This window comes from Psychrobacter immobilis (assembly GCF_904846065.1).
Taxonomy (GTDB): domain Bacteria; phylum Pseudomonadota; class Gammaproteobacteria; order Pseudomonadales; family Moraxellaceae; genus Psychrobacter; species Psychrobacter immobilis_H.
The window spans coordinates 173015-288357 of record NZ_CAJGZV010000001.1 but is presented as its reverse complement, the minus strand read 5'-3'; the positions used below and the strand labels follow the sequence as shown (position 1 = coordinate 288357).

Sequence of the window (115343 nt, the reverse complement as noted above, 5' to 3'; positions counted from 1 at the left end):
TAGCACGACATTATTGAATGCCGCAGAGGACGCAGGAATTCGCTTAGTGCATGGTTGTAGACGAGGTATCTGCCAGTTGTGTCGCTGCAATAAAGTCAGCGGCGTGGTCAAAAATATCTACACAGGAAAAATGAGCAGTGATGGTTATGAATCTATTCAAACTTGCATCAACATTGCCATGACTGATGTGGTGCTAGATATTTAGCAACACGGTGATAAAAATAAATGCTCATAACGGCTCATAAGATAAAAACACAGCCTGCTGTTACCTTATAGCCTACGGTAAAAAACTCAAACAACTTATTGAACCGAACCCAGTACCGACTCTCCGTACCATTTCGGTTAAGGATTATTTATGCGCTTGCTACCACCCGTCACTATGGCACAATCTGCTGTACCCGTTTTGACCCCACTAACTGATGCAAAACAGCAGAAAGCAAAGCAGTTGACTCGCTACCCAACGTTGACAGGAGCGCCCTTACCAAAGGCGCAATCTGATGCCCTCGCTCATGAATTAAATGTGCTTTACCGAAGCGTGATGGATTCGTTAGGTAGTGATGACGCACGATACATTAAACGAGTGTATGCCGCGGTAGTCTATAGTGAAATGACAGCGCGTGGCTTACTGGCAGCGGCTGGATGCCTGCAGTCAAAACGTAAAATTGTCGCGACTTGGTTATTGGGTACCTCACTACTGAGTCTCAGCAAAATTCTAAACAATATGGAGCTTGGGCATAATGTCATGCATGGTCAGTATGACTGGATGCAGCACCCGTATCTCAACAGCCAAAAGTTTGATTGGGACATTGTCTGTCCTGCCCCATTGTGGCAACACTCTCATAATTACTTGCATCATACTTTTACCAATATCGTTGGTCGTGACCATGATGTTGGCTATCACTTAATTCGCGTGACTGATGAGCAACCTTGGACGCCAAGCGACCGCCATAATATGTTGAAAACAGCGGTATTGGCTCTAGGTTTTGAGTGGGCGGTCGCCTTTCATGATATTCAAATCAGTGTCGACGAATACGCAGACTCCCCTGATAGACACCAAACCATGCAACAGAAATCTCGCGCATTATTCGCCAAAATCGCACGGCAAGTAGGCAAAGATCATATTGTACTACCCACGTTAGCAGGGCTGACATTAGGTCGGCGTAGTGCTATGACTACACTGAGCGGTAATGTTACTGCCAATATCGCTCGTAATCTGTGGACATGGGCGGTAATATTCTGTGGACACTTTACCGAACAAGCCCATATCTATACCCATCTCGATGCCGATGAGACTAAAGGCGACTGGTATGTGCGTCAAATTCTTGGCTCCAGCAATATTCAAGGCAGTAAGCTGTTTCATATTTTGACGGGTAATTTATCGCATCAAATCGAGCACCATATTTTCCCTGATATGCCAGCCAGTCACTATGCTCGTATCGCACCACAATTACAGGCGATATGTCGCAGGTACAATCTACCCTATAATACTGGGCGCTTTGGTACACAATTCCGGCAAATGCTGGGACGTATCCGCCACTTTAGCAAGCCAAGTGCTGAAGAATGGCAGTCTTATTTACACTCACAAACTACGTCAATCGCTGAAACAAATCATGCCGTAACAGAAAGACCAAAAGAGCTGCCCGCTATACGTGGATTAGGTAAATATCTTCCCCCTGTCATGCGCCAAGCCTTATTTTATGCTTGATGTGCAGCTCATATGGAAACCACTCGTCGACCCCTTTAGTCTTAACATTTACTCTATCGACTCTTACGCTAAAGAACTATAAATGTGAATCGAAAGGACTCATACTTTAGTGAATAATCTATTCGGTCATTCAAACTCTCTTCATTTAAAAATACGCTTGATCCATACTAAAAAAAACCAATAATATTTAAGGGGCTGTCCTAGATAAGTAAAATAATCTAGGATAGTCATATGAGAAAGAGTAGATTAAGTTGGTACAAACAAACTAAGCTTATCGAACTATTTGTTGCCGATTCTACCGCAAGAACAGCATCAAGCTTAGTGGGTGTTAATAAAACAACAGCTAGCTATTACTTTCACAGGCTAAGACTATTGATTTATGAAAATAGTCAGGAACCTGGCCTTCTAGAAGGCGAAATAGAAGTTGATGAGAGCTACTTTGGCGGTAGGCGCAAAGGCAAACGTGGTCGCGGTGCTGGTAACAAAGTGCCTGTGTTTGGACTGCTTAAGCGTAATGGTAGCATCTATGCTTGTATTATCCCTAATGCCAGAGCCGATACCTTAATTCCTATCATAAGGGAGAAAGTAAAGCCTGATAGTATTGTTTGTACTGACTCCTTTAGAAGTTACAACGCACTTGATGTCAGTGAGTTCACTCATTACCGCATTAATCATTCAAAAGAGTTTGCACAAGACAGAAACCATATCAACGGAATAGAGAACTTTTGGAGTCAAGCAAAGCGTCATATGCGTAAATATAATGGCATCCCAAAAGAGCATTTCCATCTGTTTTTGAAGGAATGTGAGTGGCGTTTTAACTACAGCGAACCAAAACGTCAATTATATCAGCTAAAACAATGGGTTAAACAATGGGTTAAACAAGAACTGAACTAGTTATCTAGGACAGCCCCATATTTAACGATAATAATCAATAATAACGGAGAATATCCATGAAAAATCAAAACTCTGAACAAAACCTAACCATTACCCATGATGAACAAGCTAAACGCTTTGAAACCTCTATTGACGGTTATACTGGCTATATTAGCTATCAAGAGCGTGACGATACATTAGTTTATGATCATACTATCGTACCTCAGGAGCTAGGCGGGCGCGGTATTGGCTCAGCATTGGTCAAGCATGCCCTCAACTATGCTCGTGAACAGAATAAAAAAGTGATACCACAGTGCTCATTTGTCTCGTCATATATCAGCAAACATCCTGATTACCAAGACTTGCTATAGTCCACTCTTTAGCAATAAGCCATAGAAAATGCAGTATGCTAATAAGCGTCATAATTTCTTTAGGAATATTTTAAGCATTTATTATGGTTCAGCTTGGCTAATCAAATTAAAGCATTAATACGCTACTACCCTCCTATTTATTTGCTATCTACCCTCGTATATTTATCTTTGAATATATGGCAAGATAGCAAATATAGGCGGGTTTTCTGACCTATAATGGCAATAGGATGAAAGGTCTTTATAATGATGTAATAGCGTCAATGATACAACTGAAAAAGAGGATTGAAGTTTCGTACAATAGCTTTGACAGCTACAATGTAGTGCCTGATATAGTTTTTAATAAACCAAACCAACATAATAATAAAGGTGATTAATATGAGTAGTTTATCTGATAAGCAAGTAAATTTGCAGCTAGAAGAATTGCCTGGTTGGCAGCGCGAGGGCAATGCTATCGTAAAAACATATCACTTTAGCGATTTCATCGAAGCCATAAGCTTTATGAATCAAGCAGCGTTCCATGCCGAAGCGCTCGAGCATCATCCCGAATGGCGCAACACGTATAACGTGGTAGAGGTGCGCTTGACTACTGGCGATACCGGCGGTATTACTAGCCATGATATTCGTCTGGCTAAACGGATGGAACACATTGTTCAGCCGAAACGTTTATAGTAATGTGTTTTTTTATAATGTTTATAAAAATTTTTCATTAGTAAATACATTATTAAATACCAAAAAAAAGTCCTCGATTGAGGACTTTTTTATTTAACAATCTACAGGTATTGATTACATCTTGCGGCTTACAAATGCCACAATAAATAAAATAACAGCGACTGCTAAGAAAATATATGCCAAATTAGCAGACAATCCTGCGACACCGCCAAAACCCAATAAACTTGCTAACAGTGCGATCACGGCAAAAATAATAGCCCAGCGAAACATAACCTTCTCCTTAAAAATTATTATTAGAAAACCAGATATTTAGATTGATGCAATGGACAATTATTAATAAGAAATAACTACTATTATTAATGAGTACCTTGCTCTCTCTAAGATTCCTTTTTCTTTACTTTTTGTTTTTTTGATATTTATTAATTTTTTAATCATTAATACTGCTTACGACCATAGATTAGCAATATTTATCTTTAGAAAACGTTCATTTTGGTAATGATATCGGTAGGTTATGTAACCTTTGTAGCAAATCTTAACATCGAACCTTTTTTTCATCCCTTTATGGGAGTTATGTGTATAGATGGTTAGTTATTACTTAGCCGTCAACATTTCCATCATATAATCTGCTATAAACAGTAACTTACAAGTCATTTTTACTGGTCAAAAATACTTTAATATATCTTTTTCAGGCAGATATAAGTCATGACTCATTTAGTCATGACTTATATCTATAGTTAACCTGATTGCTATCAAAAAATCAGACCTCAAACTCTGACTGTTAAATGGCAACAAATTTTAAACGTCACACAACTCATCAAAATAGCTATTAAGGATAATAAATATGGATACCAATACCAATACGGATACCTCGAACAATACACGACAGCGCAGCGATGAAAAGCGCCCTTACGCGGTCGTCTTATATGGTGCAACCAGCTTTGTTGGTCAAATTACAGCACACTATTTAACAGAGTTTCTATCTAATACTAAAGACAAAGATGGCGCCGATGTCACGTGGGCGATTGCTGGGCGTGATGAAGCAAAACTGAACGAATTGCAATCTAAACTTGGCAGCACTGTCGATATTATTCTTGCTAATAGTGACGATGCGGACAGCCTTGATGAGATGACCAAACAAACCCAAGTCATCATTTCAACCGTCGGTCCTTATCTCAAATACGGTGAGCCGTTGATCAAATCTTGTACCACTCATGGGACAGATTATGTCGACCTCACCGGTGAAGCCATTTTCATCAAAGACATGATGGACAAGTATCAGGACGCGGCAAAGCAAAGCGGCGCTCGTATTGTCAACTCGTGTGGCTTTGATTCTATTCCATCGGATTTGGGCGTCTACTTTACCCAAACCCAAGCAGAAGAGAAATTTGGTCGCGCTTGTGATGTGATTCATATGCGTGTCAAAGCGGCGAAAGGCGGTCTATCAGGTGGCACCATTGCCTCGATGGCGACTATTTTTGAAGAAGTTGGAAAGGACAAGTCACGTCGTAAGCAGGTAGCAAATCCTTATCTACTCAATGATGACAAAGATGCGCCAAACGTGCGCCAAGCTAATGTCAGTAAGCCAGAATACGATAGTGAGCACAAACGCTGGCTTGCGCCTTTTGTCATGGCCAGTATCAATACCCGTATCGTGCATCGCACCAACCAATTGCTTGGCTATGAATATGGTCGTGACTTTAAATATGACGAAGCAATGTGGATGCAAGATGGTGTGAAAGGTCAATTATCAAGCTATGCAATGAGCGCCGGCTTGTTTGGATTTGCCACTGCTATGATGGTCAAACCGAGCCGTGAATTATTAGCTAAGCACGTGCTACCCAAGTCAGGTTCTGGTCCGTCTGCAGAAGAGCAAGCAAACGGCTACTTTGACATTCGCCTCTTTGGGACAACGGCTAATAAAGACACCATCCATACGAAAGTAACGGGTGACAAAGATCCAGGTTACGGCAGTACCTCGCGTATGCTAGCGCAAGCAGCGTTATGCTTAGCACAAGATATTAGCAAAGAAGAAGTCGGTGGTGGTTTTTGGACGCCAGCCTCTGCCATGGGTAATCATCTACTGGCGCGTTTAGAAGAGCATGCGGGTCTTAGTTTTGAAGTTGTCGATTCGTAAGATTACCCATTTATAAATCGAAGCAATCTACTTCTTAATATCTAAGTAATGACCGTATCTTAGCAACGAGATACGGTTTTTTATTGCCTATTCTTTCTCATTATTCAGATTGCAATTTTTTGAGCGATTGTTAATAAATAATAATAACGTGATTCTTTAGTAAATAATATTGGCACTTCTTGCCTTTTTAATACATTAAGCTACACATTTCTAGAGTAATGTCACAGCCATATTGCAGTGAATGACGTAGGATAAAAAAGGTTAGGCAACTTTTTACCCCATATCTTTTTACCCCATATTACATAGCAGCTTTGAAACGAATAATTGGCTCATTAACATTTCATTTAGACTTTAAACGCGTCAGAGTAATTTTCTAGTGCAATAAAAATCATATTAATAAAAATTAAGTTTTACTTATTTATCATAAATTTGAAATAAATCAATAGACTTCAATCTAATTAAAAGGACATAACAATGAAAATCAATATATTAACCGCTGCTGTGATGACATCTGGTCTTGCTATGTTTGCAAGCTCTGCTAACGCCGCTATGACTACCGATAGCCACGGCAATGTTGGCTATGACAGTTATGAGGAGTGTGTCACCGCTGTCAAAGACGGTTCGGCCAAATTTTATACCCCTTATACTTATCAAAACCCAAAGCGCCAAGCAGGTGAAGCAACTGTCAAAAAAATGCGTTTGTCTGAAGTAATGATTCCTCAAACAATGGTCAATGCAAACAACTTAACAGCCAGTGATTACTCAGCAGGTGCTTGTGATTTAGGGGTTGGGCAGTCAAATGGTCGCTATGGTGTTTCGGGTGCATTGGTTGGGAAATACGTCCCTATCGCCGCTGATATGCCTGTCAACGTCTATATGGATAAAGCTGGCAATCCAGTACGTTTAAGCATGCAGCAGTGCGATAACCACTTTGGTGCCAAGTTTCCAACGCCTATTATGAGCGAAACAAAAGAAGCTACAGCACCAGAAGCACAACTCGCGATTATCGAAGATCGCCTTGTAGAGCCTGTCATCGTTGAAACCACACGTGTTATCCGCCCTACTAAATATAGTGTCAAAGAAGTCATCATTGTGTCGAAAGATCAAATCAAGCGAGTAAACACAGCGTCAGGTACAGCCATTGCTATCGAAGACGAGGCTAACCGTACTGTAATCGTTGGTGAAGAAGCAGATGCGGATGTCATCGACAATACTGAAATCAACCAAACCTTCCCAGTCATTCGTGTTCCTAGTAGCAGCACTCAACAACGCGTCGTTGATCCAAACACTGGCAAGTATATCGTTATTGAATAAGACTCTAATGAAATATAAACGAACAAGATTCATTGAGACATCATTGTTATAAGAATTAGAGATAGGAAAGTAGAAAACAATGCTATTTTCCTATCTGACAATAACCATACAATAGTTGCACAAAGTCACCTGCTAACATCCGTCTGTTAGAATTTTAATCTATGGACTACTGAACTAACGCTTGTTTAGTTGGTATTCTCCCCTTTAGATTTTTATCACTGATTTAGGTCAGCTTATAAAGCTCTTTATCCAAATCCATCATGATAGTCTCTTAATGGTTATCATGATTTTATTTTGTCTATCAATTAAATGTTAGATATATTAAATATATAGATTTGAATTACTAAATGAATGTGTGATATGCAACTGCTGTATACAGCAGTTAGCAACATAAGCGTCAAGTTTGAAATTTTTTAAGCTGACATTATAAGATTGTAAATTAAGGAATTGATTAATGAAAAAAAGTACTCTATCTTTATCGCTACTGATCGGCGCTGCGCTCACTATCCCAAGTTTGGCTATGGCAGCACCTGCTGATACTGCGGCAGTAGATGTGCAAGCAGCGGCTACCGCCACCACACTTGAGACGGAAGGTGACAATACAAATAATGCATCAGCAGACAATCAGTCTAGCCCATTTCAGATTAGTGAGACACAGATTATCTCAAGAGCAAGCGTTAACAACAGTGCTGAGCAACAGCCGATGACTACTGAGCTTCAAGCTGAGCAAGAAGCAATGGCTGCCGAGCAAGAGCTGATTCAAGATTCTGAAGAAGCGATGCAAGAAGAAGACTCGTTAGACACACAAGAAGAATTACAAGAAGCTGAAGAAGCCACAGAAGAATTATAGAATATGAAATAAAGTACGATATGAACCCCGCTGTTAACTGAAATCACGCAGAAGAGGTTATTCAGCGAGTTAAGTTATTAGTGTTCATTAACAATTTCTATTTTTAGATACATTCCATAAAAAAGGCAGCCTAATGGCTGCCTTTTTTATCACTATTGATATTAACTATTTTTTGGTTTTAGTCACGCCAGCTTCCTGTAACAGCGCCCCAAACGTACCCATTTTGCTAGGTGCTTCTGCTTTATCAGCCCTTGGCGCTTTGCTACGATCGTTATTAGCATTGTCTTTATCCTGACGATTACCGCGAGATTTCGACGGGCGCTTATCAGTCGCTGGACGGCTACTGTTTGGGCGTTTGCTATTTGTATGATCGCTACGTGGACGACTGACTTTCTCATCATTACCAGTACTTTCAGCCGATTTCGCTGCTGGGCGCGCAGGCTTTTCAGATTCTGGCTTCATACTAAAGCCAATACGACCACGTTTTTCATCGATAGAGATGACACGTACCGAGACGATATCGCCCGGCTTGACGCGATTCATCGGGTCTGCAACGAAGTCGTTGGCCATCTGAGAGATATGTACCAAACCGTCCTGATGGACGCCAACATCAACGAAGCAACCAAAGGCTGTAACATTAGTCACTACGCCTTCAAGCTGCATGCCCTCGCTCAAGTCTTTAATACTGTTAACGTCTTCACGGAAGTTAGCAGTCTTAAATTCAGGACGTGGGTCGCGTGCTGGTTTGACTAGCTCCTCGATGATAGCAGTTACACTAATATTGTCATCATTAGCAGCCAGTGCAGTGCTATCTATCGTATTTAGTACGCCGTCATTGCCGATGACTTCTGGCAATGCTTTACCAGTTTGTGCCAATAAGCTATCGACCAGCGCATAGCTTTCTGGATGCACACCAGTGGCATCAAGGGGATTACTACCACCATGGATACGCAAGAAGCCTGCTGCTTGCTCAAAGGTCTTAGCGCCTAAGCGTGGGACATTTTTCAATGATTCACGACTGTCAAAAGCACCATGCTCTTTGCGGTAGGTAACGATTTGCTGGGCGACGTTTTTATTCAAACCTGCAATATGCGCCAAGATAGCGGGGCTTGCGGTATTCACATCAACGCCAACGGCGTTTACGCTGTCTTGTGTGACTTTGTCTAGGCTATCTGCTAATTGAGTTTGGTTAACATCATGTTGATATTGACCAACGCCGATCGCTTTTGGGTCAACCTTAACCAATTCTGACAATGGATCTTGCAAGCGACGCGCGATAGAAACCGCACCGCGTACAGAGACATCTAAATTAGCCAACTCATCACTCGCAAGCTCACTGGCAGAATAAACTGACGCGCCTGATTCATTCACGATAACGGCTTTGGCTTTTAACTCAGAGTTGGCGGCCAAAATCTCTTTAATCATCGCATCTGTTTCGCGGCTCGCCGTACCGTTGCCGATAGCCACTAAATCAACATTATAAGTGCTTAATAATTCATCAATGACTTTTTTAGCTTCGTCCATCTTATTATCAGGAGCAAACGGATAAACGGTTGCAACAACTGGCTTGTCTTCGCTGTCTAACATCACATGACCTTGGGCATCGACAATCGCCATTTTAACGCCATGACGAATACCCGGATCGACACCTAAAATCACTTTACGGCCAGCAGGTGCTGACATGAGTAAATGCTGTAAGTTATTGGCAAATACATCAATCGCATCGGCTTCAGCGGTTAGACGCTTTTCTGTCAATAAACGATGCTCAATATGCGGACGCCATTTCTCTTTCCATAAGCTGGTCGCCGCTTCTGTCAGAAATTCTTGACGTTCTGCTGGCGCTTTGGCATCAATCTCAAAGTGCTTAACAATTTTTTCAATAAAGGGTGTATCTTCGCCTTCGATTTTTAAACCCAAAACGTTTTCTTGGCGACCGCGTAGCATCGCTAATAAACGATGATTAGGCAGACGCGCCAAGCTTTCACTATGTTCAAAGTAGTCTTTGAATTTTTCGCCAACTTCGCGTTTTTCTTCACTGGCAACAGCTGAGACGATACTGGCTGTTTTGGCGAAGCCACTACGCAGATTATCGAGTAAATCCAACGCTTGCGTCCACTCATCAACGATGATGGCTTGTACGCCTGCCAATTGCTTGTCGATATCGCTGAAGTCGACTTCAATCTCATTACCGCTATCATCGGTAATGCTCGATTGAGCTTGATAGTCTGCTAATGCGTCAGTTGGCGTAATCTCTTGCGTCAAGACGGCTTGCGCTGCCACATCAAGACCAGCAGCACGTGCCTTGGCGGCAGGAGAGCGGCGACGCGGGCGGTATGGCAAGTAGATGTCTTCAAGCTCAAGTTTCGACGTCGCATTATCGATACGCGTCTGTAGCTCGTCAGTCAAATTGCCCTGAGTGCTGAGCAGCTCAGTAATCTTGAGGCGACGGGTAGCCATATCGCGCTCATAATTGAGTGACTTCTCTAAAGCGCGCAATTGCGCATCGTCAAGATTCTGCGTCTTTTCTTTACGGTAACGGGCAATAAATGGAACGGTCGCGCCTTCATCGTAAAGTTTGACAAACGCATTGACTTGAGCAGTCTTAATGCCAAGCGCGCGAGCAAGCTTGTCGTGAATATTCGCGTGTGTGGTTGCATCCAAAACCTGTGCATTTGTCGAGGTTTGAGATGGCGTTAAGGTATCAGTGCTACTCATAGACGTATCAATCGTTGAGAAATGTAGTTTTGCATTATAGCAAAAGCTGCATGAATAAAAATCCTTTTTATCTTTTCGTTATTTATCGCTAGTTTTATGACGAAAATCGTCTCATATCATAGGTTCTGTCGCTTTGTTAAACAAACGCATACAGCATTTGTCCTGATGGGTGATGCAATTAGTGGTGCAATCTTATACACTAAAGTATCGAAGGCGCAAATATTGGTACGCGCTGACGCATTGAACAATAGTATTCAAATTTATGATGGATTGAGACGGACCTTTACTTTTGACCACTCATTGAATAAAGACAGTTTTTTTGCTCAGGTTTTTTTGTATAGTCGATTCAAGATAATTTAGCGATGAGGAAAGCACGTTAAAATACTATAAATAGTAGACTCAACGAGCCTGACACCGTATTTTTTTTATATCATTTTGATGATATAACCTTTAGCCTTGACTGTTAACGATAATTTCTACTAATAATAATTTTTATAAGAGGATGCCTGTATGTCTGAAAATAACAGCCCTGATACCTTAACTCAACGAATTTTAGTCGTTGATGACGATGCACGCTTGCGCTCTTTATTACAGCGCTTTCTAGAAGACGACGGTTTTGTCGTCCGTACCGCTCATGATGGTAGCCAAATGGACAAACTGTTACAGCGTGAGCTTTTCTCGTTGGTGGTACTCGATTTGATGCTGCCAGGCGAAGACGGCATCAGTATCTGTAAGCGTCTACGCGAAGACAATGGCGACATTCCTATCATCATGCTGACAGCTAAAGGTGGTGATGCCGATCGTATCGCTGGTCTAGAAGCGGGCGCAGATGATTATCTGCCAAAACCATTTAACCCAAAAGAGCTGTTGGCTCGTATCAAAGCGGTATTACGTCGTCAAAATCGCGAGCTGCCTGGCGCACCAAGCCATCAGCTTGAAGTGGTTGAGTTTGGACCGTGGACGCTTGATTTATCGACACGTACGCTTAAACGTGACGGCAATGTTGTCACTTTAACGACAGGTGAATTTTCGGTGCTAAAAGCACTGGTGCAGCATCCACGTGAGCCATTAACCCGTGACAAGCTGATGAACCTTGCGCGTGGTCGTGAATGGGGTGCGATGGAGCGTTCTATCGACGTACAGGTATCACGTTTGCGTCGTTTGATTGAAGACAACCCTTCACAAGCGCGTTACATCCAAACCGTTTGGGGTGTAGGCTATGTATTCGTTCCTGACGAAGCCGAAGTAGAAACCGTTAAAAGTGAGTAACTTTTGACTATGTGTGTCCTCATTTCGAAAATTCCGATTATCGATTGAATTGAGAACACACGCTAACATCATTTTCTTTTAATATAGGCCGTGTTTGATTACTCACAAATACGGCCTATATGATGAGTGTCTCTGTGAAAAAACCTATTATTTTTCAAAACATACCCTGCACCTTGGTGACAGGGTTTTTGGGTGCTGGCAAGACCACAGTGATTAATCAGCTGCTTGCTATCAAACCTGCCGATGAGCGCTGGGCATTACTAATCAATGAGTTTGGTCGTATCGGTATTGATGGTGCGCTGCTGGCAAGCGCGCAAGATAATATTGCGATACGCGAAGTCAGTGGTGGCTGTATTTGTTGTACCAGTCAGCTGCCATTACAAATTGCTATCAGTCGGCTACTTAGTGAGCATCATCCACAGCGGTTGCTCATCGAACCTACAGGGCTTGCTCATCCACGTGAGCTTATCATGCAACTCAGTGCACCGCATTGGCAAACAGCGCTCAATATGCAAGCAGTAATAACGGTATTGAGTGGCGTACAATGGCAGCAAGACAAATATCGTCATCATGACGGTTTTCAAGCGCATGTCCGTGATGCCGATGTGTTAGTCATTAATCGCTATGCTCAATTAAGCGATAGCGAAAAACAAGCACTGCAACAATGGATAGCCAAGCTCAATGCACAGGTAAAAATTATTTGGGCAGCATCTGAGCAGATATCTCATGATACAAATGACTCATCCAATATTCTTTTATCAGAATCAAGCGTGTCAGAGTTGAAAACTCAGCTAACCAAGCCCAGTCAGGTTATCTCGAAACAACGCACAGTCAATATTGTTCACCCTCAAAAATCGATTACTAGCTTGCAACCACAGAGTAATGCCCTATCGATATCGACCACCTTGTCATCCAACGCTTTTACAAACAAAGATGATTCGCAGACCGACACAGATATTGAGCTACCTTATCGTTATCATGAGAAACAGCAAGAGTTACAGTTGGCGGGTTGGCGACTGCCAGCGCACTACATATTAAAAGCGGATGAGTTACAGAGTTGGTTATTAGCGCTACCGAACTGGCAACGTATCAAAGGTGTGGTTCATACGTCTGATGGCTGGCTACAAATCAATTTTACCCCTGACAGCTTAACCACCAGTACGGTCAGCGCACAAGTTGATAGTCGGCTAGAGATTATATTACAGTTGGAGGCAAATGCTAATAACGACAACGATACAGCGGTAGAAAGCGACCGCTCAGAAGAAAAAGATAGGACAGCATTTTTATCTTCTATAGAGACGCTACCTTCTATCGATTGGGATACCTGCGACCGTGAACTAATGGCACTGGTTATATAGTAATAGACAAAAAAAGGGCAGACATTGCTGTTCGAGATAGCAATGTCTGCCCTTTTTCTTTTTTAACGTAATTGGCTGTCTTTGCTACCGCGCCGGTTAAACAACTCGGCGGCTCTCGCCTCTTGTTCAAGTTCTGTCTGACAGCTGACGCAATGCTGAATACCAGGCACTGCTAACCGCCGTGCTTCTGGAATAGGCTTGCCGCATTCATCACACATCTCGGCACTGATGCCAGTTGGCAACGCACGTCTTGCCCGCTCTAATGCATCATTTACCGTTGCATCCATTTGCTCATGCTCAGCACCATCTCTTGACCAACCACCTGCCATAACTTCATCCTATTTACGATAATCAGATATTACAAATCGCTTTAATAACAAATAGATGGGGTTGTTTATAATTAATTGCAACCTACTAGAGCATGCCTCAATCTGAAAGTATGCGAATAAATGCGCTAAATAATGACATTTTCTAGCAAAAAATCACATGGCTAATCTTTTGGCTGTAGCTCAACCACTTGCCCGCGTACCCCGATACTGGCATCACTCATCAGACAAACATAGCCTGCCATGATATCTTCAGGCGTTTTTAAGCTCATAGGACTCTCTCCTGGATAAGCATGGGCGCGCATATTGGTACGAGTGCCACCAGGATTGACACAGTTAAAACGTAAATTAGTCGTATTCTGCGTCTCTTGGGTAAAGATATCACTCATGCCTTCTACGGCTTGCTTGGACAGCGCATAAGCACCCCAGAATGCGCGAGGATGTGTACCGACCGTGCTAGAGGTGAAAATAATAGAGCCATTCTCAGCATCTTTAAGTAGTGGTAGCAGTGCTTGGGTGAGCATAAACGTCGAGGTAAAGTTCACCTTCATAACTTGTGCAAAAGTATCGACGTCATACATCTCAAGTGGGGTTAGCTGCCCAAGCATACCCGCATTGTGCAAGATGCCATCGAGCTGACCGACTTCTTTATTAATCAATCCCTCTAACTGCTGCATCTCAGCATAAGTTGCTCCTTCTAGATTCATCGGTAGCATGGCAGGCTGTTTGCCACCAAGACTTTCAATCTCATCATAAACATATTCAAGCTTGCTGCTGGTACGTCCCAATAACAGGACTGTCGCTCCATAACGAGCATAAGTCAGCGCGGCAACGCGGCCGATACCGTCACCTGCCCCCGTGACCAAAATAGTCTTACCGTCTAAACAATTATCAGATGGCACAAAATTACGAATATCATCATGAGTTAAAGGTTGAGTTAGACTTTGAACGGTTTTTTGGTGGTCTTGCTGACTAGCTGACTGGTTAATATTGTCACTCATGGCATTGCTCACTGCTTATCGTTTAATAGTTGGGATGCTAAGTATTTATCGTGTTTCTTTAAACACATAGAGTGTGGCGGACTCGATTTATAATTTGATTTATAAATAGTCAAATTTACCAGAAGAGAGCAACAGTTTATTTAATTGCTCAGGCGTATCAGTAATATAATCTGCACCCCATTTCTTTAGGTTTTTTTGATCTTCAGGCGGAATATAACCATAAGCAGCTAGAATCGTCGGCATGCCAGCGGCATTACCAGCTTCGATATCACGGATATGATCGCCAACATAAATCACGCTTTCAGCGGCGCCGCGAGGGATACCAAGCTTCTCTAACGCCGCATACATGGGCTCTGGGTCAGGTTTTGAGCGAGACACATCATCAGGACAGACCAAAGCAGAACAGCGCCCGTCTAACTGCATCTTGTCTAGTAACTTCTCTGCCAGATAACGCGGCTTGTTGGTCACAATACCCCATGGCACTCCTTTTTCTTCAAGAGCAGTCAACACGTCCTCTAATTCAGCGAACACACAACTATCGACGCATATCTCAGCTTCATAATCATCTAAAAACTGTTGGCGAAACTCCTGTAAAGCTTCTTCGCTAACCTCAATTTGATCGTTATGACGTAGCATCAACTGTACCATCGCTGAGGCACCAGCAGAAACTTGCTCGCGAATTTCTGTTTCAGGGGGTGCTTGCCAATCATTTTCGCGGCTCATTTTACCGATAATACGGACAAAATCAGCAGCCGTATCGATTAATGTCCCATCGAGATCAAATAAAACCGCTTTTACAAATTGGCTCATAGTGAATGCTCTTAATATAGATAAGGTGTTGAGTGAAATAGTATGGCATGAAAACAACCAAATACGGCATTCAGCTTAAGCCAGTGGCTTATGTACTGCCATCATGTAATTGACATCGACATTTTGAGCCAGCCAATAACGCTTGGTCAGCGGATTATAATGCAAGCCAATAATATCTTGACGTGTGAATCCAGCATCAATTGCCATTTTGTCTAGCTCAGCTGGCGTAATAAATTTGGCATAGTCATGAGTGCCGCGATCGAGCAAACGCAATACATACTCTGCGCCAACGATGGCAAACAGATATGATTTAGGGTTTCGGTTAATCGTCGATAGTACGCAGACACCGCCTGGTGCCAATAACTCAAAACACGCCTGCACAATCGAGCTGGGATCAGGCACATGTTCGAGCATCTCCATACAAGTCACTACATCAAACTGACCTGCATGAGTTTTGGCTAGTTCTTCTACTGGGATATGCTGATAGCGCAACGTCTCATGTAAAGCGCTTTGCTCTGCATGCAGCGCTGCCGCCTTTAGATTTTCGGTACCCAAGTCAATCCCTGTCACATCCGCACCGCGACGTGCCATAGACTCTGACAATATACCGCCGCCACAGCCGACATCGAGCACTTTTTTTCCAGCCAAGCCGGTTTCAGCCATTTTATGAATGTCCGTATCAGCACTGTCATTTTGATAACTACGCTTGACGTTTTCTTCTATCCAATTTAAACGCAGTGGATTTATTTCATGCAAAGTCCCAAATGCACCCGTCTTACTCCACCATTCACTTGCCAACTTATTAAACTTGTCGACTTCGCTAGGATCTACATTAATGGCGGTAGCCGTTGTATCATCAAGACTGCTGTTTGCTTGCTCATTCAAAGAAGGCGAGGAAGATAGAGCTGAGCTCATTGCATTTTTCCTTTATTGTCATTATCGTTGTAATCATATACAGTGCACAATTATGTACCTAATATTAGCATGAGAGCGGCAGCTTTGTCGTGAGTACATGGTCACCGATTGTGAATACTCTTAGCAAACGTTCATACTTTCTGTACCGTTTTTTTAGAGGATAGATGCCTCAAACAGCTTAAAATCTAAATAATAAGACGCTAAAATAATTCCAAAAAACGCGGTGAAATAAGCCTTAAATAATGGCTCACAGCTTTACAACCATTAGTTAAGAATCGGATTCACAAGCAACTATGTTTTACGTTATTATAGTCGATACGTCGCTATAGTTCGATTATACTCGACACTGTCTCGTTTGGGCACTTTAAAAACCTGTGCGCTATACCCAAAACCATACGATACTAAAACATCTTAACAAACCCTAAGTTTTCACACCTCAAGGATAAAGTATGAAACGTGTCATCACACTGACTGGTCTGGCCATGGCCATTGGACTTGCCACTATGGGCGCACAAGCTGCCGACTATGTCGCCGGAAAAGACTATCGCGTGCTAGACAATCCAGAAAAAATCAGCGGTGATGCTATCATTGTTCGTGAGTTTTTTTGGTATGGTTGCCCGCATTGTAACGTTCTTAACCCACATATGGAAAAATGGGCTAAAAACAAAGACAAAGACGTTGCCTTTTTCAAAACGCCAGCAGCGCTTAACCCTGTCTGGGAAGCCAACGCTCGTGGTTTCTATGCCGTGCAGCTGCTAGGGTTTGAAGACAAGACTCATGACGCGCTATTTGATGCCATTCACAAAGATGGTAAGAAAATCTTTGACCAATCATCATTAAGCAAATGGTATGCATCGAAAGGCGTTAATGAGAAGAAATTCAATAGCCTTTATAACTCATTCGCCGTTGGCACAAAAATTGGTCGTTCACAAGCAGGCGCTAAGCGTTATCAGCTCTCTGGTGTGCCAGCAGTCGTCGTGCAAGGCAAATACGTTGTAACTGGTGAAAGCGCCACTGTACCTAAAGTCGTTGACTATTTGGTTGACAAAGTGCGTGCTGAAAAAAAATAAGTTAAGTACTAATATAAATTAGGTACCGTTATAAATTAGGGACTAGCATTTATCTATAAGTGTCATTTGTACCTAAATGCTCTTACCCATAAAAAAGCCAATCACTTGATGATTGGCTTTTTTTATTTGCAGACTAAATTAATTTATAAGTGGAAATATTGTATAAATAGTGGTCAAAGTTATTTAGCCACTATCATCTTATTACTTTTCTTTTTTCAATTGCGACAAAATAGTGACTTCACGAATATAACTGGCTAAATCTGCTTTAGACTCTGCCATCAGCTCATCATCTTGGGTATGTTTAGCGTACTCAATCCATAACAGTAATTGATACATACTATTTTGTTCAGATGCTTGGTATTGTTTAACGAACTGCTTAAGCGTCCCTTCATCATTAATATTTAAACGCTCAAACCAACTTTCTATTTTTGAGACCTGTTCTTTAGGGAAAAACGCATCAAATAATGCTTTTACCAATTCGTGGCGGTTTTCTTCACTAATCAGCTTACCAACGCGCTTGGTTTGGCGAATACGAGCATTAGCGCTGGTGATATCGGCCAATGCCATGAGTTCTGCCATAAAATAGTCACTGGCTGGCAGATTTTTGAGCTGCTTTTTCGATAAGCTGGCAAGTGGTATCGACAACTTCTGCAAGCGCTCATGGGCTTTTTTGAGTTCAGTGCGCGAGACGCGCATATCCTGTTCTTTCCAGTCAATCATAAAAGCTTTCCAAAATAATAAATAATAAAATTAACAGGGGCATGTCCTCATTTTAGGAATAGTAATAAAAATGAAGATATGCCCCAGTGTTTACCAATAACTACCAACGATTTTTTTCACGATGTTTCGCCAGCACTTTTATACTTTGCGGCATAACATCGGCAAGACGACGTTGTAAATTATCGGTGATGAATACTGAACGATGCTTACCACCAGTACAGCCAATAGCCACTGTCACTGTATGGCGGTTATTGTGTAAAAATTCGGGCAACCAACGGGTTAAAAACTTATCTATATCATCAGTCATCTCAGCCACTTCTGGATAGTCGGCAAAAAATGCGGCAACTTCCGTGTCTAGACCTGTCGAAGTACGCAATTCAGGATTCCAATGCGGATTCGGCAAAATTCTCACATCAAAGACAAAATCTGCATCAATAGGACTGCCATATTTAAAGCCAAAAGACAGCAGATTAATCACAATCTGATTGTCCACGCCGACATGTTCACGCAACCTGTCTTTCAATTGATGAATATTCAAATTGCTGGTATCAATTCTGATATCGGCATGACCTGCGATAGGCTCTAACAGCTCCACTTCTTTTTTAATCGCGGCAGGTAGATTAAAAGCAATGTGCTTGGCATTGTCACTATCGATATCCTGCGACATCAGCGGATGTACGCGGCGTGTCGCATTAAAACGTGCTATCAAAGTGCTTTCTTGCGCGGTTACATACACCACTTTGACCGCATGCGCCCCGTATGTTTTTTTTAGGGATGCATGCATCTCTGCAAAGTTGGATAGATCCGCTCGCGGTGTTCGAATATCAACACCAAGCGCAATACGACGAATCCCACTTTCATTGACCAATTTATGCGCAGCATCCGGCAATAAGGATAACGGTAAGTTATCAATAGAATAATATCCTAAATCTTCTAAGATATTTAATACTGAGGTTTTACCTGAGCCTGAACGCCCTGATACCACTAGGATACTGAGCTTATCGGTTGCTATTTTACACGCTGCCTGCTCAGATTGACTGTTATTTTCACCCTGACTCACATCCATGATTCACCCATTCTAGTCCATTGCATCCTGCAAATTACTATGTCACAACGATTGATCCACCGTCACCAATTGATTGTCTAACAAACGTGCACGTCCTAGCCAAGCAGCGACTAAAATCATCAAACTCTCATTTTCTGCATTAAAAGTTAAAGTATCATTAGTGAGTGACTCTAGCGTATCGGTTTTAATGTCTAAATAATCAATAATGAAGCCAGCATCCGTAATACGCTGATGCGTTTCTGCTAGCAACGACTGAACAGCTTGTTGGTTCTGTTCACCTTTTTCTAACTGCTTTGCGAGATATTGTAGCGCTTGATGGATAACAGGTGCTACCTCACGTTCAGTAACACTTAAATATTGGTTACGCGATGAAAGCGCCAAACCATCTGCAGCGCGGACAATAGGTGCCCCTATAATTTCAATGGGATAACTTAAATCACGTACCAATTGCTTAATAATCGCTAATTGTTGATAGTCTTTTTGTCCAAAAACAGCAATATCCGGTTGTACGATATTGAACAGTTTAGAGACGACAATACCAACACCGTCAAAATGCCCAGGGCGTGATTGACCACATAATTGAGTGGTAATAGCACCTGCAAGAACAGAGGTCGGTGGCGGTAAGACTGGGTACATCTCTTCAATACTGGGCGCAAACACATAATCAGTATCGACCGTTGCTAGCTTAGCGACATCCTCATCAAGCGTGCGAGGATAACTATCAAAGTCCTCTCCCGCGCCAAATTGAGTAGGGTTAACAAAAATACTAACCACAACGATCTCAGCATGTTGCTTGGCTATTTTTACTAACTCAAGATGACCGGCATGCAGATTGCCCATCGTTGGCACTAAAGCGATGCGCTGTGGGCCATCTTGATTGTCAGTTTTTTGTCCACGATAAGACTGTAAAGCCGTACGCAATGCGGAGATATGATGATGAATGATTGGCATGGTTAACTATTCTTCTACTGATAATCGTAAAAACTAAAATGTTAGCTAAACTGGTGCTGCTCGGTTGGAAAACTGCCTTCACGTACTGACTGCTGGTAAAGGGCAAATGCGCCTTCGATACTGTGCTTGCTATTACGCTCATCGGTCAAAAAGTCATGAATAAAGCGCGGGACACGGCCGTGTGCCATACCTAGCATGTCATGCATGACCAACACTTGACCATCCGTATCTGCACCAGCACCAATCCCAATAACTGGCACTGCGACGGCTTCCGTCACTGCTTTTGCAAGCTCAGCAGGTACGCATTCTAACACTAGCAGCGCAGCACCTGCCGCAACGACTGCTTTCGCATCAGCAAGCAATTTATTAGCCGCTTCGTCACCACGACCTTGGATTTTATAACCACCAAACACATTGACTGATTGCGGTGTTAATCCTAAATGCACACAAGTAGGCGTCCCTGCTTGCGCCAAAGTCGTGATTAAATCGCAAAGCTCACTACCGCCTTCAATCTTAATCACATGCGCGCCCGCCTGCATCAGCTGGCGACTATTGGCAACCGCTTCTGGTAGGGTGACATAGCTCATAAACGGCAAGTCGGCCAAAATCAGCGCGTGTTTATTACTACGGGCAATATTGGCCGTATGATAAGCCATATCATCGACCGTAACAGGTAACGTTGAGTCATGACCTTGCACCACCATGCCCAAACTGTCACCGATTAAAATCGTATCAATCTCTGCTTTTTCCATCATGCGTGCAAACATCGAGTCATAGCACGTTAAGCAAGTGAACTTGGTGCCATCTTTTTTGAATTTTTTTAAAGTAGATAACGTCGTCATATGATCCTCGATTAACCTTTAGTACCTTTTAGCACCTTTAGCTGTCTCTAGCTATTATTCTGATTGTGATCAAAAATTTTAGCAATCTTTTGGTATAAGTGTTTTACCTTAAAAGAAGTGAACGCTGTCACTCTTTTATAATAGATTGGCTACAGTAATTTTAAGCCTGTCCAATCTTTGCTAAGCGGATAATCATCTATCGATTTGCCAGCAATGGTAAGCGCTGGGGTTAACTCTCGCAGTGGTAATAAGACAAAATTACGCTCAAACAATCCAGCGTGCGGTACGGTTAATTGTGGCTCAGTGATTTGCGCCTCACCGTATAACAAAATATCGACATCCAAACTACGCTCACCCCAACGCCGTATTCGTGCACGTTTAGCCTCTTTTTCTAACTGTTGACAGTAGGCAAGCAACTCAAAAGGCGGCAATATCGTCTCAAACCCAGCGACGGCATTAACAAAATCAGGCTGATCTTGCGGCCCCATAGGCGCTGAAGCATAAAACGAAGAAACACGAACCGCACGTATTTGCTTATGCTCTTGCATCGCGGCGATTGCCTGCTGCAAATGTTCTACTGGTGAACCCAAGTCGTTAGACAAATTGCTACCCAAACCTACGTAGCAGATTACCCAATTCGCGTTGCCCGCATCGTTAGTAATATTAGACATTGTCAGTACTAGGTTGGCGACGGCGACGTTTCGATGGGATAGGGCCTTTATTGTCATTTACACTACTCATACCAGCATTGCCGTTAGCAGCTTGGCTGGTTTTAGCAGACTTTGCTTCTGTCGTTTTGGCTGGTTTTTTAGCACTTGCAGGTGTCGTAACCTTCGCCACTTTTTTGCGCTCAACCGTTTTTTTAGCCGGAACATCTGTTTTATCAGTAAGCTGGGCTGCTGGCTTAGGTGCTTTTTTTGCATACTTTGCTACAGCTTTAACGTCGTTGTTAGTCGTTACTTGCGCCTCTGTATTACTAGCAATATTTATACTATCTGCACTCGGCTGACGACGGCGACGCTTATGCGGTATCGGCTCATTATTCATACTGACGAGCGCAGGCGATCTTGCTACCGAGCGAGCCACAAACGAAGGCTTAACCTCTGACTGTGTTGCTTTTGGCTGCTGAGCTTGATTTGAGCGATCAGGTTTACTATCAGCCTTACTATAAGAGTTGGCATCAGAACTAGTATCCTGATTTTTTAGCGCTTTCTCAGTTAATACACTCTTATGGGCAGGTTTTTTCTGCGCCGCCTCTTGACGACTATCAGGTTTATCACCATTTGATAGCTGCTTCTGCAATGGTGGCACAACTTTTTCGTGCTCAATTACAAAGAGTGGTGCAGGCTTGGAATGATGGCGTTTATTTGCCGCTTGGTTGCTGCTATTGGCAAGGGATAGCTGTCGTAACTGAGCAAGCTCATGGCTGTCTTGATTTGCTTGCTGTGATTTCTGACCTTTATTTGTATTGCTACTAGATTGCTTAACAGAGACTGATTGACTGGCAGCGCGGCGACGGCGTGCTGGAATATTTGACGGGTCATTTACCATATTCTGATCATTCCTACCCTGCTCAGCAGTATCATTGGCTTTGCTGTGCTTGGTATTTTTTTGATGAGATATTGAGTGATCGATGCTATTTGACTCTGAATTTTGATGATTACGCCCACGACCACGCTGCGCTTGTTGCCCTTTTTTATAGGCACCGCGACGAATATTTTCATCAAAATTATCAATGGCTTGCTGCTGCTCTCGTTCAGACAATGTCTGATAGGTCTGCCACCAATCGCCCATACCATTGGTCGACTCTGATAACGGATGCTCAGCATCACCGCATTGCTCACGCAATAATAAAAAGTCAAAACCTGCGCGAAAACGTGGATGCTCAGAGAGTTGGACGATTTGTTTGCTACGCGGGGCTGCAAGTCTTGGCTGCAATATCCAGATATCACGGATAAACTGCTCTGCAAATTTAGGAATCGCGGTCTTGATACGTTGACGATCAATCACTTTACCAGCGGCGTGCATTTGCGCTTCAGCAAACGGCATATTTCGCTTCTTGGCTTTTGCCAACTGATGCAGATAGTTTTCCCATAATAGCGCGGCATAAAAGAAAGCCGGATTGATACTTTTGCCCGCAGCAATACGTTTGTCGGTATTAATAGCGACTTGATTGACCAGTGCACTTGGCTCAGATGGTGGGTAGATGATTAAGCTATCAATCGCCCCTGACTCAAACAATAGCGGCAATAATGGCACCAGATAACCACCGGTAAACATCTTCTGCGTCTCATCATAGAGGCGATGCGGTGATATTTGCTCAAGCAATGCCCAGTTGCCATCATGAAACTGATCGGCTAACTCGTCATCAAACTCAAAACCGAGCTTGGCTTTGAAACGTAAAGCACGCAACAAACGTACTGGATCTTCTTCGATACGCACTGGCGCATGGCCGAGCAGACGAATGATTTTATTATTAATGTCGTCAAGCGCACCGCAAAAATCATGAACCACGCCTTTAAGTGGTTGATAATAAAGCGCATTAATAGAGAAATCACGACGAGAGAAGTCTTGTTTGATATCACCCCAAACATTATCACGCAGGATCATACCGTCTTGATTGGTATTAGCATCATTGGTTGGTGGACCACGGAAGGTAGCAACCTCAATCAACTCACGGCCTGAATACACGTGCGCCAACTGAAAGCGGCGACCGATAATGCGGCAGCGCTTGCCAAAGACGTCTTTGATCTCATGCGGCTTGGCATCAGTGACAGCGTCAAAGTCTTTTGGACGTAAACCCAATAAGGTATCACGCACGCCGCCACCGACGATATAGGCATCAAACCCAGCTCGGTTTAAGGTGGCAATCACTTCAGTAATGGAATTGGGTAATTCAGATTTATTCAGTTCTAACTGCTTGGCGGCACGCTCGGCCATGCATCTACTCCTCGCCGGTATTCTTTAACCACCCCTGATGAACACAGCGTTTATCAGGCGGATGTACCTGCTAGTTTAACAAATTTTGCGCCTAGTAGGTGTGTTATGACTGATACTTACGTGCTATTTTGTCAATATTGGGGTTAATTAAAGCAAAATACTGCCCTTAATCTTGTACGCGTAAACGTCCTCGATTTTTCTCAACCGTTTTTGCACCAATACCTTTGACCTTTGCTAACTCATCCACTGTCTTAAAATCACCAAACATCTCACGATATAAAATAATCGCTTGGGCTTTGCTGCTGCCGATACCGTTTAATGAAACGAGCTCACCTTCACTAGCACGATTGATATTAATGGTGGCTTGGTCACGTACCTGTATTTTGGCACTTTCTTGCGCCAATAGATATTCATAAGCCCTTTGAGGATTATCAAAACAAGGCGCAGCTTGAACACTGTTCAACATAAAAACCGCCAATATTAGACTGAAAACAGTCATATTGACCAAGCTAACAAACGAGGCCTTATGATAAGCGTTCATGACGATCGTTCATGTTGTTTCGCTGCTTCCCATAACGCATCCAACTCTGTTATATCGCTGTCTTCTAAACGCTTGCCAGCCGCAGCTAACTGCGCTTCAATATAACCAAAACGTGATTTAAATTTATGCACACACGTTAAGGTGGCTGCTTCTGCATCAAGATTGAGTTTACGGGCGACATTGACGAGCGCAAACATACAATCACCCAGCTCTTTTTCAATATCGCTAATATTGGCTTTGCTTGTGTTATATTCAGCAGCATCTTTTGATTTATCTATCAATTCGGCCTTTAACTCGGCAATCTCTTCATCTAACTTATCTACTGCCCCTGCGACGCCTTCCCAGTCAAACCCTAACTTTGACGCCTGTTTTTGCACATCTTGCGCTTGCATGAGCGCACTGCCCGCCTTGGTATTGTCTAAACGACGTTTTGGTTTGCCTCGTGCCTCGCGCGCTTGCTGCTCTTCCACTTTAATCTCATCCCAACGAGCTTTTACCGCCGTGTCATCTTCAAGGGTTTCAGCCTCAAATACATGCGGATGACGACGAATGAGCTTTTCTTGTAAAGTGTTAATGACATCGCTCATATCAAAGCGACCCTGCTCCGCATACATCTGACAATGAAACACCACTTGCAGCAGCACATCGCCTAGCTCGCCTTTGATATCCTCATCGTCATCGCTTTGTACCGCTTCGCCTAACTCATAGACTTCTTCAATCGCATAGGGAATTAGGCTGTGATTGGTTTGTTTTTTATCCCACGGACAGTCAACACGTAGCCGTGCCATCAACGCCAATAAATCGTCTAATTCACCACTAGCAGTTGGCGTTCCTTGTGCTGGCGTAGGCGCTACTATTTTATTGTCGAGAGTATTCATAAGGGAGGCTCTTATATTTTTGCTTATCGTTCAATTTAGCAGTTAGTGTATCATTGAACCTTGATTGGCTTATAATTGTGCTATCTATTTTATTATTTTACCACTGCACACGCGCAAGGAATTTTATCATTATGTCTACGTCTGCGACCATTCGTTATCAGCCAGAAACTGCATTTAATCCCATTCTTATTGATTCATTTAAAGCTTATGATATTCGCGGCGAGCTTGGGGTAAATCTAAACGAAGCCATTGCTTACCGTATTGGTCGTGCTTTTGCACAGATTTTATTTCAGCGTTATGGTGCGGCGGTTGAGGCTCATGACAATGATATGGTAAATCTAAAACCTGCCATCGTTATCGGTAGCGATATTCGCCATTCAAGCGAACAGTTAAAACAAGCGACCATCAAAGGTATGCTAGATGCCGGTATCGACGTGATTGACTTGGGCATGACAGGTACGGAAGAAGTATACTTTGCCACCAGTCATTATCAAGCATTAGGCGGCATCGAAGTCACTGCCAGTCATAATCCGATTAATTATAATGGCTTAAAATTGGTCAAGGAACACTCAAAACCGATCAGTGCTGATGATGGTTTAGCAGAGATTCAAGCATTGGCAGAATCTGGGCAATTTACCATCGTAAATGAATTAGGAAAACTGCAGTTATTAGACGATAAAAGTGTTTATATTAATCACGTCATCAGCTTTATAGATACTGATAAATTAAAACCGCTTAAACTGGTTATTAACTCAGGCAATGGCAGTGCGGGCCCTGTGGTTGATTTATTAATTGATCAGCTTGCACAAGCTGGTGCGCCCATTGAAGTGATTAAATTGCATCACACTCCTGATGGCAGCTTCCCCAATGGTATCCCCAATCCAATGATTGAAGCCAACAGAGTCGCGACTCAGCAAGCCGTTTTGGAAAATAAAGCAGACCTTGGTATTGCCTTTGATGGCGATTTTGATCGCTGCTTTTTATTCGATGAACAAGGTGAATTTATTGAAGGTAGCTATATCGTTGGGATGCTTGCCCAGGCATTTTTGAATAAATACCCAAATGAGTCAATCGTCTACGATCCGCGGGTGATTTATAATACTGAAGCAGTAATTAGAGAACATAACGGTAAGGCTGTTATCAGTAAATCTGGACATTCATTTATAAAACAAGTCATGCGTGACTCTGGCGCTGTTTATGGCGGCGAGATGTCTGCCCACCACTATTTTCGTGACTTTTTCTATTGCGATAGCGGCATGATTCCTTGGCTGCTAACGATTGAGCTACTATCTATCACTGGTAAAACCTTGTCAGAATTGGTCAGCAGTTATATTAAAGCCTATCCAAGCTCAGGTGAGCTTAATTTCCGTCTTACCACCCATGATGCTCCAACGATTATTAGTGCTATTGAAGAAAAATTTAGCAGCGAAAGTCCGACCAAATCGACGCTTGATGGTTTGAGTTTAAACTTTGGCGAATGGCGATTTAATCTTCGCGCCTCAAATACAGAACCACTGATCAGGTTAAATATTGAAAGTCGCGGTAACGAAGATTTGCTCAAAGTCAAAATACAAGAGATCCAGCAATGGCTTGCTAGCCAAGGTGCTGTACCAGCGTGAATGAATACGGACAATTTCGACTAAAAATCAAAAAAGCTCGCTGATAATTATCAACGAGCTTTTTTAGCAACAGAAAAACTTGAATAGCGCTATTTAGCACGCCCAATACCCAAATAGTCACCCACTAAACTATTTATCTGCGAGCGTGTCATTGCATTTTGCGCATCAAATACTGGCATCGCTTGCTGATTAATTTTGGCAATATCTAGCTGATCTCGTGGCGACCAACTGATAATAAAAATAGCCTGAGCATCATCGATTTGACCATAAGGGTCAGCAATTAATTCAAGTAGTGGTTGCTGCTGATAAAGCGCGGCAAGCTCATCTTGTGCTTTATCGCTATAGACCAAAGTACGAATATTATAAGACCACAGCAATGCTAGTAATGGATGTATGGCTGAACTTGCGGTACGTCCTGAGCCTGCTTTATAACTACCACCCCAAATTATCACGGTTTTATTGTCAATAAAGCCATCAAAATACTGCCAGAATTTGCGAAATATCAGCTCTTTTTGGTCTTCGTTGATGTGCATGACTGACTGCAACAGCGGCATATCTAAACTGTGCGTTTGGCTGGACTGCTGTAGCTTAGCCAACTCAGTCGGCAAGGTATTACCACCAAAGCCCCAGCCCGCTTGTAGATAGCTGCTACCAACGCGCGCGTCTAGCCCCATGATACGGCTGACTTGTTTGATATCAACCTGTTGACTGTCCGCCAAGCGTGACATCTCATTCATAAAACTCACTCGCGTCGCCAGCATCGCCATGATACTGCTACGGGCAAACTCTATCGTTGCGATATCAGCGTGATGAGCGGCACGCGCATGCTGCATTAACGGCTTCAATACTTCTAGATGCTGGCTACTATTGGCTGTTTTTTCACCAAGCAACCACAGTGAAGGATTTAACATTGAGCTATAGGCATCGCCGTCTTGCAAGAATACAAACGGCACATAGTAGACCCACGCGCGCTGCAAACGCTGAGCCAGTGCTGCGACAACCCCTAATTTCTCAATGCCGCTTATAATCACGGGTAACGACTGCTGATGACTGTGGTTGAATGCGGTAATCCAATTGGCTTCTGCCCATACTGGCTTGATACTTTCCAAAAACAACCAATATAGCGACACTGTTTTTTGTTCATCAATAACACTCATCGCCTCATAGCGCTGTATAAGCTCATCTGCACTCTCAGGTAGAGCGTGACTGATAATGTATTGTTGCTGCTCATACATCTGCCACAGTGCTTGCAAATGATGCTCAAAGCCATATTGCTGTATTTGCTGTGTCAATAGTTCACTATCTGCATACAAATGCACGCGCTGACCTAGACTTGCCAGCACCACCGCACTGGTAACCGCTTCAATACTATGACCAATAAGCACACAAACCTCATTATGGTTGCTGCTTTGGGTCGTAGATTCATATTTATATTGAGAGGTAGGTTGGTTTATAAAATCAGCGCTCATGCGTTCACCTTTAATGATTATCGACTTAGTAGCAAAACGATCAAGACAACTGCTGAATGTGTTTTAACAGCTGGTTTGTGGAGCTGTCAAATTGGCTCTCACCTGCTTTCTGCATGGCATAATGAACGGATTCTGCCATCTGCTTACCCATCTCAACGCCCCATTGGTCAAATGGATTAATATCCCAAATGCTGGCCATGACATAGACTTTATGTTCATAAAGCGCAATCAGTGATCCCAAACTATGCGGCGTTAGCTCGTCGATAAGTAGCGTGGTTGATGGCTGATTGCCACGGTAATATTTGTATTTATCAGCGGCAGAAGCTACTTGAACCTCAGACGTTTGGAGCGCGGCATTACCAAAAGCCAGTACGCGGCTTTGTGCCAGACAGTTGGCTAATGACAACTCATGCTGCTGTTGCAATGGTGCATTTTCAACCTTATCACTATAACGCCCGACGCAAGCGATAAAATCACAAGACACTTGCTGCGTCCCTTGATGTAGCAGCTGATAAAAGGCATGCTGAGCATTAGAGCCAATCTCACCCCATAAAATCGGGCAAGTATTATAATCAATACACTCGCCATATTGAGTAACCGACTTACCATTACTCTCCATTTCAAGCTGGGTTAAATAACTGGGTAAATAGCTAAGACGACCATCATAGGGCAATACAGTGTGAGCATTCACCTGTAAAAAGGTACTGTTCCAAACAGCCAGTAGCCCCAACAAAACAGGTAAGTTTTCTGCAAAATCCGCTTGGGCAAAGTGCTCATCCATACTATGAGCGCCGCTTAACAATTCTTTAAACCCATCCATACCAATGCGAATCGCGATAGCCAATCCAATCGCTGACCATAAAGAAAAGCGCCCGCCAACCCATTCCCAAAGCTGTAGCTGATGCTCAGGATGAATTCCCCAAGCGCTCATTTTTTCATTATTAGCAGAGATACCAATAAAGTGGCGGCGTAACACACTGTCTTCAGTGCCAGCACGCAATTCCGCAGTGGCAAGTAACCATGATAATGCGGTTTTAGCATTGGACAACGTATCAACGGTACCAAAGGATTTGGACGAAATAATAAACAAGGTAGTTTCAGGATTTAGGTGCTTGAGCAAGTTATCGAGTTGGGTACCGTCCATGTTAGACACGAAATGCACCTCAATATTCGTATCTGCCCACTCGTCAAGCGCGGTAGCCGCCATCAGTGGCCCAAGATCAGAACCACCGACGCCGATATTCACCACATCGGTAATCGCCTTGCCAGAAAATCCGCGCCACGTACCACTACGCACACGTTCAGATAAACGCTCGACTTGACAAAGGCTCTGATGGACATCGGCAACCACTTCTTGCTCGCCCACTTGTAACTTTACCGTAGCAGGTAAACGTAACGCCGTATGCAAAGCAGCACGCTCTTCACTAGTGTTCACCATCGCGCCTTGCATAAGTGCAACAATTCGTTTGGACAATTCACAACTTTCTGCTAGCTGCAACAGACTTGCCAGCACCTGCTCATCGATACACTGCTTGCTATAGTCCATATATAGCGCGCCAGCTTGCATACTAAAGCGCGTTGCACGACTGTCATCTTGTGCAAACAAGGCTGCCAGTGACCACGGCTGCTTCGCTAGCATTTGTAGTTGCTGCCAGTAGGTAGAGTTACGAGCACTGTTATAAGTGCTATTGCCCTTTAGCTCATCCATCAGCTATTCATCTTCTGCTAATTGCTGCTCGGCAAAATAAATAAATGCTTGCATATATGAGCGCATATCACCGGCATCATAGCTGTCGCCGCGCATGGTCGTGACATTAACCCCATATTCGCTAATCAAGGCATCGATAGCATCCGTCAGTTGAATTTCACCACCGACCGAGGCTTTGGTATTTGCCAAATAATCAAAGATATGATTGCTAAAGACATAACGACCAACGACTGCTAACTTAGAAGGTGCATCGGCTAAACTGGGTTTTTCTACAAATCCCGCGACTTTAAAGCTGGCATTTATGTCTGCTTCATCATCTTCCTTGCTCACCTCACTAAACGCTTCATTCAGTTTGGCGATACCATATTTATGCACATTTTCATCAGCGACTTTATCAACCAATATCTGTGAATGGCTATCTGTAGCAAAGGTATCAATCATAAAGGCTAAGTTATCAGCAGCCATATCGCCCGTAAAAGGATCAAGTACCACGTCGGGCAATAATACGGCAAAATCATGCTCACCAATAATGGGGCGAGCCGCCAGTACCGCATGTCCCAAACCTAACGGTTTACCTTGCCGTATCATAGATATCGTCACATCGTCTGGTAACCAATTTAAGCTATCGGCTAGCTTATCTTTACCTTTATGACGCAACTGGTTGTCCAGTTCAGCATTGATATCGAAGTAGTTTTCAATGGCGCTTTTTTGCGCATGACCGACCAATACAATATGCTTAATACCAGCAGCAATCGCCTCTTCAACCACATAATGAATGGCTGGGCGATTACCTAATGGCAATAGTTCTTTTGGCACTGATTTAGACAATGGCAACATACGTGTGCCAAAGCCAGCAACAGGAATAACGGCGTGAGTAATTTTTTTCATAATTTTTAAACTGTATTAAAGGAAGATTAAAAGAAAAGATATTTTATAAAAACTAAGCTAGATTATAACCATTGGGATTCATGCTTTGCCAGCGCCAGCTATCTTGGCACATATCAGTGATAGAGAGTTTTGCTTGCCATCCTAATAGATCTCGTGCTTTATCAGCACTGGCATAGCAGCTGGCGATATCACCTGCTCGGCGGCTAACAAACTGATAAGGAATGTTCTGCTTCGACACTTTGGAAAATGCTGCTACTAGCTCTAAAACAGAAGTCCCTTTACCCGTACCAAGATTAATTGGTAAAAATCCTACTGGAACTGCTTGCTGCTCTAAATAACTTAGCGCAGCTACATGACCTATAGCTAAGTCAGTGACATGAATAAAATCACGGACACCAGTCCCATCGATGGTTGGATAGTCATTACCAAAGATACTGAGCTTAGATAGTTTACCGACGGCTACTTGAGAGATATAAGGCATTAAATTATTTGGGATATCATTAGGGTCTTCGCCAATCTGCCCTGAAGGATGTGCACCTACCGGATTAAAGTATCTTAGAGGAATCAGGTTCCAGCTTTTATCCGATACAGCAAGATCTTCTAAGATATGCTCGACCGTCAGTTTGCTTTGTCCATAAGGATTGGTACAAGAACGCTTTGAGCTCTCGTCAATAGGCAGCGATTCGGGGTCACCATAAACAGTCGCAGATGAAGAGAAAACAAGATTCTTAACATCGTACTCTGCCATGACTTCTAATAAAGCAATCGTGCCACTAACGTTGTTGTCGTAATACTTTAGAGGTTGCGCAACCGATTCTCCAACGGCTTTAAGACCTGCAAAATGAATGACGCCGAAGAATTGATTGTCAGAAAATACCTGTCTTAGTAATTCCATATCACGGATATCACCTTCTACAAAGTCAATGGGCTGACCGATAAGACTAGAGACACGATTTACCGCTTCGCGGCTACTATTGGATAGATTGTCGTATACTACGACGTCATAGCCTGCTTGATGTAAGGCTATACAAGTGTGCGAGCCGATATATCCTGCACCGCCTGTGACTAATATTTTATTTTTCATAATATCCTCCCATTGTTTTTCGAAGCAATTATTTTTCGAAGTAGCCATTCGTTTTTACTTATAAATGCAACTATACTGGGAACAACAAAATATTGCCAACGTAAATGCTCCAATCATACATAACTGCTCTCTCGCTATTAATCTAAGCCAGCCATTATATTATGAAAATTAACGCTTACATCCAACCACTATTATTAGGTTATTATAAACATTATCGTCAAACAGAACAGCGTTTAGCGTTAGTCGTCGGTATGCTGCCATGGCGTGACATGGTGGGCGATTGGGTGTTTGAAGAATCTCATATTCAGATACAACGTCACTTTGACCAACATTATTTTGATAAATGGCTGAAGCCTTTTATTCAGTGTGTTAATCCGGTTATTTATATCTGGGGTTATAAAGCACCTGATTATTTTATTGACTATATACGCGAGCAAGAACTAGATATCTTCTTTTTAGAGGATGGCTTTATCCGTTCAGGCCCTGATGATGAAAGTGGTGCGCCGCCACTATCTATCGTGATGGACAGTCAAGCACCCTACTTCGATACCACGCGTCCAAACGATTTGACTGATCTCATAGCAAACTTTGACTTTGAACAGGATGGCTATGATGAGACACTAGCACAAGAGATGCTAGATTATTACGTCTCACATCGCGTGAGTAAATACAATCATCAGCCTTATGTCGATGTCGTACCCATATATGGAATTAAGAATGAAAAGCGTATTTTGGTACTAGGCCAAGTGCCACATGATGATTCGTTGAAATATGGTGGTGGTATTGGCATTACGCTGCTTGATGTGGTTAATAAGGCAATCAAAGAAAATCTTGATGCACAGATTATCGTTAAGCCACACCCAATGACGCTTGATGATCCGTCTATCGTTACTGCACTCGCTGAGTTAGAGTGTCTTATACTCACCCAGTCTATTCATTTGGTCGACGCGTTAGAGACCATCGATCATGTTTATACGATTACGTCTTTGGGTGGGTTTGAGGCGCTACTAAGAGGCAAAAAGGTTACCGTATTAGGGCGACCTTTCTATACACAATTCTGTAAGAATGCTGCAAAATCAAACATAGTCTCACTTTCTCAGTTATTTCATATCTGTTACTATATTTATAATTTCGATTTACTTCTTAAATAACGAAATACTATCATTTAATTAACTGATATCAAAAGGCTATTCAATGAATTCTAAAAAAATTGCGATCATAGGACTAGGTTATGTCGGCTTACCATTAGCTTGTGCTTTTGCAAAAAAATATGAGGTCATAGGTTTCGATATAAATGAAACACGTATCAGCGAGCTATCCAATAATATAGACAAGACTAGAGAAGTAAGTAGCGAATACTTAGAAAACACTTCCAACCTTACTTTTACGTCTGAAACCAGTAAGCTAGAAAAAGCAAACGTATTTATTATTACCGTACCAACACCAATTGATGATAATAATCTACCAGATTTGTCCCCATTGGTTAAAGCTTCGCAGATGTTGAGTGAGATTATTAAACCAGATGATATTGTTATATATGAATCAACAGTCTACCCAGGTGCTACAGAAGAGGTTTGCATTCCTGAACTAGAAAAATCTAATTTAAGGTTAAATACAGATTTTGGTGTTGGCTATTCTCCTGAACGTATCAATCCAGGTGATAAATTGCGCACAGTAGAAAACATATTAAAAGTGACTTCAGGTTCAAATTCTTATTATACAGATATAGTATAGTAGAGTTCAGATAAAACCGATACAACACATAAAAACTAATCAACTATTTAGATAAACCATGACTTATTCAATCGACTATCGTAAACAGGTTCTTTCTAGCATCGATAATGGTCTGACTGTTAGAGAAGCTGCTGCTTTTTACACGCTTAGCACCAGTACTATACATAGCTGGAGACAGAACTTAGAGCCTAAGAAAGGGCGAGATAAAGCCCCGACTAAAATACCTGATGACGCTTTGCTTCAGGATGTCAAAGCGTATCCTGATGACTATCAATATGAGCGCGCAAATCGTCTGGGCTGTAGTAAAACCGGCATTCATCATGCTTTAAAACGATTAAACATCAGCCAAAAAAAAGACACTAGAGCATCCAAAAGCCTGTCTGGAAAAAAGAGCTAAGTATCTCAATCACTTGAGTGATTATATAATTCAAGGCTATCCCATTGTTTATATGGATGAAAGTGGCTTTGAGCATGAGACCATCAGGCCTTATGGCTATGCTCCGATAGGTAAGCCTTGTATCGATCGCTACAACTGGCAAGGTAAAAAACGTACCAACGTCATTGGTGCCCTGTACGAAAGAGTACTATTTGCACTTGATTACTTCGAAAAAAACATCAATGGAGATGTATTCTATAACTGGTGCAAGTACACGCTAATACCGAGCCTAAAAACCAAGTGCGTAATCGTAATGGATAACGCAAGCTTTCATAAACGAGTACAAAAGCTGCTTAATAGACACGGCCATCGCCTTTTATTTTTACCACCCTACAGCCCTGATCTGAACCCTATCGAGAAAAAGTGGGCACAGGCTAAATTTCTACGCCAAGGATGGATGGAGAATAATCTACCTAAACTGTTTCATGATATGGGCTGTATCGATTTTATATTAAGCTGACTATAGATGAACTCTATAACTCAGTAATTACTGCAGGCACATTTAAAGCCTCATCTATCAAGGTTGCTGAAGCATCTAAAGTGATTGAAAACACTCAACGTGATGTTAACATTGCTTTGATAAATGAGCTTGCTCTTATCTTTAACGAGGTCGGTATAGATACTCATGAAGTAATAGAAGCTGCTGCTACTAAATGGAACTTTATCAAACTTATGCCAGGACTAGTAGGTGGCCACTGTATTGGCGTAGATCCATATTATTTAGCTCATAAAGCATCTTCTTTGGGGTTAAACCCCAATTTAATCTTAACATCTCGTGCAATTAACAACTCTATGAGCAAGTTTGTTGCTGAACAAACGATCAAAAAACTTATCTCTCATGGAAAAAATATCAAAGATGCATGTATTTTATTGTTGGGAGTCACTTTTAAAGAAAATTGTCCTGATGTAAGGAATACAAAAGTAACGGATATTGGTATTGAGCTGGAGAAATACGGTGTAAAAATGACTTATTGTGATCCTTGGGTCACTGAAGAAGACTGGAATAGCTTAAATGTCAATAATGTCGATTATAAAGATATTCAAGAGAATAGCTTTGACGCTGTTATTGTGGCTGTTAACCACTCAGAGTTTGTTGGTGAAGACGACAAGATAGATAGTTTTTGCACTAAACCTAAATTAGTAATCGATGTTAAAGGTGCATTAGTAAATCCAGAATGGCGTTTGTAATACATGAGTGAAATTTTAAAAGGGTTTGAGCAGTATGTTCAAGCTCAGCAATACTCTAGTGCAGACTCTTTAGTTGAGAGTCTGCTACAGACTAACTTTGTTGCTGATCTGAAAAGAAAGGATGCTCTTCAACTTCTGTATAGAATAGGTTATGTTTATCCTGAATTAACTCTAAAGCTATCTAATCAAAGAAATGATATTCCTAAACCATTCAAAGATACTTTGAGAATAGCCTCTGGAGATGTTCCTCCTCTACGTTTTTATAATAAAGCTGACACACTTATTGCTATAAAAATTGCACTTATGCGAAACAAACCGCTACTTGCAAGATTTCTAATTTATAATTTTTACCGTCAATATGGGTTACAATCTATCAATTTAGTTAAAAAAAACAAACTAATGATTGGAAATAATAGTAAACATTTAAAAAAAATTCATAATCCTCAAAAAGTAAGCATTATAGTCACTAGCTATAATTCTGAAGCTTTTGTAGAAAACTGTATAGATTCTTTGCTAAATCAATCAATTGATAGTATCGAAATAATTGTCATAGATGATGCTAGTACTGATAATACTGTAGAGCTACTCAAAAAATATTCATCTATAAAAGTTATTGAACTTAACGTAAATCGTGGCACATATAATGCTAGGAATATTGGTATACAACATTCGTCTGGCGAGTTTATAACGTTTCAAGACTCAGATGATTGGTCGCATCCAGAACGCTTAGCACGGCAACTATTACAACTAAATGATAATCCTAATACTGTAGCAAATTTCTCTAAATTTTTTAGAGTAGATGATAAAGGCCTACCCAGTAGCCGACAGAACTATCCTTTACTCAGACTCAACTTTTCTTCACTGATGATTCGTAGAAAAGTGTTAGAAGAATTAGGGGGTTTTGATGATCAACGAAGGATTGAGTCAGATAAGATATTACTAAATAAGATTATCTCAAAGTACGGAGAAAGCTCAATTTTCTATATTAAGCTCCCTTTAGCGATTGGTTTACTTAGAAAGGACTCTCTCACCACTGCTAAAAATTCCGGGTTCGATAAGTATGGTTACTCCCCTACGAGAGAGTTAATATAATCATGACTGATAAATCATCTAAGTTATTCACCAATGCTCTATCGCAGCTTGATATAAACATTAAGCAGTTTGAAGCTCTTCAAGAACATATAAGATTGACTCTAGATAGAGTGGCACTAATATATGGACGAGACAGCCAAGAATATATAGAAAGCTTAAAAAAGGTTTACGAAATCATTCCTTTAAGGGAAATTAAACAGGCTTATATTGTACCTTACATGTCTCTACCTCCTCATTACTCTCATGTGGCAAGACAAGTAGAATATATGTGGTCTAAACAACATCTCAGTGAGATAAATTGTGACATATCTCCTTGGAATAATAATAAGAAAATTGATCAACAGTTCGCACAATCATTAGATGTCCCTACTCCAGAATTACTTCAAAGCGAATGTAAGTTTGAAGATATTAATTTTACTGAGTTTATCGTTATTAAGCCCTCATTTGGCTCCTCTTCCGAAAATGTTTTCTTTTATTATAGCGACAACAGTATTTTGGAGATTAAGACAAATTACACGTTTAATAATCTAGATGATTTTAAAAAAGAAATATTAGGTAGGGATATTCAAAGCCTTTGGCAGACTGAAGCTCTTATTCTGAATCAAGACAATAAAGCCGCTCATGATATTAAAGTGTATATGTACTATGGAGTAGTGGGTACTGTTTTAGAAGTCAAGAGAACGGATAAAGCATATCAATGTTGGTATGATAAAGACGGTAGTATTCTTGAAAGCGAGCATAGTAATCAACCATGGTTTGAAGGAACGGGGTTTGAACCTCAAGTATTAGAGTATGCAAAGAAGATATCTCTAAATATTCCTGCACCTTTTATGCGTATTGATTTTTATAAAGGTGCAGATGGCTACTATTTAGGGGAACTAACACCTCATCCCGGTCGTTATTTTCCAGAGTATAGTCCAGAATTAGATGAGAACTTGGGAGCGCTTTTTTGTGAAGCAGAAGCTAGACTATTTAAGGATTTATTATATGGGAAGAGTTTCTCGAACTATTTGAGTTTCTATGAAACATAGATTTAACTATTAATGGTTCGGTCATCAAGATGATTACCGCTAATAAAAATATATTTTTATTTTGAAATATAATCGTATTATAAAAATCTATCTCCTATTTGACTTAAATAAAATGATTGATAGCTAAATACTTCTGAACGCAAACAAGAATACCAATCACCAAAGGTATTATTATGGACAAATATATATTTTCTACTTTTCATTTAAATAAATTAGCAGTTGTATTTCTATTGTCGATGATCAGCTCCAAAGTTTATTGTTTCGATGTATATACATTTGTTCCTTGGAAATATTACTTAGAAAAAGGTGAATTACATCGGACCAAAAACTTAGATGATTACCTTACAAATTTTGGTACTAAAAAAGCATTTGTTATCTATCCAAAAGATATGTTTACCCAAGACAAACCGGATCCTATCAAGATCGAAAAAGTAGCAAAATTATCGCGGGAAAACTCGGATACTTTAATATCATTTGATATAGAAATTGGTAATAAAATGAAGCCCGAAACCATACTACCTACAGTAGAAAAAACTTTAACCTTATATCAAAAAAACAATGGCGATGACCTTGTTGGAGTATATGGTTTATTGCCCCAAAATACAGCAGGTGGTAATTTCAAAAATCGAAAATACGTTGAACTTAACAGTAAATATGCAAATATTGCTTCATTAACTACAGTATTAAGTCCTATACTATATAACTATGATGGAGATGATTTTGAGAAATGGAAAATCTCAGCTGATTTTGCATTTAAAGAAACTCAAAAATATAAGACTACGCATAAAATAATTCCTTATATATCTCCTATCTATAAAGTAGCACGAAGAAAAGATAACTCGAGTGGATTTATCATAAAACAGCTTTCTGAAAAAGATATGAAGCAACGTTTAAATTATTTAAAAAAATTAAACGCTGATGGTGTTTTAGTATGGGAGAGCAGCCAATCAGTTGAGTTTGACGGCAGTCTCCCTATATTTTCCCCATATAAAGGCTGGGGCAAAGCTATAATCGATGCAGCAAGTTCCGAATAGACTGATTATTTCTCTTTCAGAATTTTAGGCAAATATTCCTCAACTAACTTCTTAGCTATTTCTGCAGGTTCAGGCCCATGTCCTTTTTCATGGGTAAATACTAAGCTATGTAAATTTAACTTATCATTGATCCCACCTTCTATTGGCAGATGAAAATACTCGCAGAACGGTATGTAATGCTCATTATAATGCTTTGTATCAACAGTATTTTGAACAATGACTCCGCATGTTATCTTTTTCTTATCATAAGATGATTGGAGGGCAGTAATTGCGGACCACTGTTTTGGATAATTCTTGGCTAAGCTTTCAGCAGTAGCGTTACTATCAAATAGTTGCCTATAAGACTCAATATGTCCCTTATAGTAATTTATTATTTGAGTCTGTCCATTTGCACTTATAAAGTTTGCACCATCAATTTGTGCGGCAAGTAAAATACTAGCATAACCACCAGCAGAACTACCCCAAAAGATAATACGATTCGGTGGTATATCTAGCAAGCTTGCTACTTTGAGAACTGCATCTGCAACAAATGCGCTAATTTTTTGATATTTAGTACCAGCGAACCATCCAATAGGTAAGTTATCGTCTAAATAAAGTGTTGGATCAGAGATTGCTAATATACTGCTATTAAATATACCGTGCCAATTCCAACGAGCAAAAACAGGTAATTCAGCCGTTTTTCTATTAACGGCCCCATTAGGTGTTACTATTAGATAATCATTTTTTACTTTCTGATTTAACCTACATTCTAGTTTAAGTCCTTGCACTTCTACAGAAAAGTCGCTTACGATATCTTCTTTTAAAACTATATCGTCGATATGCTGAAATTTTGAATACGGAAAGGTCGCCATAAAGAATCACTTTTAAAAAGAGTCTGTTTTTTTACTTTTCTTACAAAAATACTTGTTAATTTATAGTTCAAAATCTAACTATTTAACTGTGCTGTTATAATATCTACTAATTCCCCAACATTATTAAAATTTAAATCATCGATAGCTAATGTTTGATCTATAGCATCTTCTATATTCGATAATAAAATAGTATGTGACAAGGAGTCCCAGCCAGAAATATCCATTGCCACAGTATCGCCAGTTATCTCACTGGCATCTACCATAAATGTATCTTCAATAGCATTACTCACTAATTGCATGACTTCTTCTTGTTTCATAACTTATTCCTTATGCTTATTTAAAAAGGTTAATAATTTACTTTTATTTAAATTACGACTTATTTTACCACTACTACTTTTATGTAACCATGAAGGCTCTACTAAAATCACATCACGTAATAATAAACCCATATTATCTTGGACAGTTTGGCGTATTATCTTTACTATCTCTTTTTCTAACTTATCATCGACAGACTGATCTTGAAAACGCTCTTGAACTAAATATATCTCATTGCTTCCAATTTGATCATTATAGATACCTAATGCTACATTACGACCAGCCTTAATGTCTGACAATGCATTAACATGCTGTTCAATTTCATGAGCAAAATAGTTTCGGCCATTGCTAATAATTAAATCGTCTTGCCGACCTAATACATAAAGCTCACCTGCATGTATGAATCCTAAGTCACGAGTACGATATGATGTACCATCAAATACCTCTTCTGTCTTTTCAGGACGATGATAATAGCCATTGAACAAGAAACGACCAGAAATCACTATTTCACCAAATTGGTCAGAATCTGCGGTTTTATTGGAATCAGGGTGTAAAATAGTTACCTGGCAACCATCTATGACTTTCCCACAACTTAGCAGTTGCACACCATTTTCAGCCGTTGTTAGTTGTACCTTATTATCCAGTAAAGCTTTATCGTCTACCCATATCTTGCTCGCTACCTCACCGACTTTTGTCTGGGTAACGGCATATACTGTTTCAGCCATTGCATAACATACTTGTAACTTTTCTAATGTGACTCCAACCTCATTAAAATGATCGGTGAATCTATGGAAAGTCTCGGCTTTGCAAGGTTCAGAGCAGTTTATAAAGGCTCTTACCGAAGATAAATCCAATCCAATAAATTTCTTAGATTTGATCGTTCTTCGTAAATGTTCAAAACCAAAGTTAGGCAACCAAACTAGCGTTCCATGATTGTCCGTAATAGCCTGTAAGAGACTGATAGGCTTACTTACCCACTCAAAAGGATCTAAAAGGACAATAGTCTGACCCAACACTAAGGGCATAATTGTACAAGCAATCAACCCCATGTCATGGTATATCGGTAACCAAGACACAACAACATCATCAGAAGTGGCAAACAATGACTGAGAGTAAGACTCAATTTGGTCGATGACCGCTGTATGAGATAATGCCACCCCTTTTTTTAGACCTGTAGTACCTGAGCTGTGCTGCAAAAATGCAATTTCACCTCTAGTATCTTCAATACTTTCATTTGGCGTATAAGAATCTAGTAATTCGTTATCATGAACTGTACATTCAATATTTTCTGTAATATCTTCAAAGGCAGATAACCATTCAGATGTAGTCACAACCAACGATGGATTTGTTAATTCAATTAGCTGTTGGTGACTTTCCCAGTACTTTTTTTCATCTTGTTTATGGCTTGGTAATGGCATCAAAGAAGGAACGATACCCGCAGACATTAACCCGAAAAACCACATAATGGCCTGAGGTGTCTGCGGTAGAAAAATAAAACCTATACGGCCTTTCTCTATATTTTGTTCCTCTACCCAATTTCGTACCTTCTGAGTAAAACCATCAAGTTGACTATAACTTACAGTAGTATCTTTAAATACGATTGCAGGTTTACCTGACAGGTTATCTGCGTGCATCTGGATGTAATGGTATAGATTGTTCATATTTTTATTTACTCTCATTATGGCTTTCTACATTATGAATAGCCCTCAGTATATTTTCTTCAGGAATCTCTGTACCTTCAGGAACTTCAAACTTTCTTTCCAAATGAGGAAATTCTAAATACACATTATCTTTATCTATATTTTTATGCCATTCCGTCCATTGTTCTTTATAAAACTTTCTAGTAGGAGATATGCCCGAAGTCTTAGAGACACCGTGTATAGGATGGTTAGTCAAACTGGTAGGCTCATCTAAACAAATCATACTCAACGACTTATAATTTTTAAATTCATCACCAATAACCATTTTACAGCGATTGATAATTTCACTATCAGCGCCGAACCTGGAACAATCCCAACCTCCTAAAGTATCACGTAAGAAGTTTGCTTCAAACATACAAGTGATAGAAGCGACTCTCATAACACCATCATGACAAAATGCCCCAAAGGGATATAAAGGTAAATAACCATTTTCTTCCATCCTGATCATGCGTGTATTACTAGCTCGAGGTGGTTGTTCCTCAGACCTAATAAGCTGCATATGTTGTTCAAGACGTTGTGGGTATGCCCAGTCATCAGCATCATGCCCAGTAATGTAGTCACCTGTAGCGATTTTTAAACCTAGGTTTTTAGAAACATATGCTCCTACATTATAGGGGTTATTTATAAACTTAACTCTAGAATCGATCAAAGATATTTTCTTAATAATTTCAGAGGTACGATCAGCACTACAATCGTTAATGACGATCAATTCTAAATTCTGCCAAGTCTGATTCAGAATCGAATTTATAGAAAGTTGAATCGTTTTTTCAGCATTATATGCAGGCATAATAACAGATATTTTTGTAGGATCTTCTATCCTATAACTTACTGGACTAGTAATACAGTAAAATCTTTCTTTATTATTATCTGTTAGTTCAATAGGATGCATGCCATGATCTGTGATATATTTATTAATATAATCTAACCATCTTATTTTATTATTCAATTCATTGTTAGCATAAAAAATATTGATAGTACTCTTCTGTTCTTCAGTAGTGTATTTTTTTAAAAAATTCCTTGCAGTCTCAAAGCCATATTCTTTTTGTATATCTACTGCCTCTCTAAATAATGAACCTTTTTTCTTGAGCTTAGGAATTGTCAAATCATACTTAGACACTTCTTTAACATTATTTAAATCTGTATCCAACACAATATCATTATGATGTTCTACTCGAAAGAGATGGATAAAAGATGGAACTCCGCGTTTTTTCTTAAAAGATATTTCCATAGTCCCATTTGCGCTATGTATCTGCAAAAAATTATGAGCTTGATCATCATTTATTGTTACGTTGATCGTCATAGTTTCATCAGATGAAAGATGATGTAAGTATTTGAAATCTGGCATGACTCTAAATGTACAATCACCTTGATAAGTACGAATAGTTAATTCAATATCTACTGAAGCAGATGGTTTGACACCATACAACTGGAGGTCTAAAGAATCACTGAAACCTTGGTTAAAAACAACAGTACTCAATCTGCTTTTAAGAGGTAAAGTTACACTACTATTAAAAACTGTATACTCTCTGCTGCCATTATAAAGTAGCTGTGGCAATCTAGTCTTATCACGGATACTTATATCTGTAGAAGTTTGCTTTATCTTAGACTTTACTGTTATATAGTCGTCTAGTAATATTTTTGGAAGCTTTAGTATATCTTTAGACTTTCTCATACCGACTAGTCTATTACCAAGTTTATAAGAAAATTGATTTTTTAAATTTTCATATCGCTTTTCCTGTTTTTCAACAACTCCTTCTAAGGAAATTATTTCTTGTTGCAACTTCTCAATTAGTAACCGATACTTGAATATTTCCTCTTTATCTAACGAGTAGAGCTCGAAAAATTTTCTGTTTCTTTTTTCATAATCCTGTATTTGCTTTACATATTTTTTTAGTTTCTCAGTATTATTGTTATTCTCGATTTTTAATCTACCTTTTTCCTCTTTCAATATTTCAACTTCTTTTTGTAAACTTTGATTATGTTTATTTACTACTGCTACTTTATCTTCTAATTCATATGGTCTTAAATATTGTTCAGATTCAACTCCATACTCTACTAAAGACTTAGATTTTTGAGGTACGTCTATTGTACTTTCTACTCGTTTATTTAGCTCAGCTAACATAGTTTTAATTTTATCAATTTCATTTCGATCATCTGACATGACTTTAGATCCTAAGGAGATTAGAAATATACCCCATTGTAAGTATATATTTATTTGTTTTCAACACAGTTTTAATTACTATTTATGGCATTTTTTCAAAAAATCACATAGTGTATCTTAAGTATTATGCGCTTATCATCTATTTTACCTAGAACACTCACATAAGCAATGCCTTACAGCATAAAGAGCTATGAATCTCTTTTCTACAGGGAGGGCATTGATCACCAAAGATGATAGCGTCAGCATGATCTGTATGATTTAACTTCTATAGCTTTAGCACCGATACCTTATTAAGGTGATAACTAATGTAGACAGTTACCTTTACTTTAGAAATAACACCGATTTCGTTCAATCAACACAACAACTTAAGTTGTAAGTTATTTTGGAAAAACCTTAAAACATCAATCTGTTTTATATCAGAGATAGGATTGCCGCCAATGCTGATGTAATGTGGAAGTAGCAATTACCCTATTTGATGTAATCACTCAGGCTATTACAGAAAACCCTGATGCACAAATTATCGTCAAACCACATCCAATGACGCTTGATGATCCGTCTGTCGTCATTGCCCTCACTGAGCTAGATTGCCTAATCCTTAACCAGTCTATTCATTTGGTCGACACGTTAGAGACAATCGATCACGTATATACGATTACGTCACTAGGTGGATTTGAGGCATTACTAAGAAGCAAAAAGGTTACCGTATTAGGGCAACCTTTTTATTATGGTTGGATTAAAAAAGGCGAACTGGAACATGGATGCGGCCAAGAAGACCTGTTGTATATATGCTACTGCCTCTACTGCCTCTACTGCCTCTACAGCCAGAGTTTATTAACTTAATAATTTCTAATACATTCCAAGCAACTGACAAACACTTAAAAGACTGACTAGATACTTTCTTGAAACTTAGCTTGCGATACTTTGTGCTCATTAACAAATCGACACAACCACTCAACTCTTTGCTTAAAGCCTAACTCTTCCAATGAACCTTCTTCATAACTCTCTATATAAGACAAAATAGTATTAGGACTGTAAAATCGTATAGACTTGTTACCTTTATTATCTAAATAAATCATGGTATTTAAGTAATAAGAACTCATTTTATGTGGAATGATTAACTCTTTATATCTAAGTTTATTTGCTAATACTAAGGTGGGTATATTCTTAACCAAAAGCTGTACTTCCATCGCGGAAATATCTGTTATTGCATGAGATACTCTGATTGCTTTACTAGATGTAATATATCTAAAACCACTATAAAAAGCCCGTATTCGATCTCTTATAGATATTTTATTTTTTATAACAAGAACACTGAAATTCTGCTTAACCAGCTTTGATAAAACTATTTTTAACGATTGCTTGTAACTTTCATCTCTATGACCTAGGTTTGGGTGAGTCTGAATAACAATCTTTTTAATACTTTTATCTTTGACAACTTTTAGTAGTAGTCTATCGATACCATCATTGATAGAAGAGAAATTCTCATCTGGAACTCCTCCTTCCCATGTTGGAGCATATAGTAATGCATGGCTGTTTTCATCGTAGCGATAGTTGTTCTGACCAACGAACGTATTACCAAGCCTGATAACTCTATTATTCTCTGTATCATATTCAGTAAATATACCGGCCTTTAAGTATCTATCTATACCAACTTGACCTGAAGTTACTACATGATCATAAATACGAGTTATAGGTTTAACGGATGACTTTTTATTACTTTCTCCATGGGTTATAAACACGTGAGACACGTTTCTAAACGCAACCATTCGGCAGTTAGACTGAGCATTGAAGAGATAGAAGACGACTTTATTGTTTTCAAAAGCTATGTCTGAGTATTTTTTGATAAATTTATAGCGAATTTCATTGTCATCAAACATTTCAGAAATTACTTCTGAGTTCTCTTTATAATATTTTATATAGACACTTATACAAGCATTACGATTGAAGATATCTGACTGAAAATAACTCAATAATTGTTTCACGGCTCCTAATATTTTAGTATCTATATAAATATAATAAAGATTCTTGCTCATACTATTCGTCACCAATATCTATTAAAATCTATTAGTATTCTTTATGTTAAAAAATACTATCTCTATATTTTAAAATTACGAATTACTAATCTGAATTACATATTCTTTAATCAAAGCTATGACTTTGTTTTTTTCGTTTAACATACCATCAAATATAAGAAGTTTCTTTCCTTCTACTTTGATAGCATTTTTCCTTAAAAATTCTAATGAATCTGGGTTATTTCTAGATAAAACCCAAACATGTAAAGAGTTTTTCTTCTCGTTTACTTCTATATCAAAGGCTATTTTATTTCTTTTCAAGTCAAAGTCTATAACTTGAATTTTATTTTTAAAAATCCAAGCTTTACTAAATCCGACTTCTTGTTTTAATTTTTCTTGAAAAGTAACCTGAAGATTTTTAAGTAATTTTGATTCATTCGATATTTTATGAAACTCTCTAAAATCCCCTGCTAAAAAAAGCAGTGTTAGCATTTTTTCATTTTCATAAATCTGTGATAAATCAAAAAAATCTTTATGAATACCGAAGTAACTAGAAGTTAATTTAAACATTTCGATACATTCTTCATTGTTTATACTATTCTTTTTACAAACCACCCTAAACCTTTCTACAATTTTAACAACCCATGCATTATATAACTTAGACTTATTTGAATTACTTGAAAAAATAATACTATTCAAACCAGAAATAAACATATCCATAACTGTTGATAGATTCATTTTTACATGAGACAAATGACCATCGTCGTGGCTTTCTAAGAAGTAGTATTCTTTATCTGCTAATATAGAATATTTTTCTGAAAAAGCTAAACATGTACAAGAAAATAGCATATCTTCAAAAACATCAATATTCGGATTAAATAATATTTTATTTTCCTTCAACATAAGATTTTTATGGAATTTAAATATCTTCAAAGATCTCATCAAATGGTGATTTAGGATATCTGCATTATCTACAAATGCTTTTCTAAAAGATCTTTTATTCGTTCCTCTAGCTCCTCCTAACTTAACATAAACCATATCGCTATCGTTTTTTAAAGCTATGGCCATGCCATTTTCTAAAAGTTGCGAATCTATATAATCGTCAGAATCCAAGAAGAAAACATATTTTGCTGTACTTGCTTTTATTCCTTCATTTCTAGGTGCTGAAGCATTTCCTGATCCTATTGGACGTCTCAGTATTCTATAGTTTATACTTTTATCGATCAGAGATTCTATAGTACGTATAGAGTTGTCTGTAGATGCATCATCTACAAATATCACTTCCCATTTTGACTTATTATAAGTTTGTGCGTTTATAGACTCTATACAAGGTATTATGATTTTTTCTCTATTATATACCGGTACTATAATACTAACGTCGTATTTCTCCATAACAATTCAACCCTCGCCGTAATTTTTTACTATTAAATAGTATCATTTTTAACATAAAACGAAAAAAACATTGAGGCATATGTCTTTAGATTAAAACTATTTACCTCAATTTTACTTATTAACCACTTGGTTTTTTATCTCCCGTCTTTTCGGACATCAATTACTATACCTGTTTTTTGAGAGAACAATGCTTTCAAGCTAACTCTAGCTACCTGTTCTGCATTTAATAAAAGCTCAAATGGTTCAATACCAAAGTTTGCAGTACGCATAGGAGTAGCTGTACGTTCTGGGTTAATACAGTTAACCTTAATACCATCATTTATCCATTCTTCAGCTAAAGCTTGTGTAAAATTCACAATTGCCGCATTAGTAGATGAATATAAAGCATAAAAAGCTCTACCCCTAGTATATGAACTAGAAGTAAAGTTCAATAACATACCTCGGCTCTTTTTTAAGTAGACTTTACTGGCTATAGCTATATTAACTGCGCCTACATAATTAATATTAATTAAAGATGAAATTTCTTCTAGCTCAAGTAGATCGATGGGTTTTTTTATAAGAAGTCCAGCAGTGTTGACGATATAATCAATTTTTCCATACTCTCCATTAACAGATTCTAAAAAATCTTTCACACCTTGTAAGTCAGTAATATCTACTCCATTATAGCTTCTACTTGCGACTTTAACTGTGGCACCATTCAGAAGTGCCAGATTATTAATTTCGAGTCCTATTCCGGATGTTCCACCAAATACAACTATGACTTTATCGCGCAAGAATTCTAAACTGTCATTGGAAATAAAAGCTTTTTCATTACCTGCTTGCAAAAACTTCTCTGCAATAAATAAGTCCATTGGATAAGTAACTTTGATATTTCTGTCATCACCCGCGACAGTGGCTACTCTAGTATGCGGCAGCATTGCCCGAATAACACCACAATCGCAAGTAAATTGCTTTCTACCTTTTTCGATTGCACGTTTATATGCTTCTTGGATGCTTCCCAACTTAAAACCTTGAGGCGTTTGCCCACGTCTCATCATTGAGCGATTAGGTATATTAGAGATACAACCATCATCGTATACCTCTACTAGTGTATCTGCTGATGGTATAACCACATCGATAGCATCAAAATTATCTAGCATTTCAATACAATCTTTGATAATTTGCTGAGTTACTAATGGTCTTACAGCATCATGAAACAGAACCTTGCTAGAGTCATCATTATCTTTTAGTGCAGTCAATGCAGAATAAGTAGAATCGAATCGCTCTTCTCCACCGCTAATAACTCTAGAAACCTTCTTCCATTTATTATTTTTTATGAGATCTAAAGTTCTTTCTATATGAGCCGATTGAGCAACAATTAGGATTTCATCTATAAATTCGCTTTGTTCAAAAACGTCAATGGTATACTCTATAACTGCTTTGCCAGCAAGCTTTGTAAACTGCTTGGGTAAGGCTCCACCAAAACGAGAACCTGAGCCCCCTGATAAAATTACTGCTATATTTTTACTCATAACTCTTTCCTAGCGTAAACAATTAATCAACAGATATTTCTTGCAGTTTTTTCATAAACTTATTATCTAATGTTTCTTGATAACCAATAAAATAATCAATAGCCTTTTTTCTACCTTCCATTAAATAATCATCACCAGAAGTTACCCTTGCCATTTTTTCTACTAGCTCATCAACAGTAGAATAAGTATAACAATAATCTTCATATTTTATATTGCTATTAGCGACTTTGATCTCTCTATCTATAGGAATATAGACGAATATAGGAGAATCAGCGGCAAGACATTCTGTGATTACACCTGAAATATCACAGATAAATATATTATTGCTAGGAATCACTGTGCTAATTTCTACTGAAGCATCTAGCACAACAGCGTTTAAGGATTCTTTATTAATGACTTCCTCAGTCATCTTGTTTATATTTTTTAACTTACTATCGCGACCTCCAGTAAAGGGATGATATTTTACCATCACTGGTACGTCTAAACACTTTTGCACTTCACGAATAATTTTTCCAGAAAACGAAATAGAAGAATAATTTGTTTCTTCCAATACACCTTCCCAAGTAGGTAGGTATAGCACTCTATTATCCATGCGCTGCTGCCAATATGTTTGACTAAGAGACAAAATATTACGCAAATTAGGACGACCTACTTTAACAAAATCAATATGTGCAGTGTTGAAGTCGCTATTTTCGAAACGATCAATATGTCCTTGCCCTGCCGTCCAAACTTCATCATATAAACGGAGCGCTTTATGCGCACTTGATGCTTTATCACTATCTCCATGTCCAATAAACACATGATGCAAATGATTAAATCTTACCAAATGTATATTGTTACCTGTACTTGAAGGATAAAAAATAGTCTTCGCATCTGGTAATAAGTTTAAAACTTCCTCTACATCTACCCCTCGTCTCGCAAAAGCTATTGACATCCACGGATATTCTTTCTTTATCCATTCAAAAAAAGCTTCATTTCTTACTAACAATACAAACTTAACATCAGCTTGTACAAAAACTGGTACCCAAGGTATTATCTGATTAGAGCCTGACGCTAAAAGTTCACCCGAATGAATAATTAAAGATATTTCTTGGTAAAAGTTTACATGACTTACGTCAATATACTTCAGAGCTTTAGGTTTAGGTTTAGGTTTAGGTTTATTAGTAGTATCAGGTAGAGCGCCCAATTTTTTTAAAGCAGCATCTTTAAGGAAAAGTTTAGGATTATTGATTAACTTCGTTAATTTACTCATTTTCCACCTTATAAATAGCTAATTTTTGTTCATAAGAAACTGAAAGATATCTTTTCATTACAGACTTGTATAAACCTTATTATTTTCAATAATATATAGTCAAAAAAACACCCCATTGTAGGGGTGTCTTTGATTTTTTTCAATATAGTTTTGGTAGTTAGTAGGCTTATGCCTATTCTACCAACCCGTAACTTCTTTTAGCTTATCACCCAGCTTAGATGGGTCACGCGTATACGCGATACCAGCATCTTCAAAGGCTTTGAATTTTTCTTCAGCAGTACCTTGACCACCAGAGATGATCGCGCCAGCATGACCCATACGCTTGCCTTCTGGAGCAGTAACACCAGCGATGTAACCAACGACTGGTTTAGTCACATGGTCTTTGATATAAGCAGCAGCTTCTTCTTCAGCAGTACCACCGATCTCACCGATTAGGATGATCGCTTCAGTTTGTGGATCTTCTTGGAACAGTTTCAATGCATCAATTTGGTTCATACCAGGGATAGGATCACCACCGATACCGATACAAGTTGACTGACCAAAACCAAGCTTAGTGGTCTGAGCAACGGCTTCATAGGTCAATGTACCAGAGCGTGAGATGATACCCACTTTACCTGGCAAATGGATATGACCTGGCATGATACCAATTTTGCACTGACCTGGCGTGATAACACCTGGGCAGTTAGGACCAACCATGCGTACGCCTTCAGCTTCTTCGATATAACGTTTTGCTTTTAGCATGTCTAAAGTAGGCACGCCTTCAGTAATAACGATAATCAATTTAACACCAGCATCTACCGCTTCAACGATAGAATCTAGTACGAATGGTGCTGGTACATAGATAACAGAAGCGTCAGCTTGGGTCGCTTCCATAGCTTCTGCCATCGTGTTGAATACTGGTAGGCCTAAATGCGTTTGACCGCCTTTACCTGGCGTTACGCCGCCTACGACTTTAGTACCGTACTCAATCGCTTGTTCAGAGTGAAACGTACCATTTTTACCAGTGAAACCTTGTACCAATACTTTGGTATCTTTATCGATTAATACACTCATTATTTATTCCTTGTATTCGGTTGTCTTGCAATAGCCACTTGATGATATGTTATCCATTAAATGTTAATGATAAATTCATATCAACAAGCTGCTATTACGCGTTGACTACTATGCTTAAGCACTTATATCTAGAGGACTATGCCTCGAATATATTAAGCTTTAACAGCATCGACAATTTTTTGAGCCGCATCTGATAGGCCTTGGGCAGAAATCAATTTCAGACCAGATTCTTCTAGGATTTGCGCGCCTTTTTCAGCGTTGTTACCCTCTAGACGGACAACAACAGGTACTTTTACGTCAACTTCTTTGATAGCAGCGATAATCGCTTCTGCAATCATGTCACAACGTACGATACCACCGAAGATGTTGATTAGAACACCTTCAACGCTGCTGTCTTCAAGAATGATCTTGAATGCTTCAACAACGCGATCTTTAGTTGCACCGCCGCCAACGTCCAAGAAGTTAGCAGGCTTGCCGCCGTACAATTTGATGATATCCATGGTCGCCATAGCAAGACCAGCACCGTTAACCATACAACCGATATTGCCTTCTAGAGCAACATAGTTTAGGTCAAACTCAGCCGCTTTAAGCTCACGCTCATTTTCTTGTGACTTGTCTTGTAGCGCGGCGATTTTAGGCAGACGATACAATGCGTTTGAATCAATACCAATTTTGCCATCAACACAAACGATTTCGCCATTTTCACGAACGGCTAGAGGGTTGATTTCTAACAATGCAAAATCGTTATCGATGAATGCTTGATAAGCACCCGTCATCAATTTAACGAATTGATTGATCTGCTTGCCTTCTAAGCCTAGTTTGAATGCCACATCACGTGCTTGGAAAGGCATCAAACCAACTAAAGGATCAACGTTTACTTTAAAGATTTTTTCTGGGGTTTCGTTAGCGACTTCTTCGATATCAACGCCGCCTTCGGTTGATGCCATGAACGTTACGCGACGCGTAGAACGATCAACGACTGCACCAAGATATAGCTCAGTTTGTACTGGATACATATCTTCTGCAACCAATACGAAGTTAACTGGTTGGCCATCAGCGTCAGTTTGGAAAGTAACCAAATTGGTACCGATTAGCTCTTCAGCAACTTGCTTGGCTTCTTCACGAGTTTTAACCAGCTTTACGCCACCCGCTTTACCGCGACCACCAGCATGTACTTGCGCTTTAATAACCGCAATGTCTGTTGGCGTTTTATCAAAAGCAGCAGCAGCTTCGTCGCCGTTGTAGGCAATAATGCCTTCTTGAATCGGCAAACCATAGCTTTTTAATAGCTCTTTTGCTTGATACTCATGTAAATTCATTGATTGTATCCTTTATTTTTTACAATTAATAAAAAGTGAAAACAAGTGCGCGTATATACATATTCGACAAGCATATGGCGCACTCATGACCGTGGTGGAAGCCATAACAACCCCACCGCGATCAGGTTATAAGCTGGTACTGATCAAACTAACGACTTATTTCTTACGCTTTTTACGCTGAATGGCGTGAATAGCACGGCCATCAGCAGACAGAGCAGCTTCATGCACAGCTTCTGAAATGGTTGGATGAGCAAAGGTCATCAACTGCAAATCTTCGATACTAGAGACAAATTCCATCGCGATCATACCTTGATGGACGATATCACCAGCACCAGCAGAGATAGCATGCATACCTAATAGACGATCTGTTTTAGCATCAGCCACGACTTTGATAGAGCCTTCCGCTTCGCTTTGAGCCAATGCACGGCCGTTCGCTGCTAGGTTGAATGAACCGGTTTTGACCTCAAAACCAGCGGCTTCAGCTTCTTGCTCAGTCAAACCAACCCATGCGATTTCTGGATGGGTATAGATGACGTTAATAATCGTGTCATAATTAACTTGGGCTTTTTCGCCATGAATGCGCTCAACGGCCATCATGCCTTCTTCCATCGCTTTATGCGCAAGCATTGGACCACGAACCAAATCACCGATGGCATAAACACCATCAAGATTGGTTTTACATTGATCATTCACGTCGATAAGACCACGTTCAGTCAATTGAATGCCACTGTCATCACCAAGCAGTTTCTCAGAGTAAGCACGGCGACCAACACAAACGATCAGTTTGTCGAAGCTTTCTTCAGATGACTCGCCTTTGGTTTCGCTCGTGACAACAACTTGATCGCCTTTGACTTCAGCATTGGTTACTTTGGTATCAACACGGATATCAAGACCTTGCTTCTTCAGCATTTTGCCCGCTTCTTTTGCGATATCTTTGTCAGCAGCTGCTAAGAAACTTGGCAACGCTTCATAAACAACCACTTCAGCGCCTAGACGACGCCATACTGAACCAAGCTCAAGACCGATAACACCAGCACCAATCACGCCTAAACGTTTAGGTACAGCAGTGAAATCAAGGGCGCCAGTAGAGTCAACGATGCGATCGCCATCAGTTTTAGCAACTGGGATATCGATCGGCACAGAACCTGCCGCAAGAATCACGTTTTTAGCAGTGATGGTCGTTTCTGCTTCATCTGCAAGGGCGGTAAACTTAACTTTTTTATCAGCGCCTTTGCCGTCTTCTAACGTGCCCCAGCCTTGTAGCCAGTCAACGCCATTACCTTTTAATAATGCTGCAACGCCGCCCGTTAATTGCTTAACGATACCTTCTTTGCGCGCAATCATTTGCTCGATATCGATAGCGACATCACCGGTACTGATACCATGTTCAGCAAGGTCATGCTTCGTCGCTTCGTAACGATGCGAGCTATCAAGTAGGGCTTTTGATGGGATACAACCAACGTTCAAGCAAGTACCGCCAAGTGCTGGCTCACCTTTATAAACACGCTTTTCGATACAAGCAACGCTCATACCTAACTGACCTGCACGGATAGCGGCTTCATAACCACCAGGACCGCCGCCGATGACGACTAAATCATAATTGTCTTTCATAGTACGTTCCTATTTCTAATTATCGTTCTAATTGTAAATATCGTTTAAACTGAGGATTGTCTCGTTAATAAATAAGCCATATTTTGGTTCAAATCTTTTCACTTTACGGTAAATACACCACATCAGCGAAACATTCTTATTTATTAATAAACAACGAGCACCACTGTTTAGACTAAAGTTAAAAAGCTTGTATCAGCGGTTGCCAATACAAGCTTAAAAGCTTACAGGTCTAGTAGCAACATGGCTGGATCTTCAACCAATTCTTTGATGGTTACTAAGAACTGTACCGCTTCTTTACCATCAATCATACGATGGTCATAAGACAATGCAAGATACATCATCGGTAGAATTTCAACTTTACCATCAACAGCCATAGGACGGTCATTGATCGCATGCATACCTAGGATAGCCGTTTGTGGTGGGTTCAAAATCGGTGTTGACATCAATGAGCCAAATACACCGCCATTTGAAATAGTGAAAGTACCACCAGTCATGTCATCTAGACCAAGTTTACCTTTTTGAGCCAAGCCACCAAGCTCACGGATACGGCTTTCAACATCAGCCATGCTCATGCGATCAGTATCACGTAGCACTGGAACAACCAAACCACGGTCAGATGATACAGCAACACCGATATCGTAGAAACCATGATAAACAATGTCATCACCGTCTAGTGAAGCGTTTACTGCTGGGAAGCGCTTAAGTGCTTCGGTTGCGGCTTTCACGAACAATGACATAAAGCCTAAACGTACGCCATGACGTTTTTCGAACTGGTCTTTATATTTAGCGCGCATGTCCATTAATGGCTTCATGTTCACTTCGTTAAACGTCGTTAGCATCGCCGTTTCTTGTGAAGCTGCTAGCAGACGATTGGCGACTGTCTTACGTAGACGCGTCATTGGAACACGTTTTTCAGTACGCTCACCCATTGATTCAGCCACTGGACGGCCGCTATCAGATTTGATGCTGCTGTCTGCTTTCAATGTTGGGTTAGCCATATCCGTTTTGGTCACACGACCGCCGCGACCACTACCTTCCACTTCTTTAGGATCAACGCCAGACTCTTTCGCTGCTTTGCGAACTGCTGGGCTTTGATCTTTATGATCCGCTTCGTCTTTTTTATCTGTTGCTTGGACAGGCTCGCCACCATCTGCTGCTTGCTTGGCTTGTACTGGCGCTGCTGGTTGATCTGGATCTACCGCAGGAGCATTATCTGCACTGGCGCTTGCACCAGCTTCGAATTGACCAATGATCTCGTCAGACAACACGGTATCATCAACCTGCTTAACGATTTTGGTCACAACGCCGTTATCAGGCGCTACAACTTCTAATACGACTTTATCAGTTTCGATTTCAGCCAATAGGTCATCACGATTGACTTGCTGACCTTCAGTGACATGCCACTCAACGATAGTACCGTCGGCAACTGATTCTGGAAAAACGGGGGCTTTGATATCAGCCATCGATATACTCCTTAGATTGGGATATTCATATTTGTTATTAAGTCGTGATAGGCAGTCAGTGCCATCTTGCATAGCGATCTTAGATAATACTATCTAGATTTTATTACAACATACTGACTGTTATCGCCTGATTCATTTATCTTCAATAATCTGTTACTTAGCCAACTCATCGACACTGATACCAAGACCACCAGCGATCAACGCTTGCTGCTGCTGAGCATGCAGTTTTGGTGATCCTGTTGCAGGTGCTGCACTCGCAGGACGCGCCACTGGCTCCATGACTTTCGCCTTGGTTGGGTGTGGTACGACGATACGGAACATATGCGGTGCTAAATAATACCAAGCGCCTTGGTTCAGCGGCTCTTCTTGCGTCCAAACGATCTCAGCCAAGTTGCTGTATTTTTCAATCTCAGCCATCAAACGCTGCTCTGGTAATGGGTAGAGCTGCTCAATACGCACAATCGCAACATGATCTAGACCTAAGGCGCGGCGCTGCTCAAGCAAATCGTAATAAACTTTACCACCACAAAGCACCATACGAGTGACTTTGTCTGCATTTTGGTTGTCCATCTCTGGCAGTACCGTTTCAAATTTACCATTCGCCAGCTCTTCAAGATTTGAAGTGGCTAGCTTATGACGTAGTAAGCTCTTCGGTGACATGACAATCAATGGCTTACGAATTGGGCGAACTGCTTGACGACGTAGGGCATGGTAGATCTGTGCAGGTGTCGTCGGCGTTATTACTTGCATATTGTCTTCAGCACATAGCTGTAAGAAACGCTCAAGACGAGCAGATGAATGCTCAGGACCTTGACCTTCAAAACCATGTGGTAATAACATAGTTAGACCACAAACGCGCTGCCACTTGGTTTCACCACTTGAGATAAACTGGTCAATCACTACCTGCGCGCCGTTGACGAAGTCACCAAACTGCGCTTCCCAGACGATCAAGGCATTTGGTACTGTCGTTGCATAACCATATTCAAATGCTAATACCGCTTCTTCTGATAACAATGAGTTATAAGTGGCAAAACGCGCTTGAGTGTCACTCATATGAGCCAATGGCACATACATACTGCCATCATTGATATTATAAATTTCGCTATGACGATGTGAGAAAGTACCGCGACCCACATCTTCACCAGTAATACGTACCAATACTTTATCGTTATCGACTAGTGATGCGTATGCCAGCGTTTCAGCTGCACCCCAGTTTAATGGCTCTTCGCCTGTCTGCATAGCTAAGCGCTGCTCAACCACTTTTTGGACTTGGCGTTGTAACTTATAGCCTTCTGGCATTTCCGCCATACGACGTCCATACCCTTTTAGAATCTCGATGTCGACACTGGTATCCCAATCATCCACCAAATCGTGACCTAAATAAGGTTTCCAATCGACGAACAACTCTTCGTTAGGCTCATTAACCAATGAGTTTGCAACATAGTCACCACGGTCTAAAGACTCACGATAGTCATCTTCATACTGCTTTTCTTCTTCAGCATTCAAAATACCGTCTTCGATGAGTTTTTGTGCATAAATCGTACGAGTCGTTGGTAGCTTCTTGATAACTGCATACATGAGTGGCTGAGTCGCTGACGGCTCATCGGCTTCATTATGACCATTACGGCGATAGCAGAACAGATCGATAATGATGTCTTTATCAAACTCATGACGGTAATCTAATGCTAACTGCGCGGCAAATACGACCGACTCAGGATCGTCACCGTTCACATGTAGGATAGGTGCATGTACCATTTTTGCAACGTCAGTACAGTACTCAGTCGAACGCACGTCTTCTTGACGGCTGGTCGTGAAACCGACTTGGTTATTGATCACAATATGTACAGTACCACCAGTGGTATAAGCACGGGTTTGTGACATTTGGAACGTTTCTTGAACCACGCCTTGACCAGCAAACGCAGCATCACCATGAATAACGATTGGCAATACTGAATTACCGCCTTTATTGTCTAAAAGTGGCTGATCGTTGCGACGCACCTGACGGGCACGTACAGAGCCTTGCAATACCGGTGCGACAATCTCAAGATGTGATGGGTTAAATGCTAAAGCCAAATGCGCTTCACCGCCTGGCGTCATCACGTTTGATGAAAAACCATTATGGTATTTAACGTCACCTGAGCCTTTTTCTGGCTGTACTTTACCATCAAACTCGTCAAACAAGTCCGCAGGGTTTTTACCTAAGATATTGACCAGTAGGTTTAGGCGTCCACGGTGAGCCATACCAATGACCATTTCTTTAGTGCCATAACCGCCTGCACGTTGGATGATTTCATTGATAGCAGGGATAAAGCTTTCGCCGCCCTCTAGTCCGAAACGCTTAACGCCCGTATATTTACGTGCTAAATATTTTTCTAGACCTTCAGCTGCTGTTAGGCGCTCAAGAATAGATAAGCGCTTTTCTTTATCAAACTTGATGTAACCTAAGTTGGTTTCTAGATACTTTTCCATCCAGCGTTTTTCAGTACTGGTGGTAACGTGCATGTATTCAGTACCAATGTAACGGCAGTAAACACGTTCCATAATTTCGATGATTTCACGTAAAGGCGCTTCGTCTTTACCGATATTTAAATCATTGGTAGGAAATACGGTATCCAGATCAGCTTCTGAAAGATTATGATAAGCAAGGGTCAAATCTTCCACTTCTGCACGTGGATGTAGATTTAACGGATCAAGCTTCGCGCGTCGATGACCACGGCGACGGTAAGCTGAAATTAGCTGTTGTACACCCATTTGTTTAGGGTTAGCACAGTCGGCTAAGCCTGCATTTGCAGCAGGCTCTTGAGTGCTGGCTTTATTAGCAGTTTGGTTGCGAGCAAGCAACAAAAACTGTTCCTTAATAGCGTTATGCTGTGCATCGTTTGGCGATTTGTATTGTTCAAAATACGTTTGCCAATCGGTATCAACGCTATCGGGGTCGTTTAGGTACTGCTCATAAAGAGCTTCTATATAGCTGGCGTTGTCAGCAGCCAGTTCTGTATGTCCTAGGCTTGCGGCTTCTTTAGTTATACTATTCATAATAATCGTCTATTTGATAGATAAATGAATGGAATCGTGCTTATTATTGTGTAATCTGTTGTATGTGAAACATCTAAATACTTAATGCTATAAAAACTCAATCGTATTCTGTTCAGTACTGATTTATGAACCACACTTATTACTATAAAAGAAGTACGCTTATCTGTACTTTTGCTTATGACAGACAGTGATGCTAAATAGTGATAATAAGTGCCATTACAATACCTATATTAAAAATATAATTATTTGTGAACGTCCAGTTTTGTTATCTGACTCGTCTCACAACATTAATTTATATATACTGAAGTTAGTCATAACCAATTCATCAAAGATAAACGATCGATGAATTATTGACGCCTTCAGTTGGCCTATCATTTGGCTATCCTTGCTGGAACGTCTGGTTATTCCCAAGCTATCATTACTTTTATGGCAAACATACGTTGCTGTATAGAGTAGCATGACAGCGTTTCGCGCCATAGTTTGTTTGTTCAATACTAACTATTTAGGTAATGAATATCTACTATCATTTTGGATGTATTATTCCAGTCTATTACTTGTTTTGAATACTTATTTATCAGTAAGTTAAACATTAACGACTGATAGTGGTTCGTCAAAACGACTAATTATTAAAATAATGCGCTATTCTAACATTTAACGTGGTGAATATCTCTGGCTGAATACTTTTTTCTAACACCAATTATATAGATTGCTGACGTATATATCATGCCTTCTTACATACAACCAACGTATTGATAGCCCAGCCTTACCTTTAACCATGTCGAATAACTTTCTCTATAAGCCCTATCTGGAACTGAAAGACAATCAAAGAATCTCAGATTATTGCTCATAAAAAACACCACCTAATGATTAGGTGGTGTTTTTCGTACGCTATCTGCAAAAAAACCAGACAATTATAAACGATTAACCTGCTTGGTCAATGAGCATATTACGTAAATGACCAATTGCTTTGGTTGGGTTTAAACCTTTTGGACAAACTGATACACAGTTCATGATACCGCGGCAACGGAATAGGCTAAATGGATCATCTAAGCGCGCCAAACGTGCTTGCGTATCACCATCACGGCTATCAGCCACGAAGCGATAAGCATGCAGTAGTGCTGATGGACCTAAGAATTTATCAGGGTTCCACCAGAACGATGGGCAGCTGGTTGAACAGCATGCGCATAGAATACATTCGTACAAACCGTTTAGCTTTTCGCGTTGTTCAGGTGACTGCAAACGCTCTGTCGGCGGTGCTGGCTGGTCATTGATCAAGTAAGGATGTACTTTCTCATACTGCTCATAGAATTGGTTCATATCAACAACCAAATCGCGAACAACAGGTAGACCTGGTAATGGACGAACCGTGACTTTTTCTGGCAGAGTGTTCATGTTAATGAGACACGCTAGACCATTTTTGCCATTGATGTTCATGCCATCAGAGCCACAAATACCTTCACGGCAAGAGCGACGGAAGGTCAGTGTTTCATCTTCCTTTTTCAGGCGTAATAACACGTCAAGCAACATACGATCTGAGTCTAACAACTCAATCGTATATGTTTGCATGCGCGGCGCTGCGTCCAGATCAGGATCGTAGCGATAGATTTCGATGGTGCGAGTACCTCGGCTCATAATGCTAAACTCCACACGTAGGTGATGGCGGGCATACAAAGGTTGCAGCATATCAGCGCTATTGATTAGCCCATATTGACAGTAATTATCAAATATCAACTAATCATATTGTCACGCTGGCATGAGCATGTAGCTGGCGGTCACCTTTTAATAAATGAATAAAAAATAAAACGTTTACGCTATTCGTATCGCTAAATTGCGCAGTCTAGAATTAATAGACGCGAACTTTCGGTTCGATATAATCAACCGTTAATGGTACTTTACGAACTGGCTTATAAATGATGCGATTGCCTTCAGAATACCATAAGGTATGCTTCATCCACTCGTGGTCATTACGGCCATTTGGTGCGTAATCATCATCTTCTGGACGGTCATAGTCAGACACACTATGAGCACCGCGGCTTTCGTGACGCATTGCCGCTGATACCATCGTCGCTTTGGCCACTTCATACAAGTTAGCCACTTCAAATGCTTCAATGCGCGCTGTGTTAAATACTTGTGATTTATCGGCCAAATGGATTTTTTCAATCTTGTCACCAAGCGCTAAAATCTTCTCAACGCCTTCGTCCATCATCGCTTGCGTACGGAACACACTCGCATGCGCTTGCATGGTTGCACGAATCTCGTCAGCCACGTCTTGGGCATTGTAGCCTTCAGTCGACTGTTGCAGCTTGTCTAAACGACCGACCGTATAATCTAGCACGCGTGGATCTAGAGGCTTATAGTTATGATCGGCATGATGGAATTCATCAACGATATGCTTACCAGCAGCACGACCAAATACTAATAGATCAAGCAAAGAGTTGGTACCTAAACGGTTGGCACCGTGAACACTGACACAAGCACATTCACCGATAGCATAAAGACCTTTAACCACGTTGCCTTTTGCATATAGACCTTCTTCATCCGTACCTGCTTCTAGATCAGGCTTAATGACTTGACCATGAATAGTGGTTGGAATACCGCCCATCATATAGTGAATGGTTGGAATAACTGGAATTGGCTCTTTGGTGATATCAACGTTAGCGAAGTTTTTACCAATCTCAAATACCGATGGCAAACGCTTCATGATGGTTTCTACACCCAAATGGGTCATATCCATTACGATATGGTCAGCGTTTGGACCACAGCCGCGACCTTCTTTGATCTCTTGATCCATAGAACGAGAAACCAAATCACGTGGTGCCAAGTCTTTAACCGTTGGCGCATAACGCTCCATGAACGCTTCGCCATCTTTATTACGTAAGATAGCGCCTTCACCGCGGCAACCTTCAGTTAACAGTACGCCTGCACCGTGGACACCTGTTGGGTGGAACTGCCAAAACTCCATATCTTGTAATGGAATACCAGCACGAACGGCCATGCCAATACCGTCACCAGTATTGATATAAGCGTTAGTAGAAGCAGCAAAGATACGACCTGCACCACCTGTCGCTAGGACAGTAATTGGTGATTGGAATACAGCAACCGTACCTGTCTCTTGTTCAAGCGCGATAACACCGTTGATATTACCCGCTTCGTCTTTGATCAAATCAAGCGCAATCCACTCGATAAAGAACTCAGTGCCTTGCTGCAAATTCTTCTGATATAACGTATGTAGTAGTGCGTGACCCGTACGGTCAGCTGCAGCACACGCACGTTGTACGGCTTTTTCGCCATAGTTTGAGGTATGACCACCGAATGGGCGCTGATAAATCGTGCCGTCTTCGTTACGGTCAAACGGCATGCCCATGTGCTCAAGCTCATAAACGACTTTAGGCGCTTCACGGCACATATATTCAATAGCGTCTTGGTCACCCAACCAATCTGACCCTTTAACGGTGTCATAAAAGTGGAAATGCCAGTTATCGTTGCTCATGTTGCCCAAACTTGCGCCGATACCGCCCTGAGCCGCAACCGTGTGCGAACGGGTTGGGAACACTTTGGTCAAAACGGCAACTTTCATGCCCGCTTCTGCCAAATGTAGTGAAGCACGCATACCTGAGCCACCGCCACCAACGATGACTGCATCGTAGTTTAGCGTCTTAATATTACTAATGGTATTATCTTGTCTAGTTGCCATTACGGTTTTCCTAATGCCTATTAATGCTTAGAAGTAAATAAAAAGGCTGTCTCAAAATCATCCTATTGCTGGACAAAACACTTTATTGTCTTGCCACTATTTGCAATTATCAAAGTGGATGACGCTCACAACCTTTAACCACCTAATTTGCATATCTATCGTTATATTGGGTTCGCTCACTGACTAAACCATAGCGCACCTATTATATAAGTGACTGGCTAAGTCAATGATGTCCAACGCTATGATTGGCTATGACTATTTTTGGCTACTAACGGATGACTTTGACATTTGCTAGTCGCGTCCGTTATTGTTTATAGATAGTAGAGGTGATAACTCATTGGTTAAACAGCAACCACACCAAAACCAGTACCCCAAAAAATCATAATGCCCCAAAATAGAAACACTAAAATAGCGATAATCATCAATGACTGTAGCACTAAGCGTAGACCTGCTGCGCTTGAGCCCAATTTGCCAGTCGTGATATAGTCGGTGAACACGGTCCACATACCAACCCAAGCATGACCAGCTAGGGCAAGTACCGCCACCAAGCTAAATAGGCGCATCGGTAAACTGGTCATAAATGATGACCATTCAAGATAGGTAACATCGCCGTGCGTCAAAAAGAAGCCCAGCAATACCACACTATAAACGGCTAAAACGACAGCGCTAATACGCTGGATAATCCAATCGCGTGAGCCTGAACCTGTCAGACCAGTCGCACTTTTGATTCCTGAATCATTTTTTATCATTAGAACATCACCCATACAAATGACGCGACAATTAGAATCGCTGCAATCACAAAACTAACCATAGACGCAGTGCGGCCAGATTTTAGCTCTTCGTTCATGCCCATATCAGCAAATAAGTGCTTAATGCCCATCACAAAGTGATAAGCAATCGCGGCAACAAATATCCATGCTAAAAAGCGCACAAGTACGTTGTCAAATACGGTTTCAAAGCTCTCAGCCGAAGCCAATGAGTTCTGTAGTAACCACAGCATGACAGGAATCAATAAAAATAAAATAATGCCAGAGATACGATGCAAGATAGAGGCGATCGCAATCGGTGAGCGATTAACGCTAATCACTTGGCTTAAAGGCAGATCAATAGGTCGGTTGCTTTTCACAGCGGGCATCCTTTTTGCGGTTATACTCCTGTATCTGCTATCAACGCTTGATATCACTGATGTCGATTAAGCATTGAGCAACACACGAGACGAATAAAGTAAGGAAGAGCTAGCTGACTTCGTTTAGTTTGCGCTAAATATGAAGAAAGGATCGTGGGGTTCAAGGTATTGATAAACTGTTTAATATCGCTCGTCAAATCGACAGGTCTATAAAACAACCCGTCTATTATACAACAAAGAAAATAAACATGAGTAAGATCGATTAACTAGTCTATTTTTACTGGTCATATCAATAAAAACAACGCTACTCCGTCATCGATATCAATACAGCCCTTTTACTAATCACTTAAAAATAGAACAGTTAACAAAAGCATTCAAACCCTGGATTACAGATATTGTCTATCAAAACGCTAGTGCGTCGTTACTCTGGTGCTACTCAGCCATAAGCGAGTATGAATAGAAAAACGACACTACATCATGACCACTTATCAATTCGCACAAAGCGAGTGCCAGTTAAGTTCCTACAATTATAAAATGACTGGGCGATAATTACAAATTTATCCCCTAAGTAGTAAAAGGCAAACGCTGGGTTAACAAATAAATAGACAGCGGTCATACGTATTTGCCAAAATTGCTCAATTTTGAGGGAATTTACGCCAAACTCAATTCGTCTACTACGCATACTCTGTCTGTTTTTAACCCGAATATTAATAAAACCTGCTACATTATTATCGTAAAATTCTTTAAAAATTATGCGGATAATGTAGCTGTGCTTACTGTCATAAAAACAAGCTTTCTAAGCAAAATAACCAATCAGACATATTTTGATACAAAAATTACAGTGAATAAACACGACTAAACCGTGCCAATTAGTGCTATTGATGGTAAAAGTCTTTTCAAATCATAAGTAATTACTGCTAATATACCCTGCGTATTAAATGAGTTAAATGCATTTTTATGATTTGACTAACGATAGACCGAGGGTGTGCGTCTGTCGTAATTTTATTCTAACAAGCTAAAACCAATGGAGAGCAATTTATGGCTGACACTAATGCCAAACTAACCGTCAATGGTAAAGAATACGAGTTTCCTATTATCGAAGGTACTTTAGGGCGTCCAGTTCTAGATATTGCTGCTCTACAAGAATCAGGATTTTGGTCTTATGACCCTGGTTTTAAAGTAACCGCCCCTGTTGAATCAAAGATTACTTATATTGATGGCGGTAAAGGTGAGCTACTACACCGCGGCTACCCTATCGATCAATTGGCAAACAATGCTGAATATTTAGAAGTGGCTTATGCCTTGATTCATGGCGATTTGCCGAACGCTGAGCAAAAAGCAGATTTCTTTGAAAAAATCCGTAAACATACGGGTGTTCATGATCAATTGCGTAAGTTCTTTGAAGGCTTCCGCCGTGACGCACATCCAATGGCCATTATGGTTGGTGTCGTTGGTGCTTTATCCGCGTTTTATCATGAAGCATTAGATGTCAGTAACGAAGAGCATCGTGAAATCACGGCTATCCGTCTAATCGCTAAAATGCCAACGCTTGCTGCGATGAGTTATAAATACTCGCAAGGCGAACCGTTCATGTATCCACGCAATGACTTTAGCTATGCTGAAAACTTCTTATACATGATGTTTGCCACGCCTGCTGATGTTGATTACCAAACCAATGACGTCATCACTCGCGCCATGGACAAAATCTTTACTTTACATGCTGACCACGAGCAAAACGCGTCAACGTCTACGGTACGTCTAGCAGGTTCTACTGGCGCTAACCCGTATGCGTGTATCGCTGCTGGTATCGCCGCCCTTTGGGGACCATCACATGGCGGCGCGAACGAAGCCGTGCTTGAGATGTTAGATGAGATCGGTTCAGTTGAAAATGTGCCTGAATTCATGGAAAAAGTGAAGAGCCGTGAAGTGAAGCTCATGGGCTTTGGTCATCGCGTTTATAAAAACTTTGATCCACGCGCACAAGTGATGAAAGAAACTTGTGACGAAGTATTAGGCGCATTGGGCATCAATGATCCTAAGCTTGAGCTTGCCATGGCACTTGAGAAAATCGCTTTAGAAGACCCGTTCTTCGTTGAGCGTAACTTGTATCCAAACGTTGATTTTTACTCGGGCATTATCCTTAAAGCCATCGGTATCCCAACGTCAATGTTTACCGTTATTTTCTCATTAGCTCGTACTTCTGGTTGGATCAGCCATTGGTTAGAGATGCACAGCACACCGTTCAAAATCGGTCGTCCACGTCAGTTATACACTGGTGAAACGCATCGCGATTTCGTTAAAGTTGAAGACCGTAAATAGTCACTTATATTTTAGTTTTTAGAACCATAAAAAATCCCGCCATCGTGCGGGATTTTTTATGGTTCTTTTTTTATGGTTCTTACTGTCTCATTTGATACGGTTAGCCACATTACATTTTATAAAAACCCTATCCGTTACTGAATGAATAACTGGTTGAGTGACAGAATTGCGGCTACTGGAATTCTTTTAGTGTCTGCTCATATTTGGCAATTTGCTCATCATAACCTTTAATGGTGTCATTAAACTTAGTCATAAGCGTCTCAAACTCTTTTTGTTGATTCAGTTTCATCTGCTGCATATCAATCACTTGCTGAGCTTCTATCTGCTCCCAAACCTGATGCTGAATAATCAAACGCGCTAATGCTGGGCTCTTGGCACTGAGCCTACCAGCAATTTCTGCATGCTCAAATAATTGCGGTACTAACGTTGCGATATTGATTAACGTATCCACATCTTCTGCGCTAAGAGGCGTCGTCACAGGCTGATAAAGCGCTTCCATCGCTTGCTGGTAGCTTTCGATGATTTGATCTTCTGTTAGCATGACAGGCTTACGCGGCTCAAGGCTAATTCGCTTTAACACCGTTAAATCACGCTCGCCAACTTCCGTACTGGTATTGATATCAGCCTCAGCGGGGATATCCACCTCATCATCTGTGGTGTCAGCAGATAGTGTGTTGCTATCAGCTGTATCGCTGTTATTCTTCATCACGTTATTAGTATTAGTATCGCTAGCAGTATCATCATTCAGCAGCAATGAGTCCTCACTATCTGAGCTATCAGCGGCTTGTAGGGATTCATACTCTGCTTGTAAACGACGCTGTAGCCTTTGTGCTTGCGCGACATATATAGGCTGAAACTGCTTTATACGGGTAGCAGCAGAATCACTTGGGCGCATAGGCTGACTGTCTTCAGTGCTCGTTTTTTCAACGCTCTGACTGTCTTCTGGCGCAGGTTGAATCTCTGCTTGCTGCTGACAACCACTTAACAGCAATACGCCGCTGAGTGTTGCCGCAAGCAAGGTTGACGAGTGCTGTAAAAGGGTGTTGTTTTGATTTATAGAATCATCAACCACACCTTTATTCATTTTATAACTGGGCTTTTTTGGCAAAAATTTAAACATAAGGGTACGTATCCTTGTTAAGGCAAAATAATAAAAACCAAAGTCGTCATGGCAATCCATTGCCAATGGATATCACTTCATATTGTCGTCAGACTTCACGATTAAAAATGGAATACAAGTTTCTAATGCTTGACAGTCTTGTCCACGCTGACGACGAATAAAATAATCCTGAACCATACGCGCCTGCTGTTCGATACCGTAGTTAAAGAAGGATTTGCCTGTCTTGAGCACATAATCATAACGGCGATCAATAAGTGCACCGCGCACCACTTTTAAGCCTTGCCGTAATTGCCATACATGGGTCAATTCATGTATCAGCCAGCTTTTTTTACTCAATGAAGCATCGCTAAAATCTATTATCCAATCTGCTCGGTTAAAATAAATATTACCATTAGGACTAACGGCATAATGTTTCAACACCCACCAAGCAGTCTTGAGCTGAACCTCATCGAGATTGATACTGTCGCCAAATACTGACCGCGCCAGCGCTATCTCACCTGTAGTAAGCAAACGTGATTGCTGCTTGGCACTGCGATATAAATACCGAGCAAACAAGCGCTGCAATATCCGCGGAGACATCATGACGGTAATACCTTATGCCTAATGAATGGATGATCACAAATGATAGGTCGTAAATCGGGCGTGATATCTGCGATCTATCAATGCTGTTGAACCGTTAATAGGGATAAAAGCATAAAAATCAAAGTATTTGGGACATAAGCTGTACACTTGATTGACTTTTATTAACGTAAATCTGCGTTAGCCTATCGTGTATGACACATACCAAGACACATACTAAATAGCATCTTTATAAATTAGCCTACTTTTACTACTCATGTCTAATATTCATTAGTGCGAAAATCATACCAAACAGACAGATATGGTCTTTTTCCATAGCAATGATGAATGTAATCTAGGATGTAGTCATTTAGATGCAGCAATAAAAACCCATTAATCACTGTCGTTATGAACTAATTGATAGCTGTTTAAATTGATAATAGAGATTTCCATGCCGCCTAATTTTCATGCCGATACACCCCTTGCCCAGCGTATGCGCCCAACGACACTTGATGCAATCATTGGTCAAGAACATCTACTGGCGGCAGGTGCGCCCTTGCGGCGTTTGGTCGAACAAGGACATCTACCATCGATTATTTTGCATGGTGAAGCTGGCATCGGCAAAACGACTATTGCCATGCTGTTGGCTGATGCTGTTGGCAGACCTTTTCATGCCTTGTCTGCCTTGAATACTGGGGTCAAACAGCTGCGAGAAGTGTTAGACAATAAGGACTCATTGGCATTTGAATCGCCAGTGGTTTTTATCGATGAGATACACCGCTTTAACAAGGCTCAGCAGGATGCCTTACTGGGCGCGGTCGAATCTGGTGATATCACCTTGATTGGTGCGACAACTGAAAACCCTTCTTTTAGTGTCAATAATGCCCTGCTATCACGTTGTCAAGTGTATCGTTTAGAGCCACTGACGCCTGAGCAAATCAGTGCGGTATTGCAAAGGGCAATTTCAGAAGATTCAGTGCTGAAGAATTTGACGGTTGATTTACAAGCACAGGACACTATCAGTCAACTGGCGCATGGCGATGCGAGGAAGGCGCTAAATTTATTAGAGCTGGCTATTCAAACGGCGGATACTAAGCAATCACCGCTCGTCATTAATGATGAATTGGTCGCTCGTGTCGCTCAGACCGCGCTGGTACGCTATGACAAAGATGGCGAGCAGCATTACGATATTATCTCGGCGATGATAAAGTCCGTACGTGGCTCAGACCCTGATGCTGCGCTTTATTGGATGGCGCGGATGTTAGTTGGCGGTGAGCCTGCTGATTTTATCGCGCGGCGTTTGGTCATCTTGGCCAGTGAAGATATTGGTAATGCCAACCCTAATGCTTTACTCCTTGCCGATGCAGCATTGCGCAGTGTGCAATCAATTGGTATGCCAGAAGCGCGTATTATCTTGGGGCAAGTGGTGGTTTATTTGGCGACCAGTGCCAAAAGTAACAGCACTTATAAAGCCATCAATGCTGCGATGGCGTTGGCAGAAAAAGATGCCTCTCCAGTACCGCTACACCTGCGCAATGGCGTGACCAAACTAATGCGTAATCAAGGCTATGGTCAAGGTTACGCCTATCCACACGATTATCCCAATCACTATTATCCACAAAGCTATTTGCCAGACAATTTAGTTGGGAGCAGCTTTTATGAATTTGCCGACAACCAGCGCGAGCAACACAGTAAACAGTTTATGGATTGGCTAAAAAGCCAAGCAGCCAGTAATGACTGATGGCTCGCAATATAGGTTAGCCCATTGCTTACTGCGTCATTGAATACATGAATCGTCGTAACCATTAGTAATACTTATCACTATATTTGACAGACTGGCCCATATAGTTTCGAGATGAATCAGCACAGTGGGCTGAAAAGCGTTAAAATGTCCTCATATTGATATATAAGCAATGATTCCATAATGTCTACGGCGGATCAATTTGATCCAATGCACTTTGCCTAACCGCAACAGCGCTCTGTAGCATCTACTGCTACAATAGACAGATAATGCTTTATATTCCACATCACACCTATCTATAAATAATAAAATATTGAGACTTACTATGAGTTTAAATACGATTCCTGAGATTATCGAAGACATTCGTGCTGGCAAGATGGTCATCTTAATGGATGATGAAGACCGTGAAAATGAAGGTGATATCATCATGGCAGCGACCCATGTGCGCCCTGAAGATATCAATTTTATGATTACTCATGCACGTGGTTTGGTCTGCTTGACCTTGTCACAAGCACGCTGCCAACAGTTGGCGTTGCCACTGATGTCTGATCGTAACGAGGCAAAATTTAGTACCAACTTTACGGTTTCTATCGAAGCCGCTGAAGGCGTTACCACGGGTATCTCTGCTGCTGATCGCGCTCGTACGATTCAAGCCGCGGTTTCTTCTTCGGCAAAACCTGAAGACATCGTCCAGCCTGGACATATCTTCCCAATCATGGCTCAAAATGGTGGCGTCTTGCACCGCGCTGGACATACTGAAGCTGGTTGTGATTTAGCACGCCTAGCAGGACTTGAGCCCGCAGCAGTGATTGTCGAAATCATCAATGCTGATGGTACGATGGCGCGCCGTGATGATCTAGAGATATTTGCCGAAGAGCATGGCATCAAGATGGGTACAATTGCTGACCTCATCAACTACCGCATCGCGAACGAGCAAACGGTAGAAAAAATTGAGTCGCGTCCTTTTGAAACAGAATACGGCACCTTTACGCTACATCGCTTCCGCGAATTTGGCGCTGATGAAACGCATTTGGCTTTGGTAAAAGGCGATGTGAGCGAAGGCGTCAGCACCGTCCGTGTCCATGGTTTTCACCCACTACGCGACTTGTTTGCTGCCAAAAATGATATGACGGGTCGTAGTGGCTGGAGCGTACGCTCAGCGCTGGAGGAAATAAGCAACTCAGATCGCGGCGTATTAGTTTGGATTGGTAGCAACCAGCCAATAGATTTAGGAGAGGCGTTAGACAAAGCGGCAGACAATGAATCGCAATCGACCATTACTCAGCAGCCGTATCGCAGCATTGGTGTCGGTGCACAGATTTTGCGTCACTTAGGCGTTCGTGATATGCGTTTATTATCATCACCCATGAAGTTTTACGCATTGTCAGGCTTTGACTTGAATGTCATCGATTTCGTACATGCGCCAAAGCAAGATTAATATTTGACTGATTGGCTGGCTGGCTGGCTGGCTGGCTGGCTGGCTGGCTGATTCGATATCAGTCAAATAGCAAAAGGGCACGCTAACGTAACGTTAGCGTGCCCTTTTTTTCATTTATTTAATATTCAGTGCTAAAGCTTCGGTATATGACCAACTTTTGCTTCTAATGCCAATAGCCGAGCGCGCTCTTCCTCTGTCCAAGCTAACTTACGCTTTCCCTCACTATCGAGCCGTACCACGACTGCCTCAGCCGTCGCGACGATGGCTGCTTGCGCGGTGCTATAATAGCTGTATTCCATCACGATACTCGTATTGCCCAAGCGCTGACAGCGCACTCCTAATAGCAAAGTATCAGGATAAGTCACTGGGCGTAAATACTGGCAGCTAGATTGTGCCAATACCGTCACCATACTGCCATCAAACATACCTAGCGCCTGCAAATAGCCAATTCGTGCTGATTCGGCGTAACGGTAATAAATCACATTATTTAAATGGTTAAACGCATCCATCTCGCCCCAGTGAATGGGCTGGTGATGAATAATGGGATAATGAGACAATTCGTCAGGATGATTATCTGCGATATTAGAGGCTGCATGTGCTGCTTGATTCAAACTGTCCATAACGTCACTTCTCTTATTTTTGTATTCATAAATCTATCCATCAACATCCACTGAACCACTAACGCTGAGATTTATCCAAAATCTGAGTGGTCAACAATGGCGTTGGTTTCGGTGCATTGGCAATCAATTTATCTAACCAATCTATGACTTCTGCGATATTTGTCGGAGAGGATCTGGTTTGTAGGTTCTTGTCGGTAGAGGTTTGCTTTTTGTCTACGGACGCAGCATTAGAGGTACTTTCAGTATTAGTCATGGCTGCCTTTGGCGCTGACTCTTGAGGAATAGCAGACTTCGGCACCAAGGTTTGTAGTTGATTTCGTGCTTGACGCAGATAACCAATCAGCTGCTCTTGTTCGCGCATATTACTGGCTTGACTGGCCAGATTTAAGGTCATAATCACTTCGTGAATGGTCAGTTGTTTGCGCGAGAGGCTCATATTATTATCAGCGCTATTGTGCGGTGTCGCCTCACTACTCACACGCTCATAGCTGTGCAAAAACTCTTGAATATTTTGGATGGCGAGGTTTTGTAGCTGCCAAGGACTGGGCTGAGAGCTGCTTGCCTGCAAACGTTCGATGTCTTTCATCAAGCTTTGTTTGATCACAACCGTTAGCGCTGGAGCAATCTCATTGCTGCTTTGCGAAAGCTGCCAGTGTAGACCACGCAACAAATCAATCGCTGCACTGTCGTTATTGTCTGCCAACAATCTATCAGCGGCTTGTATCTGAATACGCAATAAATCTAACTGGTTTTGCGCTTGGCTACTGGCGGCAGATCGAGGCTCTGGCAGCGTCTGCTGACTCATCGCAAATAGACGGTCATCCATCTCATTCAGACGGCTGACGACTTGCTCGTTGCTTTGCAAACGCTCATTAACACTATGTTGGAAACGCTGTTGGCTGATGTAGAGCCACAATAGGGCGGCGATAAGCAACAAGATAACCAGCCACTGCAGGCGCAACAAAAACACATTTGCTTGTCGGCGCTGCTGAGTAGCAGAAGGTTCCTGAGATAACGATTCAGAATTGATTGACATAAGGCAGCACCGTTATTTTGGCTAAAACAGGTTTAAAGCAAATAAATAAAAAGTGAAACATAATAGATAAGGACAGATCATCGGTTGGTACATTTATACATTTAACAGGCTTTAGCATGGATAGCAGCAAGAATGGTTTCTGGCGCCAAATCTTCCACACGCCAATAGCTTAACTGCTGATCAGCGACCATATTGGCTAAACGCTCACCCAACACCACATAAGAAAAGTCTGACAATTCATAGGGCAAAATAGCGGGGGTTTCTCTGGCTGTTTCTTGCTTTAATGCCTTTTCTGCTACAGCCCGAACGATGCTTTCCCAATGCTCAAAGGCTGTACCGCTACTGACCACAACGATTGGCTTTGGTTGATGCACTGCCGACGCATCTTGCATTATATTATGCGTTAAATTATCGGTTAAAAACTCTTTTAGCCACTGCTCATATTGAGCCATCGCCTCGACTGGCATTATGCGCTCATACCAAGCAATGCTATCGATATGCACACCGCGTGCCAGCAACGTATCGACCAATAGTCGCCTACCTCCCAATCCGCGCCACACGAGCAACTTGTCACCTGCTTGCAAACGCTCAATCTCAGGCATCGCTAGCATACCTTCGTTATTGGCAATGTGAGGCTGAAGCACTTGGTAATTCGACGCCTCGACTTTGGCATTATTTAATACCGACGCAGTCGCTTCACCCACGGCAATCAAGTAGCTCGGCGCTTGCAGAGCATTAATTGCAATATCTTTTCGCTCATTATTATTATCATCGTCATCGTCATGATTTTGAGCTTGACGCTCATCTTCAAGCGCTTGCCAAACAGCCAGTCCTGAAGCGGCCGCCGTTGGGCTAACAATCACAAGCGCCTTATAATCGCCTGCTAGCCACTGCCGCATCAGCGTCATGTCTTGCTCAGTCGTTGGGCGTGATTGTAACGTCAACATCGGTATCTCTACCACCGTCAGCCCTGCTACTTGTAGATGATCCGTCAATACAGCGGCACGCTCTACTGGGCGAGTATTGATGACTACTTGCGTGAGTGATGACTCATTATTTGATTGACCATTAGCAATAAGCTGGGCGTGATTTAATGTTGATGACATAGACGTACCATGACAAAAGACTGATAGAATTGGCTTAACGATAGCCCTAGCATCAATAATACTTGGGCTATGACTAAGATAATCAAAATACTGGCATGTTATTCAGGATGATAAATCGCAGATAAGATATCACCCGCGCCATCGGCAAGCAGTATATTGGCAACATCAATACCAAGCTGATTAGCCTGTACTTCTTGCTCGGCTTGTGTTCCGATCAAGGTGACGCGTTTTTCTGCTTTTAGCAGCTCGCTGCCATCCGCTTGACCGACGCGGCCACGTAGCCATAACACATTGCCGTTGTCGTTATTGCCATTGTCACCGTTATCATCATTGTTGCTGCTCGTTTCATCTGCCATTTGTAACACGGCATAAGCGGCGATCGGTACTTGGCAGCCACCCTCTAAGTGACGGTTTAGCGCGCGCTCAGCAATGAGGCGGATACGAGCTTTATCATCATTCAGTGGTGCCAGTAATGTTAACACTTCATCATCACCTTCACGGCATTCGATCGCTAAGGCGCCCTGACCAACCGCAGGCAGGCAGGCATTGATATCAAGCTCGCCGCGTATGCGCTCATCCAGCTCGATACGCTGCAAACCACTGGTTGCTAAAATAATCGCATCATACTCGCCAGCATCTAGCTTGCCCAAACGTGTACCAACGTTACCGCGTAGGGTTTTGATTTGTAGGTCTGGGCGATAGGCTTTAAGCTGACACTGACGACGCAAACTTGACGTGCCAACGACTGCCCCTTGCGGCAACTCATCAATACTATTATAGGTGTTAGACACAAAAGCATCAGTCGGTGAGGCGCGTTTGCAATAGACGCCCAGCATCAAGCCTTCAGGAAGCTGCATCGGTACGTCCTTTAATGAATGTACCGCGATGTCCGCTTGTTTGTCATATAGTGCTTGCTCAAGCTCTTTGACAAACAAACCTTTACCGCCTATTTTAGCCAAAGGTGTGTCCAAAATCTTGTCACCCTTAGTGACAATTTTTAGCAAGTTAATCGTCAATTCAGGATAAAAATCTAGTAGACGAGCACGGATATGCTCAGCTTGCCATAGTGCTAAAGGGCTCTGACGCGTGGCGATATTCAAGGTAGTCAAAGCAGTTTGCTGCGGATTGCTCATAAAGGGCCTCAATAAATTCGATACTGTTCACGTCAGTACTATGCAGGTCAGTATTAAACAATACTGCAAATTTTCCACAAAAAATGGGCGATATAAACCATATATAGTCAATGCTGACGCAAAAAAATACCCCTATTTAAGCATAAATAAAGGCTTGATGATATGGGATGATTATTTCACGGTTATTTTGCTGTTATTTCACTAGACAAACCGCAGCTTACATGCTTTGAATCTTGTCACGTAATGCAGGTAAGTGACGGCGGCTAACCGCGAGTGTCTCATCAATGCCTTTAAAGCGTATTTGATATTGTCCTGCATCCAACGTTTCTAAAAAGTCCAAAAAGCTAAGGTTGATGATGGCATTACGGTGCACCCGAAAAAGCCGATCCTCAAATTCTTGTTCAAGCTCTTTTAGCGTCTCATCAATCAGGACAATGCCATCTTTGTGACGGACTTTGACGTACTTTTGATCGGCGGTAAAATAATAGATATCTTTGAGCTTGATGAGCTCAACGCCTCGGTGAGTACGAGCAGCGATATGCTCACGTACTGGACGCGCTGTTGGGTCTTCGAGTTTACGAATCTCATTTAACTGCGCCGCGTTCAAATTTTTCGCTTTATCTAGTGCTTCTAGTAACTCGTCTTTATTGGCAGGCTTTAATAAATAACCAATCGCATTGGCTTTTAGCGCGGCAATGGCATAATGATCATAAGCGGTGACAAATATAATGGCTGGCGGATGCTCAAGTTTGGCAAGCTCTTGCGCACAGCGCACCCCATCCATCTCAGGCATACGAATATCTAATAATATGATGTCTGGCTGCTGAGTTTTGACAGCGATAATGGCTTCTGCACCCGTGGTTGCTTGAGCAACGACTTGATGACCTGACTCCTGTACAATTCTAACCAAACGCTCACGTGCTAGTGGCTCATCATCACAAACTACGATACGCATGCAAACTCCAATCCCAGGATAAAATTAGTATTTTTTTCAATGACCTTACCAACATATTAGCACTCATTACCAATCACTTAGCATAAAAATCTTTAATTATTTCATAAAACAATGACTGGCTATATTGACGTTGATAGCCTTGTGCATTGAGTTTTATTGCGATGCATTTATCGATAATAATTTTTATGGGGAATCATGGCTAAATACAAAGTAAAACAACCCATTCCATTAGCTATAAAGATGGTGCAATAAGTATGCCATACCTATTTCTTGAGAAATAAAATACAAAATTAAGCCCAAAAAAAACGATCATAAACTAACATCTTGCAGCGGATAGTCGATGACGGTAATAATTCGACTACTGGTAACGCTACTTTTAATATCCGCACTTTGACCGAAATAAGCCCGTAAACGTTCCGCTTGAATATAAAAGTTCATGTGCTGACGTAAATCATGGTTAATAATCATGGTTTTTTTCGGCAGCGCGACACCAATCGTAATCACAACCCGATGCTGCTGCCAAGTGACTCTAATATTGATATAAATGGTTTCAGTGGTCATCTCCACCACATTCAGCAGCATTTTTTCTAGCACGCTCTGTAAGGTCAAGGCGGTAATCACCATGTCATACATGACATCCTCGTCAGGCAATTGCCAACTCACTTCAAGCTTATCCGCTAAGCGGCTAGACTCAATCGCTAGATAGTGCTCACAAAGAGCAATTTCTTCTTCAAAACTAATCTCTCGTGCCCCATTGAAACTGGCACGGAATAAGGCAGAAACGTGCTGTAATAAAGCAGAAGCTCTTGCTGGATTGGACTCTATCAGTGACACAAGGGTATTAATGGTATTAAAGAAAAAATGCGGGGCAATTCGCGCTTTGATCACATCATTTTGTGCACTCAATTTCTGCTCAAACGATTGTTTGAGCGCATTCGTCTCACGATAACGACGTAAAAAATACAGTAAGAACACCAAGGTAAAGCCACCACTAATCAATACATTAAATAATATATTTAGAATAAAAGTCTGACGATCATATTCAAACCAACCAATATTAATCATCACCAGCATGACTAAAATCATGGATATGGTAGATGCCACCATGAGTAAGGCAAGCACATACATGCTGGCTTTAGGTATACTCATGCCCTTAAAAATGGGGCGCAAATAATCAATGAGGTATAAGGAAGGAATAATACTCAAGGTGTTTTGCAGGACTCTGCTAAACAGCTGAATCAAAAAATCTGACCACGTGGCAATATCATAGCGATTTATTACCGTGACAAATAGTGACCAAAAAAAGATATAAATGAACCACTGCCAAGGCTTCATGACTTCCATGAGCTTAGGAATAAAAAACTCTAAGCGCTCCGCTAGTAAGGCAACCTCATCCTTTGCTATACTTGAGCTCTTATTCTGCTGACTTGTCTTGTACCGATATGAACGCCAATTCTTCAAAACCTAGTAGTCCCGAATCAAATGTAAACCCATCTGTCTCTGATTCTAGCACAGATGCTCCGATAACAAATAACGCTGCACAAAACAACCCTGTAAGCAGTCCTTCAAACAGCCAAGGTCAGCAGATGTGGGGCGGACGCTTCAGTGAAGCGACGGACAGCTTTGTCGCTGCCTTCACCGCCTCTGTTGGCTTTGATCAACGCTTTGCGCGTCACGATATTCAAGGCTCAATCGCCCACGCGACCATGCTGAAAGAATGTGACATTTTGACCGCTGACGAAGTAGCCACCATTATTGATGGTCTGCATCAGGTACTGCGCGAGATTGAGGCTGGCGAGTTTAACTGGTCAATCGCGCTAGAAGACGTGCACATGAATGTTGAGTCGCGCTTGACTGACATCATCGGCGCTGTTGGTAAAAAACTGCATACGGGTCGTAGCCGTAACGATCAGGTTGCCACCGATATTCGTCTTTGGCTACGCGAAGAGACTGATAATATCATTGCCTTATTAGTACGCTTGCAAAGTGGTTTACTTGATTTGGCTGAGCAGCATACTGACACTATTATGCCCGGCTTTACGCATTTACAAACGGCGCAGCCAGTGAGCTTTGGTCATCACGTCATGGCGTGGTTTGAGATGTTATATCGCGATACCGAACGTCTGGTCGATGCGCGCCGCCGTATTAATCAGATGCCACTTGGTAGTGCTGCCCTTGCTGGCACGACATTCCCAATCGATCGTACCATTACTGCTGAGTTGTTAGGTTTCGAAGGTATTTGCCAAAACTCGCTTGATGCCGTATCAGACCGTGACTTTGCGATTGAATTTACCTCAGCCGCTTCTATCTTGATGATGCATATGTCACGGATGAGCGAAGAGATTATCCTATGGATGTCAGCGCAGTTTAACTTTGTACAAATCCCTGATCGCTTTTGTACTGGCTCATCTATCATGCCGCAAAAGAAAAATCCTGATGTGCCAGAGTTGGTCCGCGGTAAAGCAGCACGTGTTTTTGGCCAATTGATGACACTCCTTAGCCTGATGAAAAGCCAGCCACTGGCTTATAACAAAGACAACCAAGAAGACAAAGAGCCGTTGTTTGATTGCGTCGATACGCTTACCGGCTGTTTATTGGCTTTTGCTGATATGCTACCGAATATCACTCCAAATAAAGAAAACATGCGCGCCGCTACGATGAAAGGCTATGCGACTGCGACTGACCTTGCAGATTATTTGGTACGCCAAGGCGTGGCGTTCCGTGATGCTCATGAAGTGGTGGGTAATGCCGTTGCTTTGGGTATCAAAGAAGGTGTTGATTTGAGCGATTTGTCATTGGCACAGCTACAGCAATTTAGCGATGCAATCGGTGATGATGTCTTTGAATATTTAACGCTAGAAGGCTCATTAGCAGCCCGTGACCACTTAGGTGGTACAGCGCCAAATCAAGTTAAGCAAGCAGTTGCTCGCGGTCGCAGCCGTTTAGAGGTATTTGCGTAAAGGCGCATTGTTGACCAGACAGCTTTTACCATAAAAAACACCCGCCCCTGCTGCGGGTGTTTTTGATACCATGATGGGGTAAAGTAAATTCAGCTAATAATATTTAAGTCACTTATGCTGAATAAGTGCTAACTAATACCATTCACAGAAATTAGAGTAGCAAGGAAAACGAGTGAAAGTACTACGCCTTGTAGGCTAAGCGAGTTTGACACAGCCAATCTTACTTTTTGGGTTTGGTATAACTATTCTCATGAGTGATTCAATAATATATTCTTATAATAACCAAACCCTAATAAGGAGCGCCTCATGACTGAGACTTTTAATCCACAAGCCAATACGGTATTTTGCCGTAAGTATCAGCAAGAATTGCCAAAGATGCCGCACCCGCCTTTCCCTAATAAAAAAGGTCAGGAGCTACAAGAAACGGTATCTGACAAAGCGTGGAAAGAATGGCTTGAACAGCAAACGATGCTGATTAATGAAAACCATCTAAGTATGTTAGATCCTGCTGCCAAAAAATTCCTCACCGAACAACGTGATAAATTTTTAGATAATGAAGATTATGAGCGTGCACAAGGTTGGACGCCAGAGAGCTAATTGTTTTTATTATTGCCACAATATAAAAAATGCGCTATTTAATATAGCGCGTTTTTTTGGATGTAAAATTAACGATGAACTGTTTTTTTTAGCCCTCATCACCGTTTGAGTCTACAACATCCGTGGCTGACTTGATGGCAGGTTTAGTGGCAGACAGGGTACTGACTTGGCGCGCCGCCATACGGTCATTGGCTTCTTGCACCGCTTTTTCTACCAGCGCATAGTCGGAATGACGCACATCTTGCCCACTAATATAGTTAATCACCAGTTCTGCAATATTTTGTGCATGATCGCCTACCCGCTCAAGCGCGCGCAATACCCACATAATATTAATGACTTTTGAGACGTGCCGTGAATCTTCCATAATATAGGTCATCAAAGCACGGATGGCTGACTGATACTCATCATTGACCATGCTATCGTTACGCATGACCTCAAACGCTTGCTCAGCATTCGATTGGCTAAATGCCTCTAGCGCATTGTGCAGCATCAAACGAACCTGATTGCTAAGATGTTGAACTTCTGCATAGCCATATGACAGTTTACCTTGTGCCGCAATTTTTTTGGCCATCTGAGCGATTTTCACGGCTTCATCACCGATGCGTTCTAAATCAACCACGCCTTTACTGATGGACATGACCAAGCGTAAATCACTGGCGGCGGGCTGACGTTTTGCGACCAATAGCAAGATATGCTCATCCAACTCGACTTCCATTCGATTGATATCAAAGTCCATATCAATCACCTCTTGCGCCAGTGTCTCATTTTTATCGATAAGCGCATGGATCGCTTTCGCCACTTGGTTGGCCGCGCTATCACCCATGTATAAAAACAAACGGATAGCTTCATCAAGGTCTTGGTCAAAACTTTTGGAGATATGCTTATCGCTTTGCATAAGAGGTATTCCCTAAAATCCATATTTTGGTAGCGCGGTGTGGCTGTTGAGTCGAACAGATTGGCTCATGATATCTTATTGAACGTATCGAGCACGTCGTCCTTGCTCAGACCGCGATGTTAGCCATAACGACCCGTAATATAGTCTTCTGTGGCGGTTTGGGCAGGCTTGGTAAATATCTGGTCGGTCTCGCCCATCTCAATCATATCGCCTAAGTACATATAAACGGTATAGTCAGACACGCGCGCGGCCTGTTGCATGTTATGCGTAACGATGGCAATGGTGTAATCCTGCTTTAAGTCTTCAATCAAATCTTCGATAGCACCTGTCGAAATAGGATCTAACGCTGATGTCGGCTCATCAAGCAATAACACTTCAGGCTTGGTCGCGACGCTACGTGCGATACACAAGCGTTGCTGCTGACCACCGGATAACGAAAGCCCTGACGCTTTCAATTTGTCTTTCACTTCTGGCCATAGTGCGGATTTTTTCAGCGCCCATTCCACCCGATTATCCAGCTCAGCTTTGCTTAATTTTTCATAAAGACGTACCCCAAAGGCGACATTGTCATAAATGGACATCGGGAATGGGGTAGGTTTCTGAAAGACCATACCGACTTGGGCGCGTAGCAAATTGACATCGACGTCTTTGCCCAAGATATTGTTGCCATCAAGATTAATATTGCCTTCTGCCCGCATCCCTGGATATAAATCATACATACGGTTGAAGGTACGCAACAGCGTCGATTTTCCGCAACCTGAAGGACCAATGAAAGCAGTGACTTTTTTATCAGGAATATCGATATTGATATTTTTTAGCGCCTGAAAGTCACCATAATAAAAATTCAGATCCCGAATTTGCATTTTTGCAGCAGGCATGTTTTTGGGAATATCATGAAGCGTTTGTTTGGTTAGGCTGGCAATATCTGGCTGCTCCATTTGTGCTGCCGTCGACATCGGTCTGTTTAATAAACTGTCTGTTGTTGGATTAAATTTATCTGCCGCATTGAATTTATCGACAGGCTTTTTTGTACGGATTTTGCTCATGACGTCATTCATAATGTGTTCCAATCCAGCTCAATGAATATAAATGGAAGTAAATGCTCGAGGTAATCTAGGACAAGCCTTAATTTACCATCAGCCTTTATTTAGCCTGACCTCTACTACCGATGAATCTCGCCAAAATATTTAATACCAAGACAGAGGTCGTGATCAGCAACGCTGCCGCCCACGCTAAGGTATGCCAGTTATCATAAGGACTCATCGCAAACTGGTAGATGGTATTGGGTAAGTTAGCAATAGGCTGGCTCATATCGGTACTGAAATATTGGTTGTTAAGCGCCGTAAATAGCAACGGTGCTGTTTCACCAGTGATTCGAGCAAATGCCAGTAACACCCCAGTGGTCAGTCCTGCTCTAGCCGCCTTAATCGTTACTTGAGTCACCATTTTCCACTTGGGTGTGCCAAGTGCGTAGGCCGCTTCACGAATGCTATTAGGAACCAGATTGAGCATATTCTCAGTGGTACGCACGACCACAGGAATAACGATTAATGCCAATGCTAACGCGCCTGCCCAACCAGAGAAACTTTGACCTTTTACCATCAATGCATAAATAAAGAGACCGATGACAATCGAGGGTGCGGATAGCAAAATATCATTTAAGAAACGCGTTACCTTGCCAAGCATACTGCCTTGAGCGAACTCAGATAAATAAATACCCGTCATGAGGCCAATAGGTGCACCGATAAACAAACCTGAAAACGCGAGCATTATTGAACCGACAATGGCGTTACGCAGCCCGCCCGCACTCATCGGTGGCGGTGTGTCAGCAGTAAAAATAGGCAGCTGCACAATACCTTGAAAGCCTTCAACAAAGAGCGTCAACAAAATCCAAAACAACCAAAACAGTCCAAAAACCATCGCCGACATGGCAAAGCCTAGACCTAACTTGTTGGTCAAACGGCGCTTGTTATAAAGGCTTTGATTGTAGCGGCTAGCGCTGTTTGGCTGAGTCGGTAGTGGTGCATTGATCGCATTGTTAGCAGCCATACTATTTATTTCCCATATCTTTTATCAATATCTATCAATGTTTATTGATGTCCAATCAATCCGTAAAAGACCTATCAAGATTGTCAAACGACTACCGATTGCCTGCCTTGTGATCCATGCGCATGAGCATGAGTTTTGCTAGAGATAGTACAATGAAGGTGATGACAAATAAGATTAAGCCTAAATGTAATAAAGAAGCCAAATGTAGCTCACTCGACGCTTCGGCAAACTCGTTGGCTAAAGCTGAGGTAATAGTGACACCAGAGGTAAACAGACTCGGACTGATGTTAAAGGCATTACCAATCAAGAAAGTCACTGCCATCGTCTCACCCAATGCCCGACCCAGTCCTAAGATCACGCCACCAACCACGCCAGCTTTGGTATACGGCAAAATGATCTTGAACATGACTTCCCACGTCGTTGCGCCCATACCATATGCCGACTCTTTGAGTAGGTCTGGCACGACCGAAAAAACATCGCGCATGGTGGCGGCGATAAATGGAATAATCATGATGGCCAGTACCAACGAGGCGGTAAACATACCCAATCCCATTGGTGCGCCCGTAAATAGCTTGCCAATGATAGGCAATGGACCGACGTGCTCAATAAACCAAGGCTGAATATGATCGCCAAAGAACGGCGCAAAGACAAACAATCCCCACATACCGTAAATGATAGAAGGAATACCCGCTAATAACTCAATGGCAATACCAAGTGGTTTTTTGAGGAAGGTTGGGCACATCTCGGTCAAAAATATGGCAATGCCAAAACTGATTGGTACTGCAATGAGAATAGCTATAAATGACGTTACTAGCGTGCCATAAATAGGGGCAAGAGCCCCGTACTCATTGGCGACCGTATCCCAATTATTACTGGTATAAAATCCAAGACCAAATGTTTGAATGCTCGGCCACGCTCCGATGATTAAGGAGACTAAAATGCCGCCCAACGATAAGAGTACTAATATGGCAAAAGCCTTAGTAGCATTCACAAACAATAAGTCATAGCGCTTTTGTTTAGCCAGTTGGGACCTTAAATCATTCATAAGTGTCTCAGCATTAAATAGAATCAAGTCAAAATAGTAGAAGCATTCATTCGGTTTTATCACAACAAACTTGTCATCAAACTTGCTGTGATAAAACCTCTCAAATAACTACCGGAGAATAGTTATTCGAGAGGATAACTCGAAAGGGACTAGTAAGGCACTGACAAGGTATTAAAGAATATTTAGCAGAAACAGGTTACTGAGCAGGCTTATACACAGGCTGTCCATCACTGCCTTTTACCTCGTTCCATTTTTCCTTGAATAAGGCAACCGCTGCATCAGAGAATGGTACGTAATCGAGTGCCATAGCATCGTCATCACCTTGGGTATAAGCCCAATCAAAGAAGTTCAACACGCCAGCCACTTGCTGAGGATTCTCTGGTTGCTTATGTACTAGGATAAAGGTCGCAGCAGCGATCGGCCATGCTTGCTCAGTCTCAGAGTTGGTGATGACTTTATAAAAGCCTGCTTGCTGTGACCAGTCGATATCACCTGCCGCAGCAAATGTCTCAGCAGATGGCTGAACGACGTTGCCAGCAGCGTTTTTCAATGCAGTATGTGACATGTTGTTTTGCTTGGCATAAGCATACTCAACGTAGCCGATAGAGTTTTTCATACGATTTACGTAGCTTGAAACCCCTTCGTTACCTTTACCACCTGCACCAGTCGCAGACGTTGGCCATTTGACTGTTTTATCAACACCAACTGTGTCTTTCCAGTCTGGCGAGACTTTAGCAAGATAATCCGTAAAGTTAAACGTTGTGCCAGAACCATCTGAGCGGAATACTGTCGTAATAGCTGCATCAGGCAAAGTCAAATCTGGGTTCATGGCTTTGATGGCTGGGTCATTCCAGTTGCTAATCTTACCCAAATAGATGTCTGCCAACGTTGCACCGTCTAATTTCAACGCGCCCGGCTCAATACCATCGATGTTGACGATTGGCACGACGCCACCGATAACCGTCGGAAACTGAATCAAGCCTGCTGCGTCTAGCTCTTCAGGCGTCATCGGCGCGTCAGACGCCCCAAAATCGACTGTTTTTGATTCGATTTGTTTGATACCACCAGAAGAGCCAATCGATTGGTAATTGACTTGGCCACCGGTAGCAGCGTTGTAGTCGTAAGACCATTTAGCATAAATAGGCTGCGGGAACGATGCCCCTGCACCCGTGATATTCATAGCGATATTCTCAGCAGATTTAAAACCTGCTGCAGAAGCAGATGTTGTCTGAGTAGTTGCTTCAGTGGTGGTGACAGCGCTACTGCTATCCGCAGCTGGCTCTGTCGTTTCAGTCGATTTATTACATGCCGTAAGCACTAATGTACAACTAACGGCCACTGCTAATAACGAATAACGCATGTAGGACTCCTAAAGTTTAACAACGATACAAAAAAGCATTGTTTATGACATGCGTGCTATCTTGCCAAATCTTTATGACAGTTTAATGACAACCTCCAGAATCTTTCATTCGCTTTACATAATATTTAGATAAGCTATCTACAGCTCAGTAATATCAAGTGATTTCAATCACTGGTACTCTAGAGTCGTTCTCATAAAAACATCGAACCTCAAACTCAACGCCTGATATTTTCATCTAAATATCATTAGCCCTCATTGCAGAACTTTGTTAGTATTGATGTGATTTACAACACTGACAGACTCGGGGTGCGGTGTATTATCGGCTCACTTTATAAGCTTTCCTTATTAAAGTAGTCGCCTTTATACATTCGCTGAGAGATCACCCGCCGAACCTGATGCGGTTAGTACCGACGCAGGGAAGTCTTAAGCACTTTGTTATTTATGGCAAAGGACGTGCAGAAATGCCTTTTTTATCCTCATTACTATCTTAATGTGCGTGATGTGCTATTAAGTAGTGAAGACTGATATAAAGCTGCGTCCAACGTTTGATGAGCATCATCCGTGACTATATTATTTGGTCGTAGGCTGATGCTCATGAGCTGAATTTGTCTGGATCACAGATGCTCCCCCCGCAGCTACTGGCGGTGTTGCTTTTATTCAAAAACCAACACGCTAGGACAGCATATGACAACTTTATTAGCCACTTCTCCTTCTCAAAAACCTTCTAAGACAGATGCGTTAAAGACCCCTGCTCACCGCAGTGCCAGTGATGCGCGCTTCGAGGAAGATGCGCGTGATTTGCATCGCATCTTACCTGCTTCGCGCAAAGTCTATATCGAAGGCTCTAGATCCGATATTCAAGTACCCATGCGTGAAATCACCCTTGATCCTACCCCTGTGCAAGGCGTCCCTGAAAGCGAATGGGAGCAAAATCCACCGTTTTATGTCTATGACACCTCTGGCGTGTATACCGACCCCAACGTCGAGATTGATTTGACCAAAGGCTTGCCGAAACTGCGTGAAGGTTGGATAAATGAGCGCGGTGATACCGAGCAATTAAGCGGACTGTCTAGCTTTTATGGAATGGCACGCGCCCGCGATATCAGCACTGCCAATCTACGATTTGCTCATATCGATAAACCTCGCCGCGCCAAAGATGTCGATGGCAAAGCTGGCAACGTCACGCAGATGTACTATGCACGCCGCGGCATTATCACCCCTGAGATGGAATACATCGCCATTCGCGAAACGCAAAAACAGCATGAGCTGACCGATATGCGTCAACATGACGGTGAAAACTTTGGCGCTAATACGCCGACGGTTATCACTCCTGAGTTTGTGCGGAGTGAAGTGGCTGCAGGTCGCGCCATTATCCCAAATAACATCAATCACCCTGAATCTGAGCCGATGATTATCGGGCGTAATTTTTTGGTAAAAATTAATGCCAATATTGGTAACTCAGCGCTCGGCTCTTCTATCGATGAAGAGGTGTCTAAAATGACGTGGGCCACGCGTTGGGGTGCGGATAACATCATGGATTTGTCGACTGGCAATCATATTCACGAAACGCGCGAATGGCTGATTCGTAACTCGCCAGTGCCGATTGGTACTGTACCGATTTACCAAGCGCTAGAAAAAGTCGATGGCGTGGCTGAAGATTTAACGTGGGAGATATTCCGCGATACGCTGATTGAGCAAGCCGAACAAGGTGTCGATTACTTTACTATCCATGCGGGTGTTTTATTAGAGTACGTGCCGCTAACTGCTGGACGCTTAACGGGCATCGTCTCGCGTGGCGGATCTATCATGGCGCAGTGGTGCATGTTTCATAATAAAGAGAGCTTTTTATATACTCATTTTGAAGATATATGTGAAATCATGAAGCAGTACGATGTGGCGTTTAGTCTAGGCGATGGCTTACGTCCAGGCTGTTTGCAAGATGCCAATGACGAGGCGCAATTTGGTGAGCTGCGTACCCTTGGCGAGTTGACCCAAGTGGCGTGGAGGCATGACGTACAGGTCATGATTGAAGGTCCGGGGCACGTGGCGATGAACCGTATTAAAGAGAATATGGACTTGCAATTAGAAGTTTGTGCCGACGCACCTTTTTATACCTTAGGACCCTTAACCACCGATATCGCACCCGGTTATGACCATATCACCAGTGCAATTGGTGCGGCAATGATCGGCTGGTTTGGTACCGCGATGCTGTGCTATGTGACGCCAAAAGAGCATTTAGGTCTGCCTAATAAAAAAGATGTTAAAGACGGTATCATCACTTATAAAATCGCTGCTCATGCCGCCGACCTTGCCAAAGGACATCCGGGCGCACAAGCTCGTGATAATGCGTTATCTAAAGCCCGATTTGAATTCCGCTGGGACGACCAATTCAATCTGGCGCTCGACCCAGATACCGCCCGTGAGTTCCATGATGAAACCTTGCCTAAAGACGCGCATAAGACGGCGCACTTTTGCTCGATGTGTGGACCTAAGTTTTGCTCGATGAAAATCACTCAGAACGTGCGGGATTATGCGGCAGGACTGGATAAAGATGCCGCTAACCAAAAAGTTATTTCATAAATAGATGACTTAATGGATATGAATCATTTGATTGAGGTGATAAATATACTAGCGAAGGATGTCAGTTATATAGAGAGATGTAGGCAACCTATATAGCAGCGCATCAAAAAAGCTCAAACCTGATAATCAGGTTCGAGCTTTTTTTAAAATAACTCTTAACATCTTTAAAAACTAAATACTCAATTCAGTGGATATTTTTTCTCAATTTTTCGAATTTCATCAATACCTCCAGATTCTAGCTTGGAAACAATGTAAAACTCTTTGTCACTGCCAAAATTATCTAGGGCATTATTGAGTCCTTTTATGTACTCATAAAACTCTGCGTAAGAATAAACTTCTTCATTATAGCGAATATCAGGTTTATCTATATAGAGGTATGCAGAACCTTCGCACTGTGTTACTTCACCTTTGATATTTGTCTCAGCCTCATAGGAGCTTGATGTCAATATTTTATTGCTGTTGTAACTCATACATACTTTCTGTCCGCCTCTATTCATTGTTTCAAACTTATAACTATCCAGTTTTTGATTTAAGTTGGATTTCAGTTCTGAAAAATCTGTCTCATTTGCTGAAGCATCCAAATTACCCAAAACAACATCTACTTCTGTCAGAGAACTCAGCATAACTTTGTCGTTAGTGCCTCCCATCGCACTGAGTAAACCAATATGGTGAATACCTTTGCGAGATAGTTCATCAATAATTTGCTGTACTGAGCTCGTAGTGCCAAGGACGTCATCACTATAAGCCACGCCAATCCATGCCATTGTCTTCCCCCACGCTATTTCTTGAGTGAGATAGGGTTCAATAGTTACACCCAGAGCTTTCAAAGCCTTACTTTTATCCTCAGGTAAGTTGGCTGCCAGTACTGCCGTATCCTCTTTACAAAAAGTATTGTTGTTCAAATGATTGATAAAATTTGATAAATCCTGAGACTGCATTGATAGCTCTTGCTCACCAAGCGTTAACGCTCGAGAACACGTATAGCGAAGAAACTCAGCTTCACGTTTACCTTTATAGAGCTTGTAGCTATTACTACTGGTGTCTACAAGATTTCCAGATAGCATGTTGAAAATATCAGGTAGACTTGGGTTTTTATCTTGTAGCAAATCTTCAAAAGAGGCCATGGTAGCAAGATTGCCTTTGTTGACAGTCACATAGCTATCGCTTTCAGGGTAAAAAATCCTAGTAGTTTCAATACTGTCAGCGTTATATAGGTTTCCAAGGTGAGTCCCAGAAATTGGCAAAACCTTATACATTTTCCCAGTTTCGTTATTTAACCTAGCAGGTGCGCGAATGTACTGATCGACGTCCTCGCCTTCTTCAGCCGCCATTTCGTTAGAAAAGGTGACATCTGGCACCTGTGGTTCAATCTTATCTGGTTTAGTAGTTGGTATGACTGGCGTCTCTGGCGTACCACCACTATTTTTATTACCGCCATCACTACCACCACCGCAGCCATAAAGTGCCAACATAGAAGCCAAAGCCAAACTTAGATAGCGTTTATTCATCAATACATATCCATTTAGGTTAACGGTAGATCAATATAGAAGTGAACTTAATTTCGCTAATAATAAATTGAAAACGATACTAAATCAATACAAATAAACAAAAAAATCCCAACAGATCTTTTATCTGTTGGGATTTTGGTGAGTACAAATTATAGCTTTTAAACTCTATTTGTTGAAATACAGTTGTTAAACTTTCGACGCCTCATAAATCTCTTCGATAGATGTGTTGATAGTATTAGCAAACTCATCATCACTTTGCTGTTTGCTCAATCCTTCGGTAAAGGCACGTGAGAAGCTGGCTATCATACCGGGGTTTTGCTTAAGCTTGGCACAAGCATCGCCACGGCTGTAGCCGCCCGATAACGCCACAACTTTTAATACTTTTGGATGATCAATCAGCTCTTGGTAAAAACCCGCTTCTTCTGGTAAAGTCAGTTTTAGCATGACTTGCTGGTCGTCAGTCAAACGATCCAGATTGTGCAAAATGCTGGTCTTTAGTATGACTTCACATTCATGTTTTTTGCTACTGTCGATATCGACTTCAGGCTCTACGATTGGCATCAGGCCTTTTGAGAGTATCTGTCTTGCCACATCGAATTGCTGTTGCACGACCAGCTCAATGCCATCGAAATTCGGCTCATAAATTACTGAGCGCATTTTGGTACCAAATACTGGATAGTTTTTGGCTTTATCGAGTAACAAATCTAAATTTGGCATCGGACGCATCACTTGGACGCCATTCATTTGCTCAGCCAAACCCTTATCCACTTTTAAAAATGGGACGATATTTTTATCTTCCCATAGATAATTGGCCGTCGGTTTGCCATTGACCTCACGTTCCATCGTGTCTTCGAACAAAATCGCCCCAAGCACACGCTCATTATCAAAAGCCTCACAAGTCATGATACGCGCGCGCATCTCATGCACTTGGTCGAACATGGCTTCATCGTTGTCATAATCATCGCCTATGACACCATAATTCTCTAACGCTTTTGGTGTACTGCCACCACTTTGATCAAGTGCCGCAATGAACCCTGAACCATTTTTAATACGTTGTAGCTGTTTTTTATATTGGTTTTGATATTCCATTGAGAGTGCGTCCTATTGTTATTGGTTGAGGTCAAGTGTCACAAAGTAAATCGCTTTTTATTGGCTTATATCAGCCTTACTGTTTGTAGACAACCTTATCATAGGACGCTCTTTGTGCCTATATCTGATAAGTTAACGCGTTGATAAAATAATTATCACCTATCCTATAAGCAAACTCACTAGGCTGAACGTTTATGCTAAAAACAGCACTGCCACACAGCAAATGGCTAATAATAAACCCAATACATTAATACGGTTAAGCGACTCCTTAAACACACCAACCCCTATCAAGGTTGCCACTGCAATGACACCGACATTCATACCGGTAAAGACGATGCTAGGCGACTCGGATAATAATTGATGCGCACGTACATAAGCATAAATATTGCCCATATTGAGCGCACCTAATAACAATCCCCCTGCCAGCGCATCCCCCTGCCAGCGCACCCGCGTAATCAGCAAATACATAAACAGCAATAATCCTGCTAAACCAAAACTGACAAATAATGTCAGAGGAAAAGCAGTGCCCTGCTTGGCAACTTGCTTGAACAAGATATCAATAATGCCATAGCCTGCCCATACGCCAAACAGCCATAGCGGTGTATGCTTCGCTTGTCTGCTAATCTGACCCTGCTGTGGACGATAAATCAACGCTCCGAGTGCTAGAAAGCCTAATAACAGCCCAAATATTCGCGTGCTGGTCAGTACTTCACCAAACAATAAAAAAGCCGCGACGATAGGAATAATCAACGATAGCCGCTGAGCCGCATCGGTTGCTACCATTCCCACAGATTCAATCGCCCTTCCAAGGATAATAAACACGGCGGGAAGTAGGATACCAAGAGCAATAATAATCGCCCAAGCACCGCCAAGTGCATTCATGCCACTGACGTCTGGCTTCAATAAAAACCACGTCAGCAGAAAAGCGACCGGATAGCCTGCGACGATGGTCTGGCGTATGTCTATATTTTTCTGTCGTAACACTTTTAGCAATACTGAAACGGCGACACTACAAAGCACCGCTATCGTCAAATATATCATGAGCTATTACCTTGTTAAACTGCCACTTTACGGGGGTATTATTCGGTCATCATTCATATACTGAAGACAAAGCGCGAACTGCCAATCAGGATAAAGCCATAGAATGTAACAAAGTATTTCTTACACAGCAATCTATTTATTGGCTTTTATTCGACTGCTGACAAGTAGCTCTTTAGCGGTCAATTTACAATTAGCATGCAGGTCTGATTGGGAAGTTTGCTAAAATAGTACTCAATCCTAATAACAAAAGTAAAGATTCAAAATAACGAGTAATGTCGTTGATTTTGGCGTACTGCTATTGATGTTTTATGACTGCCTATGAATGCTCTATTTCGATTTTTTGAAACTCGCCTCCCTGCCTTTCCTGAAACCCCTATGCCGCTACCTTCACCCCGTGATGGCATGCTAAAGTTCTTGTGGGCGTGTACCAACGGTTTACGTGGCTGGCTATTGATATTTATGATTTTGTCTGCGGGCATTGGCATCTATGAAGCGATGCTATTTGCTTGGATTGGGAATATCGTTGACTGGCTAGGCGTCTATACACCGCAGAATCTGTGGTTAGAAAAAGGCGATATGCTACTGCTCATGCTAGCTGTCATGATCGTGAGTCCGCTATGGATTGCATTGTCATCATTCATCCATTTTCAGACCTTGCAAGGCGTCTTTCCCATGCAAATGCGCTGGCGCTTTCACCAGCGGATGCTTGGGCAATCGATGCAGTTTTATCAAGATGAATTTTCTGGACGTGTCTCAGCCAAAGTAATGCAAACTGCATTGGCCGTACGCGATACGGTCATGACCGTCACCGACATGTTTATGTATGTCACCGTTTATTTTATTACGTCAGGTGTCATTTTATTTAATCTGGACAGCCTATTATTAATCCCGTTTATCGTTTGGCTAGTCTTGGTTGCGCTGACCATTTGGTACTTTATCCCTAAGCTCAAACAAACTGCCATTGTGCAAGCCGATGCCCGTGCCTTGATGACCGGCCGCATTACCGATGCTTACGCCAATATCATGACCGTCAAGCTATTTAGCCATTCACGCCGTGAGCTGAGTTATGCCAAAAATGCCATGGGGCAATTTTTAGGTACCGTCCATGCACAGATGCGCTGGGTCAGTTATTTAGAAGTATCAACCCATCTAATCAGTGTGATTTTGGTTAGTGGCACTGCAGCTATTGGCTTATATTTATGGCAACAAGGCGCGGTCGGTGTCGGTGCGATTGCTGCCGCGACAGCCATGGCACTACGTTTAAACGGTTTGACTCGTTGGATCATGTGGCAAACTGCCAGTCTATTTGAAAGTATCGGAACCGTACAAGATGGCATGCGTACCTTATCAGCGCCGCAAAAAATCATTGATAAGCCCAACGCACCCGCTTTGAAAGTCACCGAAGGTCGTATCGTTTTTGATCATGTTGATTTCAGTTATGAGAATGATAGCGACGCTGTTGAAGGCGATAGCTTAGATACAGTGAAAACATCAGCAACGCCTACTACGAAGACTAAACTGCTCGATAACTTTTATTTAGATATTAAACCTGGCGAAAAAATAGGCTTGGTTGGGCGCTCAGGTGCCGGTAAATCCACCTTGGTTAATTTATTGTTACGCTTCTTTGATGTTGATAGCGGTAAAATTCTTATCGATGGACAAGCAATTGATGAAGTCACCCAAGAGTCTTTGCGCCAACAGATAGGTATGGTGACGCAAGATACGTCTTTGCTACATCGGACAGTACGTGAAAATATCGCTTACGGTCGTCCTGATGCAACCGACGAAGAAATTATTACCGCTGCCAAACAAGCGCAAGCATGGGACTTTATCAAAGACTTATATGATGATAAAGGCAATACAGGGCTTGATACCCAAGTCGGTGAGCGCGGCGTCAAGCTCTCTGGCGGTCAACGTCAGCGTATCGCCATCTCACGTGTTATGCTAAAAAATGCGCCCATCTTACTATTGGACGAAGCGACCAGCGCCCTTGACTCTGAGATTGAATTTGCCATTACCGAAAGCCTCAATGACATCATGACAGGTAAAACGGTCATTGCGATTGCCCATCGTCTCTCTACCATTGCCGCACTTGATCGATTGGTGGTCATGGATAAAGGTCAAATTATCGAACAAGGCAGCCATGATGAGTTGTTAAATCTACACGGTGTTTATGCTCGCTTGTGGCACCGACAAAGTGGCGGATTTTTAGGTGAAGACAGCTAAGTACAATCATTAATTTTCATTGGAAATCAGACACAAGGAGGTGTGTACATTATGAAAGCATTTGCAAAAAATATTAATATTAGTGGAAAACAAGCGCGCTACTATAACCTTAGCCAGCTTACGCCATCGATACAGTCATGTACTGCCTCTCGCGTGCCAGCACACTTTTATGGTGGCAATAGTTTTACCGTTGGTACTTATAGTCCCTTATTAAATGCGCTGGCAACTGACTTCAAAATCAGCTCGCTTGCGCTTCGTGGCTATTGGTATGACAAGCCGCAGCGGCGGCGTCTTACGCGCGAGCAGGATGCTGAGATACTTATTGAGTTTTTAGAAAAAACGCAAGACAAACCCATCGTTGGTATTGGTCATTCGCAAGGAGCCACTGCCACTGCCATCGCTGCAGCCCAGCGCCCAGATCTGTTTTCACAGCTATATTTAATAGAGCCTGTGACCTTTACCAAACCACAAGCCAGACTCTATAATCTATTGCCGCGTAAGCTTCTGCTTAGTCGCGAACCATTTAAAAGCACTCTCACCAAACAATCTACTTGGGCAAGCATCAATGATTATTATGAGAACTTACGCGCTCAACGTGCTTATAGGCGCATGAGTGATGCGCATTTGCGGGTATTTGCAGAGCAAAGTTTATCCAAAGATACCAGTGGCAGTTACACGCTGATATTTGCGCCTGAGCAAGAGCTCGCCAACTATTTCGGTGCGCCGCATATCGATACCGCCCTCAAGCAATTGAGCTGTCCTTATACCCTTATCACTGGCAAGCCGACGTTGTTTATCAACCATAAAGTGCGACAACAATGGCAAAAATTCGTCCCTGATGACAGCATCATATCTTTATTAGATTACGGTCATCTACTGCCGATGGAAGCACCTGAATTATGTGCTCAAGTTATCAATGAGCATTATCATAGTCATAAATAAGCTGAGCCGTCTAAGTGATGACTGACCTTTTTGCGCCTACACCGACTGATAACCTATTGCCTTACGATGGTCAGGTCAATGACTTAGGGGTAGTTATTAATGATGCTAACGCTCTGTATGAGAATTTACTAAATGAGCTACCTTGGCAGTCTGACATCGTGACGTTGTTTGGTAAAACACATGTTACCACTCGCCAAATCGTCTGGATGGGTGACCACGATGTCAGTTATCATTACTCTGGACAGACGCGTCGAGCCATTCCATGGACAAAGCAGATGTTGCACGTAAAACGACATATTGAACAGCAGTTATCAAGCAGTGGTATCAACGTTGATTTTAATTCTTGCTTACTTAACCACTATCCCTCTGGTGCTGATGGCATGGGCTATCATGCCGACGATGAAAAAGAGCTGGGCGCGCAGCCGATTATCGCTTCTTTATCGCTCGGTGCTAGGCGAAAATTTGTTTTTAAGCATAAAACTATTAGACAAGAGAATAAGCCCGTCAAAGTTGAGCTATATCTTGAGTCCGGTCAGCTTATCGTTATGCATGGCGATACGCAGGATTTTTGGAAGCACACCATTACAAAAACCAAAACTGTCGCATCAGGGCGCATCAGCCTCACCTTTCGAAAAGTGCTATCGCGTTAAATTAATGCAACTTAATATAAGCTAGAGCGCGTCCTCGTTTTGAAAATGGTGATAAAAATGAGCTAAACGGTAGCCAAACAAGGAAAATAGCACCGTTAATATCGGAATATTAACAGTGCTATTTGATGCAGTCTAGAAAGATTTAACCATTTTTAGCCCACTTAGTCGCATGCCTTCAGATTGAAGACATGTCCTAGCTCACTTTTAAAACGATCTTGCCAAAAGCAGCACCTTTTTGTAGCTCATGATGAGCCGCGACCACTTCAGACAAAGGATATGTTTGCTGAATACGTAGTGTTAGCTTACCATCTGCAACGAGCTGTAAAACTCGCGCCATATCTTCACCACTACGCTGCGCCTTATAACCTGCTACCTTTAACTGTTTCTGGCTACCCGCCTCTTTGAGTTTATCCACCCAAATCGTTGGTAACACATTGACGCGACCACCAGATTTGAGCACGCTAAGCGCTCGCACGCCTGCTTCATTACCGACCAAATCCAGTAGCACATCTGCCTGTAATTCAGGGAATTCACCATCTTTGGTATAATCAATCCAACCTGTAAGCTGATTGGTATCTATTATTTCATCAAGCTTGGCATATTTTTCTGGTGAGCAAATGACGGTCACCTTGATATTGTTTTTAGCCACTTTATCCATGAGCAGCTGAATCAACAAGTGACCCACGCCGCCTGCTGGCGCGTTTATCACCACATGCTCACCATCTTGAATATCTGCAAACTCTACAAACTGTATCGCCGTCTGTCCGATACAAGGCAGCGCACCTGCTTGCTGTAACGTGACAGAATCCGGTACTTTTGCCAGCATGTCAGCATCGACTGCTACATACTCTGCATAACAGCCACCATGAAAAGTCAGGGCAGCGACCTGTGTACCGATAGTAAATTGCTCACTACGACTATCGACCACAGTGCCTGACATATCAAAGCCCAAAATTGCAGGCTCATTTTTATCAAACTTTTCTTTTTGAATGGCATCAGCGCCCCAGCCTTTGCCTTGACGTGTTTTGTAATCGACAGGATTGATACCCGCATAAGCAACTTTGACCAATACCTGATTATCTGTCAACACAGGAATGGCCACATCCTCTTGATAGCTCATCACTTCAGGTTCGCCAAACTCAAGCATGAGTACGGCATGTTGGGTCGTTGGTAGCGGATTATGAGAAAGAGTAGACATCGTTATATATCCTTATAGGTATCTATTACTTTATATTTGCATTCAATTTTATTTTTAGTGAATAACTTAAGCTTATCTAATAATCATTTATAAGTGTGCCAATTCCGCACTGAGTGGCAGATGATCAGACAGTGTCGACCATGGTTTGCCCGTATGCACCCAAGCATTTTTCACTCTTAGATTACGCACATAAATACGATCTAAGCTCAGCACAGGAAGCTTGGCTGGGAAAGTTGGCAGCAGTTTGCCATGACAATGCTTGAAAGCTTCGGTCATACCCAAGCTAGTAGCTAGCTTATCACAAGACATTTTTTTCCAATCATTAAAATCTCCTGCCAAAATCAGTGGTTGATCAGGTGCAATCTCATTACGAACATAGTTGGCAATGGCTTCATATTGCTTGATGCGATCACGCTCAAACAAATTTAGGTGTGCACACAGTACAACCACTGGTACATCCCATCCAACTGGTTGTACTTCGCAGTGCAAGACGCCACGCTGCTCAAGCTTATTAACGGTGATATTGACGTTATGCTTAGGATCCAATGGAAAACGGCTCAATACCGCATTGCCATGATGACCATTTTCATACTCTGAGTTTTTACCATAGCTATTTTGCAGCTGTAAATACTCACCAAACCATTCATGTTGCGATTGGTCAGGATATTCGTTGTACTGCATATTGCGCTTAAGATTCTGACCTTGCACTTCTTGGAGACATAGTACATCAGAGCCAATGATATCAAGGGCTTGGGCGATACCTTGTATTTTAACTTGGCGATTCATCGGCGACATGCCTTTATGAATGTTATAGCTGGTTAGCACAAAAGAGGTTGTGGTAGTCATAGAATTAGTCATCATACTTAAAATAAATGGAACATTGGCTATCTCGCCACACTGATTGCAAGTGACGCCTAAATACTGATTTTTGAGGAGCTGATAGCGCTGATTGCTGTAGTAATTTTTCATCAACCTTATAGTCGCCACCATAATAACCAGTAGCATCAACTGGCTGGTCTGTCTTGGCGTTACAAATTGCAGAGTTACCACGGACAGCAAATTTTTGCTGCCCTTCGTACATGATTACTTTCATCTCATCATAACTTACGTCACCACGGCAACCGAGATAATAAGGCACACTCACTTCGACAACACCGTTATTATTAATATCAGTCACTACGGCGGTGTTTTTAGCGAATTCTGCGATTACATCTAACCCATCGCAGGGTACATAGTCATATATTTGCCATACACGTAAAGCCTCTTGTTCATCTATAACATATAAATGCGTGAAGACCTCTCCTGCTGGCTCGTCAGGGCTATTGGTTGAATTGAAACGCTGTAATTGAACCAAATACTGTTCTCCTACTGTGCCAATCCAAGAACGAATAGCAACAATATCTTTGGTCTTTAGCCTCATTTTATTTTTTTTAGAGTCTATTTGATAATAGTTTTGAATAGAAGGCGGCAATTGACCCCATGATAGATGGCTCACAGATATATTATTCATATCTGTCTCTGCCATACTGAGACTGGAGCTAAAGGCTATCATTACTGTGACGCTAAATAGCATAAGAGTATTTGGTATGTTATTTCGCATCATTTAACAACCTAAGGCAATCAAGTATAAGTTTTAGATAAAGGATTAATATATCATCAATGTAAAAAGAGCATTGATTCTTATCGAACCAATGCTCCCATATTATACCTATCTTCTATCAATGGCGAATTCGCAAAGGATTGTCATCACTAGGCACTATCTAGCTAGCAATTAATAGCCACTATCTATCAACTAATAGCGTGTCACCAAAGCAATTGGCTGATCTTCGCCCATAATATCTTGTGGCATAAATACTGCTTCGCCACCATTATGAATGACATGCTCAATGATTTCGCCAATGGCATCATCAGTAACGCCTTCTGAAGCCGCATCATCTGCAAGACTCAAAGTCTGTGCCTTTTCATCAATTTTGGCCGATTGTATATAACCACGACGGACATAAAGTGTCTCGCCTGCACCTTGGAAGGCACTGCGGTAGACTTCTTGTAGATCTGTTTGTAACATATTGGCACCGCGTGCTTTATCAATCTCACCCATGGCAGCTTGATGCAGTGATGTACGATAGCCTTCCACCGCCTCTTGCACACTATTGATAATATGCTGAGCACTACCATCTTCTAGATTGGTCGCATTTGACACTGTGGCAATGATATTGTCTGGACGATCACAAACTTCTTTATAGTAGCCGATATTTTTAGCATCGCCAACTACGACCAAAGGCATTTTGTGCTCACCCCACAACTCTTGTACGCTTTTATCCACCTGATTAAAAAACTCTTTTAGATAGCTGCTTTCATTATTAGATGAGCGATCTGAGCCACCGTCGCCTGTCGTATACAAACCATTGTTTTCAATAGGAAATGGAATATTATCCATGTTTTTTTGCAGGTCGTCGTCCTTATCGAACTCTCTCACTACGCGATCATTAGACGCTTCAATCAAGCGGGCATTATCACGAGTGAGCACCAAGGTGTAATAATGGACCGCGCTTGCCATATCACGCACCAAATCTCGAGTCGCAAAACGATGTGAAATCACCACACGCTCCGTGGTGTCAATCGGCATACGGATAACTTGCACATCCTCAGTACTAGCAAAAATAGCTAAGGTATCAAGATTTAAGTTGTGATTTAGCTCTTTGGTCTTATCATGAATCTTATCAAGTATTGTAGTCGCTGTGCGCTTATCGTATTCGTTGGTTAAGCGTTCTTCAGCCACTTTTAATTGGTTCTTCAGGGCAATGGGATCTTGATCATTAGCAGGATGCTCGCGATGAGTCTTAACAAAGATACTAACCGCAGGGTTGGCTTTGGTTTCACGTAAACTTTTGAGAGTCGCTTTCATTTATTGCTCCTTGTTTTATTATCATTTACTTTTAACATTGTGATTTTTAATATGAATCAACTGATTCATAGTTTTTGCTATCAATAGCGCTTAATCTTTTTATTCCATTGCCTTGATGCTAGCAGTCAAACCTCACTCGCTGTAGGGTTAATTTGCAAGCAAATGATAGCGCTTTGTAAGTAGAACACTCTGTATTGTTCTAAAAGACTGACTGATCCCTTTTAAACCCCTTAAATATCCACTATCTTCTCGATTCACTTTCTTTATAGTCAATGATTAGGTTGTATTTTCGTCAAACGAACCCATCTTTTATATAGCTTATCGATAAGACAGCAAAAAAGAAAAATAACACAACGCTAATGATGTTCTAGATGTCACGGCAAGCCAATCTCTTATATAAAGCGACGTTTACTCAATAATAATTCATTCACTACGATCAGATATCGGATACTTTTATGAAAACCCTTCCTACAGATTTACGCCTTGTCGATTTTGACAACGTTTCGCCAAGTACATTACAAAGCCATGTCATCAGTGCAATCGATGCAGCCAATACATTTTTAGATGAGATGAGCGCAGATACTGATAGCCATAACAGCGCTGCTAATATCAGTGCTGAGCAAGCGCTGGCTGATATTATGACTTTTGATCATATTAATCTGGCATTGGATCGCAGTTGGGGTATTTTATCGCACCTGAATAGCGTCATGAGCAATGATGACATTCGTCATGTCCATCATGAGCTACTACCCACATTATCTGCTTATGGCACACGAGTGGGACAGCACCAGCCGCTATTTAATCGTTATCAAATTATCGTCAATGACACAGCATTTTTTGCTACGCTTGAGCCTGCACGAGCGCGGGCTATTGAGCTTGCGCTACGCAGTTTTGAGCTGTCAGGTGTCGCATTACCAAAAAATGAACAAGAAAATTTTGCGGCTATTCAAAGTGAGCTTTCTACCTTATCAGCGACCTTTTCAGATAACGTATTGGATGCCACCCAAGCTTATGCCTTACCGCTGCAGCAAGAGCAATTGGCAGGTCTAACCGAAAGTGGACTGGCGCTACTCGCAGATGTTGGCGAACAGTATAAAGCGCGCGCGCTTGCCAACGGTACGCTCACGCAAGTAGAAGTCGATGCGTTACCAAGTTCTTATTACGTGGCAAGCTTAAACATTCCTGTTTATCTTGCCATCATGACCCATGCGGATGACCGCGAACTGCGCGAGATCCTATACCGCGCTTATGTTACCCGTGCTTCTGAGTTTGATGCGCATACCAATGCCAAAGGTGAGTCGCTAAACAACGCCGATATCATGAGTCAAATCCTGCAATTACGTGAGCAAAAAGCCAAGCTATTAGGTTTTGGCAATTATGCAGAAGTCTCACTATCGACTAAAATGGCAGATAACGTGGCAGAAGTAGAAACCTTTTTACGGAGTTTGGCCACGCAAGCAACTCCAGCGGCTAAGCAAGACTTAGCTCAGTTGCAAAAGTATGCGCAGGATTACGGTATTGAGGAGTTACAGGCGTGGGACAGTGCGTATATCGCCGAAAAAGTAAAGCAAAGTGAATTTAGTTTATCGCAAGAAGAAATACGCCCATATTTTCCACTGCCAAAAGTAATTGGCGGGTTATTTGCCATCGTTGAGCGTCTATACGGTATCAAAGTCCAAGAGCAAACGGCATTCGTATCACGCTGGCACGATGATGTTAGCTTTTATCAGTTGTTTGATGCTGATGATAACGTGCTTGGTGGTTTTTACTTTGACTTATTTGCTCGTAGTGGTAAACGCGGCGGCGCGTGGATGAGTGGTTTTCAGTCGCGTTATAGTTATGATGAAAAAAATCATCAGCAATTGCCCGTCTGCTTTATGGTGGGCAACTTTACCCCTGCCCTCGATGGCAAACCAAGTCTATTGACTCACGATGAGGTACTGACGCTATTCCATGAGTTTGGTCATGGTCTCCATCATTTATTAACCCAAGTGACGGTCGGTGATGTCGCTGGGGTCAATGGCGTTGAATGGGATGCGGTCGAGCTGCCCAGTCAGTTTATGGAAAACTGGGCATGGGATGCCGAAGGTATTGCGCTGATTAGCAGCCACGTCGAAACGGGTGTGCCATTACCAAAAGACAAACTTGCAGCGTTATTGGCGGTGAAGAATTTCCAAAGTGGCATGCAAACCCTACGTCAAATCGAATTCGCACTGTTTGACTTATTGATTCATGCGCATACGCCAGCACTTGATTATGACGGTATATTAGCCACGCTAAATACCGTTCGAGACGACATTGCTATCATGCAGACACCTGACTACAACCGTTTTGCCAACGGCTTTAGTCATATCTTTGCAGGCGGCTATGCAGCAGGTTATTACTCGTATAAATGGGCAGAGTTGCTATCGGCAGATGCCTTTAGCAAGTTTGAAGAAGAAGGTATTTTTAACCCTGTCACTGGTAAAGCCTTCCGTGAGACTATCCTATCAGTCGGTGGTAGCTTCCCTGCCAAGACCAACTTTGAAAATTTCCGTGGTCGCAGTGCCAGTATCGATGCGTTGTTACGTCATAGCGGTTTTGCTGATACTAAAAAAGGCAGTGCTGCTGCTAATACGTCAACAACACATGGAATGATTTAAATGCGCTATCAATCAACGCGACCAAAGCGGCAGTTTTTATCTGGTGTTCGCTGCCCTAAGTGTCAAGCGATGGATGCGGTGGTACAAATCAACGTCGTCACTCCAGAACCTGATGAGTATATTGAATGCACATTATGTGGACATAGCGAACATCGCCCTGACCCTGATGCCATCAGTGCCAAAAACCATGCTGAAGATCAGCTTATACGTGATGCTATGGCTACTGGTACCAGCGGCACAGTAAAATTCAAACCTTAAATATTAAGCGTTAAGTCTTAATAGCTACCAGCCTATCTAGCAATAGATAGGCTTTTTATTTTGAGTTTGCTATAGTATGGCTACTTATATTTCTAACATAAATCGACTATAGTATGAAAAGCCAAAAAATGCGTCGTCTGTCAACCAGGTCACTGAAAAAAAAGCCCAGTAAGTCACGCCAGAAATGGTTGTCAATTATTATATTAGCGGCATTACTGATTGGCTACTTGGTCTGGAAAAACAATTCGATAGACACTAATACTGCGCCTATCGAAAGTACACCACCGACGACTGAACCAGATAGCGCTACTCAATTAGATGCTACGCCTTTAGGTAATAATGACAATAGTTCAAACAATAGTGACTTAACGTTAAATACTGATGAGACAAACACAGTCAATCAAATACCTAATGCTGATGCGATCTTAAATGCGGCTTTGCCAGAAACAGATAGTCTTGCTAAAGAAGAAATAGATCGCTTAGCAGATGAAAAACAGCGCTTCGCTGAACAAAAAAAACTCGCTGCTGAACAGCTGGTCATGAATAAGCAATTGACGACAATGAAGGCTGAGCAAATCGCCCTACTTGAACAACAAATAGCGCAATTAGAAGCCGAGACAAACGGCGACAAACAGTAGCTCATTATTTATACTTTTATCAAGGGGCTGACAATGGCGACTTTGCAACTTACCCACGCCCCTATCTTAAATAGTAGCGCGCAGCTGCTTATTCTACCAGTCAATACTGCAGGGATTCTTTTAGATCCTGTTCTCACAAAAGCTAAGATTTTATTTGCTGATAATTATCAACGTTACTATCGTGCATGCCGTGATGGCAGTTTACGTGTAGGTAGTTGCTTACTGCAGAAACGCATGCTTGAGCAAGCTGGTTTAAGTATCAGCAGTAATGGTAATCAGCCCAGTTATATCGCTAATCTTGTGGTATCAAATCATCCTTACCACCCCACACGGTCACAATGGTTAATTGCCGCGTTGAATGATTTATCTGAGCAGCTTATCCCGCTTATACGTTATCAAGGTATTCGTAGAATTGCCCTACTGGCACGTCCCCTTATTCATAACCACTTACGAAATGAGACAGCCAACGTTTCTAACGCAGCCAATTTAGCAAACACAGGCTCACTTGCGTTAGACTGGCACGCTGATATCTTACCGTTACTCTTACAGCACCTACAAGACTTGCCTAAAGTTCGAATCGATATTCATCTTCCTAAAGACTTTAATATAGACTAACCACTTTGATATAGACCAGTTACTTTAATAAGATACTCTACTGCAAATAAGATTTTACACCCATAAAAAAACCGCCTTAAGCACTCATGACGAGAGACTTAAAGCGGTTTTTATATGTTGACTACATTAGATATCGATTAGCTTTGCTCGATACCTTTCATAGTCAATTTAATACGACCACGGTTATCGACGTCTTGGACGAAGACTTTAACGATCTGACCTTCTTTTAGATAGTCAGAAACATTCTCAACGCGCTCTTCAGCAATTTGTGAGATGTGTACCAAGCCATCAGTGTTTGGCAAGACATTAATAAACGCGCCAAAATCAACGATACGAGCAACCGTACCTTCATAAGTTTTGCCCACTTCAACTTCTGCCGTCAACGCTTCGATTCTACCGATAGCTGCTTTAGTTGCCGCTTTGTTCTCACCAAAGATACGAATCGTGCCACCATCATCGATATCGATAACGGCGCCAGTCTCTTCAGTTAGCTGACGGATCATCGCGCCACCTTTACCGATGACATCACGGATTTTATCAGGATTGATTTCGATAACCGCATAGTTAGGTGCATGAGCATTGATTTCAGTACGGCTCTCAGGCAATACTTTATTCATCGCGTCTAGGATGTGGATACGACCCGCATGGGCTTGCTTAAGCGCTTGCTCCATGATATCAGGGGTAATACCTTCGATTTTGATGTCCATCTGCAGCGCAGTAATACCGTTTTTAGAACCGGCTACTTTAAAGTCCATATCGCCTAGATGATCTTCATCACCTAAGATGTCAGACAATACGGCAAAGCGCTCGCCTTCTTTTACTAGACCCATCGCGATACCAGCAACCGGTGCTTTGATTGGTACGCCAGCATCCATCAATGCCAAGCTTGCACCGCAAACAGACGCCATAGAAGATGAACCGTTTGACTCGGTAATCTCTGATACCACACGGATGACATACGGGAAGCGTTCGCTATCTGGTAGCATCGCTTGTACACCGCGACGTGCTAAACGGCCATGACCGATTTCACGACGTTTTGGAATACCTTCACGACCTGTTTCACCAACTGAGAAATGCGGGAAGTTGTAATGTAGCATGAAATGGTCACGAATCGTGCCACCTAGTGAGTCAATCATGTTGACATCACGGCTGTTACCAAGCGTGGTCGTAACCAATGCTTGCGTTTCACCGCGTGTGAACAATGCTGAACCATGCGTGTATGGCAATACACCAACTTGTACGTCAAGGGCACGAACAGTCTCAAGATCACGACCATCAATACGCGGCTTGCCTGACAAGATGTTGTCACGAACCGTACGATATTTAAGATCGTTATAAATTTCTTTAAGCTCAGATACTGTATCAGCGTAAGTTTCTGACTCAGCATCACCAGCAAGTGCATCGATAATTGATTGCTTGATTTCATCAAGCTTAGTATAACGAGCTTGCTTATCAGTAATCGTATAAGCGTCAGCAACTTGCTCACCAAACTGCTCTTTCATGCTGCTAGTAAGCGCTTGATCACGCTCAGGGGCAGTATACTGCTGCTTAGCAGTACCAATTTCTTCTGCCATTGAAGCAATGTTATCAATAACGATTTGCTGTTGCTGATGACCATATAGTACCGCGCCTAGCATCTGATCTTCTGACAGCTCTGCTGCTTCAGATTCAACCATTAGTACCGCAGACTTCGTACCAGCCACAACCAAGTCAAGATCGCTCTCTTTAAGCTGCTCAATCGTTGGGTTCAGGATGTACTCGCCGTTGATAAAGCCAACACGAGCAGCTGCGACTGGACCATTGAATGGCGCATCAGAGATGGCCAATGCTGCTGAGGCACCGATTAAGGCTGCGATATCTGCAGACTGAGTCTTATCTGATGAAACAACCGTTGCCGTAATTTGAATTTCGTTAACATAACCTTCAGGGAATAGCGGACGAATCGGGCGGTCAATCAAGCGTGAGGTTAGGGTTTCGAACTCGCTTGCACGACCTTCACGTTTGCCATAGGCACCTGGGATTTTGCCCGCTGCATACATTTTTTCTTGATAGTTGACCGTTAGCGGAAAGAAGTTTTGACCTTCTTTAGCCTCTGACTTTACCACTGCTGCGACAAGTACCGTAACGCCGCCCATATGTACTAAGATAGAGTTTGCTTGACGAGCAATACGACCTGTCTCGATCACAACCTGTTGGTTGCCATACTGAAATTCACGCTTAATGGTGTTAAACATTGTCATATAATCTTCCTAATGTTGACTGACGAAAGTAATATCAGCATTATAAAAAGCTGATATTTTTCATTAAAATTCTGTGTATGTGACTACTAGTGTATATGACTAATAATTGACAGTCTTTCTCTCAGAAATCATCTCAACCAGTGCCAATAACATTACCTAGTTATTCCATATGCCTATCGGTGCTAGACATCGTACTATTGTGTATATTTGGTCATTCAATTTTGGCTTTACTATAAATACTATCAAAAAGACCTTAAGTCAAAAGACTTCGGTGCTAAAAACCCTATAGGCTATTTTTCTGCGCTTTTGAGAGTCAGGTATTAGCGCAGCTAGCTATTCTATAAGCTAAGAAACGGGTATTTTATAAATAGTCACCATATATGTAGTAGATATACTATCAAACTCACAAGGCATTATTTTACAGTGATTTATAGCCATTGACCAATGAATTGCGGAACACAGCAATTATCGATAGAAAACACTTAGCTCTAGGCTCTAGTATTACTATTTTTACGAAAACTTCTATTACCTACTTTGAATTGGTCTTTGTAACCAATGCTATCCAAAGTCAATCTTGAAAATGAATAAGCATAAAAAAACGGCGTGAAACTATTCCACACCGTTTTTAGAAAAATCTATTTTATCGATAGCAACAAGCAAGTTCCAAGCGAATCAGAAAAAATTCTAAAATAGCACCATATGATGGCTTCTTTTATCTTAGCATCCACTCGTACTATTGTCGTTAGATTAACGACGTAGACCTAACTGGCTGATAAGCGTGGTGTAACGACCAAGATCTTTACCTTTTAGGTAATCAAGCAATTTACGACGCGTGTTAACCATACGGATAAGACCGCGACGGCTATGATGGTCAGCTTTATGTGCTTTAAAATGGTTCTGCAAATCGTTGATACGAGCACTCAATAGAGCTACTTGAACTTCTGGAGAACCAGTGTCATTTTCGCCACGTTGGTATTGAGCAATGATTTGTTCGCGATCGGTATTAGTTAGCATAAATATCTCCGGCAATGCTAAAAGCTTTAAGACATTCTCGAATTTGAGTAAAATCTAAAGCAGTAGAATAGTAAATAAAATAGCCTGCACGTCATTCAGGACAACCCTGCATTACTAGAGTTGACCTAGTGTACGACAAGCTAATGAGTCATAACGACCATTTAGAATAAGCTGCGATGAGAGACCACTTAATATAACTATCCGTTTTGGACAGCCTATGAAGCACGATGTCTTATCTCAACCTAATGTAAATGTGACGGTGATTATAACAAAAAACTGCTGAACTAGCAGCAGTTTTTCATAATACTTGTAAAGTCAGATTTATTTTTTATAGTTAAATCATCCGTCAATAGGCAATAGAATTTGCTTATTTCTTGACGTCATCTTCCGTCGCGTTACCGCCTAGTTCATCATCTTCAAGCGGTGCAGCTGTGGTAACTTCTGCTAAACTATCAGGAGTAGCATGCTCGCTAGGATTGATGTCTTCTGCAAGCCTTTCAATCTCTTTTTCTTGCTCATCCATGTTATTCAATGAATTACTCATATTAGCTCCTGAATTATTATTTTTTGAAGTAGCTGCTTTATACTTTTTACATTGAAATGCAAATGTCATCAGTGATATTGAGGTGATAAGCAAATATATCAGTGTCACCCTATTATGGATAACACTTTACATACTCTACTTGTCTTCTTTAGCATTTCCTAGGTTGTCAGCAATACGCTCTGCTGCGGCTTCACTATCTTCAGTATGATTGTTCTCAGTTTGGCTTTTAAGTGCTGCAGTTGCTGACTCAGAACGTTGTTGCTCAAGCTTGGTATCGTTTGGGTTAGAGTTTGACATAATGTTTTCCTCAGTTACGGTTGTGGATGTTTAAGAAATATAAGTTGTGAATGTTTAAGAAATATAAATAATTGATTATTCAGTAAATGGGTAGAAAAATTAAGATAATGCCTTATCAATAGCATCAACGAAATTGCTGATATCATCTGGATTACGTGAGGTAATCAAATTACCATCTACCTGTACTGTTTGATCTACAAATTTTGCACCAGCGTTTTCTAAATCTATCTGCAGCGTATGATAAGCAGTGAGCGTTTTACCTTTGGCAATACCTGTATTGATAAGTGCCCAAGGAGCATGGCAAATGACAGCTAATGGCTTGCCTGCATCATTGATAGCATTGATAATACTATGAGCCTCTTCATTGCCACGAATCGTATCCGCATTGACAGTACCACCTGGTAGCACCAACGCATCATAATCAGAAATGCTTGCGTCTTTTGCAAAAATATCAGCAATAAAGGTGTCGCCTTTGTCTACATCTTGCTGCATGGCTTGCACTTCTTTTTCTTTATTTGTGGTTATAAGAAGTGTCTTGTAACCTTTATCTTTGAGTTGATTATTAACCTCTTCGTATTCTGCTTGCTCGAAGTTATTGTGTAGTAAAAAAGCGATGGTTTTCATGATATTCCTTTTTTCGTTATGAGTAATTTTCTTTTAGTTGTTTTATTATTCATACTTTATTTTTATGAGTCGTTGTTATTATTGGCCGTATAGTCTTCCTCTGACCCATCTTGTTCCTATTAAACATTCTCTTTCGAACCTAGTTTTTATTTTTGATATATGACTTTTTATCTTATTATTTTTTATGTTCTTATTGTTAGAGTCTTAGTTCGATTTATTTTTCTATCCAGACTTCCTATCCGGTAGATCTAAAGTACAAAAAAAACAGGTTCCACCATAGGTGAAACCTGCAATAAAATGTGAGGATATGTGATTAGTGTAAACTATTAGTAAGCTAAATCGTGTTTAAACGAGGGTTATATAAGAACCGTAACATTAACGCTGGATTAATTTTTTAGGCTGCAATCTACCGTTGAGACTTACGGCACCCAATCCAAGAAAATGCCCTTGCTGATTTATCAAACGAATATCAGCTGGAATCTCATGGATCAAGGGTTGTTGGTCATCGTCACTACTAACCATATCACTATCTAGTTGAATATCGTTGTTTTCTGACACAGACGACTGATGGCTAATACTAGTTGAAATATAGTCGCGCAGACTGTCTGTCAGCTGCTCAAATACATTCAAACGTTGACCCATGTGTATACGCTCACACTGCTCAACCGTCAACACCATCTCAGCTTCAATATTAATGCAAGCATCTACCGGCATCAATTGCTCTTGCCTGTTATCGAACACTAATGCTTCTAAGTCTGGCAAAGTAATCGCATCATTGATTTTAAAATCACCAACCTGCGTACGGCGTAATGCAGTCAAATGCCCTAATGTACCCATCGCTTTGGCGATGTCTTCACCGAGTACACGCACATAAGTACCTTTAGTACAGGTCACTGTCAATTGAATTTTCTCATGATCAAGCGCTTTTAAATCAATGGCCTTGATTACAATATCTCTAGGCGCTCGTTCTACCTCGATTCCCGCACGAGCATACTCATAGAGTTTTTTGCCATCTTTTTTTAGTGCAGAATACATCGGTGGTATCTGCTGCTGAGCACCTAAAAACTGCTGGGCGACTTTGTCTAAAAGGACATGATCAAATTTTGGAATGGGTGCTTGTGCAACGATTTGACCATCGGCATCACCCGTATCAGTTTGACCACCAAGTAGAATAGTTGCTTGATAAGATTTATCTGCATCTAGCTGATAATGACTAAATTTCGTCGCTTCACCCATACAAATCGGCAATAGACCGGTTGCCATTGGATCAAGTGTCCCTGTGTGCCCCGCTTTTTTACTGTCATGATTTGGCGACTTAAAAAGATACTTCACCTTTGACACCACTTGCTGTGAAGTCATACCTTTAGGTTTATCAACTAAAATAACACCCGAGACTTTAATCTTGTTAGAGTGATTACTAGACTTTTTATCCGCTTGCGTAGATGCGATAGACATAACGACTTTTACCCTTCTACTCTTCGTTTTCTTGCTCGTCAGACTCATTTTCTTCAGTCTTAATCACTGCTTTACTGATTAAATCCATCATGTAATTACCACGAGCAGTCACTTCGTCATAATGAAAACGCAAGCGTGGTGTGGTACGTGTTTTTAGGCTGTGGCTTAATTCGGTGCGCAAAAAGCCCGCCGCTTTATTAAGTACTTTGATACTCTCTTCATGATTGGTCTTATTCATGGAATCGTTAAGCTCAGGCTCCATGATGGTGACATAGACATCAGCATATCCTAAGTCAGGACTAACTTTGACACTAGAAATAGTGACAAAACCAGTTAAACGAGGGTCATTGACTGCATCACGGATGAGAACAGCAAGCTCACGCTGAATTTGGTCGGCTAAGCGTTGTAGACGTTGGTTCATATTTTTACCTTACTTTAATATGGCTTATTTTCGCTGATTGATATATTGGCTTATTAACAAATTTTAGGACTAATAGTTGGTAAAAAAGGCCTAGCAGGATGTACCTGTTAGGCCTAAGTACAGCTAGATATTAAGAAGATACTAATCTGCTCAGCTGATTAAGCATATTGCATGATTAGATATCCTGCTATCGAACTGTAACGTTAGATAGTACGTGCAAACTCTTGGATTTCAAAGACTTCGATCTTATCGCCAGCTTCGACATCATAGCCACGAACAGCCATACCGCATTCCATGCCAGTACGTACTTCATTAACGTCTTCTTTATAGCGACGCAATGATTGCAATTGACCGGTAAAGATAACTTGGTCATCACGCAATACGCGGATCGGTTTGTTGCGATAAATTGTACCTTCAACCACCATACAACCAGCAGCAGCACCGAACTTACTAGAACGGAATACTTCACGAACGTCTGCAACACCAAGGATTTTCTCACGATGTTCTGGCGCAAGCATACCACTCATAGCTGCTTTCACATCATCAATCAAACCATAGATAACGCTGTAATAACGGATATCCATGTTGGCGGCATCCGCTTTGCGACGTGCGGTCGCATCAGCACGAACATTGAAACCTAACAATACCGCTTCGCTAGATTCTGCAAGTGTCACATCAGATTCAGAGATAGGACCGACGCCTGAGCTGATTACTCTGACTTTAACTTCATCAGTTGATAGCTCATTCAATGCAGAAAGCAGTGCTTCAAGCGAACCACGAACATCGGTTTTCAATACGATATTCAAGAATGACACATCGCCTTGTTCCATCTGATCAAACATGCTTTCTAAACGCATGGCATTCTGACGTTCAAGTTGACGCTCACGCTCACGGTTACTTCTAAACTCTGCCACTTCGCGAGCTTTTTTCTCGTCGGTTAAGACTAAGAACTCGCTGCCAGCTGCTGGCGTTTCAGGTAGGCCTAAAATTTCTACAGGGATAGAAGGACCTGCTGATTGAATACGCTTACCATGTTCATCAGTCATCGCACGAACTTTACCATAATGCTCGCCAGCCAAGACCAAGTCACCTTGCTTCAATGTGCCTTTTTTGACTAAGACACTAACAACCGGACCGCGCCCTTTTTCAAGTCTTGATTCAATGACCACACCTTGAGCAGCGCCATCTAACGGTGCTTCTAGCTCCATTAGTTCAGCTTGTAGGCTAATAAGTTCTAACAGCTCATCAATACCATCGCCGGTTTTGGCTGAGATGCGAGCCATTGGGGTATCGCCGCCCCACTCTTCTGAAACGACTTCTTTAGCAGTCAATTCATTAAGGACGCGATCTGGATCAGCGCTTGGCTTATCCATTTTATTGATTGCAACGATAATTGGCGTACCAGCAGCACGAGCATGATCAATAGCTTCTGCTGTTTGCGGCATCATACCATCATCAGCGGCAACAACTAACACAACAATATCAGTCGCCTGTGCACCGCGTGAACGCATAGCACTAAAGGCCGCGTGACCTGGAGTATCAAGGAAGGTAATCACACCACGATCGGTCTTAACGTGATAAGCACCGATATGCTGAGTAATACCACCTGCTTCACCAGTTGCCACTTTTGTTTCACGAATTTTATCAAGTAATGATGTCTTACCGTGATCGACGTGACCCATGATCGTGACTACTGGCGGACGAGTTTGAACGTTACTGCTACGCTCATCAACGGCGTCTTGTAGATCGTCTTCAACCTTAGTATCACTAACTAGTACTGGATTGTGACCCATCTCTTCAACGAGCAAACTTGCTGTCGCTTGATCAATCGTATCTGACTCACGAGCCATCTCACCCATTTTCATAAGCAATTTGGTGACTTCGCGCGCTTTAACTGCCATACGTTGAGCAAGATCTGCGACTGTAATTTGTTCACTAATCTCAACATCGTAAACAATTTTTTCAACAGGTTTTTCGAACTTATGCTGTGATGCTTGCGTTGAACGCAAACCGTTTTTACGGTTTTTGATTTCACGCTCATCTTGATTCTTACGACGACCACGGCCACGAGCACTAGTACTACTGGTGCCACGCTTGATTTCACGACGTTCTTTTTCAAACGATTCTTCTAAGGCATCACCAACCAAACCTTCAGCTAGTGGCTCGTCTTTACGAACTTCAGAAGCAGGCTGATCTGTATATTTTCCAGCCATTTTACGCATTTGTTCAAGCGTACGTTTCTGTGCTTCTTCAGCTTGAGCGCGGCGTGTTTCTGTTTCGATTTCACGTAAACGAGCTTCTTCTTTCTCACGCATTTCGCGCGCTTTACGCTCAACTGCCGTTTCAACTTTCGGTTTCGTCGCTGCAACTTTTTTCTTCGGTTGGTCTTTAGGTTTTACTTCGACAGTGGTTTTGCCACCTTTTTTCACAACCACTGAGGTTGAGATATCGTCGTTTTTATCATCTGACTTTTTGCTAGAGCCTAAGCTTGCACGCATTGCAGCCAAGGTTGCAGCTTGACGTTCTTCAGATTTTTTCTTGGTAGCAGCACGCTCTTCAGCATCTTTAGCAGCACGTTCTTGCGACTCAATCATCGCTTGCTCACGCGCAGCCAACTCTTCAGCCATTTTTTCTGGATCAGGCTTTTCAAATACTTTCTTTTTACGCACTTCCACATTGACGCTCTTAGATTTACCTGAAGAGCCGGTCACGCGCGCAGTACTAGTTGTCTTAGATTTAAGACTAATACGACGCTTTTCTTGCTGACCATGACTTTGCTTTAAATACGTCACCAACTTCTCTTGCTCAAGCTCAGTGACTAGGTCACCTTCTGCACGAGCAGGCAGTCCAGCATCTACCAATTGCTGTTGTACAGCACTTGCGGTTTTGCCTACCATATCTGCCAGTTCTTTGACGGTCTTATCTGCCATTTATTATCACCTACTGTCTATTATTTGCTATATGTTCAATTCAGTTGTTGGCTACAAATGATTGGGGTAAGGCTGGTATTGGTACTGCGTTCATACCAGCACTTTATTATCGATAGCATATCACTAAAAGACAGCGATATGCAGTTACCGCTTATTCATTGAACCAAGATTCCCGAGCTTTCATGATGAGTTTTCCTGCGGTTTCAGAGTCTAAACCTTCGATATCTTCGAGATCGAAGACTGCTTGTTCTGCCAAATCATCAACGGTAATAATGTCTTTTTGTGCCATTTTATAAGCCCAATTGACTGTCATACCTTCAAGCTCTTGTAGCTCTTGACTTGGCTCTTTCATGTTCTGTTGTTTGACCAGCTCATCAGCGATGACGACTTCTTTTGCACGCTCTTGAATCATCTCAATTGCTTCATCGTCTAGACCTTCAATATCATAAAAGGTTTCAACTGGTACGTAAGCCACTTCTTCAATACTGGTAAAACCAATATCGACAAGTGCTTGCGCTAAGTCTTTATCTACTTCTAAACGTTCATAGAATAATTCGATAAAGGCTTTCGATTCGTTTTGTTGACGCTGCTGATATTCTTCTTCTAGCATCATATTAAGCTTATAGCCCGTTAGCTCAGACGCCAAACGTACGTTTTGACCTTGTGAACCGATCGCACGCGCCAACTGATCATTGGTGCTAAAGATAATATCAGCCGTTTGCGTATCTTCATCCAAGATGATGCTACTGACGTCAGCTGGCTCTAAAGCACTGATAATGAACTGTGCTGGATCATCTGACCATACCACCACATCAATGCGTTCGCCATCAAGCTCCTGCTGTACGGCTTGGATACGTGTACCACGCATACCAATACAAGCACCAACTGGATCGATACGATGATCGTTGGTTTTCACAGCTATTTTAGCACGAGTACCCGGCAAGCGCGCGACGTTGCGGATTTCAATAATTTGTTCGGCAATTTCAGGCACTTCTTTTTGCATCAATGCTGAAAGCATTTCAGGATGAGTACGAGACAGTAGCAACTGAGCGCCGCGGTTTTCACGGTTTACATGATACAAAATGGCATTGATACGTGATTTTGCACGTAATTGCTCACGCGGCAGCATCTGATCACGTGACAAATAGCCTTCGGCATTGTCACCTAGATCAATGATATAGCCATCACGAGTCTGCTTCTTGACTTCGCCATACATCATCTCGCCAACACGTGGCTCAAAAGCATCTGCTACTAAATTACGCTCAGCTTCACGAATCTTTTGGATGATGACTTGTTTGGCTTGAGTCGCAGCAATACGACCAAACTCAATCGATTCAATCTGTTCTTCTTTGACATCACCGATTGACCATTCTTCTGGATCAAGATCGCTGATGGCTAGCTGACAAGCCGGCATTTCATGGTCTTCATCTGCAACCACTGTCCAGTAACGATAAGTATCATAATCGCCGGTTGTACGGTCGATAGCAACCCGTACTGCCACTTCTGGCTTTTCGGTGTATACTTTTTTCTTGGTAGATACCACCAAAGCATCTTCTATCGCTTCAAAGATATCTTCAGGATTTAAGCCCTTTTCATTACTGACAGTTTCTACTACCGTTAAGATTTCACGACTCATGCTATACCTGTCCTATCATTTTTAATTGACTTAAATTTTATAATTTATGTATTGCTATTATATTTTCACCGTAAGCTATATAAGCTGTTTGGATATTAAAATGCTGATGGATGATTTGTTACTTCAAGTTTTCAAATCAAACCAAGCTGTACAAAAGCTTAGGCATCTTCATAAATCAAATTGGCTTTATCAATATTACTCAGCGCAATCTCAAACTGCTGACCATCGCTTGATGTCAGATTTAAGACATTTGCATCGATACTATCTAAAGTACCTGTCGCTTTGCGACGTTTTTGATCACCTTCACCAATCGCTTGTATCAAACGCAAGCTGACGGTTTGACCAACATAGGCATGCATCTGCTCATCGGAAAAGAATGCACGGTCGAAACCTGGTGAAGAGACTTCTAAGATAAACTCACCAGCAATCGGATCATGAACCTCAAGAATACCGCTCACTTGATGGTTCACTGCTGCACAGTTTTCAATGGTTACTTGTTTATTTTGAGCCTGCTCTTCTGGCAATGCCTCAATATAGATGCGTAATAAAGAGCGATTGCCTTGCGGTGCAAACTCGATACCCCATAATGCCACATCGCAAGCCGCGACGGCAGGAGCAATAATATTGGTCAGTTCTGTAACTTTGGTTGAAAGCTTCATAATCTATTTATCTTTTCCTATTCACGTATCTATCGTACTTAGTAAACCGCGTAATTGTCGCTCACTCATGAAATTTATTTATTAGTAAGAGACACAGTCATTATATTATCTTAAATCACAAACATATTATTTTATATGATATGCGCTTATATAGGGATGAGCACAAAAAACATCAAGCTCAGCCAGACAATGCTTTTATTATTCATAAAGCAGTACTATCGATAAAGGAGTGAGTAATAAAGGATAGTGTGCTTAAGAAGCAGCGCGCCGATAGCGGCAGGTGACAACCAATAACGAATAATATCGCACTCTATAGAACTAGAGCTTAGCATAAGTAGGATAGATACCGCGATACCACTGACCGTCAGATACAAAAAAACCCACAAACATAATGGTGGGCTAATCGTTACTGACAAATTTAGTGTACAAAACATCAGTATAAAAAGTGGTAGCGGGGGCTGGATTTGAACCAACGACCTTCGGGTTATGAGCCCGACGAGCTACCAGACTGCTCCACCCCGCATCAATCTATGGTGCGTATTATAGAGGGGTTTTATATAAGTGTCAATCTTTATTTTAAATAAATTAAACTAAATTTCTTACCTATATTACTAACGCCGCACTTAATACGTTACAACTTTAAAAACTTGGTGCGATTGGGGGGACTTGAACCCCCACAGCTTGCGCCACCACCCCCTCAAGATGGCGTGTCTACCATTCCACCACAATCGCATTTTTCACTGCTCTACTATTACTATCTACTCTATCATAATAGATGCTTAAGGTAGGCATCGATAGAATCAGACTGTTAAAACAGAAAAGCATTGTAAATCTAACGTCTCAAAATAGCAAGCGCTGCCTCAATTAAAAGGCAATGACTAAAGACAACTATTAAAGGTAAGTGTCTTTAAAATACAGTTATTGAGGATTCTGTGTCAATGGACGCGGCGTTTGTGGTGCTGACACAGGTGCATCTAAACGGAACTGATCTTCAGCCTGTTTGCGCGCGTGAACGGCTAGCGTCATACTGGTGATAAAAAATATCACTGTTAATACTGCTGTCGCACGCGTTAAAAAGTTCGCTGTTCCTGCCGCACCAAAGACCGTACCTGACGAGCCAGCGCCAAAAGAAGCTCCAGCGTCTGCCCCTTTACCATGCTGTATCAAAATCAAGCCGATCATGGCAATCGCCACGATAATAT

General features: G+C 41.7%; 99 protein-coding genes, 2 tRNA genes, 1 pseudogene and 1 riboswitch (2 of these 103 running past the window's edge). Of the genes and pseudogenes, 34 read left to right on the top strand and 68 right to left on the bottom strand.

Annotated elements, in window-relative coordinates; translation table 11 throughout:
• The 5 genes from JMW64_RS01245 to JMW64_RS01225 form a co-directional block, all read left to right on the top strand.
• Positions 1-205 carry the 3' end of a flavin reductase family protein gene (locus JMW64_RS01245; RefSeq protein ID WP_109590764.1) on the top strand. 1019 nt of this gene lie to the left of the window's left edge, so 205 of the gene's 1224 nt are visible here — the last part of the coding sequence; the start codon falls outside the window, past its left edge; it ends in the stop codon at positions 203-205.
• Between the two features lie 150 nt (positions 206-355).
• Positions 356-1705 carry a fatty acid desaturase family protein gene (locus tag JMW64_RS01240; protein WP_201552436.1) on the top strand — a complete coding sequence of 450 codons (1350 nt, stop codon included), beginning with the start codon at positions 356-358 and terminating at the stop codon, positions 1703-1705.
• Between the two features lie 231 nt (positions 1706-1936).
• Positions 1937-2599, top strand: coding sequence for an IS1595 family transposase (locus JMW64_RS01235; protein ID WP_201552434.1), 663 nt, complete (start codon positions 1937-1939; stop codon positions 2597-2599).
• A 56-nt stretch (positions 2600-2655) separates the two neighbouring features.
• Entirely contained in the window at positions 2656-2949 is a 294-nt protein-coding gene (locus JMW64_RS01230; RefSeq protein ID WP_045456426.1) for a GNAT family N-acetyltransferase, read from the top strand.
• A 375-nt stretch (positions 2950-3324) separates the two neighbouring features.
• A complete protein-coding gene (locus tag JMW64_RS01225) occupies positions 3325-3618 on the top strand; it encodes a 4a-hydroxytetrahydrobiopterin dehydratase (RefSeq protein ID WP_055123632.1) in 294 nt (97 codons plus the stop codon).
• A gap of 114 nt (positions 3619-3732) precedes the next feature.
• Here JMW64_RS01225 and JMW64_RS01220 read toward each other — a convergent pair whose 3' ends face one another.
• The gene (locus JMW64_RS01220; RefSeq protein ID WP_021814049.1) at positions 3733-3888 is read right to left on the bottom strand and encodes a DUF1328 domain-containing protein; all 156 of its coding nucleotides are present in this window, start codon (positions 3886-3888) and stop codon (positions 3733-3735) included.
• A gap of 571 nt (positions 3889-4459) precedes the next feature.
• Between JMW64_RS01220 and JMW64_RS01215 the strand changes: the two genes are divergently transcribed.
• The 3 genes from JMW64_RS01215 to JMW64_RS01205 all read left to right on the top strand — a co-directional run bounded on the left by JMW64_RS01215 (position 4460) and on the right by JMW64_RS01205 (position 7916).
• A complete protein-coding gene (locus tag JMW64_RS01215; RefSeq protein WP_109590682.1) occupies positions 4460-5752 on the top strand; it encodes a saccharopine dehydrogenase family protein in 1293 nt (430 codons plus the stop codon).
• A gap of 474 nt (positions 5753-6226) precedes the next feature.
• Entirely contained in the window at positions 6227-7066 is an 840-nt protein-coding gene (locus JMW64_RS01210; protein WP_201552432.1) for a hypothetical protein, read from the top strand.
• Positions 7067-7520: 454 nt separating this feature from the next.
• Positions 7521-7916, top strand: coding sequence for a hypothetical protein (locus JMW64_RS01205; RefSeq protein ID WP_109590678.1), 396 nt, complete (start codon positions 7521-7523; stop codon positions 7914-7916).
• Positions 7917-8081: 165 nt separating this feature from the next.
• Here the strand turns inward: JMW64_RS01205 and JMW64_RS01200 are convergent, their stop codons facing one another.
• Positions 8082-10631: a Tex family protein gene (locus tag JMW64_RS01200; RefSeq protein WP_201552430.1), complete on the bottom strand. Its 2550-nt coding sequence runs from the start codon at positions 10629-10631 to the stop codon at positions 8082-8084.
• A gap of 510 nt (positions 10632-11141) precedes the next feature.
• Between JMW64_RS01200 and ompR the strand changes: the two genes are divergently transcribed.
• Together ompR and JMW64_RS01190 are read left to right on the top strand one after the other, a co-directional pair.
• Positions 11142-11900: an osmolarity response regulator transcription factor OmpR gene (gene ompR, locus JMW64_RS01195; protein WP_055123637.1), complete on the top strand. Its 759-nt coding sequence runs from the start codon at positions 11142-11144 to the stop codon at positions 11898-11900.
• 122 nt (positions 11901-12022) lie between these two features.
• Positions 12023-13258 (top strand): CobW family GTP-binding protein, encoded by a 1236-nt coding sequence (locus JMW64_RS01190; protein ID WP_201554980.1) that lies wholly within the window; start codon positions 12023-12025, stop codon positions 13256-13258.
• 62 nt (positions 13259-13320) lie between these two features.
• Here JMW64_RS01190 and JMW64_RS01185 read toward each other — a convergent pair whose 3' ends face one another.
• From JMW64_RS01185 to ubiG, 4 genes are all read right to left on the bottom strand, one after another.
• Positions 13321-13587 (bottom strand): DksA/TraR family C4-type zinc finger protein, encoded by a 267-nt coding sequence (locus JMW64_RS01185; RefSeq protein WP_045443167.1) that lies wholly within the window; start codon positions 13585-13587, stop codon positions 13321-13323.
• Between the two features lie 161 nt (positions 13588-13748).
• Positions 13749-14585: a YciK family oxidoreductase gene (locus JMW64_RS01180; RefSeq protein WP_201552428.1), complete on the bottom strand. Its 837-nt coding sequence runs from the start codon at positions 14583-14585 to the stop codon at positions 13749-13751.
• Between the two features lie 99 nt (positions 14586-14684).
• Complete coding sequence (locus tag JMW64_RS01175; RefSeq protein ID WP_045443161.1) at positions 14685-15395, bottom strand: HAD family hydrolase; 711 nt, start codon at positions 15393-15395, stop codon at positions 14685-14687.
• Positions 15396-15470: 75 nt separating this feature from the next.
• The gene (ubiG, locus tag JMW64_RS01170; RefSeq protein WP_201552426.1) at positions 15471-16310 is read right to left on the bottom strand and encodes a bifunctional 2-polyprenyl-6-hydroxyphenol methylase/3-demethylubiquinol 3-O-methyltransferase UbiG; all 840 of its coding nucleotides are present in this window, start codon (positions 16308-16310) and stop codon (positions 15471-15473) included.
• A 449-nt stretch (positions 16311-16759) separates the two neighbouring features.
• Here ubiG and JMW64_RS01165 point away from each other — a divergent pair, with 449 nt between their 5' ends.
• Positions 16760-17380 (top strand): thiol:disulfide interchange protein DsbA/DsbL, encoded by a 621-nt coding sequence (locus tag JMW64_RS01165; protein ID WP_201552424.1) that lies wholly within the window; start codon positions 16760-16762, stop codon positions 17378-17380.
• Positions 17381-17581: 201 nt separating this feature from the next.
• Here the strand turns inward: JMW64_RS01165 and yjgA are convergent, their stop codons facing one another.
• The 8 genes from yjgA to mazG form a co-directional block, all read right to left on the bottom strand.
• On the bottom strand, positions 17582-18100 hold the full coding sequence (gene yjgA / locus JMW64_RS01160) for a ribosome biogenesis factor YjgA (protein ID WP_045443152.1): 519 nt from the start codon (positions 18098-18100) through the stop codon (positions 17582-17584).
• Between the two features lie 100 nt (positions 18101-18200).
• Entirely contained in the window at positions 18201-19166 is a 966-nt protein-coding gene (gene rapZ / locus JMW64_RS01155) for an RNase adapter RapZ (protein WP_201552422.1), read from the bottom strand.
• 42 nt (positions 19167-19208) lie between these two features.
• Positions 19209-20117 (bottom strand): pantoate--beta-alanine ligase, encoded by a 909-nt coding sequence (gene panC / locus JMW64_RS01150; RefSeq protein ID WP_201552420.1) that lies wholly within the window; start codon positions 20115-20117, stop codon positions 19209-19211.
• A 41-nt stretch (positions 20118-20158) separates the two neighbouring features.
• A complete protein-coding gene (gene panB, locus JMW64_RS01145; protein ID WP_201552418.1) occupies positions 20159-20959 on the bottom strand; it encodes a 3-methyl-2-oxobutanoate hydroxymethyltransferase in 801 nt (266 codons plus the stop codon).
• Positions 20960-21108: 149 nt separating this feature from the next.
• Positions 21109-21630, bottom strand: coding sequence for a 2-amino-4-hydroxy-6-hydroxymethyldihydropteridine diphosphokinase (folK, locus tag JMW64_RS01140; protein WP_201552416.1), 522 nt, complete (start codon positions 21628-21630; stop codon positions 21109-21111).
• Complete coding sequence (gene pcnB / locus JMW64_RS01135) at positions 21623-23899, bottom strand: polynucleotide adenylyltransferase PcnB (RefSeq protein ID WP_201552414.1); 2277 nt, start codon at positions 23897-23899, stop codon at positions 21623-21625. Before pcnB ends, folK begins: the two co-directional genes overlap by 8 nt.
• A 166-nt stretch (positions 23900-24065) precedes the next feature.
• Positions 24066-24365, bottom strand: a complete 300-nt coding sequence (locus JMW64_RS01130) for a ComEA family DNA-binding protein (RefSeq protein ID WP_227694019.1) — start codon at positions 24363-24365, stop codon at positions 24066-24068.
• 71 nt (positions 24366-24436) lie between these two features.
• Positions 24437-25318 carry a nucleoside triphosphate pyrophosphohydrolase gene (mazG, locus tag JMW64_RS01125; protein WP_201552410.1) on the bottom strand — a complete coding sequence of 294 codons (882 nt, stop codon included), beginning with the start codon at positions 25316-25318 and terminating at the stop codon, positions 24437-24439.
• A gap of 131 nt (positions 25319-25449) precedes the next feature.
• Here mazG and JMW64_RS01120 point away from each other — a divergent pair, with 131 nt between their 5' ends.
• Entirely contained in the window at positions 25450-26937 is a 1488-nt protein-coding gene (locus tag JMW64_RS01120; RefSeq protein WP_227694017.1) for a phosphohexomutase domain-containing protein, read from the top strand.
• An 89-nt stretch (positions 26938-27026) separates the two neighbouring features.
• Here JMW64_RS01120 and JMW64_RS01115 read toward each other — a convergent pair whose 3' ends face one another.
• Genes JMW64_RS01115 through galE form a run of 4 tightly spaced genes read right to left on the bottom strand, consistent with a single transcriptional unit; the run spans position 27027 to position 32086 of the window.
• On the bottom strand, positions 27027-28406 hold the full coding sequence (locus JMW64_RS01115; RefSeq protein ID WP_201552408.1) for a UDP-glucose/GDP-mannose dehydrogenase family protein: 1380 nt from the start codon (positions 28404-28406) through the stop codon (positions 27027-27029).
• A gap of 40 nt (positions 28407-28446) precedes the next feature.
• The gene (gene pgi, locus JMW64_RS01110) at positions 28447-30114 is read right to left on the bottom strand and encodes a glucose-6-phosphate isomerase (protein WP_201552406.1); all 1668 of its coding nucleotides are present in this window, start codon (positions 30112-30114) and stop codon (positions 28447-28449) included.
• A 3-nt stretch (positions 30115-30117) separates the two neighbouring features.
• Positions 30118-31002, bottom strand: coding sequence for a UTP--glucose-1-phosphate uridylyltransferase (locus JMW64_RS01105; RefSeq protein WP_201552404.1), 885 nt, complete (start codon positions 31000-31002; stop codon positions 30118-30120).
• Between the two features lie 52 nt (positions 31003-31054).
• Positions 31055-32086: a UDP-glucose 4-epimerase GalE gene (gene galE / locus JMW64_RS01100; protein ID WP_201552402.1), complete on the bottom strand. Its 1032-nt coding sequence runs from the start codon at positions 32084-32086 to the stop codon at positions 31055-31057.
• A gap of 161 nt (positions 32087-32247) precedes the next feature.
• On the opposite strand from galE, the gene JMW64_RS01095 reads away from it, so the two are divergent.
• The 8 genes and pseudogenes from JMW64_RS01095 (at position 32248) to JMW64_RS01065 (ending at position 38601) form a co-directional block, all read left to right on the top strand.
• Positions 32248-33237 (top strand): capsular polysaccharide export protein, LipB/KpsS family, encoded by a 990-nt coding sequence (locus JMW64_RS01095; protein ID WP_201552400.1) that lies wholly within the window; start codon positions 32248-32250, stop codon positions 33235-33237.
• A 43-nt stretch (positions 33238-33280) separates the two neighbouring features.
• A pseudogene (locus JMW64_RS01090) lies at positions 33281-33817 on the top strand (nucleotide sugar dehydrogenase); the annotation flags it as partial.
• A gap of 61 nt (positions 33818-33878) precedes the next feature.
• Entirely contained in the window at positions 33879-34217 is a 339-nt protein-coding gene (locus JMW64_RS13990; RefSeq protein ID WP_227694015.1) for an IS630 transposase-related protein, read from the top strand.
• Positions 34201-34716, top strand: coding sequence for an IS630 family transposase (locus tag JMW64_RS13985; RefSeq protein ID WP_227694225.1), 516 nt, complete (start codon positions 34201-34203; stop codon positions 34714-34716). Before JMW64_RS13990 ends, JMW64_RS13985 begins: the two co-directional genes overlap by 17 nt.
• The gene (locus tag JMW64_RS01080; protein WP_201554978.1) at positions 34692-35444 is read left to right on the top strand and encodes a nucleotide sugar dehydrogenase; all 753 of its coding nucleotides are present in this window, start codon (positions 34692-34694) and stop codon (positions 35442-35444) included. Before JMW64_RS13985 ends, JMW64_RS01080 begins: the two co-directional genes overlap by 25 nt.
• A 3-nt stretch (positions 35445-35447) precedes the next feature.
• Positions 35448-36536 (top strand): glycosyltransferase family 2 protein, encoded by a 1089-nt coding sequence (locus tag JMW64_RS01075; protein ID WP_201552396.1) that lies wholly within the window; start codon positions 35448-35450, stop codon positions 36534-36536.
• Between the two features lie 2 nt (positions 36537-36538).
• Positions 36539-37567 carry an ATP-grasp fold amidoligase family protein gene (locus JMW64_RS01070; RefSeq protein ID WP_201552394.1) on the top strand — a complete coding sequence of 343 codons (1029 nt, stop codon included), beginning with the start codon at positions 36539-36541 and terminating at the stop codon, positions 37565-37567.
• A gap of 173 nt (positions 37568-37740) precedes the next feature.
• The gene (locus JMW64_RS01065; protein ID WP_201552392.1) at positions 37741-38601 is read left to right on the top strand and encodes a hypothetical protein; all 861 of its coding nucleotides are present in this window, start codon (positions 37741-37743) and stop codon (positions 38599-38601) included.
• Between the two features lie 5 nt (positions 38602-38606).
• On the opposite strand, the gene JMW64_RS01060 is transcribed toward JMW64_RS01065, so the two are convergent.
• The 4 genes from JMW64_RS01060 to JMW64_RS01045 all read right to left on the bottom strand — a co-directional run bounded on the left by JMW64_RS01060 (position 38607) and on the right by JMW64_RS01045 (position 43628).
• Positions 38607-39452 (bottom strand): hypothetical protein, encoded by an 846-nt coding sequence (locus JMW64_RS01060; RefSeq protein ID WP_201552390.1) that lies wholly within the window; start codon positions 39450-39452, stop codon positions 38607-38609.
• A 74-nt stretch (positions 39453-39526) separates the two neighbouring features.
• A complete protein-coding gene (locus JMW64_RS01055) occupies positions 39527-39769 on the bottom strand; it encodes an acyl carrier protein (protein ID WP_201552388.1) in 243 nt (80 codons plus the stop codon).
• Positions 39770-39772: 3 nt separating this feature from the next.
• Positions 39773-41446, bottom strand: a complete 1674-nt coding sequence (locus JMW64_RS01050) for an AMP-binding protein (RefSeq protein ID WP_201552386.1) — start codon at positions 41444-41446, stop codon at positions 39773-39775.
• Positions 41433-43628, bottom strand: a complete 2196-nt coding sequence (locus JMW64_RS01045) for a glycosyltransferase family 2 protein (protein ID WP_201552384.1) — start codon at positions 43626-43628, stop codon at positions 41433-41435. The genes JMW64_RS01050 and JMW64_RS01045 overlap by 14 nt, the downstream gene beginning before the upstream one ends.
• 450 nt (positions 43629-44078) lie before the next feature.
• On the opposite strand from JMW64_RS01045, the gene JMW64_RS01040 reads away from it, so the two are divergent.
• The gene (locus JMW64_RS01040; RefSeq protein WP_201552382.1) at positions 44079-44468 is read left to right on the top strand and encodes a capsular polysaccharide export protein, LipB/KpsS family; all 390 of its coding nucleotides are present in this window, start codon (positions 44079-44081) and stop codon (positions 44466-44468) included.
• A 47-nt stretch (positions 44469-44515) separates the two neighbouring features.
• Here the strand turns inward: JMW64_RS01040 and JMW64_RS01035 are convergent, their stop codons facing one another.
• The 13 genes from JMW64_RS01035 to sdhC all read right to left on the bottom strand — a co-directional run bounded on the left by JMW64_RS01035 (position 44516) and on the right by sdhC (position 63106).
• Positions 44516-45661, bottom strand: a complete 1146-nt coding sequence (locus tag JMW64_RS01035; RefSeq protein ID WP_201552380.1) for a hypothetical protein — start codon at positions 45659-45661, stop codon at positions 44516-44518.
• Between the two features lie 75 nt (positions 45662-45736).
• On the bottom strand, positions 45737-47032 hold the full coding sequence (locus tag JMW64_RS01030) for a glycosyltransferase family 2 protein (protein WP_201552378.1): 1296 nt from the start codon (positions 47030-47032) through the stop codon (positions 45737-45739).
• Between the two features lie 134 nt (positions 47033-47166).
• A complete protein-coding gene (locus JMW64_RS01025) occupies positions 47167-48543 on the bottom strand; it encodes a bifunctional cytidylyltransferase/SDR family oxidoreductase (protein ID WP_201552376.1) in 1377 nt (458 codons plus the stop codon).
• A 22-nt stretch (positions 48544-48565) separates the two neighbouring features.
• Positions 48566-49795 (bottom strand): CDP-glycerol glycerophosphotransferase family protein, encoded by a 1230-nt coding sequence (locus JMW64_RS01020; RefSeq protein WP_201552374.1) that lies wholly within the window; start codon positions 49793-49795, stop codon positions 48566-48568.
• A 177-nt stretch (positions 49796-49972) separates the two neighbouring features.
• Positions 49973-50848 (bottom strand): succinate--CoA ligase subunit alpha, encoded by an 876-nt coding sequence (gene sucD / locus JMW64_RS01015; RefSeq protein WP_201552372.1) that lies wholly within the window; start codon positions 50846-50848, stop codon positions 49973-49975.
• Positions 50849-51000: 152 nt separating this feature from the next.
• Positions 51001-52167, bottom strand: coding sequence for an ADP-forming succinate--CoA ligase subunit beta (sucC, locus tag JMW64_RS01010; protein WP_055123662.1), 1167 nt, complete (start codon positions 52165-52167; stop codon positions 51001-51003).
• Between the two features lie 156 nt (positions 52168-52323).
• Positions 52324-53778: a dihydrolipoyl dehydrogenase gene (gene lpdA / locus JMW64_RS01005; protein ID WP_087813899.1), complete on the bottom strand. Its 1455-nt coding sequence runs from the start codon at positions 53776-53778 to the stop codon at positions 52324-52326.
• A 221-nt stretch (positions 53779-53999) separates the two neighbouring features.
• Positions 54000-55241 carry a 2-oxoglutarate dehydrogenase complex dihydrolipoyllysine-residue succinyltransferase gene (odhB, locus tag JMW64_RS01000; protein WP_045443097.1) on the bottom strand — a complete coding sequence of 414 codons (1242 nt, stop codon included), beginning with the start codon at positions 55239-55241 and terminating at the stop codon, positions 54000-54002.
• 153 nt (positions 55242-55394) lie between these two features.
• Positions 55395-58277, bottom strand: coding sequence for a 2-oxoglutarate dehydrogenase E1 component (locus JMW64_RS00995; RefSeq protein ID WP_201552370.1), 2883 nt, complete (start codon positions 58275-58277; stop codon positions 55395-55397).
• Between the two features lie 921 nt (positions 58278-59198).
• A complete protein-coding gene (locus JMW64_RS00990) occupies positions 59199-59909 on the bottom strand; it encodes a succinate dehydrogenase iron-sulfur subunit (protein ID WP_055123743.1) in 711 nt (236 codons plus the stop codon).
• A gap of 211 nt (positions 59910-60120) precedes the next feature.
• The gene (gene sdhA, locus JMW64_RS00985) at positions 60121-61971 is read right to left on the bottom strand and encodes a succinate dehydrogenase flavoprotein subunit (RefSeq protein ID WP_201552362.1); all 1851 of its coding nucleotides are present in this window, start codon (positions 61969-61971) and stop codon (positions 60121-60123) included.
• Between the two features lie 341 nt (positions 61972-62312).
• Positions 62313-62699 (bottom strand): succinate dehydrogenase, hydrophobic membrane anchor protein, encoded by a 387-nt coding sequence (gene sdhD, locus JMW64_RS00980; RefSeq protein WP_227500963.1) that lies wholly within the window; start codon positions 62697-62699, stop codon positions 62313-62315.
• Between the two features lie 20 nt (positions 62700-62719).
• Positions 62720-63106, bottom strand: coding sequence for a succinate dehydrogenase, cytochrome b556 subunit (gene sdhC / locus JMW64_RS00975; RefSeq protein WP_083475612.1), 387 nt, complete (start codon positions 63104-63106; stop codon positions 62720-62722).
• 1029 nt (positions 63107-64135) lie between these two features.
• Here sdhC and gltA point away from each other — a divergent pair.
• A complete protein-coding gene (gltA, locus tag JMW64_RS00970; protein ID WP_055123667.1) occupies positions 64136-65416 on the top strand; it encodes a citrate synthase in 1281 nt (426 codons plus the stop codon).
• Between the two features lie 172 nt (positions 65417-65588).
• Here gltA and JMW64_RS00965 read toward each other — a convergent pair whose 3' ends face one another.
• A complete protein-coding gene (locus tag JMW64_RS00965; RefSeq protein ID WP_201552360.1) occupies positions 65589-66536 on the bottom strand; it encodes a hypothetical protein in 948 nt (315 codons plus the stop codon).
• 72 nt (positions 66537-66608) lie between these two features.
• Complete coding sequence (locus JMW64_RS00960) at positions 66609-67115, bottom strand: type IV secretion protein Rhs (protein WP_201554977.1); 507 nt, start codon at positions 67113-67115, stop codon at positions 66609-66611.
• Between the two features lie 430 nt (positions 67116-67545).
• On the opposite strand from JMW64_RS00960, the gene JMW64_RS00955 reads away from it, so the two are divergent.
• Positions 67546-68835 (top strand): replication-associated recombination protein A, encoded by a 1290-nt coding sequence (locus JMW64_RS00955; protein WP_201552358.1) that lies wholly within the window; start codon positions 67546-67548, stop codon positions 68833-68835.
• 325 nt (positions 68836-69160) lie between these two features.
• Positions 69161-70273, top strand: coding sequence for a bifunctional 3,4-dihydroxy-2-butanone-4-phosphate synthase/GTP cyclohydrolase II (gene ribBA / locus JMW64_RS00950; protein ID WP_201552356.1), 1113 nt, complete (start codon positions 69161-69163; stop codon positions 70271-70273).
• A gap of 131 nt (positions 70274-70404) precedes the next feature.
• Here the strand turns inward: ribBA and JMW64_RS00945 are convergent, their stop codons facing one another.
• The 6 genes from JMW64_RS00945 to JMW64_RS00920 form a co-directional block, all read right to left on the bottom strand.
• Entirely contained in the window at positions 70405-70893 is a 489-nt protein-coding gene (locus JMW64_RS00945; protein ID WP_055123671.1) for an acyl-CoA thioesterase, read from the bottom strand.
• A 58-nt stretch (positions 70894-70951) separates the two neighbouring features.
• Positions 70952-71929, bottom strand: coding sequence for a hypothetical protein (locus tag JMW64_RS00940; RefSeq protein WP_201552354.1), 978 nt, complete (start codon positions 71927-71929; stop codon positions 70952-70954).
• A 101-nt stretch (positions 71930-72030) separates the two neighbouring features.
• Positions 72031-73035: a uroporphyrinogen-III synthase gene (locus JMW64_RS00935; protein WP_201552352.1), complete on the bottom strand. Its 1005-nt coding sequence runs from the start codon at positions 73033-73035 to the stop codon at positions 72031-72033.
• A gap of 98 nt (positions 73036-73133) precedes the next feature.
• Positions 73134-74168: a hydroxymethylbilane synthase gene (hemC, locus tag JMW64_RS00930; RefSeq protein WP_201552350.1), complete on the bottom strand. Its 1035-nt coding sequence runs from the start codon at positions 74166-74168 to the stop codon at positions 73134-73136.
• 217 nt (positions 74169-74385) lie between these two features.
• A complete protein-coding gene (locus JMW64_RS00925) occupies positions 74386-75123 on the bottom strand; it encodes a LytR/AlgR family response regulator transcription factor (protein WP_045443089.1) in 738 nt (245 codons plus the stop codon).
• A gap of 309 nt (positions 75124-75432) precedes the next feature.
• Positions 75433-76584, bottom strand: coding sequence for a sensor histidine kinase (locus JMW64_RS00920; RefSeq protein WP_201552348.1), 1152 nt, complete (start codon positions 76582-76584; stop codon positions 75433-75435).
• 125 nt (positions 76585-76709) lie between these two features.
• On the opposite strand from JMW64_RS00920, the gene argH reads away from it, so the two are divergent.
• Both argH and JMW64_RS00910 read left to right on the top strand, forming a co-directional pair.
• The gene (argH, locus tag JMW64_RS00915; RefSeq protein WP_198330504.1) at positions 76710-78083 is read left to right on the top strand and encodes an argininosuccinate lyase; all 1374 of its coding nucleotides are present in this window, start codon (positions 76710-76712) and stop codon (positions 78081-78083) included.
• A 306-nt stretch (positions 78084-78389) separates the two neighbouring features.
• Positions 78390-78680: an oxidative damage protection protein gene (locus tag JMW64_RS00910; RefSeq protein WP_045443086.1), complete on the top strand. Its 291-nt coding sequence runs from the start codon at positions 78390-78392 to the stop codon at positions 78678-78680.
• A gap of 88 nt (positions 78681-78768) precedes the next feature.
• On the opposite strand, the gene phoU is transcribed toward JMW64_RS00910, so the two are convergent.
• The 5 genes from phoU to pstS all read right to left on the bottom strand — a co-directional run bounded on the left by phoU (position 78769) and on the right by pstS (position 84029).
• A complete protein-coding gene (phoU, locus tag JMW64_RS00905) occupies positions 78769-79575 on the bottom strand; it encodes a phosphate signaling complex protein PhoU (RefSeq protein ID WP_227694012.1) in 807 nt (268 codons plus the stop codon).
• A gap of 119 nt (positions 79576-79694) precedes the next feature.
• Entirely contained in the window at positions 79695-80621 is a 927-nt protein-coding gene (pstB, locus tag JMW64_RS00900; RefSeq protein WP_087814967.1) for a phosphate ABC transporter ATP-binding protein PstB, read from the bottom strand.
• A gap of 97 nt (positions 80622-80718) precedes the next feature.
• Positions 80719-81624 carry a phosphate ABC transporter permease PstA gene (pstA, locus tag JMW64_RS00895; protein WP_201552346.1) on the bottom strand — a complete coding sequence of 302 codons (906 nt, stop codon included), beginning with the start codon at positions 81622-81624 and terminating at the stop codon, positions 80719-80721.
• A gap of 91 nt (positions 81625-81715) precedes the next feature.
• Positions 81716-82669, bottom strand: coding sequence for a phosphate ABC transporter permease subunit PstC (pstC, locus tag JMW64_RS00890; protein ID WP_201552344.1), 954 nt, complete (start codon positions 82667-82669; stop codon positions 81716-81718).
• Positions 82670-82865: 196 nt separating this feature from the next.
• Positions 82866-84029, bottom strand: coding sequence for a phosphate ABC transporter substrate-binding protein PstS (pstS, locus tag JMW64_RS00885; RefSeq protein WP_201552342.1), 1164 nt, complete (start codon positions 84027-84029; stop codon positions 82866-82868).
• Positions 84030-84321: 292 nt separating this feature from the next.
• Positions 84322-84465: riboswitch (TPP riboswitch) on the top strand.
• Positions 84466-84713: 248 nt separating this feature from the next.
• Between pstS and thiC the strand changes: the two genes are divergently transcribed.
• Positions 84714-86609, top strand: a complete 1896-nt coding sequence (gene thiC / locus JMW64_RS00880; RefSeq protein ID WP_227694010.1) for a phosphomethylpyrimidine synthase ThiC — start codon at positions 84714-84716, stop codon at positions 86607-86609.
• 179 nt (positions 86610-86788) lie between these two features.
• Here thiC and JMW64_RS00875 read toward each other — a convergent pair whose 3' ends face one another.
• The 3 genes from JMW64_RS00875 to JMW64_RS00865 all read right to left on the bottom strand — a co-directional run bounded on the left by JMW64_RS00875 (position 86789) and on the right by JMW64_RS00865 (position 90247).
• A complete protein-coding gene (locus JMW64_RS00875) occupies positions 86789-88117 on the bottom strand; it encodes a metallophosphoesterase family protein (RefSeq protein WP_201552340.1) in 1329 nt (442 codons plus the stop codon).
• A gap of 186 nt (positions 88118-88303) precedes the next feature.
• Positions 88304-89206 (bottom strand): fructose bisphosphate aldolase, encoded by a 903-nt coding sequence (locus JMW64_RS00870; protein ID WP_201552338.1) that lies wholly within the window; start codon positions 89204-89206, stop codon positions 88304-88306.
• A 192-nt stretch (positions 89207-89398) separates the two neighbouring features.
• Positions 89399-90247, bottom strand: a complete 849-nt coding sequence (locus tag JMW64_RS00865) for an EamA/RhaT family transporter (RefSeq protein ID WP_201552336.1) — start codon at positions 90245-90247, stop codon at positions 89399-89401.
• 318 nt (positions 90248-90565) lie between these two features.
• Here JMW64_RS00865 and JMW64_RS00860 point away from each other — a divergent pair, with 318 nt between their 5' ends.
• From JMW64_RS00860 to JMW64_RS00850, 3 genes are read left to right on the top strand one after another with little or no spacing between them, the layout of a single operon-like run.
• A complete protein-coding gene (locus tag JMW64_RS00860; protein ID WP_201552334.1) occupies positions 90566-92473 on the top strand; it encodes an ABC transporter ATP-binding protein in 1908 nt (635 codons plus the stop codon).
• Between the two features lie 51 nt (positions 92474-92524).
• Positions 92525-93415, top strand: a complete 891-nt coding sequence (locus JMW64_RS00855) for an alpha/beta fold hydrolase (RefSeq protein WP_201552332.1) — start codon at positions 92525-92527, stop codon at positions 93413-93415.
• 17 nt (positions 93416-93432) lie between these two features.
• Entirely contained in the window at positions 93433-94065 is a 633-nt protein-coding gene (locus JMW64_RS00850) for an alpha-ketoglutarate-dependent dioxygenase AlkB family protein (RefSeq protein WP_201552330.1), read from the top strand.
• Positions 94066-94258: 193 nt separating this feature from the next.
• Here the strand turns inward: JMW64_RS00850 and JMW64_RS00845 are convergent, their stop codons facing one another.
• The 4 genes from JMW64_RS00845 to JMW64_RS00830 form a co-directional block, all read right to left on the bottom strand.
• The gene (locus JMW64_RS00845) at positions 94259-95263 is read right to left on the bottom strand and encodes an NADP-dependent oxidoreductase (protein ID WP_201552328.1); all 1005 of its coding nucleotides are present in this window, start codon (positions 95261-95263) and stop codon (positions 94259-94261) included.
• Positions 95264-95350: 87 nt separating this feature from the next.
• Positions 95351-96109, bottom strand: a complete 759-nt coding sequence (locus tag JMW64_RS00840; protein WP_045443058.1) for an endonuclease/exonuclease/phosphatase family protein — start codon at positions 96107-96109, stop codon at positions 95351-95353.
• A 4-nt stretch (positions 96110-96113) separates the two neighbouring features.
• Positions 96114-96773, bottom strand: a complete 660-nt coding sequence (locus tag JMW64_RS00835; protein ID WP_201552326.1) for a M949_RS01915 family surface polysaccharide biosynthesis protein — start codon at positions 96771-96773, stop codon at positions 96114-96116.
• Positions 96774-97055: 282 nt separating this feature from the next.
• The gene (locus JMW64_RS00830) at positions 97056-98168 is read right to left on the bottom strand and encodes an AOC03_06830 family ribosome hibernation factor (protein WP_045454884.1); all 1113 of its coding nucleotides are present in this window, start codon (positions 98166-98168) and stop codon (positions 97056-97058) included.
• A gap of 455 nt (positions 98169-98623) precedes the next feature.
• On the opposite strand from JMW64_RS00830, the gene JMW64_RS00825 reads away from it, so the two are divergent.
• The 4 genes from JMW64_RS00825 (at position 98624) to JMW64_RS00810 (ending at position 102321) form a co-directional block, all read left to right on the top strand.
• The gene (locus JMW64_RS00825) at positions 98624-100810 is read left to right on the top strand and encodes a M3 family metallopeptidase (RefSeq protein ID WP_201552324.1); all 2187 of its coding nucleotides are present in this window, start codon (positions 98624-98626) and stop codon (positions 100808-100810) included.
• Positions 100811-101068: a YheV family putative zinc ribbon protein gene (locus JMW64_RS00820; protein WP_055123691.1), complete on the top strand. Its 258-nt coding sequence runs from the start codon at positions 100811-100813 to the stop codon at positions 101066-101068. It abuts the gene before it with no gap.
• 113 nt (positions 101069-101181) lie between these two features.
• Entirely contained in the window at positions 101182-101706 is a 525-nt protein-coding gene (locus JMW64_RS00815; RefSeq protein WP_109590584.1) for a hypothetical protein, read from the top strand.
• Positions 101707-101739: 33 nt separating this feature from the next.
• The gene (locus JMW64_RS00810; protein ID WP_109590582.1) at positions 101740-102321 is read left to right on the top strand and encodes a hypothetical protein; all 582 of its coding nucleotides are present in this window, start codon (positions 101740-101742) and stop codon (positions 102319-102321) included.
• Positions 102322-102458: 137 nt separating this feature from the next.
• Here JMW64_RS00810 and pnp read toward each other — a convergent pair whose 3' ends face one another.
• The 13 genes from pnp to secG form a co-directional block, all read right to left on the bottom strand.
• On the bottom strand, positions 102459-104561 hold the full coding sequence (pnp, locus tag JMW64_RS00805) for a polyribonucleotide nucleotidyltransferase (RefSeq protein ID WP_109590580.1): 2103 nt from the start codon (positions 104559-104561) through the stop codon (positions 102459-102461).
• A gap of 747 nt (positions 104562-105308) precedes the next feature.
• Positions 105309-105575: a 30S ribosomal protein S15 gene (gene rpsO, locus JMW64_RS00800; RefSeq protein ID WP_045443035.1), complete on the bottom strand. Its 267-nt coding sequence runs from the start codon at positions 105573-105575 to the stop codon at positions 105309-105311.
• 367 nt (positions 105576-105942) lie between these two features.
• Positions 105943-106119, bottom strand: coding sequence for a hypothetical protein (locus JMW64_RS00795; protein ID WP_170108275.1), 177 nt, complete (start codon positions 106117-106119; stop codon positions 105943-105945).
• A gap of 135 nt (positions 106120-106254) precedes the next feature.
• A complete protein-coding gene (locus JMW64_RS00790; protein WP_201552322.1) occupies positions 106255-106416 on the bottom strand; it encodes a hypothetical protein in 162 nt (53 codons plus the stop codon).
• Between the two features lie 99 nt (positions 106417-106515).
• Positions 106516-107040: a type 1 glutamine amidotransferase domain-containing protein gene (locus JMW64_RS00785; protein ID WP_045454877.1), complete on the bottom strand. Its 525-nt coding sequence runs from the start codon at positions 107038-107040 to the stop codon at positions 106516-106518.
• Between the two features lie 375 nt (positions 107041-107415).
• A complete protein-coding gene (gene truB, locus JMW64_RS00780; protein WP_109590576.1) occupies positions 107416-108495 on the bottom strand; it encodes a tRNA pseudouridine(55) synthase TruB in 1080 nt (359 codons plus the stop codon).
• 16 nt (positions 108496-108511) lie between these two features.
• The gene (locus JMW64_RS00775; RefSeq protein ID WP_045443024.1) at positions 108512-108916 is read right to left on the bottom strand and encodes a ribosome-binding factor A; all 405 of its coding nucleotides are present in this window, start codon (positions 108914-108916) and stop codon (positions 108512-108514) included.
• A 203-nt stretch (positions 108917-109119) separates the two neighbouring features.
• Positions 109120-111846 carry a translation initiation factor IF-2 gene (gene infB, locus JMW64_RS00770; RefSeq protein ID WP_045443021.1) on the bottom strand — a complete coding sequence of 909 codons (2727 nt, stop codon included), beginning with the start codon at positions 111844-111846 and terminating at the stop codon, positions 109120-109122.
• 151 nt (positions 111847-111997) lie between these two features.
• Positions 111998-113482 carry a transcription termination factor NusA gene (nusA, locus tag JMW64_RS00765; RefSeq protein ID WP_201552320.1) on the bottom strand — a complete coding sequence of 495 codons (1485 nt, stop codon included), beginning with the start codon at positions 113480-113482 and terminating at the stop codon, positions 111998-112000.
• A 158-nt stretch (positions 113483-113640) separates the two neighbouring features.
• The gene (gene rimP, locus JMW64_RS00760; RefSeq protein WP_045454872.1) at positions 113641-114141 is read right to left on the bottom strand and encodes a ribosome maturation factor RimP; all 501 of its coding nucleotides are present in this window, start codon (positions 114139-114141) and stop codon (positions 113641-113643) included.
• Between the two features lie 446 nt (positions 114142-114587).
• Positions 114588-114664, bottom strand: a tRNA-Met gene (locus JMW64_RS00755).
• A gap of 125 nt (positions 114665-114789) precedes the next feature.
• Positions 114790-114873, bottom strand: a tRNA-Leu gene (locus tag JMW64_RS00750).
• 186 nt (positions 114874-115059) lie between these two features.
• Positions 115060-115343: the 3' portion of a preprotein translocase subunit SecG gene (gene secG / locus JMW64_RS00745; RefSeq protein WP_025652589.1), read on the bottom strand. It continues 25 nt past the right edge of the window; the window shows 284 of its 309 coding nt (coding positions 26-309); its start codon lies beyond the right edge, outside the window — the gene reads right to left on this strand; the stop codon is at positions 115060-115062.

Coding starts and splice junctions, on each gene's coding strand:
- JMW64_RS01075 (WP_201552396.1), top strand. CDS start 35,448: ATGAGTGAAATTTTAAAAGGGTTTGAGCAGTATGTTCAAGCTCAGCAA.
- JMW64_RS01240 (WP_201552436.1), top strand. CDS start 356: ATGCGCTTGCTACCACCCGTCACTATGGCACAATCTGCTGTACCCGTT.
- pstS (WP_201552342.1), bottom strand. CDS start 84,029: ATGCGTTATTCGTTATTAGCAGTGGCCGTTAGTTGTACATTAGTGCTT.
- rimP (WP_045454872.1), bottom strand. CDS start 114,141: ATGAAGCTTTCAACCAAAGTTACAGAACTGACCAATATTATTGCTCCT.
- phoU (WP_227694012.1), bottom strand. CDS start 79,575: ATGCAAAGCGATAAGCATATCTCCAAAAGTTTTGACCAAGACCTTGAT.
- pcnB (WP_201552414.1), bottom strand. CDS start 23,899: ATGGCCGAGCGTGCCGCCAAGCAGTTAGAACTGAATAAATCTGAATTA.
- JMW64_RS00795 (WP_170108275.1), bottom strand. CDS start 106,119: ATGAGTAATTCATTGAATAACATGGATGAGCAAGAAAAAGAGATTGAA.
- JMW64_RS00810 (WP_109590582.1), top strand. CDS start 101,740: ATGGCGACTTTGCAACTTACCCACGCCCCTATCTTAAATAGTAGCGCG.
- JMW64_RS01225 (WP_055123632.1), top strand. CDS start 3,325: ATGAGTAGTTTATCTGATAAGCAAGTAAATTTGCAGCTAGAAGAATTG.
- JMW64_RS01095 (WP_201552400.1), top strand. CDS start 32,248: ATGAAAATTAACGCTTACATCCAACCACTATTATTAGGTTATTATAAA.
- rapZ (WP_201552422.1), bottom strand. CDS start 19,166: ATGGATGTGAGTCAGGGTGAAAATAACAGTCAATCTGAGCAGGCAGCG.
- JMW64_RS01190 (WP_201554980.1), top strand. CDS start 12,023: ATGAGTGTCTCTGTGAAAAAACCTATTATTTTTCAAAACATACCCTGC.
- JMW64_RS00820 (WP_055123691.1), top strand. CDS start 100,811: ATGCGCTATCAATCAACGCGACCAAAGCGGCAGTTTTTATCTGGTGTT.
- JMW64_RS01035 (WP_201552380.1), bottom strand. CDS start 45,661: ATGAGCAAGAATCTTTATTATATTTATATAGATACTAAAATATTAGGA.
- JMW64_RS00825 (WP_201552324.1), top strand. CDS start 98,624: ATGAAAACCCTTCCTACAGATTTACGCCTTGTCGATTTTGACAACGTT.
- sucD (WP_201552372.1), bottom strand. CDS start 50,848: ATGAGTGTATTAATCGATAAAGATACCAAAGTATTGGTACAAGGTTTC.
- pnp (WP_109590580.1), bottom strand. CDS start 104,561: ATGACAATGTTTAACACCATTAAGCGTGAATTTCAGTATGGCAACCAA.
- JMW64_RS00990 (WP_055123743.1), bottom strand. CDS start 59,909: ATGAGCCGAGGTACTCGCACCATCGAAATCTATCGCTACGATCCTGAT.
- pstC (WP_201552344.1), bottom strand. CDS start 82,669: ATGAATGATTTAAGGTCCCAACTGGCTAAACAAAAGCGCTATGACTTA.
- JMW64_RS00875 (WP_201552340.1), bottom strand. CDS start 88,117: ATGAATAAACGCTATCTAAGTTTGGCTTTGGCTTCTATGTTGGCACTT.
- JMW64_RS01185 (WP_045443167.1), bottom strand. CDS start 13,587: ATGGCAGGTGGTTGGTCAAGAGATGGTGCTGAGCATGAGCAAATGGAT.
- JMW64_RS01055 (WP_201552388.1), bottom strand. CDS start 39,769: ATGAAACAAGAAGAAGTCATGCAATTAGTGAGTAATGCTATTGAAGAT.
- sucC (WP_055123662.1), bottom strand. CDS start 52,167: ATGAATTTACATGAGTATCAAGCAAAAGAGCTATTAAAAAGCTATGGT.
- rpsO (WP_045443035.1), bottom strand. CDS start 105,575: ATGCTAACTAATACCGATCGCGAACAAATCATTGCTCAATACCAACGT.
- galE (WP_201552402.1), bottom strand. CDS start 32,086: ATGAAAAATAAAATATTAGTCACAGGCGGTGCAGGATATATCGGCTCG.
- pgi (WP_201552406.1), bottom strand. CDS start 30,114: ATGGATGAGCTAAAGGGCAATAGCACTTATAACAGTGCTCGTAACTCT.
- JMW64_RS01215 (WP_109590682.1), top strand. CDS start 4,460: ATGGATACCAATACCAATACGGATACCTCGAACAATACACGACAGCGC.
- lpdA (WP_087813899.1), bottom strand. CDS start 53,778: ATGAAAGACAATTATGATTTAGTCGTCATCGGCGGCGGTCCTGGTGGT.
- JMW64_RS01115 (WP_201552408.1), bottom strand. CDS start 28,406: ATGAGCGCTGATTTTATAAACCAACCTACCTCTCAATATAAATATGAA.
- JMW64_RS00790 (WP_201552322.1), bottom strand. CDS start 106,416: ATGTCAAACTCTAACCCAAACGATACCAAGCTTGAGCAACAACGTTCT.
- JMW64_RS00850 (WP_201552330.1), top strand. CDS start 93,433: ATGACTGACCTTTTTGCGCCTACACCGACTGATAACCTATTGCCTTAC.
- JMW64_RS01045 (WP_201552384.1), bottom strand. CDS start 43,628: ATGTCAGATGATCGAAATGAAATTGATAAAATTAAAACTATGTTAGCT.
- thiC (WP_227694010.1), top strand. CDS start 84,714: ATGACAACTTTATTAGCCACTTCTCCTTCTCAAAAACCTTCTAAGACA.
- JMW64_RS00995 (WP_201552370.1), bottom strand. CDS start 58,277: ATGAATAGTATAACTAAAGAAGCCGCAAGCCTAGGACATACAGAACTG.
- JMW64_RS00840 (WP_045443058.1), bottom strand. CDS start 96,109: ATGACTACCACAACCTCTTTTGTGCTAACCAGCTATAACATTCATAAA.
- gltA (WP_055123667.1), top strand. CDS start 64,136: ATGGCTGACACTAATGCCAAACTAACCGTCAATGGTAAAGAATACGAG.
- pstB (WP_087814967.1), bottom strand. CDS start 80,621: ATGAGCAAAATCCGTACAAAAAAGCCTGTCGATAAATTCAATGCGGCA.
- hemC (WP_201552350.1), bottom strand. CDS start 74,168: ATGAGCAATCCGCAGCAAACTGCTTTGACTACCTTGAATATCGCCACG.
- infB (WP_045443021.1), bottom strand. CDS start 111,846: ATGGCAGATAAGACCGTCAAAGAACTGGCAGATATGGTAGGCAAAACC.
- JMW64_RS01060 (WP_201552390.1), bottom strand. CDS start 39,452: ATGGCGACCTTTCCGTATTCAAAATTTCAGCATATCGACGATATAGTT.
- JMW64_RS00955 (WP_201552358.1), top strand. CDS start 67,546: ATGCCGCCTAATTTTCATGCCGATACACCCCTTGCCCAGCGTATGCGC.
- odhB (WP_045443097.1), bottom strand. CDS start 55,241: ATGGCTGATATCAAAGCCCCCGTTTTTCCAGAATCAGTTGCCGACGGT.
- JMW64_RS01020 (WP_201552374.1), bottom strand. CDS start 49,795: ATGAGTAAATTAACGAAGTTAATCAATAATCCTAAACTTTTCCTTAAA.
- JMW64_RS01220 (WP_021814049.1), bottom strand. CDS start 3,888: ATGTTTCGCTGGGCTATTATTTTTGCCGTGATCGCACTGTTAGCAAGT.
- JMW64_RS00925 (WP_045443089.1), bottom strand. CDS start 75,123: ATGCGTATCGTAGTTTGTGATGATGAGCCACTAGCACGTGAGCGTTTG.
- JMW64_RS01200 (WP_201552430.1), bottom strand. CDS start 10,631: ATGAGTAGCACTGATACCTTAACGCCATCTCAAACCTCGACAAATGCA.
- JMW64_RS00785 (WP_045454877.1), bottom strand. CDS start 107,040: ATGAAAACCATCGCTTTTTTACTACACAATAACTTCGAGCAAGCAGAA.
- panC (WP_201552420.1), bottom strand. CDS start 20,117: ATGCCAATCATTCATCATCATATCTCCGCATTGCGTACGGCTTTACAG.
- sdhC (WP_083475612.1), bottom strand. CDS start 63,106: ATGCCCGCTGTGAAAAGCAACCGACCTATTGATCTGCCTTTAAGCCAA.
- JMW64_RS00945 (WP_055123671.1), bottom strand. CDS start 70,893: ATGGACAGTTTGAATCAAGCAGCACATGCAGCCTCTAATATCGCAGAT.
- JMW64_RS00845 (WP_201552328.1), bottom strand. CDS start 95,263: ATGTCTACTCTTTCTCATAATCCGCTACCAACGACCCAACATGCCGTA.
- JMW64_RS01050 (WP_201552386.1), bottom strand. CDS start 41,446: ATGAGAGTAAATAAAAATATGAACAATCTATACCATTACATCCAGATG.
- yjgA (WP_045443152.1), bottom strand. CDS start 18,100: ATGATTGACTGGAAAGAACAGGATATGCGCGTCTCGCGCACTGAACTC.
- panB (WP_201552418.1), bottom strand. CDS start 20,959: ATGACGACGTTATCTACTTTAAAAAAATTCAAAAAAGATGGCACCAAG.
- JMW64_RS01230 (WP_045456426.1), top strand. CDS start 2,656: ATGAAAAATCAAAACTCTGAACAAAACCTAACCATTACCCATGATGAA.
- JMW64_RS00940 (WP_201552354.1), bottom strand. CDS start 71,929: ATGTCAATCAATTCTGAATCGTTATCTCAGGAACCTTCTGCTACTCAG.
- JMW64_RS01210 (WP_201552432.1), top strand. CDS start 6,227: ATGAAAATCAATATATTAACCGCTGCTGTGATGACATCTGGTCTTGCT.
- JMW64_RS01030 (WP_201552378.1), bottom strand. CDS start 47,032: ATGGAGAAATACGACGTTAGTATTATAGTACCGGTATATAATAGAGAA.
- JMW64_RS00835 (WP_201552326.1), bottom strand. CDS start 96,773: ATGAATAATATATCTGTGAGCCATCTATCATGGGGTCAATTGCCGCCT.
- JMW64_RS00865 (WP_201552336.1), bottom strand. CDS start 90,247: ATGATATATTTGACGATAGCGGTGCTTTGTAGTGTCGCCGTTTCAGTA.
- JMW64_RS00830 (WP_045454884.1), bottom strand. CDS start 98,168: ATGAAAGCGACTCTCAAAAGTTTACGTGAAACCAAAGCCAACCCTGCG.
- nusA (WP_201552320.1), bottom strand. CDS start 113,482: ATGAGTCGTGAAATCTTAACGGTAGTAGAAACTGTCAGTAATGAAAAG.
- JMW64_RS01070 (WP_201552394.1), top strand. CDS start 36,539: ATGACTGATAAATCATCTAAGTTATTCACCAATGCTCTATCGCAGCTT.
- JMW64_RS00860 (WP_201552334.1), top strand. CDS start 90,566: ATGAATGCTCTATTTCGATTTTTTGAAACTCGCCTCCCTGCCTTTCCT.
- JMW64_RS01205 (WP_109590678.1), top strand. CDS start 7,521: ATGAAAAAAAGTACTCTATCTTTATCGCTACTGATCGGCGCTGCGCTC.
- JMW64_RS01175 (WP_045443161.1), bottom strand. CDS start 15,395: ATGAGCCAATTTGTAAAAGCGGTTTTATTTGATCTCGATGGGACATTA.
- mazG (WP_201552410.1), bottom strand. CDS start 25,318: ATGAATACTCTCGACAATAAAATAGTAGCGCCTACGCCAGCACAAGGA.
- JMW64_RS01120 (WP_227694017.1), top strand. CDS start 25,450: ATGTCTACGTCTGCGACCATTCGTTATCAGCCAGAAACTGCATTTAAT.
- JMW64_RS01180 (WP_201552428.1), bottom strand. CDS start 14,585: ATGAGTGACAATATTAACCAGTCAGCTAGTCAGCAAGACCACCAAAAA.
- JMW64_RS01065 (WP_201552392.1), top strand. CDS start 37,741: ATGGACAAATATATATTTTCTACTTTTCATTTAAATAAATTAGCAGTT.
- truB (WP_109590576.1), bottom strand. CDS start 108,495: ATGTCTATCGCATCTACGCAAGCGGATAAAAAGTCTAGTAATCACTCT.
- JMW64_RS01105 (WP_201552404.1), bottom strand. CDS start 31,002: ATGAAAAAAATTACTCACGCCGTTATTCCTGTTGCTGGCTTTGGCACA.
- JMW64_RS00815 (WP_109590584.1), top strand. CDS start 101,182: ATGAAAAGCCAAAAAATGCGTCGTCTGTCAACCAGGTCACTGAAAAAA.
- JMW64_RS00910 (WP_045443086.1), top strand. CDS start 78,390: ATGACTGAGACTTTTAATCCACAAGCCAATACGGTATTTTGCCGTAAG.
- JMW64_RS01235 (WP_201552434.1), top strand. CDS start 1,937: ATGAGAAAGAGTAGATTAAGTTGGTACAAACAAACTAAGCTTATCGAA.
- JMW64_RS13990 (WP_227694015.1), top strand. CDS start 33,879: ATGACTTATTCAATCGACTATCGTAAACAGGTTCTTTCTAGCATCGAT.
- JMW64_RS01165 (WP_201552424.1), top strand. CDS start 16,760: ATGAAACGTGTCATCACACTGACTGGTCTGGCCATGGCCATTGGACTT.
- ubiG (WP_201552426.1), bottom strand. CDS start 16,310: ATGAGCTCAGCTCTATCTTCCTCGCCTTCTTTGAATGAGCAAGCAAAC.
- JMW64_RS00870 (WP_201552338.1), bottom strand. CDS start 89,206: ATGGAATATCAAAACCAATATAAAAAACAGCTACAACGTATTAAAAAT.
- JMW64_RS00960 (WP_201554977.1), bottom strand. CDS start 67,115: ATGTCTCCGCGGATATTGCAGCGCTTGTTTGCTCGGTATTTATATCGC.
- ompR (WP_055123637.1), top strand. CDS start 11,142: ATGTCTGAAAATAACAGCCCTGATACCTTAACTCAACGAATTTTAGTC.
- argH (WP_198330504.1), top strand. CDS start 76,710: ATGTGGGGCGGACGCTTCAGTGAAGCGACGGACAGCTTTGTCGCTGCC.
- folK (WP_201552416.1), bottom strand. CDS start 21,630: ATGTCTAATATTACTAACGATGCGGGCAACGCGAATTGGGTAATCTGC.
- JMW64_RS00965 (WP_201552360.1), bottom strand. CDS start 66,536: ATGTTTAAATTTTTGCCAAAAAAGCCCAGTTATAAAATGAATAAAGGT.
- JMW64_RS00935 (WP_201552352.1), bottom strand. CDS start 73,035: ATGTCATCAACATTAAATCACGCCCAGCTTATTGCTAATGGTCAATCA.
- JMW64_RS00775 (WP_045443024.1), bottom strand. CDS start 108,916: ATGAACCAACGTCTACAACGCTTAGCCGACCAAATTCAGCGTGAGCTT.
- ribBA (WP_201552356.1), top strand. CDS start 69,161: ATGAGTTTAAATACGATTCCTGAGATTATCGAAGACATTCGTGCTGGC.
- JMW64_RS01025 (WP_201552376.1), bottom strand. CDS start 48,543: ATGAGTAAAAATATAGCAGTAATTTTATCAGGGGGCTCAGGTTCTCGT.
- JMW64_RS01130 (WP_227694019.1), bottom strand. CDS start 24,365: ATGTTGAACAGTGTTCAAGCTGCGCCTTGTTTTGATAATCCTCAAAGG.
- pstA (WP_201552346.1), bottom strand. CDS start 81,624: ATGGCTGCTAACAATGCGATCAATGCACCACTACCGACTCAGCCAAAC.
- sdhA (WP_201552362.1), bottom strand. CDS start 61,971: ATGGCAACTAGACAAGATAATACCATTAGTAATATTAAGACGCTAAAC.
- JMW64_RS00855 (WP_201552332.1), top strand. CDS start 92,525: ATGAAAGCATTTGCAAAAAATATTAATATTAGTGGAAAACAAGCGCGC.